The sequence below is a fragment of the Collinsella ureilytica genome (assembly GCF_019795105.1).
Lineage (GTDB): Bacteria > Actinomycetota > Coriobacteriia > Coriobacteriales > Coriobacteriaceae > Collinsella > Collinsella ureilytica.
The window spans coordinates 1-115,343 of record NZ_JAIMFO010000005.1; the positions used below are offsets into that span (position 1 = coordinate 1).

A 115,343-nucleotide genomic window follows, 5' to 3' on the forward strand; every position below is an offset into this window, starting at 1 on the left:
GCGCGTAGCAGAAGCTCTATCAACTTTGTAAAACTAAGGTACCTAAAGGGATATTTAGGGATATTTATAAATGTTTCCGCAGGTAGAATGGGTATTTAACGAAAATACGGCTTTGCCATACATGCCCTCGGGCACCACGTAGGTGGTTTTTGACAAGCAGAAGGGTCTTCTTCGGGAGACCCTTTTTCTTCTCCAAATTACTATAGGCGTTTGGCGGGACATTTTGGTTTCTATCAAGCCTTAAATCGGCGAACAGCAGCGATTGAACGATATGCGCTGCTCTTCCACCTTATGCTTCCTTATACTTCTAGGACAGACCATATACATGCCCCCGTACCTACATGCCTCTTATCCCTTTTGAACTGCTTGCAAGACATGCATAGCTCGCGTTGCCTTTTTCGACGTAAGGTGCCAGCCACCGCAATACGGGCAGCGATACCAATCGAGCGGCTTCTTAAATTGCTTCATGTAGATGAAGCACATGCTTGCCGCAAATTGCTCATTGCGATAACGATGCTTATTAAGACAGGTACGACATCTCACCCAATCTTCGTAGCACTGAGATTCGGACAGCTCTTCTCTCAAGCGCGCCCGCTCTTCTTCAATGAGACGAGCTCGGCGTACCCGCTCGTTTTTAATCCATTTTTTCGTCCGGTTGAACGCCGCAGAGTTTCTCATCGTCTGCACTCCTTCCGCAAGCACGGGAATCAACGTATGCCAAGCCTATCTCCCCGCGCGGACATAGCCATAAAGCCAGCACGTATGACTCACACGAAGTGCGTTCTCCTATTACAATGGGAATGAAATAACGATGTTTGCAGTCGCATGCAAAGAAAATGATCGTGCGCAACGAAGCTCGCGGCACATAACGAACCCCGTGCCGCATACGCCTTCCAGCATCCGTAACTGTCCGTACCCGCTCGTAACCGTCCACGTTCACCCGTACTAGCCCATGTAAACCCACGCCACCCACACAGAGGAGCCCCATGGCAGGACAGATTAACTACCAGCTCGCACGCTTTGTTGCAAGCTATGGAGACGCAAGCAAGATCCCTGCTTCCACCTGCCCGGAAGTCAGCTTTGTCGGCCGCTCAAACGTGGGCAAGTCAAGCATTATGAATAAGCTTTTTAACCGTAAAAACCTCGTGAAGGTATCAAGTACGCCAGGCAAAACAGCCAATGTCAATTTCTTTGAGGCTGATGGAATTCACTTTGTGGATCTTCCAGGTTATGGCTATGCGCAGCGCTCAAAGGCGGAGCGGGATCGCTGGAAAGACCTCATCGGTGAGTTTTTTGAGCTTGATCGAAGCTTTAATCTCGTCGTTTCACTCATCGATATTCGCCATGAACCATCTGCTCTCGATCACCAGATGATCGACTATCTGAATGCGTCGGGCCTCCCGTTTGTAATTGCCCTCACCAAGGCAGACAAGCTCTCTCGGGGTCGAGCCGACCAACAGCGATCCGCTATTGCTCGCATCCTTGGGATGCGCCCGGCCGATCTCCTCATTACCTCATCTGACAATGGTCAAGGCATTGATGAGCTGAAAGAAATCATTGAGCTGCACTGCCTTGGCCAAGAGTAAACAGGCCTCTGCATCGCAGAATGCCCCCGACGCACCGACTAATCGAGCTCCTTGAGACCACGGCAAAGCGCCCAATACTCTCCGTGCAACGCTAACAGCTCCTCGTGCGTTCCACGCTCTACGATTCTTCCCTGGTCAAGCACCATGATCGCATCGGCGTCGCGAACTGTAGACAGCCGGTGTGCAATGATGAAGGTTGTCCTGCCCCGCATGATCCTATCCATACCGCGCTCAATGAGCTTTTCGGTACGGGTATCAATACTCGAAGTAGCCTCATCCAAAATGAGCACGGGTGGATCAGCAACCGCAACCCGTGCAATCGCGATGAGCTGGCGCTGACCTTGAGACAGATTAGCTCCGTCTCCGGTTACCGGCGTATCGTATCCTTGCGGGAGGCGGCGAATAAACGAGTCCGCGCAGGCATCGCGAGCAGCCGCGCGCACCTCCTCATCAGTCGCATCGAGCTTTCCAAAGCGAATATTATCTGCAATCGTGCCGCTGAACAGATGAGTATCCTGCAACACCATCCCAAGCGCCCAGCGCAGGTCAGCCTTCGCAATTTCGCGCACGTCAATTCCGTCAAAGGTAATCTCGCCTGAATCAACATCGTAAAACCTGCTTATGAGGTTTGTGATTGTTGTTTTTCCTGCTCCGGTAGAACCTACAAAGGCAATCTTTTGACCAGGATGAGCAACCAAATCCAAACCTTTTAGAACCGGACGATTCGCCACATAGCCAAAATCGACCGCGTGCAGTCGTACATCACCAGAAAGTGGAATCGTTTTACACGCCAGTTCGGTTCCATCAGCTGCCTGACAACCTGATACGACCGGCAAGACCTTGCCCCAAGCGCCTACCCCATAGCCATCAGGTATTCGCCAAGCCCACAATCCCTTTCCTACCTGTTCAATCCTGACCTTACCCGCATCTATCTCAGGTTCAAGATCCATCGCAGCAAAGAGTCGCTCGGCTCCCGCCAAGGCATTCAAAAGGAAATTTCCTAACTGAGTAAACTGATTAATTGGCTGAGCGGCTTGACGCACAAAAACCAAATAGCTCGCAATTGCACCCACATCGGCCATGCCGCGCACCGCCAAAATGCCGCCAACCACAGCCACCAAGGCGTAGTTTACATAGCCAATGCAAACCGTAACCGGCACCATCGACGCAGCAAACGCGATAGCGCTCGCGCCTGATGCCTCCAGGGAAATGTTGTGCTTATCAAAACCCGCCAAGTTTGCTGCCTCGCGGTTATATACCTTGACCACCTTCTGGCCAGATGTCATCTCCTCAATATAGCCATCCAGCTCACCAAGCATAGCCTGCTGGCTGCCAAACGCCTGCTTGCTTTTCTTACTTGCAAAGCGGGCATACCAAACAATGATGGCATCGCAAACAAGGGTAATGAGGGTGATCCGCCAATCCAAAACCACGAGCAGCACCGTAAGCCCGACCATCTGGATTGCTGCTTGAACCATGTTGGCAAAGCTGTTATTGAGCGCTTCGGATACCGTATCCACATCGTTAGTGAAATAACTCATGATGTCGCCCGTGCGAGTTTGATCAAAAAACGAGAGCGGCAAACGTTGGATATGCGCAAACAGGTCACGCCGGATATCAAAAACAACCTTTTGAGCTGCTCGTACCATGATCTGAGAATAACCAAGAGCAGAAAGTGCTCCGGCAGCATAAATAAGAGCAGTCAGACCAACTTGAGCAACGAGCAGCTCGTGGCTGCCCGTGGCAAGCCCGTTCACAATTGGCCTGATCATATAGGTGCCGGCAAGATTTGCCACAGCAGAAATAATAACGAGTACTGCCACGACCATCAGGGAGTGGCGGGCGTGACCCATATAGGTGAGTAAGCGCGAAATGGTAGATCCAAGATTTGCTGGTCGTAAGCGAGCTGACATACTAGCCACGGCACTCACCTCCCGTCTTGCTGGTCACATGCAAGGCTTCGGCATGTGCACCCTCTGCGCTCTCTTTCGTATTCAGCCCCGCGTCTTGTGCACCCAGTACTTCATCATGCAGACCCAGAGCTTCGCTGCTCGCACCCGTGGCGATGCCTTGTGCGGCCAGCTCCGCGTCATGCGTGCCCTCCGCACCACGCTTCGCGCCCACTGCGCCGTCTTTCACATCCGCCAGACTGGCCTCTGAGTCTGAACCATCATCGGAGACACAAAACTCCATCTGAGAGGCGTGGATCTCTCTAAAGATAGGATCGCTCTCCAACAGGCGAGCAGGCGTATCGAGGGCGTGCAGATGACCATCATCGAGCACCGCCACATGATCTGCATCCATAATCGAGGTAATACGCTGAGCAATAACGATCAGGGTCACGCCTTCAATAGAAGCAAGGTTGGTTCGAACCTGTGCATCGGTTGCCATATCAAGCGCGCTCATTGCATCATCAAAGATGAGAATCTTAGGTCGCTTCACCAAGGTTCGAGCAATGCACAAACGCTGACGCTGACCTCCGGAGACACCAGCACCACCCTGCCCCAGGTCTCCATCCAAGCCACCAATCCGATCCAAAAACTCATCGGCACAGGCCAGCTTACAAGCATGCAAGAGCTCCTCATCGGTTGCCTCAGGGTTTCCCCACAGCAAGTTCTCTCGAACCGTCCCGGTAAAGAGCACATTGTTCTGCAAAACGATGCCCACCGCATCGCGCAAGCAAGCAATATCGTAGTCCCGCACATCGTGGCCACCCACAAGCACACGGCCAGATGCTGCATCATAAAGCCTGGGAATCAGCTGAACGAGCGAGGTCTTTCCCGAGCCCGTGCCGCCTAAGATACCCAGCCACGATCCTGCAGGAATATCTAAGCTCACCTGCTCAAGCACATCCTCTTCAGCAGTTGCCTGATAACGAAACGAAACATTCTCAAAGCGCACCGAACCGGAGGCAACCTCAGTAATGGGATGAGCAGGGCATGCAAGGATTGGACGCTCAGCGAGTACATCTCCCACTCGATGCACGCTCGTAAGAGCACGCATGAGCAGTAAAAACACGTTTGAGATCATCACGAGCGAAGTCATAATCAGCAATACGTAGCTCATAAAGCCCGTGAGCTGTCCCACGCCGAGCCTACCCTCGAGCACCATCGAGCCGCCAAAAAGCAGAACCAAAATTGCTGTTACATACATTGATGCCTGAAAGAGCGGAAGATTAAGCACGGCAGTACCAAAGGTTTGAGTAGAGACTCGTGCTAAGCCCTCATTTGCCTGACCAAAAATTCCACGCTGATGCTCTTCTCGAACATAGGCTTTAACAGCGCGCACCGCTGTTAGATCCTCACGGAGCACACCGTTGAGACTATCAACCGCCTCTTGGAGCTGCCGATACAGTGGTGCTACCCGACGCGCAATCAAGGCAAGTGCTATGGCTAAGACGGGCAACACAATTGCAAACACAACGGCGAGCTCAGTATTGATGAGCATGGCATATACCAGACCCATGACCAAAAGAACCGGCCCTCGCACGCAGGGGCGAAAGCCAGTAGAAAATGCATTTTGAATAACCGTAATATCGGTCGTCATCCTCGTTACCAAAGAAGCCGTGCGATACCGGTCAAGATTCTCAAAATCAAACTGCTGGATTGCGGCATAGACCGAACGACGCAGTGAGGTAGCCAAGCCCATGGCTGCACGAGAGGCAAATCGTGCATACAAAAGTCCAAGACCTAAGGCAAGCAAAGAAAGGGCAATCATGATGAGGCCTTGTTGAATGATAAAAGCCTCATTTCGAGCAGCAACACCGTGGTCAATAATGCCGGCCATGAGCACAGGAATAAACAGCTCGAGGGACGTCTCGATAGCCACCACGATCACACCCGCGATTGCCTGAAAGCGATGACACCCTCTCATATGCTCTAAGAGCAATTTGAACCCACTACCCATAACCGACTCCTCAGCCTCATCTAACTGCTTGCTTATCATCCTCCCATACCCGCTTCGCACGCCGATCAGCGCTCGATCATACCAAACGACACGCGACCCTCAAGTTAGCGGCTTTTGATTCGCTTCAATCCGGCAGCGGCCACAAAAGGCTGTTACTATTCACCCTCAGCAGGCAGCGTGCCACGTGCAAGTACGGCCTCAAGCGCATCTTCGTCCAAAACAGGAATTCCCAAAGACTCTGCCTTTGCAAGCTTTGATCCCGCTCCAGGCCCTGCCACCACATAGCTTGTCTTTTTAGAAACTGAACCGGTAACCTTTGCACCAAGAGCTCGCAAGGCATCCCCCGCTTCATCGCGAGTGCGCCGCTCAAGGCTTCCGGTTAACACAAAGGTGAGGCCTGCCAAAGGCTGCGCCTCAATGAGATCTGCATCAACGCCTGCCATAGCAGCGGTTTTTGAAGCGCGTATATCCTCAGCGAGTGCAAAGCCTGCCAGTTTGAGACGCTCCAACACTTTCAGATTCTCTGGTACCGAGAAAAACATGCGTACGCTCTGGGCAATTTTGGGGCCGATGCCATCAATCTGAGCAATCTCATCTTCACTTGCTGCAGCTAAGGCTTCCATATGTAAGAACCGAGCTGCAATGAGCTCGCCCACGCGCTTGCCCACATGCCGAATACCAAGTGCAAACAGCACCCGGCTGAGCGGCTGCGCCTTTGATTTCTCAAGCTCAGACACGATCTTTTCTGCAATGGTCGTGCCCACCGGGATGGGATCTCCCGCCAAAACTCCGCGCCTCTTATCATCTTTTTGATAGACACGCCCCGTATCGAGCTCGGCAATATCTTGAACGCTAAGCCGGTAAAAATCTGCCACGTCATGCACTAAATCGGCACCAATGAGACGATCTACCAGCTCAACTCCCAAACCATCGATATCCATGCAGCCACGACTTGCCCAATGAATTAAACGCTCTTTGAGCTGTGCTGGACAATCGAGCGCAATGCAGCGATACGCCACCTCATCGTCTTCGCGTACCACGGGGTTATTGCAAGCTGGGCAAGTCTCAGGCATCTTCCACGGCAACGCATCTTGAGGGCGCAGATCTCGAAGGACCTCTACCACCTCGGGAATCACGTCGCCCGCTTTATGAACCACAATCGTGTCGCCCACTCGAACGTCTTTGCGATGCACCTCATCCTCGTTGTGCAAGGTCGCACGAGCAATGGTAGAGCCTGCTACGGTTACCGGATCAAACTCAGCTACGGGAGTGAGCACGCCTGTTCGCCCAACCTGGATGCGGATCTGTCGTAGGATCGTTTTTTTCTGCTCAGGCGGAAACTTAAAAGCGATTGCCCAGCGAGGAGCGCGCGCTGTAAAACCTAGGCGTTCTTGCTGCTCAAAACTGTCAACCTTAACTACCACGCCATCAATATCATAGGGAAGGTCTGCCCTGTGCTCTTGGGCGTGAGCACAAAACTCATGAACCTCGGCTGGCGATGAGCACGTTGCCACCTGTGGATTCACACTAAAGCCAGCGTCTTTTAACCAAGCGAGGAAGGCATGCTGTGAGCGAACATGCACGGGAGCTGTATCTGCCGCCGCATAAATAAAGCTCGCGAGATCGCGCTGAGCAGTAATGGCCGGATCTTTTTGGCGAAGGCTCCCGGCAGCAGCATTGCGTGGGTTGGCAAACGGCGGGGCTCCCTCAGCATCAGCCATTTCATTCAGGCGCAAAAAGCTCGCCTTGGGCATATAGATCTCACCGCGCACCTCAATCGTTCCCGCGCGATCTTCGCCCATCTGTGCAAGGGCTGGCTCATGCAAAAGACCAGGCACATCCGTGATCGTACGAACGTTCAGACTTACATCTTCGCCCGTGGTTCCATCACCTCGCGTGGCAGCACGTACGAACGAACCATTTTGATAGGTAAGCGCCACACCAAGACCATCGATCTTGAGCTCGCAGGTATAGGTAACCGCCCCCGCACCTAAGGCTTCCTCAGTACGGGCAAGCCACGCATCAAGCTCAGCAAGATCCATAGCATCATCCATGGAATACATCCGCGCCATATGCGTAACGGGACTAAACTGAGCAGCAACATAGCCCCCCACACGCTGGGTATAGCTCTCAGGCACCACTAGATCGGGATAGGTCACTTCTAAATTGAGGAGCTCAGCGAGCAGCGCATCAAAAGCGGCATCAGTAATCTCAGGAGCATCAAGAGCGTAATAGCGATAGGCATGATAGTCCAGCTGACGGCGAAGATCTGCCGCGCGCACCTGAGCGGCTGCATACTTGGCATCAGCCTCAGAGTCACCTGCAGGACTTGCCGGAGCTGGGGCATCAAACAGGCTTTCCTGAACGTTTCGCTGCGCTTGCGCCGACGCAGTACCTGAGTCTAACTTGTGCTGGGCTTGAGCCTTGGCCAAGGGATGCTTCTCAAACGCAGCAGGCATACCTGAGCCTGTCTCACCCTGGGACTTGACTGACGCATCCGACTCAAGCTTGGCACGAATGCCTGAGTCTACCTCGCGCTCATCTTCAAACATTATCCCCTGCTGCTCGCCCATGTGTCCTCCTGAAAAGCCCAGCCTGGCTGATTGCAACTCCTGCCTGTGAGGCAACGCACTCCCACGTTCACTCAAGGCACCGCGTGCAATCGCTCATGGCGCATCGTATCCCAGTTAGCATACCAGCCTCATGCACGCTCTTCTTCTATTAGGACGAGCACCGCGCATACGCACACTCACTGAGCAGATGCGGCCGTTACTTTTCAAGATTGCAAGCACGAGATACCCGAGCAGTTAAGGCACGTATCGCGGCGCGTAGCGCAGCAGGAATCTCAGCAGGTATCGCAACAGGGATAACCGCTGGCATGAGGACGCCTGCAAAAGAAGGAATCGTTTGAACAAACGGATCTATCGATCCTCCTTACGAAAGCATGCCGGATGCAATACCGATCACACCAGAAAACGCAAGTGCCAAAAAAGAGGCCGTAACCAGTGCCAAGGGCAAGCCCCGCATAGCCTTGGGCACCAAGGCAGCGTCGACACGATTCATGATCGATTCAAATAAGACAACGGCTAAGAAGACACCTAAGCCTGCACCCAACGAGGCTCCTATGAGCGACTCAGGTGTGGCCACGCCAGCATCACAGCTTGCAGCATTCATGAGCGGAGCAGCAAGAAGCGCTGCATTTACTGCAATGAACGCCGCCTCACGGCGCACCTGCTCAGGCTCTTTTGTTTTACCTCGAAGCTCCACGACGAACGCTCCAGCAATGGCAAGAACAGCATTTATGAGTACGAGCACTACGGGAGCAAAAAAGCCCATTTCCTGCGGTACCAAAATTCCCACATACAAAGCTGAGCCAACAAGGCCTGTTACTACAGTTGCAAGGCCCAAAAGGACACCAAAACGCAGGGTATCTTGCGGGCACATCGATATGATATAGACACTCACCATGGCGACGACCTGGGCAAAGACGAGATTGTTATCGAGCGCTTGAGAGATCATAGATGTCACCACGCTCATGCGCGATCCCCTCCTTGGACGTGAGTCTTGCCTGGGCACACTGCCTGTATAAGTGCAGCTATTGCCGCGAGTATCAAATATGATCCCGCAGGCTTCGCAAAAATCGAAAGCGGTGCTGCCATAAGGAATGGCACCTCAATGCCTGCCACCACACCCGTTGCGAGCAATCCTGAAAGCGCGCCAGCAAGTGCAAGAGAAACGAGGGATCCAAGAGCAGCGATGCACGCATCCGCAAAGCTAAGCCGGTTGAGAGAGGTGGTATCCGGATCATGCTCGATCTGCCCAGGCACAAACTCACGCTGCGCTAAAAACACCGATGCCATGCCACTTGCCGCACAAAGAGGCAGATAAAAGCCCAGATCACGGTAGATTGCTGGCACCATAATGCGCACAGCAAATCCAACGAGCACCATAAGAGCCGCATTGATCATCAGCCCGATCGCGAGACGAGCAGTGCGCCCGGCAATGCGATCGGCACACGGGGCGATAAGGGCTGCAGACACAATAGCGATCGCCGACACCGCGCCAATCGCAAGACCGGTCTCCAGTGAGCGAGCAACAGCAACACCTGGCAAGGCTCCAGCAACAATCAGAAAAGCGCGAGAGTATACAAGCTCAGCAATACGTCGGTCTTGTTGTGCCACCAAATCGGGATGCAAAGCCATCTCACTCACCTCCCAGCTGGGCAAAGGCCTCAAACGCAATATTGATATCATCCACTACCGCAGATGATGTAAAGGTTGCACCAGACACGCCATCCACCTGAATCTCTGATCCAGAAGGCTTTTTGATCGTGAGTACGCCTTTGGCTTCCATGCCGGTAAAGCTGTCAAAAAACTCTTCGGTCAGCGCTTCGGTGCCAATGCCTTCCGTTTCATCTTCTGCAACAATTTGAATGCCAGCCACCTTACCCTCAGCAGAAATGCCTATCAACAGCTCAACGTCACCATCGTAGCCCTCTGCTTTTACATCAAAAACAAAGTCTCCCGCATCCGTGCGCCATGCTGACTCCAAGCCTTCAATCTCGGGGATATCTACCTGAGTAAAGGTTGCCTGAGGAAAGATCAGATCACGCGCTGACCCGCCTTGAGTGTCCTCAAGCGTCGCATCTGATGCTTGCAAAGCAGACTTGAGCCCCGTATGAACAGCCGTTGTAATGCCAGCCAGCGCAAAGACGACGATGAGCATAAGTGCCACGTTATAGACAGGATTGTTCTTGTGACGGTCAATCCAGCAGGTAACTGGCGCTCCCTTACACGAGGACATGCTGAGCACCTCCTGACAAGGCAGGCCGCGTATAGCGATCAATGAGCGGCACAAAGAGATTCATGAACAGAATTGAGAAGGCAACACCTTCTGGCGCAGAAGTAAACAGACGCACCAGCGCGGTAATAATGCCGCAGCCCAAGCCAAAGATAATCTTGCCCCGAGGCGTCATAGGCGTTGTGCTGTAATCGGTTGCCATATAAAAAGCTCCCAGCGCAAGACCTCCCGAGAGCAAATGAAAGACCACATCCTGACCTGCAAGAGCCATAATTGCTCCAACAGCTGCAATAAAGGGAACCGTCGCCCAAGCGTCTACAATACGAAGTGCGAGTAAAAAGAGGTAGCCCACGAACAGGGTGAGCACACAGGTCTCACCAAGCGATCCTGCATGAACTCCGAGCAAAAGATCCATCACGCTATACGAGGCAGAACCCGAAGCAGCGGCGGCAAGCGGAGTAGCTCCCGTTAAGGCATCGGTCGTACTAAACACAACCTGGGGATAAAAAGCGAGAGCGCTCGGCAGCGCCACCATGATAAAGATGCGGCCAGCAACAGCAGGGTTTGCAAAATTATTGCCAATGCCACCAAAAAGCATCTTGGCACACACGATAGCAAAAACCGTGCCGAGGGCTCCCACCCAAAGCGGGCAGGTAGCAGGCAGGCTGAAGGCTAAAAGCACTGCGGTTACCACACAGGATAAATCTCCTGCGGTGGAGGGACGCTTCATGAGCTTGCAACAAAGATGCTCAGCGGCAATGGCTACCAAAGCATAGGTGAGCACCAGCAAGGGAACATTCAAGCCAAAGAGAACGGTTGCAGCTATGAGGGTGGGCAGCAACGACACGAGCACACAGCCCATAATTTTGCTCGTAGTAGCGCGGCCGTGAATATGCGGCGACGCCTCGGTAATGAGATTCATACGCTTTACGCCTCCTTTGGCTTGGTCAGGCGGGCAGTTTCTGAGCGAAGCCAGTCCTTACCCTCACGGATGCTTGCCACAATCCGGCGATGTGCCGGGCAAGAAAAGACGCATGATCCGCATTCCATACAGTTCATGACTGCAAACTCATCTAGGGCAGCGGTATCTGAGCGACGAGCCGCCCCATCAAGCGCGAAAGGCATGAGCCCCAAAGGGCAGGCTAAAACGCAGCGACCACAGCGGATGCAAGGCGTTTCATCTGGCAGGATAGCCTGATCATGGAAGAACAAAATGGCATTGTTTGCCTTAATGACTGGGCACTCAATATCATCAATCGTGCGGCCCATCATCGGGCCGCCCATGATGATTTTTCTTGGCTCGCGGTCAAAACCACCAACGCCGTCAATAATCTCATGCACACTCATACCAAGCGGCACAAGATAGTTACCCGGGTTCTTAACGCAGTCTCCCGCGATCGTCATCACCTTGTACACAAGCGGGCGACCGGTTTGGAAGAAGTACTCCACGCGAGCAACGGTGGTCACATTCATAACCAAGCAGCCCACATCCACCGGGAGACCTCCGGCAGGAACATCTCTTCCCGTTGTGGCATGGATGAGTACCTTTTCTCCGCCAGCGGGGTATTTGGTGGGAATCGAGAGTACCTCAATGAGCTCACTCAAGCCCTGCTCTACCACGATCTTCTGCAAATGCTGGATGGCTTCAGGCTTATTATCCTCAATACCAATGGCCACCTCAGGAATAGAAAGCGCACGAGCAATACGCGCAGCACCTGCAATGACTAAGTCTCCGTGCTCCATCATCTGGCGGAAATCACTCGTAATATAAGGCTCGCACTCCATACCGTTAATAACTACAGCCTCAAAACGCTTGCCCTTGGGAGCTTGCATCTTAAACCAGGTAGGAAAGGCAGCGCCACCAAGACCTACAATGCCCGAAGCGCGCACACAGTCAATAAACTCATCCTGAGTTGTATACGTAGGAATCTCTAGATGAGGATCTGCCTCGTGTTTGCCATCAGATGCAATCTCGACCACATATGAGGAAACTCCCGTTGGCAAGACCTCTTCTACCACGGCCTCTACCGTGCCAGAAACGCTTGCGTGAACAGGAGCATATAACCCCTCACCATCGCCAATAAGCGTGCCTACGTATACGTGATCTTGAGGCGCAACAACTGGCTTACACGGAGCACCAATATGCATGTTCATAGGAATGCGCACACGCTTTGGTTGCTCAATGAACCTACACGCATGATCGCGCATGTCTTTATATTGAGGCGGATGCACACCACCTCTCGTTGTATGAAGCGTGAACATATCTCCCCTTCCACCACGCTTGGTGCAGCTGAGCTGGCGACGGCGATCGTCGTGCCCATATGCGCTTTCTGTTTATCTTAGCGTGTTTTGAGGGGTATGGGGTGTTTGAAAACGCAACAAGCCCGGCGGCGTACTGCCTACCGGGCTTGTTGTATCTGTCCCTATGAGAGGTGCTTATCAGGAACAGCACACATCTCGAAGCTGCAGATCACGAAGTGCGTATGCAGCGCGCAGACCTGTGCTGAACCTGGTCAAGCTTGCTGTACCGGGCACGATGCATGGCGAATTGCTGGCTTAGCGACCGAGCAATCGCTCCAGATAGCGCAAGAATTCCTGCTCCTGCATGCCATTGCCAGCATCACCTTGCTCGGGCGCATCCTGGTCTTGCTCGCGATTCCTCAAGGCCTCATCAGATCCGAGAGTAACCTCAAGATCCTCAATTTTGCCCTGTCTGAAAACTGTGAGCTTCACCTTATCCCCAACCGCACGCTCCCGCAGCGCAATGATCAAGCCGTCGGCAGAGTTCACACTGGCATCGTCTACAGCAGTAATCACATCGCCGCGTTTAAGACCAGCTGCAGCAGCAGGACCGTCCGGCTCAACAGACATCACTTGAGCACCAATGGCCTCAGAGCTGGTACCAGTTAGGGCGTTCACCGTAGAAAGCTTGACTCCTAAATAGGGATGCACCGGAACCTTGCCCTCGATAATCTGGCTTGCAATATTTTTTGCATAGTTGATAGGAATGGCAAAGCCCACGCCTGCGCTCGATCCAGAAGGACTCTCAATTACTGAGTTAATTCCAATCAGATCGCCCTTTGCGTTTACCAGAGCGCCACCAGAATTGCCCGGATTAATTGCCGCATCAGTCTGAATCAGATTTGCGTAAATGCTCGTACCCGATGCATTCGGCAAGGCTGTAGAGCGATACAGAGCACTTACGATACCGGTAGACACCGACTGCTCGTTACCAAAGGGGTTACCAATTGCCATCACCCACTGGCCAACCTTCAAGCCATCCGAATCACCTAAATTAATAGGAACCAGATCCAGATTTTGAGCGTCTTTCACCCGAACCACTGCCAAGTCACTTGAGGGGTCAGAGCCTACAATCTCTGCCTCGCGGGTCTCCCCATTATTAAAGGTCACCGTAAAGCTCGTAACGCCCTCAATAACGTGGTAGTTGGTAAGAATATTGCCCTGAGCGTCAATCACCACACCCGAACCCACACTTGCCTTGATGCCGCCACGCTCACCCTTGGTGGGATCTGGCTCAGTAACTGAGCTAATGGAGACCACCGAAGGCAAGGCCTTAGTAGCCACAGCCTCTGCCAAGCTCGTATCCTCAGGCTTGATCTCAATTTGTTGCGGGGAGCCTAAAGACGGAACCGTACCGGTTGACTTCAAGTCGCCCCCTGCAAGCCGAAAGGCACCCGACATGAGCAGGGCAATAACCAAGACCGCACCGACCAACAGACCAGAAAGTGCCGCGATAAAGACTGGAAGTTTTTTCGCTCGAGTTTTTACCACCGTATGGTGCACCGTCTCTGAGCCTGCTACCTGCTCAGGCTGGGCATCATCAGAAACAAAGACTGCAGGCTTTGATGCACTGCTCGAGCCCGCAGCAGCAGGACTAACCGGAGGTGGTGCGGGAGCACCAGAGTCCGCCCTATACTCAGATCCCCGAGCGACTTCAGGAGCTTGAGGAGTTTGAGGTGTTGTTTCAACCTCAACGTGCGGCGTAACAGATCCCGTTACGCTCGGACGCTGAGAGGTGTTTTCCTCGTTCATGTCGATCCCTTCTCACAAGCAATGATCGATAATTGCATGCAACCTGTTGTACCCCGATGCCGGATACGAAGCATCTACAATGCCCTAACTACTGAGGGACTCCACAGCAGATACTCAATACATACGCACAAAAGAGCTCAACCTATAGCTGCAGCCAGGTAGCACCCGAGGCAGACCTCAGAACGCTTTTGCAGGGCGCTTGGGTGTGCACCCTGTTAGAAGCCTGGTCTTCACAGCGGATCTTAAAATGCAGCTGCATCGTGTCCCGAGCATACGCTCCGACACAGACACCGCAACAGCAACGCGTATATTGCTCATAAACGAGTAGCTATTGAAGTTGCTCACACGTTCAAGGGTCACGCCAAATAGTAAGCAAGGCGCCGCACGCAGACAATCTCGAGTCAACGGCTCACGCGCTGCTCAAAGCCCCTGCTCAAAGCCCCTGTTCAAAGACACGCTACTCCTTAAAGAGGTAGCCAACTCCGCGCACCGTCGTAATATGAGCCGCGATCGTAGGCCCCACCTTTGAACGAATACGCCGAATATGCACGTCAACCGTACGCGTTCCGCCGCAATACTCAAAACCCCACACGCGGTGAAGCAAAACTTCTCGGCTAAAAGTTCGATTGGGGTGTGTAACCAAAAATGAAAGGAGCGAGTACTCCATCAGCGTCAAATCAACAGGCTCACCATCAAGATAGACCTGATAGGTAGCAAGGTTGATGGTCATCGAATCAACCGTTACCACATCTTTTGCCATGAATGGGTCGCTCTCGCCAAGCAAGCGCCTTACTCTCAGCTCAAGCTCTGACGTACTCGATTCCGCACAAATAAAATCAAGGCGAGCATGAGCGGGAAGTCGCAAATCCGCCAAGGCCTCCGTTGCTACGATGAGCAACATAGGGATATTACCCCGGCCATCAAGCCATGTAGAAATCTGCTCAAGGCGATCGTTGCGAACGCCATCTGCATCCAACACGAGGAGATCAAACTCACTCGACGCCCCCGGCGAATCAGGCGTGGCGGCAGAAACCTCCAAGCCAACGCTTTGAGTAAGCGATAAAACAAACTCATGGAGCCTGGTGGTCCGCGCCATAAATAGCACGCGCTTCACTGACATCGCCGCCTCCCTCATCGGTTCAGGATGATAGCAAGAATCGAGGCTGCATGTGCAGCACAACTGATCCCTTGGCTACTGAAAGACACGTTTGCAAGCAAAAAACCGTCTCAGCCACGCTTAAGAATTAGCAAGGTAGTGCCTGATTTCCCAATCAGAAACCGTTGACGCATACCGCCGCCACTCTTCCCGCTTTTTCTTCAAGAAATAACTGTGGATGTGCTCGCCTAAGGCATCGCGCATAAACGCTGAGCTCTCAAAAATATCCAGCGCCGCCTCAAGGCTCGTTGGCAAGCGACGAATGCCCTTCTCAGCAAGTTCTTGCGGAGAAAGACGCAGTAACTCACTCGTGCACTCAGCGGGCAGGGTCAGTCTACGCTCAATGCCATCAAGACCAGCCGCTAGGGTAACGGCATTGACCAGATAGGGATTAGCCATAGGATCGGGCGTGCGTAGCTCAATGCGGGAGGCCAGGTGCTTGCCAGGCTTATAGATAGGCACACGAATCATAGCCGAGCGATTCCTCAGACCCCACGTAGCATAGGCGGGCACATTGTCTTTACCAGTCAACAGGCGCTTATAGGAATTGACCGTTGGATTGGTAATGGCAGAAATCTCAGGAGCGTGCTCCAAAATACCCGCCATATAGCTTTTCGCCAGATCAGAGAGGTGATAGCGCTCGTCGTTTGCGCCCCAAAAAACATTCTCGCCATCACGATTAAAGAGTGACTGCTGAAGCAACAGCCCGCTTGAAGGAGAATCGGTGATGGGCTTGGGCATAAATGAGGCATGGATACCGTTCTCGTTTGCCTCCATGCGGATCACATGCTTCGCTGTAAGAATGGCGTCAGACATAGTTGAGGCTTCGGCATGGCGAAGGCTAATGCCATGCTGAGAAGGACCTGAGCTGTGATAGGTGTACTCAACAGGTACACTCATCTTCTCAAGCATCAAAATCATCGTGCGGCGAAGATCTTGAGCAGTATCTCGCGGAGACAGATCGAAATAGCCCATGTCGTCCATCGGCTCAGGCGTGCGCTCGTCAGGGAAGTAATAAAATTCCATGTCAGCGCCTACATTTAAGATATAGCCAAGCTTTTCTGCTCGAACAAACATCCTGCGCAAGCACTCACGCGGGTCTCCAGGAAACGGCGTGCGATCAGGCGTGCAAATGGTGCAAAAGACCCGTGCCACTCCGTCGCTTGAGGTGCGCCATGGCAGTACCTGGAAGGTAGAAGGATCTGGAAAGGCCAACATATCCGCCTCGTCGGGAGAACGGAAGCCCTCGATGCTTGATCCATCAAAGCCAATGCCTTCATCAAAGGCAATCTCAAGATCTTCAGGGCTGATGGCGAGGCTTTTAAGCCTGCCTAAGACGTCCACAAACCACAGGCGCACAAAGCGGATACCCCGCTCTTCTACGGTGCGCAGGACGAAGTCGATGTTCTGCTGCTGATCCATGGCGGACCTTTCCGTGTCGACAGTATGCCGGGCACACTTTCCCACAGAAGTGTTACAGACAAGTTACCGCACTGCCCGGCTTGGTCAAACGGCGCAAAGCCCCCGGCTGCTGGCTCTGTTCGCGAGCGCCCTCGAAGCGCCCTTCGCTACCACTCTGCTCACGGACACACTCGAAATGGCCTCGGCTATAAGCTCTACTCGCAAGCGCCTTCGAAACACCTTCAGCTACCAGCTCTGCTCGCGGACACGCTCGGAATGGCCTCGACTATGAGCTCGCTTAGTGAACACCCTTAGAAAGCTCGCGCTCAATCTCGTCAACACCTTTCATAGCAGGGCAACCACCCTTGTGCTTTGACGAGCGGCACGAACCACCCTGAGCGCAGTCGCCACATGAGCCCTTCTTAAGCACACGGATTATTACGGCAACAAAGGCCACGGCCACGAGGCTCAAGATGATGATATCGGTCAGATTCATGCGCGATCCTCCCATACAATTCTCGGAAGGCCGCCCACATGGGACGGCCTTCCGATTTCATGCGTCCCTGCAATCCCTCAGCGATGCTGGGCGCTTACGCGCTCACACGCCTGAGGCAGCTCGCTTGCACCTCATCGCGATGCCCGAGCTTCTCACAAATACACCTGTGAGCACACTACGCAGCGGACTTTCCTACCGAGAGGTGACTGTGCTCCTCTTCATCCTCTCCCCAAGCGCCCTTGGGCATCGGCCGGAAGAGCTGGAAGAGAATAAGAGCTGCAAAGATAACGGCAACAACCGTCCAGAAGCTAAAGACGCCGTTCGCCGCCAGGTAGAACTGGTTGATCATAAGACCAATGACCCACGCAAAGGCGCACTCATAACCCAGGGCAATGGCCGTCCACTTGGCAGAGTTCATCTGAGCGCGAATCGTACCCATAGCTGCAAAGCAAGGAGCGCACAGCAGGTTAAAGGCACCAAAGGCAGCAACTGCACCTACGCTGGGGAACATCTGACCAAAAGCCGTCCAAAGCGACGCATCATGCTCAGTTGCTCCCGAGATATGCAAGATAGAAGCAGCAGTTGCAATGACGTTCTCTTTTGCCACAAGACCCGTGATCGACATAGCAGTTGCCTGCCACGACTCAAAGCCTAGCGGCGCAAAGATCCAGCCCAAAGCTCCTGAGAGCATGGCCAAAATCGAGAAGTCGGTGAACTCGTCTACACCCTCTGCCAGATCGGGCAAGAAGCCGAAGGCACCCTCATACACACCAAAGTTGGAGAGGAACCACACCACGATGGTAGAGGCAAAAATGATCGTGAAGGCCTTCTTAATATAGGCGCTCACACGCTCCCACACATGCAAGACCCAAGAACGAGGCGAGGGCATGTGGTAGGAAGGAAGCTCCATAACAAAAGGCGTTGGGCGGCCAGCAAAGATCTTGGTCTTTTTGAGCATGATGCCCGAACCAATAACAGCAATGACACCCAAGAAATAGAACAGCGGAGCAATCCAGTTTGCCTTATTGTCTCCCACCAAAGCACCCATGAGCAAAGCAATAATTGGCAGCTTCGCTCCACAAGGAATAAAGGTGGTAGTCATAACCGTCATGCGGCGGTCGCGCTCGTTTTCAATGGTCTTGGTAGAGAGAACACCCGGTACACCGCAGCCCGTGGAGACCAACATAGGAATGAAGGACTTACCAGAAAGGCCAAAGCGGCGGAATACGCGGTCCATAACAAAGGCAACACGAGCCATATAACCGCAGTCCTCAAGGAAGGTGAGGAGGACAAAGAGAACAAACATCTGCGGGATGAAGCCCAGCACAGCTCCCACACCAGCAACTGCACCATCGTTTACCAGGCCAATGACCAAATCACTTGCACCGGCAGACTTCAGCCAGCCCTCAACAATGCTAGGAATACCCGGTACGAAAGGACCAAAATCGCTCGGATCAGGCTCTTCTACCGCAGCGGCGCCAACAGCTGCCTTCGCACTAACTGCAAGCTCAACTGGCTCTGCATCCTCATCCTCTGGCTGATACTCAGTCGTTGTATTGATGGAGGCAGCTTGCGGATCAGCAGCGATGGTTTTTACCGCCGCAGCGGCAGCATCGGCATCCTCAGCATCTTTTGCCTCAGTAAAGGCAGCGGTATCTACCCCGCGCTCATCGGCAGCCTCAATAAAGGCATCAATTTGCGCTTGTGCCTCGCCGTAGTTTTCAGCTGCCTCATCGTAGGCCTCACGGCCTTGACCAAGCACAAACCAGCCTGCATCAAAAATCTGATCGTTCGTAAAGTCTGTAGCCGAGGTACCAAAGGTAGAAATAGCCAAGAAGTACACAGCAAACATAATGGCCGCAAAGATAGGAAGACCCAAAATACGGTTCGTCACCACGCGGTCAATCTTTTCTGAGGTGCTCATCTGAGAAGGGGCACGGCGCAGGCACTCATCAATAATATGAGCAATGACTGCATAGCGCTCGCCCGTGATAATGGACTCAGCGTCGTCCTCGCAATCCCGCTCGCAAGCAGCAACAATCTCTTCGATATTCTCAATCGTCTTGCTATCAAGCTGCAGCAGGCGCTGTGCCTGCTCATCGCGCTCAAAGAGCTTTACCGCATAGTAGCGGCGCTTCTCCACCGGCACTGAGGAGGGCAAAAGCGCCTCAAGCTGATCGAGCACATCTTCAATAGCCGAGTCAAAATGGTGTGCAGGCTTTTTTGCTTGAGCAGATACCACAGAGCGTACCTGAGAAAACAGCTCGTCAATTCCTGTATTTTTGAGGGCCGAAATCATGACGACCGGGCATCCCAAAGAACGGGAAAGCGCTGCCGTATCAATCTTATCTCCTGAGCGCTCAACCAAATCTGCCATGTTGAGTGCTACTACAACCGGAAGACCCGTCTCAATAACCTGGAGCGCCAAATAGAGATTCCGCTCAAGGTTGGTGGCATCCAAAAGCTGAATCACCGCATCAGGCTCACCACTCATCAGGTAATCGCGAGATACGCGCTCCTCGGGGCTGTACGGGGACAGGGAATAAATTCCGGGCAGGTCGGTGATGGTCACGTTTTTGTCGGAGCTGAGCTTAGCTTCCTTCTTTTCGACCGTAACACCAGGCCAGTTACCCACGTAGCCATTCTGGCCAGTAATCAAATTGAACAATGTTGTTTTACCGCAATTGGGGTTTCCCGCAAGCGCGATATGGAGCTGAGTAGCTGCCATGCAATCCTTCTTCCATGAGGCTTTGAAACCGGGCATAGTTGCCGAGATGCGCTTGGTACGAAAACCAGCACGGATACAAACGCTCCTAAGCGCAGTACGTGCTCATACGTATGGCAAGTGCAGCTCTGCCTAGGCTGTCTTAATCGGCTTATCCGACCTCGACGATAGCTGCCTCCTCCTTGCGGATGGAGAGCTGATAGCCGCGCACCGTGATCTCGATCGGATCGCCCAACGGCGCTACCTTCACGACCTTGAACGGCGTTCCTTTGATGAGCCCGAGATCCATAAGATGGCGACGGAGCGGACCTGTTCCGTGCAGCTTGACGATGGTAGAAGAATCTCCCACGGCGACATCGCTCATTGTCAACATTGCTTCCCCCTTTCCCCTCACACTCAGTGACAATGTGGCCAATCGAGCCTTCGAATTGAGGAGCAGATACGCCTGAGTACGTAGCTGACTACGTAGCACTCACAAGCTGGCGCGCCTACATAAGGCGGTCGCTCTGCTCCCTTATTCACACATGACATACTGGGCAACCTTGACATCGAGTCCAAACCGAGCGCCCTTCACCATAACGATGATATTGCTTCCGCTCGACGTCACTACATGTACCTCAGAGCCCTCTACAAAGCCGAGCTCCTGCAGGTGCCGCCGCAAATCTGTATTGCCGCGAACCTTTGAAACGGTCACTGTATCGCCTGCTCGAACAAGCGACAGCGGCATTGCCGGCATACCTGAGGTCATGATCGCCACCCATCGTCATACCCGATCAACCGAAACATAAAAGAACCTCCCATTCGATCTCAGTTGCTTTTGCTTTACTGAGGAAGAGTTAGCCTCTTCTATGTTCGAAATTGTAAACTAACACGTTCTGAGGTTCCTGTGAAGGGTGTGCTTATCATTATTTTCAAAAACCTCGCAGGGCATGCGCCTTATGAGCGTATTGAAGTATCCAAATGGTAACAATTGTGTAGCAAGGCGTAGCTGCTGCCGCATGCCATCTAATTGGTGCACGAGCGGTCGCGCTGATTGCAGAAGCGCCTAAGAGCATTCTTCTCAGCGCGCATCACAACGCGGGCGGTTCGCCGTAATCACGCAAGCGCCCACGAGTGTTCTTCTCAGCGCGCATCATCTTGGTCTGCCCGCAAGAGCTCCATAACAGAACGCTTAGCAAGTATGAAATCTTCGCTCAATCCAAAATCTTTGCGATCGCTTCGCGGATGAGCAATCTCAACCTCACCGGCAATGCACGTTGGGATGCCGCGCTGCGGTGCTCCTCTCATCACATACATACGATCAGACAGCAACACCGCTTCATCAATATCGTGAGTAACTACCAGTGCGGTGGTTCCAAGCTCTTCTGCAACCTGTAAAAACCAGCGGTGCATATCGGCTTTCGTAAAGGCATCCAAGGCGGAAAAAGGCTCATCTAGCAGCATAAAATCATTATTAAACAGATAGCTCCTGAGCAGTGCTACACGCTGGCGCATGCCTCCCGATAACTCCGATGGCCAGCGTTGATCTGTTCCTTCAAGCCCAAAGACACCAAAGAGACTCCTGGCATGCTCATATGCCTCGCACTTGGGTACCCCGCGCAAAAGCAGGGGCAAAGCCACATTTGCAAGAATGGTTTTATGGGCTAACAGCAGATCCTTTTGAAGCATATAGGCAAGTTTACCGGGCGTGCCCGTAATCTCTTTGCCATCAAGGACGATGGTGCCCTGATAGGGCGTGGCAAGCCCGGCAATAATATGAAACAAGGTCGTTTTTCCGCAGCCTGAAGGTCCTAACAAGCAAGCGATACTGCCTGCTTGAACGGTAATGCAGATATCCTCGATGATATTCACACCACCAAGGGTCTGACTCACGTGCTGAACCTCAAGCTGCGACATAGCTCTCCTTATGCCGTAATAAATGCGTCGGTCATGCCAGCGCCCGCAGCGATGGTTGGAGCAAACCCTTGCTCAGACACCCAGGCATAGAAGGCATCCCAGCGCTTCTGATCCAAAAGCCCCCATACCGGAGCATCGGCGCGATATTGCTCGGCAAGATAGTGCTGAGAAGCAACTACCAGCTCCCGCTCAAGCTCAGGAGCTGCCTTAAGCAGGATCTCTGCAGCAGCATCGGGATCTTGAATACAATCCTCATAGCCCCGACGTGTTGCATCCATAAAAGCTTGCACGGTCTTTGGATCATCTTTGATGAGCATATTGTTCGCAATAATAACTGGCGTGTAATAGTCAAAGACCTTGTCCACACTCTCAAATGAGAAATACGAGGTATCAAGGCCAGCAAGCTTGCACTTCTCACCCGCCCAGCCCCAGAAGATCCAAATGCTATCAACCTCACCAGAACTCAGGGCAGAAACCTCATCCGTAACCGTTGAAGGAATGAGCTTGACCCGATCATACACTCCGCCATCGGCCTCAACGCAGCGCTTAATAATGCCCTGCTCGATTAGCATCTCCCAAGTTGCATAGGTGTGATCCATCATCTTGGCGGGGCTGGTGATACCGCGATCTGCCAGACTAATAATGCCTGAGGTATTGTGCTGAATAATAGCTGCTACTGCGCTCACTGGCAGTTGAGCATCACCTGACACATAGCCAGCCATACTGTCCTGAAAACTCACGCCAAACTGCGCGTCTCCCGATGCCACAAGCGCATCTGCACCATTCTCGGGAGCCTGAACAATCTCAACATCAAGGCCAGCCTCGCGGTAATAACCACGCTCTCGCGCTACATACAAACCCGTGTGATTCGTGTTTGGAGTCCAATCAAGAGCAAAGGTAATCATTTTAAGCTCAGGATCTGCATTCCCAGAGGCTGAATTTGAACCAACACCCTTTTGTGGCTTAAAACCACAGCCCGCAAGACCTGATGAGGCTACCATTCCAGTAGCAGCAAGCCCCGCTACCAGAAAGCCCCGGCGACTCATCATACGTACCCGTTTCATACATACCTCCTCGTTGCCGGTTCAACCGGCACTTTTTTCTTATCGCTCACACCTGCGCACACGCTCCCACGGAATCGCAAGCCGGCGTAGTATTTCAACGCCACGCATCAAAACAAGGCTTAAGGCAGAAATTAAAATGATGACTGCAAACATGCGATCAAAGGCATAGGCCTTGCGCACGCGTGTCATATATACACCAAGCCCCGAAAAGCCACCCAACCACTCAGCAATAACTGCTCCAACCAGTGCATAGGCAGCAGAGATCTTGAGACCAGAGAAGAACTGGGGTAAAGCCGCAGGCAGCTTCACATGGCGCAAAATCTCGAACTCACTTGCCCCCATAGATCTCATGAGATCAATCTCATCGGAATCAACCGAGCGCATACCGCCAAGCAATCCCACCGTAATGGGAAAGAAGGTAGAAATTACAATCAGCACGATTTTTGGCAGCATGCCATAGCCAAACCAGAGCACTAAAAGTGGGGCAATTGCCACCGTTGGCACGGTTTGTGTGAGCACAATTAAGGGGTTCAGCGCTCGGTAGAGCACCTCAAAGTGATCCATAGCAATGGCAGCAACAAAGCCAAGAGAAACGCCAGCGCAAAGACCAATTCCTGCCTCTACAAGCGTCGTCATAGCATGATGGAGCAAAAGCTCATAGTCTCCCACCAAGGCGCCTACCACAGAAATGGGGCTTGGCAGCATAAAGGGTGGCACCAAACCAAGCGAACATGCTGCTTGCCAGATGCCGATGAGCGCGATAATGGCAATGGGAGCTGCTAGAACATAGGGATCCTGCCGGCGCGCGGACAGGGCGGATATGCGTGCTAATGGTGGATGCGCAGCCTTCGCAGCTATCGCTTTCGGGGACGCGCTCTCAACTTGAGCAGCTGCGCGTATGGCTTGAGTACCTGTACCCGTAGGTTGCCCGTCTGGTGCCTGCGCAGCCTTCACGGCTGTTGCTTGCGCGGTGTGAGTATGCACCCGCCCTGTTTCAGCTGCTGCATTCTGCTGTTTCGGCAAAGCACTCGCAAGCTTAGGCGCGTCGTTATTGAGCGTCGTTTTCATGGTACTTTCCGATCTTCTGCTCAACCGTAAGCACGCCTTTGCTGGGCGAAAAGAAGATCTTGACGTACGTTGCCACGCCGTTTGCCCCGGCATCAACAGCAATATGATTCGCTTGAGCCACTACACGCATGCAGTGGTCATAGTCGCCTTCAATCACCGTTTCAAACGGGCTCACGTAGGCATCGGGAAACTCAGACATGATATACGCAATAACCGCGTCTACGACACGAATTACCTCGTCTGTTCCCTCCACCCCCTGTGGCAGTACCTGAATTGCAACACTTGCTTGCATCTCTCTCCTCCCCGGGCATTTGCGCCATAAACGCAAAAGAGCCCCTCGTCTCGTAGGGGCTCTCAGATGGCAGAGGATCCACTGTCCCTACGCCGGCATTATCCGGATCAGGTTCTAGGGTCGAGAGCTTGAGCTCTCCTCTCAGCCAGGTCACACCCAGCTCCCCGTATAGGCACAGTATAGCGCGCCGGGGTGGGCGTGCAACGAGCACACAAGTGAGACATGCGGCACAAGAACATGCTCGGGCACAAGGACACGGTGAAGGCACACGTAAGCATGTTGAACAAGAGTATGGCAGGCTGCATATACAGTTAGACGCTGTCGAGTAAAACGGTTTTATCACGCTCGTAAGCCCTTAAAAACCCTGAGCGAAAAAAAATAAAACTCCAGTGTCTTCTTCTGCCCCCATGTAACAAATGTGTTCTGTCATAGAAAAAAGGTCTTTTATGCTGCATTGATTTTGGCAACGAAAGAGACAGTAAAAAACCCATGTCCGCGCGAGGGCTTACCTTAATTATGCCGGCATTATATCTTCAAGGAAAGGATCGCTATGAAGGCCAGAAAACTTTGGGGTGCCGTTGTATCAATCATGCTCTCCCTATGCGTACTACTCACTGGATGTGCAAAAGCTCCGTCAGCGGGATCTTCTACCGCTGCCGAGGGTAACGGGGCGAAAACAAAGGTCGTCACGTTTGAAAAGGATGAAGCAAAAACCACCCTCACGGTTCCAAGTACCTGGAGGGTGGAAAAATCAGATTCAGGAAATATCACTATCACACCTGATACCTTTGATGGCCTGATTCAACTGGGCCTTATGGTCAGTCCTATGACAGCATTTTCAAGCGACGAAGAGGTAATCGAGTTTTGGAACAGCTCAGACTCCACACTGGACACCAACTGGGAGACTATTAGCAAAACAAAGGCTCATATCTTCCAAACCACGATGAGTCTCCCTGAAGAAAAAAGGCCAAGGGGTTTGCTCGCCTAGCTATCTCAGGCAACTACTCTGTAGGCACATACGCACTCGCAGCGGGGTCTGACTACAAACGAGCTGAGAGTGATCTGAAAAAGGTTGTCGAATCCTTTACCATCAAGAACGCCCAGGAGCCTGTCTATATCTCAGGCCAAGAAGGCTCTGCCAATGAGGGTCAGCAAAAAGCTCAAAAAACAGAGACTAAGCCAAATGTAAAAACATATAAATCCGGCTCGTATCGCGTTGGGCAAGATATCGGTGCTGGCGAATATAAGCTAACGTCTACGGGCAGCCATGCTTACTTCTGCGTTTATCCTGATACTACTAAGACGAATATCCTTACAAATGGCAATTTCACTACATGCTCCTATGTAGCCGTATCTGAAGGACAACTGCTCGAGGTACGCGGATCGACCTTTGTTGCCATTGCTGATGCCACACCTACAAAGAAATTGAGCGGCGAGGGCATATATAAGGTTGGTCTGGATATTCCTGCTGGGGAGTACAACATCACGTCATCAGGTGACTTAGGCTATTACGCTGTTTTAGGTACAGTCGATGCAAACGAGACTTACGGCAACATCATTAATAATGATAATTTTGAAGGAAATAGCTTTGTATCCGTTGCTGATGGGCAATACCTCGAAATTGCGCGCGCCTCAATTGGTTCTTAATCCCTTCCAGTGCTCACCCATCTTGTCCGCACCTTGAATACCATGCCCTCAGAGCAAGGCTTTGAGGGCATGTGCTTAAAATGATTGGCTAGCTGAAAGATATTTAAGCCCATCCACCCCTTATCGTGCGTCAGCAGAAAACCAGATCCCTGCCTGGCGGCGAGCCTTCGTCATAACCCGTGACACCGCAAGGGTTTGTTCGAGCAGACTCCGATAGCTCTCCTGATCATCCTCTGCAATCATAGTAGCGATCGCGCGAAACGCACCCTCCCAAGGAAGCGTAGGGTTTATGTCAAAGCGCTCTTCCGTCCCATCATTGAGGTGTAAAACCACCGCATCGCAATGGCTCGTTGGCGACTCATGGGCAAGGTAGCCCTCCGTGCCTTGGATTACGCTATATGCAGGTGCGTTAGAGTCTTTGCCCGCTATACTCACCGCTCTAAAGCCATCGTAGCTCAACTCCATAACACCCGAAGTATCAATCCCTCGCTCCATATTTGGGCGATACACTGCCTCAGCTGGCACTCCAAAAAGCCCGATCAGGTAGTGCATATTGTAGAGACCCAAATCCATGAGAGCACCGCCAGACTTTGCTGGATCAAAAGCCGGTAAGATCTCTCCCGAACGAAACGCGTCGTAGCGGCTACTGTATTTGCTAAAGTTGCACGTCGCTATTTTAATGGTGCCAATGCGCGGCAACAGCTCGCGAAGCTTCGCAAAACCAGGCCGATACAAAGTAGAAACCGTCTCAAATAACAACTTGTTCCGCTCGCGCGCAAAACGAGCGAGGTCTTCAGCCTCCTCAACCGTGCTGGTAAAGGGCTTTTCTACCAGCGTGTGTTTTCCGGCTGCGAGCGCACGCATCGCCATATCATGATGTAGATGATTGGGAACCGCCAGGTAAACGGCATCAATCTCAGCGTGCGTGAGCATGTCATCCAAATCGGTGAAGACAGCCACATCAGCAGAGGTACCTGCAAGCTCTTGAGCTGCCTCGATGCTTTTTGGAGTAGAGCAGATAGCTCTCACGCACCAGCCCCAGTCCGCAAGATGAGGAACGATCAGCCGCGCGATCATCCCGGTGCCCACAACGCCCAGTCTCATTGCTGTGCTCCTCCCTACTGCTCCCGCGCTCTTTGCTGCTACTGTACTCCTCATTGTTGCGATACTGCACGTCAGTGCAAAGCCTCACGCCAGCAAGATGCTCTGAGCCAACTCTCTGCCCTGCGTCAGTTCCAGCGCTAAACGCAATACCTCGCGTCAGCAGGATGCATGCCCGCGCTCTGGCCCACCCCTGCGATATGCCCACCAGCGCCATGCCTTCTACTGCACCAGATCCCAAGCTGCTACCGAACTTTTTACTGTAAGCGTAGGCCAACGGCGCTGTATGCGCACTCCATGAGCGCGCCATGAAACCCAATAAGTGCCCGTACCTGCTTCTTACAGTGTGCGAAGCGAGACTTCTTTGAGCTGGCGTAAGGATACCTCGCTGGGTGCATCACTCATCAAATCAGAACCTGAACTGGTCTTGGGGAAGGCCATAACTTCCCTGATTGAGTCCTCACCAGCAAGCAGCATGCACACACGATCCAAGCCAAGCGCAAAGCCACCCATGGGAGGCGCGCCGTACTCAAGCGCATCGAGCAAGAAGCCAAACTGAGCTCGAGCAGACTCAGGTGTAAAGCCCAGGTTCTCTAAAACACGAGCCTGTAGGTCGGCATCGTGAATACGCATGCCACCGCCGCCCGCTTCATAACCATCCATTACAAAGTCGTAGGTGCATGAGCCAACCGACAGCGGATCGCTCTCAAGACGCTCAATATCAGTCTCACGCGGCTGCGTAAAGGGCTGGTGCTCAGCAGCACAGGCTCCTCGATCCTCATCCCAATGGAACAGCGGGAAATCCACCACCCATAAGAAATCATGACCCTCACGCGGCACCTCAAGAGCCTCTGCCATATGAGTTCTCATACCACCTAAAATCTGACAGCTCTCAATGCGCGGGCCTGCGGCAAACATGACCAAGTCGCCAGGCTCCACACCCGCACGCTCACGCAAAGCGGCCATCTCCTCATCTGAGAAGAATTTAACGATGGGGCTATTCACACTTCCATCTTCGCGGAAGGCAATCCATGCCAAACCCTTAGCACCAAGCTCACGGGCAACCGGCTCAAGCTTATCAATTCGAGCGCGAGCCCACGTACCCGCACCCTTTGCATTTAAGCACGTAACAACTGATCCTTCAGCATTTGCGGCACTTGCAAAGACCTTAAAAGCAGAGTCTTTGAAAATGTCCGAAACATCAATGAGATGCATACCAAAACGCGTATCAGGCTTATCCGAACCATAGGTTTCCATGGCGTCTTTATAGCTCAAGCGCCGCAGAGGCGTGGGCATATCCACGCCCATGGCAGCAAAGGCCTCAGAGAGCACGTCTTCTAACTCACTCATCACATCGTCTTGATCAACAAAACTCATTTCAATATCAACCTGCGTGAATTCAGGCTGGCGATCAGCTCGGAGGTCTTCATCTCGGAAGCACTTGGCAATCTGATAGTAACGCTCTACACCACCAACCATGAGCAGCTGTTTTAACAGCTGAGGACTTTGTGGCAAGGCATAAAAATGGCCAGGCTGAATACGGCTTGGCACCAAAAAATCTCGGGCACCTTCAGGCGTAGATTTAAAAAGCGTCGGAGTCTCAACTTCCATGAAGGCGCGACGATGTAATGCCGAGCGAATAGCAAAGGTAAAATCTGAGCGGAGTTTGAGATTTGCCATCATACCCGGACGACGAATATCGAGGTAACGATAGCGTAAGCGCACATCTTCGCCCGCTTCAATTGCATCATCGATTTGGAATGGCGGAGTCTTAGAGCGGTTTAAAACCTCAATCTGAGAAATCAGAACCTCAATCTCTCCGGTCTCCATCTTGTCATTTGCCATACCTTGAGGGCGCTCGCGCACCACGCCGGTCACCCGAATAGGCCACTCAGAACGAATATGCTCGGCGGCGCTAAAGGCACTTCCACCAGAATGCTCAGGGTCAAAGGCGATCTGAGTTGCGCCCTCACGATCGCGCAGATCAACAAAAATCAGGCCACCATGATCGCGACGACGCCACACCCATCCAGTTAATACTACTTCTTGGCCAATATGCTCATGGCGCAGCTCGCCGCAGGTGTGCGTGTGCATAGAATGGGTCTTGTTCATACTTCTCCTTGAGTCCGCGATGCCCCGTGTCGGTGCGGGCATGCTCTTACCAGACCGCGCAACTGCGTAGACCGCACAGATGCGCAAGGCTCAATAATAGCGTGCTTTTCCATTGCTGCAGCCGTTATCTTATTCAGAACGTATTGTTAACATCACCGTATTCTTACAAGGTGAGCTTCTTAGAGCTCTGGCTTTTTACAGTGCGAACTACCTACAGCGCGAGCTTTTTCCACTTTCTGATTTTTGTTCTAAAGGTTCCAAAGGGCGCAACTGTATTCACATGTATGAACTTATAGACTTCCCATACGGCTTTCTTTGTTGCCTCATCAGCCCAGCGTCGCATATGCGGTTGAAACAGTTCCTCCTCGCTTAAGGAATCAATCATCTCTAGAAGCGCGGTGACGTTTTTACGCAATGCGGTAATGAGTTCATGCAACGAGAGATGAGCATAGATATCCGTAAACCACTGATACATCTCACCGAGCTGGTTCCACGCAAACTGATCTGATGGCGTTTGTACGACACACCCCGCACGCTCATCTGCTTCCCAAGACAGAACAAGCGTTGTCCAGCCCACCTGATATGCAAGATTTTCAGCCGGTGTTCGATCAACTGCATCCACGCGCTCATCTTTGAGGTGCTCCGGAATATCGTCGAACTCTGAAATATACTTCTCGAACGTTTTGCGTATTTCATTTTTCAGTTCGTCTTTATCTGCATACGCTCTCAAAAAGTCACCCCATACGCTGGCGATTCACCCTGCTGTACGCTGATCCAATGCAGACGAGCACCCACTAACGCGGGCGCACACGAATGAGATCATCAAGCTCATTTACGATTTCATTTACCACAGGTTTTACGGACGAAAATTCAAGGGCATTGCGCAAGAGCACCGGAACGATCGTATCAAAGCCAGCGCTGGCAATCGCTCGACGATCAAACTCAATAAGAACCTGACCACGTCGCACCGTATCCCCAGGCTGCGCATGTACAACAAAATGCTCACCGTTGAGATTCACCGTGTTGAGACCTAAATGAATGAGGATGTCGAGGCCATCATCAGTGCGCAAGGCAACGGCATGGCCAGTTGGAAAGATAACTTCTACTTTGGCATCTGCGGGAGCAACCACTCGATTTGAAAGCGGCTGAATCGCAACTCCTTCACCCAACATACCCGACGCAAAGACTTCGTCGTTCACCTCGCCCAGCGAAACAACTCGCCCAGCAAGCGGAGAGGCCAAGATCAAAGGCCGCCTCCTGCTACGAAATGGGGTTAGAAGTCGATCGAACATCTATGTCCTCTCACGCTACAAACACCTGCGCAAAACGCGATCGCCTGTGCCAGCCGCTCCGAACCCTAGACGAGTTCGCGTTCGATCACAGCCACAATGGCATCAACCGCAGCTTGAGCCGTCTCATGGGTCTCAGCCTCTGCCATCACTCGAATCAGCGGCTCGGTTCCCGAAGTGCGCACGAGAATACGCCCTCGGTCTCCCAGCATACGCTCAGTTCTTTGCACAACCTCCCACACAGGCTTACATTCATCGAGCTCGCTTTTACGCTCCGAGCGCACATTCACCAGAACCTGCGGGAATCTCACCATAATGCTCGCAAGATCTTTCAGACTACGCCCCGTGCGCTTCATAACAGCAAGGAGCTGGCAGGCAGTAACCAGACCATCACCAGTTGTATTATGCTCCAAAAAGATGACATGGCCAGACTGCTCACCACCCAATACCGCTCCATCTTCAATCATGCGCTCAAGCACATAGCGATCGCCCACGGAGGTTTGCACAACCGAAAATCCAGCTTCGCGCATTGCAGTCGTAAAGCCTAGGTTGCACATAACGGTGGAGACAATCTCAGAGTTTGCGAGCTTGCCCTGAGCAGCTAGATCAGCGCCACAGATTGCCAGAATGAAGTCTCCATCAATTTCTGTGCCATCGGCTGCTACAAACAAGACGCGATCCGCATCTCCGTCATGAGCTAAACCTACATCGGCACCTGTCTGGCGTACGAGCTCTTGTAGAGGCTCCAAATGAGTGGAGCCGCAGTTCACATTAATGTCCATGCCGGTGTGATCGGTATTAATAGCGTGTACCGTAGCACCTAGGCGCTGAAGAGCTACCGGTGTAGTCATGCATGCAGCACCATGCCCACAATCAACCGCTACAACAAGACCGCTTAAGTCTCCACCCTCTACGGTAGAAACCGCATGGTCAATATAGCGATCGCGAGCATCGCGCATCTTAACAATATGGCCCACGCCCTCACCAGTGGGCAAGCCCTCTGTTGCATGAGCTGCCTCAGATTGAACCCAGGCAGATATCTCTTCTTCTAAAGCATCCGGGAGCTTCATACCTGAGGATCCAAAGAATTTGATCCCGTTAAACTCTGGAGGGTTATGCGAGGCCGAGATCACAATGCCGCCGTCTAGGCCTGCCTCAACCGTAAGCAGTGCAATGGCTGGTGTTGGGATAATGCCACAACAATGAGGATAGCCACCCTCTGCCATGATGCCTGCGGTAAGTGCAGACTCAAGCATGGTTCCCGACAGGCGCGTATCTCTACCAACACAGATATTCTTTCCTAAAAAGCGAGCAGCCGCACGACCCAAACGAAAGGCCAAATCATAGGAGAGATCCGCATTTGCAACACCTCTCACGCCATCAGTTCCAAACAAATTGGTGGACATGGAGGCCCCCTCTCAGACGGCGAGCGAGCTTATGCTCGATCGACAATGGAAAACGGAGCCCACCGCAAGGACGGCAGACTCCGTTTGAAGAGCATGGTTCCGAGCGGCAGATTAGCGCTTGGAGAACTGCGGAGCGCGGCGAGCCTTCTTGAGGCCGTACTTCTTGCGCTCGACCACACGGGCATCGCGGGTGAGGAAACCAGCGCGCTTGAGGTCTGCACGATAATCGCCAGCCTGCAGCAGAGCGCGGGCAATGCCCAGACGTAGAGCACCGGACTGGCCGGTGATGCCACCGCCATCGCAGAGTGCGATGACGTCAAAAGAACCAGCAGTATCGGTAACCTTAAACGGTGCGATTGCATCCTCAACGAGCTGCTGGCGACCGAAGTACTCGGCAGCATCGCGCTTGTTGACGGTTACCTTGCCGGTACCAGGAACAATACGAACACGGGCAACGGCGTTCTTACGACGGCCGGTGCCGTAGTAGACGACAGTATTCTCAGCCATCTCTTATGCCTCCAGCTCGATCTTGACGGGGTTTTGCGCCGCGTGCGGGTGTTCAGCTCCGGCGTACACCTTAAGCTTTTTGAGCTGGGCGCGACCGAGGGTGGTCTTAGGAAGCATGCCGCGAACAGCACACTCGATGACCTGCTCGGGATGCTTCTCCATGGCAGCGCGGAAGGTCTCAGTCTTGAGGCCTCCGTTATAGCCACTGTGACGGTAATAAACCTTCGTGTCTGCCTTATTGCCGGTCAGCTGGACCTTCTCAGCATTAATGACAACAACGAAGTCACCGCAGTCAGAATTGGGCGTGTACTGAGGCTTGGTCTTACCACGCAGGATCGCAGCGATCTGCGCAGCAAGGCGACCTAAAACAGCGCCCTCAGCATCCACGAGAACCCAGTTGCGGTGAGCCTCGGACTGCTTGGTGTAGTGAGTCGACTTAGTGATCAACTTGACTCCTCCATGAACAGATACATGTTGTTACAGAGTTTCACGGGGCTCTGCAAGTAACCTCGCAAGGATACCACGGAAGCGGAGGTCGTCAACTCAGACCCCCGCTTCGGTCAGACTTTCTGCACAGGTGTGAAAGAAATTGAGGCACAAACCTTACAGACGCCTCGTGAGCTACGCCGTGCGCTCAGCCTGAGATACCGGCTCGCGCTCAGCCTGAGGTGCAGCCTGAGATGCACGTCCTCGAATTGCGCGCAGAATCCAAGCAATCAGAATGCCAAGCACCGCTGCCATCACAATGCTGCCACCGGGGCGCACATCAAGATGGTACGAGAAGGTAAGACCTGCCATGGTGTAGATAAGACCGAGTACCGGAGCCGCAATGCAACAAGCCTTGTAGCTCCTACAAAAAACAAGTGCGCAGGCAACCGGCAACACAATGAGGGAAACTACCAGAAGCGCTCCTACGACCTTACATGCCAGGCCAACGACCAAAGCCGTAAGCACGGTAAAGACCGCATTTACCGCCCGAATACGCACGCCAGCAATCCGTGCCAAAGCAGTGTCAACCGCAATATTCATGAGCGAGCCATAGCAAATCGCGCTCACGATAATCACCAAAGCAGATGCTGATACCGATGCAAGTAAATCCGCCGTGGTTACCGCAGAGATACTACCAAAGAGGTATGACTCGAAGGAATTTCCACCGGGAGCTAAATCTGCCAGAATGACCGCGAGACCTAAGCCTGCGCTCATGGTGACGGCCACCGCCATATCTCCGAGCTGGGGCATTTTCGCGCGTACTTCCTCAATCAAAAGGGCAGCTACCACGCACGAAACCACCGCACCAATAATTGGGTCAATGCCCACAATGAGGCCTGCCGCAACACCGGCAAGCGAAACATGCGAGAGCGCGTCGCCTACCATCGAGGTTCGACGATTCACCATCACAATGCCAATTAAGGGCAGCGCAATTGCTAAGGCCGCACCCGCCAATAAGGTTCGGCGCATAAATTCAAACTCAAGCATCAAGCAGGCTCCCCTCAACCATACGCAGTTCTCGATCAAAACTCACATGTGAAACGACAAGCTCCGTCTCATGAGTTACCAAAATCAAAGCAATTTCTCCTGAGCTCGAAACCTCTTCGAGCGTTTTCAAAAAGCTCACCTTGCTCTCGTGATCCACCCCGGCCGTTGGCTCGTCGAGTACAAGCAAGCGCGGGGTATTTGCCAGAGCACGAGCAATCATGACACGCTGCTGCAAACCGCCGGAGAGCTCGTTAAAAGGTGTTGCTGCATACGCGGCAAGTCCCATGCGCTCAAGTGCTGCGGTAGCACGATCCAAATGCGCCTTGCGCGGAATCTTTACAAAGCCAAACTCGCCCGCAAGACCCATGGCAACCATCTCTTGGCAGGTCACCGGAAACGCCACACGACTCAAAACATTAGCCTGAGGAACATAGCCAACCTCGCTAAAAGAGCCCGTATGAGAAATTGCCTGACCAAACAAATTGATCGTTCCGGTGTAGCCAGAAAGCTCACCTAGCAGCAGGCGTAACAAGGTGGACTTGCCACTTCCATTTTCGCCCGAAATGCAGCAGGACTCACCTTCGGCGAGCGTAAAGTCAACATGGCGCAAAACCGGTGTTGACGTATAACCAAACGATAGGTCTCGAACCTCTACGATATCCATCGTCACTTCATTGCCTCCAAGAGTGCGCTCAAATTAGAACGCATTATTTCGACATAACCATTCAGCTCGCGACCCTGCTCCTCGGTGACAAACTCCATTGAGGCAAGCGGAGCCACGGTGCCACCGATCTCGTCGGCAATCGTTTTTGCACCCTTATCTGAGGCTCCAAGCTCATAAAAGATCGTATTGATCGAGCGTGTTATGCAGTAATCAATTGCCTTACGCATGGTTTTGAGACTCGGCGCGTCCATAGACGTCAGACCCTGGAGGGGATACTGAATGAGTCCAAAATCGCGGCAGAGATATGCCCATGCATAGTGTGTGACCACAAACTCTTTTCGAGCAGCAGCTGCAAAAGCATCTACATATTCATATTCAAGCTCGGTTAGACGCGTTACAACATCGAGCTTGCGAGATCTGAGCAGCCGTGCCTGGTTGGGCATAAGCTCCAAGAGGCAGTCGTGAATAGAGTTGCAATATCGCTTGGCATTTACCAAGGAAAGCCAAGAATGCGGATCATAGGTAATCTTATCGATGCTCGTAGATGAGCCTTCCATGACGGGCACGACCTGCGTCTCATCCAATACCGTACCTGAGCGATCAACAATCTGATACGGCAAGAGATCCTCAGATGCGCGATCGGAAATGAATACCCAGTTTCCGCCCTTTGGCAGCACAAAGTCGATATGTCCCGACTCGTGCCCCATCTCGAGGGCATATACCTGAGCATCTTCCACTTGGATCTTGCTGCGCTGCGGAACTGCGCGACCCCCATCTGCCATGATGTCGCGACAGCGCTTCACTAAATCTGCCTGAGCCATATCGGCAGGCGCATCGAAGAAGGCGACACGCATGAGGCTCTCGTGCGTATGCCCAAACTCAAAGCCATAGGTTCCAGCAGGCACCTCCATACGTGCGAGGAACTGAAACTCACCTAAGGCAGCAGCACCCTTGTACGTAATGAGCTCAATATCATCTGAGAGTCGAAGGATGGGAAGATCGGGCAAAGCGTCTTGAACCTGTGGGAGCCAGTGCTCCATATTGGCTCCGTTTACCACCAACAGATCAGCCCCAGAAAGCTCGCTTAAGACCTTAGGCGTAGGCTCCCAGGCATGAGGATCTTTATTGGCAGGCATAAAGGCTCTGAGCTCAACCGAGTCTCCAGCAACCTCGTGCACCAGATCGAGAATTGGATAAAACGACGCATAGACCAGCGGGGTTCCATCTCCCGCCGAACGGCGGCCGCCGCAGCCCGAAAGCATTGTGCTTCCGAGCGCGGCGGCGCACCACGTGCCGCATGCGAGCAATTGTCTTCTGGTCAACATAGTGTATGCCCCCTGCGGCGCAAGCTCAATGAGCTTACTCAGTGATCTCGCCCTTGATCTGCTCAATGGTGGAGTTCGGCTTCACAAACGTGGGATACCAACCATCCTTGGCCATGAGCTCGTCAACGTCATTGCCGTAGCGCATATGGAAGTGCACCAGCTCCTCCTCGCCGTGAACCGGCATGAGCAGCAGTACCGGATAGGGCGCATCCGCGTCATCGGAAGTGAAGACGTCCCACTCAAGGGTATAGCCGGCATGCTCAACCGTGCGGGACTCCTTGAAGGTATAAGTAGCCTTTCCCGTGGGCTTGCCGCCCTCGGACTCAAAGCCATCGAGCAGCTCAATGGTATCGCCCTTGAACACAATGCCCTTGAAGTCACACATGACCTTGGCAGAGAAGTCCTTCTTTACTTCCTCGGCAGACTTGCCATCACGCTTGGCAACCTCATCAAAGGCAGGCGCAACCTCGGGGTTGTCCAGATAGCCGTTAAAGCCATTCCAGGCACCCTCCCAATCGGCAAGTGATACCTCGTGCTTAGCAGGAGTTGTCTGAGTTGTCGCAGAACCTGCTGGCTCAGAGCCCACCGCAGGCTTTGGTGCGCTATTGCAGCCCGCAAGCAGCGGAGCCATTGCGAGCGCTAAGGCTCCAGTTGTAAGAAGCGTTGCCGTCTTTTTCATGTTCGTCTCCTTTTCGAGGCGGCTGATGCTGACAGCTATTACTTCTACTACATGATCTTTATATTTATTAACCTTGGTTAACTTTTACACGGTGTCTTCACAGACTGTGGCAGTGGCAACATCGGCACAAAATGCCACAAAGCAACTGCGTACCTAGCTTAGCTGTATGGAGGTGTATGAATGGAAGTGCGCCTGAACGAGATGTTGACTTTCGCGAAGAGACTCGTGTGTTACCAGCGCTAGCTCGCACACGTACGAGCACTTCTTCCTCTTATACTTCAAGAATCATGCTCCGAGAAAGGTGCGTATCTCTTCCAGATAGCGCTCACCAGCTTGGCGACCCTTGATGTAGAGCTCGAGCAATTTAACTGGATCATGCTCCATATGCCCAATATCCACTGGCTCCTCAGGTGCAATCACAAAGGCCTTACCTGCCCGCTCATAGTCACAAATATGCTCACGCTGCTCGTTATAGCGCTCATGGCGTGTCAGCAAAGCCTCAATGAGGTAAGGATAGGCGGTGTACCGGGCGCGCGCCGCCCCGGGCAGCTCATAGGGCTCTTTTACAAAGGATCGGTGCTGGGTCAAAATCACTAGCGTCCGGTCATAGCCAGCCTCTTCTAACACATGCTCAACCGGCACCGAATCTGCAATCCCGCCATCCAAGTAGCTGCTTGCTCCAATCTGTACTGGCGGCGTCACAATGGGCAGCGAGGTTGATGCACGAACGATATTCAAATCGCTCACCGGGTCGTTAATAGGGAGATACTCAGCAGAGCCAAAAAGGATGTTAGTTACGGTACCAAATAGCTGCATGGGGTTGGCGCAAAATGCCTCAGCATCAAAGGGGTCAATATGATCCTGAACCTCTGTGAACATAAAGTCATAACCCACGATGCTCCCGCTCGTTAACAGCGAGCGCGCCCCAATGTAGCGAGGATCATTGCAAAACGCGATGCTAATACGATTTGATCGACCAATCTGGCGAGATTTTAGACTCATGCCAGCAAGCGTGCCAGCGCTCACGCCGTAGCAGGCATCAAACGCAAGGCCGTGCTCCATCAGCACATCAAGAACGCCTGAGCTGAACTGGATGCGATAGCTTCCGCCCTCAAGTACCAGGGCAATGCCGCCTGATCGGCGGGGCTCTGGGCTCTCTGTTTGCTGCTTGGGCTCGTTCATGCGCTTCCCTTTCGCAATGTATGCCAGCTCGTTTGAACTATCTGACTATACGCTCCCCATAATTCCTGCGCTTTTATGCTCACTCGCTGAGCGTTTCATGTCATGAGAAGCCGTATGTTCACACGTACGTGACGTATACCCCTTACTCACTCTTAGCTGAATCAGTTGCTCTCAATGCGTCATTTTCACATGTGCGTGCTGCGCATCCACAAAATATCTCCACATCAAACATGCTATAGTGAAATGTCCGTTCGGCCACGGGCTCGAGCATGTACCTTGACAGGTCGAGGTGGCATATGTGCCACACCGTCCAACCCTTACACAAGGGGGCGACTGGTTTCGACGCGATAGCTCTGAGAGAGGAAGCAGGCCGTGGTCTCCTCGCCACGTTAAACAGGGGTACCGTCAAATTGAATTGACAAGAATTCTTCTTTTGAGCCCCAGTTGGCTCTCGCTGCTTAATTTATAGCGGCGCGTCAAATCGGAGTTTTCCCCGGCTCCGTGGAGACGTCATTTCAGGGGAATGCTCTTGCGCACGTAATCGGTATGGTGCAGGCTAAGAACGAACCGGTTAGATCGTAGTGAGCGTGTCGTTGCGCGCGCGACGATCGAGATGAATACAACGACTGAGCCTGGAGATGCCAATCAGGGGGCTTTCGCGGACCGGAGTTCGATTCTCCGCGCCTCCACCACTCATTTCAGCAGGTCAGATGGGTTATCGCAGCTCAAATGACCTGTTTCTTTTCCTCTAGAAGAAATCGCATATACGTCGACGCCTCTATCGAGGCACCCTCGTTTCTCAGCTGGATTGAGGCTAAAAGCTCCCTCACTCTTTAGCCCTCTTATTATGCTAGACAAACAGGCGTCGAGAAATAAAAAAGCCGCTCGAAAGCGGCTTAAATCAGGGAGAAAATGGATAAGTGTTAACTAGGCAAGCCTAGGCTTTTTTAAAAAAGTTAATTGCAGCTTGTCTCGTCTCAAGTGGGTATATATGGCTAAAATCACGAGGCAATGAATAATTCTCCTGCTTTGCTTTATATTTCTCGTACTCACCTGGCTCAGCTTTCCGCAGGATGTCGTCATCGGTGTAGATCATAAACAAACCGCTCACATCCGGATAAAAGAAGCCCATTATATACTCACCAGGAGTGCATGCATCCTCGATTGTGGCGTAACGCCCATCCCTCATTATGACGTCATCGTATTCGCTATAGCGACCCATACTTGCACCTCAATCCTGCTGAAAAGCACCTAATCACCATCATGCCATAGCAGTCTTAAGGAGATCTGCACCAGATCTGTAACTTTCACCGGTGTCCTTGGCTATCATTTCTTCGGTTTCTCGAATTGCTTCTAGGCTTTCTACGCTAGGACGACGATAGTCAAGCGAAAGCGGAATAGCATTGGTGCTCACAATCTCAACAAAGAAAGCGCGCACGACTGATGACAGGTCTAGTCCGTAATCTTCCACCACTTTTGCAGCCTCACCCTTGAGCTCACTATCAATCCGTATCGTCAGACTACTGTTTGCCACGATACCTCCTTTGTCAACAATTGCACAGACAGTTTAGCACAGATGCACTAACAATGCCGGACATGTCAATTCCTATCCGTATCGCAATATGTTGCGCTCACTCTGAAACTATAAGAGCTAAACGGCAGGAATAGACTTGTCTTTTATGCCTCACCTGATGTGTACTATAGCGAGCAAAGCGTACATACAGATAACGGATATGTATCACTACGTGCGAAAACTAAAATCTTGCTCATGTATTACATTAAGAACGAAATCCAACCGCCTGTTTTCGTTGGCGGCATAAAGCTGATCCAAGGCTCATCGTCGACTAGCTCATGGTCAAACTTCAGCAAGCACGGGCACACCACCTCGATCGTCCGCACCCGTTATACCTATGTCTCGCAATCCATACCGGCACTGCTGCTTGGCGAGAACGCCGGCGCTATGCCTCCTTGCACGGCCGACGTTCTCACAAAAATGCTGCAGCGACTAGATTCCCTGCTGAGACACTCCATACTCAGCCTGCTCGGGAGTATAGCCCTCGAAGACCAGCTGATCGACAAGGGAGTCGTGAGAGAAGGACATCATATCGAGGTATTGAGCCGCCTGCTTCGATGCCTGCTCGTTCCAGTCTGCACCACAGTTCTCGGCGGCGTAATCGGAATCTTCTACGCTAAACTTCTCATGCTGCAACTGCTTGGACAGACCCGTCTGGGAGAACGGCTGCGTACTGAGATACTGTTTGGCCAGCTTGCACGCCTGCTCTCGCCAATCCGCACCGCAGTTGTCGGCAGCGAACACTGCGTCCTCCGTGCTGAACTTCTCGAACTCAAGCTGGGCAACCAGAGAGTCATGGGAGAAGGGTTGCACCGACAAGTACCGCATCGCCGTCTTATACGCCTGCTCCTGCAAGGCGGTCATAGCCGGGAGGTTTGCATCCTTACCACTCTTTCCACCCTGATCCGTTTGCTGCTTGACCGTCGGCGTAACGTCTGTTGAGCCCGTGGTCGCGGGCTCACCGTGCGAACATCAGGCAACGGCGATGGCTATGCTCACGGCAGCGAGACCCATAAAGATCTTCTTGCCCATTCCATCCCTTTTGACGCCATCCTTCTTAACGGTCTTTTCCATGTCCCAACTCCAATTCTCTCGGGGACTGATACCAAACAACTTTCCCTATGGCGCATACGGACTCGACTGGCAGTGCATCGGCCTTGCTGCGAAAACGATCAAAAACGACCGAACCTACACGGCAGGCGACCGCAGATCTCGCGCGGTCGAGCTCGACGTCACCCTATAGCAGCGCCTCACGTAACAGCTCATTGAAGCGCTTGGGATTACCTGTTCCTTTACTTGCCTTCATGCACTGACCAACCAAAAAGCCAATCACTTTCCCGTTGCCCTCACGCACTTGTTGCACCTGATCCGGAAATGCCGCAATTACGTCATCGACAAAACCCTGGAGTGCTCCGGCGTCACTCACCTGCCGCATGCCACGCTCATCTACAATCGCCTCAGGATCACGACCTTCTTTCGCCATCAGCTCAAAAACCTCGTGCGCCTGATTCGAGCTAATCGCATCCGTTGCAAGCAAATGTGCCAACGAAGCAACCTGGCTCGGCTTGATCCCCGATGCAGCAAGACTCGTCCCTGCTGCCTTTAGATAACCAGCAAGCTCATTGACTACGAGGTTTGCAACCGTCTGCGCCTCAGTGCTTCCCGCCTCTGCCGCCGCTTCAAAAAATGCCGAAACCTCAGGGTCGCCAGCAATCTGCTCCGCATCGGCGCGCTTGATTCCAAAACGTGCAATGAAACGATCCCGCTTTGCATCGGGCAGCTCAGGAATCTCTGCTGCACACGCGTCTACAAAGGCCTCATCTAAGACGAATGGTGCAAGATCTGGATCGGGGAACAAACGGTAATCGTCAGCAGTTTCTTTGGCTCGCATAGCCACCGTGCGTTTGCGCCCGGGCTCCCAGTGACGAGTTTCTTGACGAATGGTTCCTCCCGATTCCAACACCTCGGCCTGACGGCGAATCTCATATGCCAAACCATCGTGCAGCGACTTAAAGGAATTCAGATTCTTAAGCTCGGTCTTGGTACCAAGGGCGGTATCTCCCCGGCGGCGAAGCGATACATTCCCATCGCAGCGCATTGAGCCATGTTCCATCGAGCAGTCAGAAATCCCCAGGGTTAAAAAGATTCGCCGAAGTTTTTCCATAAAGAGACGAGCCTCTTCAGGAGTGCGCAGGTCGGGCTCGGTCACCAACTCAATCAGAGGTGTGCCGCAGCGGTTGTAATCAATCAGACTTTCCTGCGCCTCGGTGATCCGACCCTCTGCTCCTCCAACGTGGGTCATCTTTGCAGCATCTTCTTCCATATGGATGCGCAAAATTCTAATGGGAACCTGATAGCCCCCCGCATCCAATCGAGTGGGAACGCCTGCCGATGAAGCGTCAAATGGAGTGGCACCTACGATAGCTCCGGCATCCTCGCCTTCTGGAAGACCGGCTGCCATTTGCATAGAAAGGCCTTGGGCTCCTGCTTGCGCTGATGCGGCGCTTGCGGCTTGAGAATCTCCAAACGCAGATTCTGGGCGCTCAGCAGCACCAGGTCCTGTAACCTCGATCGTCAAACCTCCGTGCATGCAAAAAGCAACTGGCCCTTGCGTGGTTTGGAAGTTCTTAGCCATATCGGGATAAAAATAATGCTTGCGATAAAACATCGAACGGCGCTGGATTCTGCAACCACAGGCAAGACCAGCTTTTACGATACCCTGAATCGCACGCCGATTAGGAACCGGCAAAGCACCAGGTAGGCCAAGGCATACCGGACATACGTGCTCATTGGGTTCATCTTCATGCGAGAGCTTGCAGCCACAAAACATCTTTGTCTCAAGCGCGGTGAGCTCCGTGTGAATCTCAAGGCCAATCACGGCCTCCCAGTCTTGCAAAACTTCAGCAAGCTCTCTCATGAGAGCTCACCTCCCTTCTGGACCACAGTGGGAGCGGCGGACACGTCCGACGCAATCGGCGCGACGGGCACATCCGTCGTGGTGCACGTATCCGTCGTGGTGCATGCATCAGGCACAGAGCACGCGCCCGATGGAGAGCACGTGCCCGACGCAATCGGCGCGACGGGCAGCACCGAGTCAGATCCATCACGAACAAAGGCCTGCTCAACCACACGAGCAAAACGCAATAACTTAGCATCGGTAAACGCCGCTCCCTGCAGCTGAACTGCAACCGGCAGCTTCGTATCTTTTCCCAAGCCAACGGGGACACTCATGCCCGCATTGCCCGCAATATTGAGCGAGATCGTAAAAAGATCCGACAGATACATCTGAGTTGGATCTGAAAGCTCACCGAACCGAAAAGCTGTACGAGGAGCAGCAGGCATTAAAATGGCATCGACCTGGGCAAATGCAGCAGCATAGTCCTCAGTAATCAATGTCCGTGCTTTTTGAGCAGCAAAATAGTAACGATCATAAACACCGCTTGAGAGCAGATACGCTCCCAAAAGCTGGCGGCGTTTGACCTCCTCGCCAAAACCGTGCGCTCGCGAACGCGCACTTTGCTCGCCCAAGCTTGAACAACCCGGCTCCTGATAGCCATAGCGGATGCCATCAAAGCGAGCGAGATTAGAAAAGGCCTCTGCAGGACCGATAACATAATATGCAGCAATAGCCGCATCGAGATGTGGAAGCTCAATCTCAACCAGCTCAGCACCTGCATCCCTGAGTGCCCCTGCTGCTGCCTGCACCGCCTCACGCACCTCATCTGCCAGGCCTTGCGCCTCCATGAGCGCGGGAACAATGCCCACGCGCTTACCTGCTACACCTTCATTGAGACCAGCCGTAAAGCTCGCCTCAAAGGCGCGGCTCGTTCCATCCAAAGGATCTGCGCCGCCTGCCATTAAGGCATCCATAGCCAAAGCAACATCGAGCACCGTGCGACCAAAAGGCCCTACCTGGTCAAGCGAGCTACCAAAGGCCGTAACCCCATAGCGGCTCACCGCGCCATACGACGGCTTCATGCCAATAACGCCGCAAAGCGCTGCTGGCTGGCGAATCGATCCACCCGTGTCTGACCCAAGAGCCAGCGGGGTCTCCCCTGCCGCAACTGCTGCAGCTGAGCCACCAGAAGATCCGCCGGGCACGCGATCAGTATCCCAGGGATTTTTTGTGGGATGAAAGGCTGAACTTTCGGTAGATGAGCCAAAGGCAAACTCATCCATATTCGTTTTACCTACCGGAATACATCCTGCGGCAAGCATGCGATCTACGCAGGTAGCGGTATACGGACTCACATACGACTCGAGCATTTTTGAGGCGCAGGTGGTATGCGTACCCACCAGATTCATATTGTCCTTAATTGCCAAGGGCACACCCGCCAAAGGCGGCAAGGACTCACCTGCAGCACGGCGAGCATCAAGACGCTCAGCAGCAGCATAGGCAAGCTCAGGCGTTACTTCCAAAAAGGCACCAATGGCTGGCTCGCGAGCTTCAATGGCAGCCAAGGCAGCGCGGGTAACTTCTGTAGCGCTCAAGGCTCCAGTCTGCACACCTTCTGCAATCTGGGCGGCTGTAAGCTGATCTAATGTGGATGCAGAGCTCATCAGCCCTCCCCTCCCTCAGCCAAAATTGCCGGTACACGAAACATCCGGTCGCGAACTGAAGCGGCACCCGCCGTAGCTGTTTTAATATCTAAAGCGCGCTCGGCATCGAGCACATCCTCGCGCATAACATTTGCCAGCTCACCAATGGGATGGAAGGTAGGATCTACATCTTCTTGCGCATAAGCAAGCACAGGTTCAAGCATCTGCACTGCCTCGTTTAGATAGGCTGTCATCTGCTTAAGTTCATCGCCTTCCAAGGCAATGCGCGCATAGTCTGCAATGCCTACTACCTCTCGCTCTGTGAGTGCCATAGCGCTCCCTTCCGCCCTGCGGGCGTATTATTTGTCAATCAGAAGTATAGGTGGCAGCGCGGACATCGTCTTGCGCGGCATGCTTGGATACGCCGAATTAACGGGATACGACAAGCGTGTACGGAAAGCGTATACAAAAGCGTGCTAGCAGCCATCTGCCTCATAGTGCAACCGGCTCTGATCCCCCGCTTCAGCTGGGGCAATATCACGCGTAAGATAGCGTTTAGCCAGCCAACGCGCCATAGGCAGGTTTTGATCCAGATAGTTGCCGCATTCTTTTGCCGTAGCTCCAGGGATCTCGCCTTCAAAACTCGCTACAAACTCGAAAAGCTCGCGCACGAGCGGCAAGATTTCCGCACTGTGCACCTCGCCAAATACCGTAAGGTAAAAGCCCGTTCTACAACCCATGGGGCCAAAATACACAACCCGGCTCGCCCAAATGGGGTGATTTCGCAAAAACGTAGCACCCAAATGTTCGATCGTGTGAGCCTCGGCGGTGTTCATAACCGGCTCGCGATTCGGTGCAGTCAGGCGCAGATCAAAGGTGGTAACTACGGCCTTGCTCGCGGGATCAACATCGCGGCGCGATACATACACGCCAGGCATTAAGGCCAGATGATCAACGGTAAAGCTTGCGATTGTATCCATGGTAGGTATCAGCTACTCCTTCTTAATGAGACTTGGGATGATGTGAGCCTGCCTTGCTACGCGATTCTTTCATGCCGCGCAAAACCGCCTGACGAAGCTCTGGCATGCGCTCTTTATCCATGGGCGGCACGCCTGCAAGCGGATACTCAAGACCCATCTGCTTGTACTTTGGAATTCCCATCGTATGGTAGGGCAGCATTTCCAAACCAACGACATTCAGCCAAGGACCAATAAGCCTACCGAGTGCCTCGCATTCTTCAACCGAATCGGTAATTCCCGGAACCACCACATGGCGAATAACCGTTTTAATGCCGCGCGCAGCCAGATGAGCTCCAAAAGCGAGAATACGCTCGTTTGACTGGCCGGTCAGCTTGCGATGCCCCTCGGGATTGCTATGTTTGATATCCAGCAAGACCAGATCGGTCTCGGCAAGCACCGCGTCAAAGCGCTCGGGATGTGCGGGATCAAAGGCATAACCACAGCTATCGAGACAAGTGTGCACGCGGCCGCGCGGACGAGCGTGCATCGCGCGAAAGAGATCGGCAAGAAAAGCTGGCTGCAGCAAAGGTTCGCCGCCCGAAACCGTAATGCCTCCGGTTTTGTAAAATGCGCGGTTACTCTCGTAGAGGTCAATAAGATGCTCAACGCTTACCTGAGCACCAGCACGGACATCCCATGTATCGGGATTGTGGCAGTAGGCACAGCGCATGGGGCATCCTTGTGTGAACACCACAAAGCGGATGCCCGGACCATCGACGGTTCCCATTGTCTCAATGGAATGAATCCGCCCGAGGGTATACGCACTCTCACGCGCCCTCGGATCCTCTGTGAACACTACCTGAGCCATGCCATCTCCCAGCGACACGTGTGCTTCTGCTCTTAGAATCTCAGCTACCGCGCATGTACCTGTGAGTCTACCCTGTGATCTCGTGCTTTTTCTTAGCATACTCCATGGCGAGAGCATATGCGGCGATCGAGCATCTCACGGCATAGAACAAACCGCGTGTTTTGCAAGCACCGTGAATACTTGCTATTGAACTGTAAAAAATCAAAGCAAGAAAGGGATACCGAGGTACACACCCCGATATCCCTTTCAGCATAAGCAGGCTTAGAGCTACTGCACGGCACAGCCGCGCTTACCCGCACACGACATTATCATGTTTCCTACTCATGCCTCCGCTTCCGAACAACCGCCAACACACAGGCACTCACGCCAGCAAGACCACTTGTGCCCACAACAAGAAGCGCCATATCACCCGTTCGAGGAAGTGCTCGCGAGCGGGAGTGTCCACTGCCCTGCTTGTTACCTGAGCCGTTGCCTGAACCGTTGTCCGAGCCGTTTCCCGAGCCCTCGTCCGTGTTCTTGTCCGGCTTCTTGTTTGGGTCGTTACTCGGGTCGCTTCCTGGCTTCTTGTTTGGGTCGTTACTCGGGTCGCTTCCTGGCTTTTTGTCTGGGTCGTTACTCGTGCCGTCATCCGGCTTCTTGTTCGGGTCGCCGCTCGGATCATCATCCGTCGTATTGTCAGATGTAGCCTCAGGCTTCCAAGATGCCGTCAATTTCAAATCTTGAGTTACTGCCACACTGAAATCATAAGCAGTACCTGCGTCTGTCATCCAACCCTCAAAGGTATAGCTTTTGCGCACTGGCTTCTCAGGCTCTGTAAGCGTACTGCCCGAAGCCACCGAAACGGTCTGAACCATATCGTCATGGCCATAATCAAAGGTCACCTGCACGAGCTCTGATGGCTGCTTGGGCTTAAGTCCCGCTAAAGCTTGTGCCAGCGCTGCACTCACATCGTCAAACTCGCCACGCGTTGTCGTATACGCTCCGGCATCATGCTGTTTTGCCAAAGTATCAACCATCTGCTCTGCCGCTTTAAGCGCAGACTCAAGCGCAGCTACCGTATCTTCGGTATAGGTATCACGATTTTTGAGCGCTTCTTTTGCAGCAGCAATCTGAGCCTTAAGGGCTTCTACGCCATATACATCGCCCAGCTCAATCTTGCGTTTCCCAAGAATCTGGAGCTCAACCACGTGATTCTCTTTGCCAATACCGCCCTCATAGCCATTCATATACAGGCGCACATACCGAGCCTCAACCGGCGCAGACTCACCTGCAGCAAGAGAGCGACGCTGGCGAGATGCAGCGGTAATCGCCTGCGGCTGAGGTTGCGCTTGAGCCTGTGATCCAGCCTGCGCCTGTGGCTCGACTCCAAAGATTACCTTCCCATCAGGTGACTCATGATACAGAGTTGCTGTTGGTTGCTCGCCAAGCTTGAACACATCGGTCGCGCCTGAGTAATACAGCACCTGCTTATCTGCAAAGTCCGGCGTAGAGGACACCACCAAGGCCGTGGCATCATACATACGCGATCCGCCCCAATAACGCCAAAGCTTCACGGCATCAATGGTGCACGCATGTCCAAGGTCAATCTGAAGATACGCGGGCTGGCGATGAGCATCGTTGCCAAAAATGCCAAACCTACTCTCGCTTGAAGTATCCCCATCGCAGACCTTTGAAAGCGGAGAACCTGCGTTGTAGATGAGTGAAGGATCAGTCGTGCTTCCAGGCAACCACGCAGCTGTTGGCTCAAGGGCTGCAGCAAGATTTTTCGTTTCAACATTATCGGTTCCAGGAACCAGACCACGAAGCACTGCAAGGAGCTTTTGATACGCAGCTTGCTGATCCTCAGTATTTTTTGCAAGTGCAAAAGACGCCTCAGCCAACACCGCGTCAGCGCTGGTAGCCGTCCAGGAAGCCTTGGATGAATGATCGCGCATTCCTTCTACCTGCTTGATCAGATCTGCCAACGGCGAGGTGGGAACCTCGTCATATCCAAGTGCGCGATCAAACACCCGCGCTGAGGCTACCGAAGGAGAGCCTGCACATGAAATGGTAGCAGCGGCTAAGCTGTGATCACGAACCTTGTCCGCACGATAGGCTGAGCCGGCAATCTCTCCTCCCACATAGATCTTCAGCATGCCATTGTTTTCACGCACACCAGCTATGGTTGTGAGTCCTCCCACTGCCTGTTCAGAGACAGCCGAAACGCCATTGACGGTAAAGACCGCTCGTCCATCCCCATCGAGCGCGAGCGACCACTCCTCACCTTGGTGCATGAACACGGTATTCGGAACAACCTCATCAACCGAGGCGGTAGCAGTAAAGCCAACAGCTCCCTCAAGCCCTGCTACCTCGCCTGCTCCAGCGGCGGAAGCAGCATCAAAGGCGTACACCACACCACCCGTGTGGAAGCGCCGCTCGAACGATCCGGCCAAACGGTTGCCAGCGCTGTCAGATCCGGCAGTAGCACTGACCGAGATACGTTCCCCATGGGCAGGTGCACTCGCCAGCTCAAGATCAAAGGTCTTGAGATCTGCATAGGCGTGCGCGGACTTCAGCTCAGCCGATGTACCATCAACGGTAACCTCAAAGGTCGCACCGCTCACGTGCTCAGACGTCTGTACGCGCAGCACAGTATCGGAAAGTTGCTCTTGAGAAACAAGCGTCGGGGCATTCGTATCGCCCTTGCGGCTCAGGTGCCAAATCTGAGTCTCACCAGGCTGCAAGGTCATCTGTACCTCGTGACCTTGAGCGATCGTAGCAGGCGCAGCTGTGAGCCGAGCTCCCGCCTCCGCATAGCCGTGGTCGAGCACCACATGATAGGTTCCAGCTGTTGTACAGCCTACGCCAGCATCAAGACGGAAGCTGATGGTCTTTTCTGCATGAGCGGGATTGCGCATAGAAATAATGCCTTCATCGCCTGCATCATTAAAGCAAGCAAATCCATAGGCATGCTGCTCGCCTGTTCTAGCGCTTCGAGCACCCCCCAAACCATTGCTACCTGCGAGCGTGGCGGTTTTGGCAGGAGTGCCTCCAATAACCTTTGCATTGCGCAGCATAGAGAAGTTCTCTTCTTCCCACTTCAGGAAGTCTGCATTAACAAGATACTTTTCCGTATCAAAAATGGATGCTGAATAATACAGCTCCCAGAAGGCAGTTCCGCGCGTACCCTGCATAAAGAGGTAGTTGCGGAATTGTTCACCGGTCATTGAACTCGCAGAGATACCCGTATCCTCTTTGCCATAAATTGGATCGTGGTTGTAGATATTTGCGAGCGGGAACTGAAACTCGTGGTTCTTAATAAAGTCGTAGTACACACCATCACGATAGGTAAGCATGGAATTCATCTTGTCGGTAAACTCACCGGTGTTATAGCGCTCACCACGATCTGCATTGCACTGCATCCAAATGGAATTTGAGAATTGCAAATACCACGGGCTCGGATTGACATAGCAGGTTAGAGAAATCCAGAAAGCAGGGAGGTGCAACTCATCGGCACGATGCTGCACGTTTGAGAGCAAACGGCACCACTTTTCCCAAAGGTCAGTTACGTGGAAATATCCATGCGGTCCACCATACATGTGCTGATGCGCCTCATCATATCCAGCAACGCCCTCACCTACGCGGAACGCACCAAACTGAGCTTGATCGGCAAAACCGTCCCACTTCCAATAGCTCACGCCATATTTTTCCATCATATCGATGGCGAAGTGTTCAAAGTTCTTTACATAGCGCGTGTCTGCAACATCGATGGAGTTACCAGCCTTTGAGCCCTTATTGGCACGCGCAATAATGTCTGCGAGCGTGCTGTAATAGTTGTAACCGCCACGCGGGCCAATCCACACGCCAAAGCTCGAGCCAAGCTTTTTTACCAGTTTGGCAGAGTCATCAAGCGTGTAACCAAACTTACTATTGATCTCCCAAAATCCGGACTTATTCGATTCTTCCACCGGGCCGTTGCGTTCAATGTCAATACCCGAAGACATCGCGCCGGCGCTCGACCGATACTGATTCCACCCATCATCGACGACATAGTTGTCGAGCGGACGCACTCCTGTTGCGGAGAAATGCTTATCGATCTCGTGGAACGATTCGAGGATATTTTCATTGTTGATACGCATCATATTGTCGAACCAGGAGTTGTACTGAATACGGAACTCACTCGGCTCAGAAATGCTTTTGATATAGGAGAAGAAGTCGATCTGGATCACGTTCATATCAAGCGACGATGCATGCGTTGCTCCGCACACGGTCTGCCAGGACACATAGGCACCCTGATCGTTAAGTCCCGTGTACGTTGCTTCATGATCTCGCCGGAAATCTTTGAAGTTTTTACCGCACCAATAGCGCGCTCGGCCAAGCGTGTCCTCAATTTGCGTATCGGCTGCGGGGAACTCAGATCCTAAAAACATGCCATTCGCATAGATGGGCTGACCCAAAATGGACTTTTCCATGTCCATCTGAACTACGCCACCAGCATTGGTAGGAATCGTCCACCGATGAGCAGCATCTACGCCTGACAGATCAAGGTGCTCTCCATCGATATAGTTGAAGCGAATATCTTCATCTTCAGACTTGACTTCAATCCACTTCCGCATGAAGTGGTCACCGTCATACATCACAACTTTTTCGGTAACCGTTGCCTGTCCACTGCCGAATTGCACCGGCTCAAAGGTGAACGATACAAGCTTGCCGGTTTTGTTCACGCCTTTGATCGTGGCAGACGTCTCTTCTGTCTTAGGTGCGCCAGCAAGCGTGAGTTCAGAGGTTTTAATCTGCGGCTGATTTGTGGTTGGAACCGAAGTAAATGCCTCACGGAACAGGTCAATCCCCGCTCCAGCTGCAAAAGGACCGCCCTGCCCCTTTGTGACCACCGCTGCAATATAGCGTTTGGTACAAGGCTTGCTGAGAGCAAAATAGCACCATTTAGATCCTGCTGCCTCGCCTGTCCCATACATGCCAACATAGCTCACCCGAAACGTAGTAGATCCATCAGGTGCTGTAAGGCGGCTCGACTCACGTTCGAGCTGATCAGGATCATCTGCCGCGCGCAGCTCAAACTCAAGCCAATTGCCATTATTGGGATTTGGACGAGGGAGATAGCCGAACGTCTGGAAGGAATCAGTTGCCGACTTGCGGTCAATCATAGCAATGACCGGCAGTTGATTGGCCGGTCCGTCTCCTTGGCCATAGTTTGAGTGCCAGAAGGTATTGGGGTCACCATCAAGCAAGGCAGGAGCGCCACCAGCATCTCCACCCTGAGTTGAGCTTGAAGAAACCTGTGCTGTCCACATACCAGACGTGTCTGCACGCTCAATGACCGACCGGCCTTCTGCATCACGAATATCAAGCTCGGCAATATTTGCAAAGCGACCCTTCTTTGCTGCCTCCCAAAAATGCGAGTCAGTAACAAGTAGGCGAATCTTTGCAGCAGAAAGATCTGACGTGAGCGTAAGGGTTTGCGCTCCAGCCTGGACACCTCCTGGCAATGTAAACGCTTGGACATCTTCCCATGCAGAGCCAGTCCAACGCTGGAGCGTAAGCGCGAGGATCTGGCCGGTGCACTCATACGATCCGTTGTACACACGAGGCGTTATTGCGAGTGTTTTGATTTGCTTCTCTGTATGAAAATCAATGTCAAAGTATGGATGACCGTCTGCTACCTCAGCAGAAGACCAGTAAGTTGTAGGATCGCCATCAATCGCATTGATTGCTGCCGCTGGCTCGTTGGGCATTACGCTCACAGCGCTTACCTCTGTAGCCGTGCCAGGACGGGGCTTGACGCTTGTGAGGGGCGTCTGAGGCTCGAGCCGCTTTGCCTCAAGCATGCCATCGATAACAAACTCTTCGGAGTCGGCACCTGGAATAATTTCAGTAGCACCCAGCCCATTTACGAGCTTAGTTGTTTTGAGCTTTCCTCCCGTGAGTCTAAAGGTTCGGCTTAAAGCACGATTTCCAATGGTAAGCGACTCTGCCGTAGAGGAAACGGACACGCTCCCGTATCCCTCTCCGTTCTCAGCCCATGCCGCCGGCGGCACCATCAGCGCGATGCTCGCCATCATAACTGAAAGCGCTATCGAAAACGCCGCAACTACTGAGCCCTTTCTCATACACTCCTCCTTCTGCCTGAACGTACTGCGAAAGCCAAGCCTCTTCTCATGTGCACTTCCTTCTTCCGTGCTGCGGGATCAACTGGTATCACGTGATGCACCACTCACTGCATACCTGGATGGAGGAAGCATAGGGATGGTCGTTTTCTGCGAAAAGGACGAGTGCGCCCAACGGTGTGCCTGGAGCCGTAGGCGGTATCAAGTGGTATCAACCACGATACTTCTTTACCGCCTGGTACCTGTATAAATAACCAATTGGTATGAGTCAAACTTGATAGTACGTGCTGAGCTGTGAGGGCACCTGAAACCTTACCCTGGGAGAAAACTCTCGGGTGGGATTTTCATGAGTGACCTGCTCCCCAAGTGTTACGTTAATTAAATCCGTATCACCTGTGTTACGATGCTCGTCATCCTGAATGCGTGGCATCACAAACGAGGAGGCTTCATGCGTAAAACAACGCTTCCAATCGAGCGGGGTTTTACATATACGCCTAGCAATGTAGCTATGAGCTGCGGAATAGTTCCACGTATCATTGCCGCCAAAAAGACACGGTTATATTGGTGCGACCTACGCAATCAAGGTAGGCAACTTGCTCGCTTGCAAAGCGCGATTCAAAGAAACCAGCGTTCGATATGTCTGTAAAAACGACTGACTTCATCAAAGGCGATATGACAACAAGCGTCATTCGCTTTGCCTTTCCCCTCCTCTGCGCCAACTTGGTGCAGCTTTTATACTCTGCAGCTGATGCGCTATTTGCCGGAAACATGGTCGGCACCGCAGGTATTGCCGCTATTGGTGCATCATCTCTTGTGGTTACGTGCGTAATTAGCTTTTTGGCGGGTTTTTCAGTCGGGGTTAATGTCCTTGTTGCTTCAAAATTTGGGGCTCAAGATACCGAAGCGCTTAACAGGGCATTTTCCATTTCTATGCTGCTTGCTCTCTTGCTGGGTGTACTCTTTTGCATAGCAGGAATCGCCTGGTCAGATGAGCTGATAAACCTCATGGCGGTTCCCGCCTCTGTTCGAGCCGATGCCCTCTCCTACGTTCGCATTTATTTCTGCTCACTTCCCTTTATTGCTCTTTACGACAATGTTGCATCTTGTTTGCGTGGTGTCGGGGATTCTAAAACACCTTTGTACGCTCAGATTGTAGGCGGAATCGTAAATGTTGCCCTCGATGCCTATGCGCTTGGGGTTTTAGATCTTGGTATTGATGGTGTAGCTTGGGCATCATGCTTCTCACAAGGAGTCGCGTTTCTTATTGCTCATTTCCGTGCTCGGAAGTTACTCGAATGGCATTTTTCTGGCTCGTCGCCTCGGTCGATATTCAAAATCGTACGAAGTATTTTTGCTGTTGGTTTCCCTGTTGCCATCCAAGCCTTATGCGTCACGCTTTCCAATACTTTGATCCAAATGGCAATTAATGCAACAGGTGAAACAAACGTTGCGGCATTTACTGCCTATTTCAAAATTGAAATGCTTATCTATGCACCGCTCGTAGCCTTAGGGCAAACAACTACCGTGCTAGCTGCACAAAACATAGGAGCTCAACATCACTGGCGTGTGCACCTTGGTGTTCGCCGCTGTATTTTGTTTGGCACGATCTTTGCCGCCATCGCAGCTGCCTTGCTGCTTGTTTTTAGATTTCCGGTCGTGGCGCTGTTCGATCAGAATGCCGAGGTTGTTGCAGCTGGTGGACTGGTTATGATGACCACCTTCCCGTTTTACTGGATTTACACCTTTATCGAAGTGTATGCGGGAGTGTGCCGAGGAATTGGCAAGGCAAAGGAAGCAACCATGATCTCTTTGTTATGCTTCGTTGCTATGCGCTTGGCACTTTTAACGCTCGCCCAGCACCTTGGGTTTGGACTCAGAGGTATTGCTGCCATCTACCCCATGACCTGGGTAAGCACGGCGCTCTTGCTCGGAATCTACTACTATAAATTTGCACACAAGAAACTGCATCCTGCCCCTCATAAGCAGCGAGTAGTGAGTAGTGAGTAGTGAGTAAAGGATAAAGGGTGTTGGCTTGCGTGGCCCTCGATTGTCGAGCATGGGAGGGGCGAACCCGTCCTCTCTCCAAGGGCGCAAGGGTGCCTCTAGCTCTTGATCTTAAACTTTTCTACACTCATCTTTTACAGTACAAAAACAGTAAATGAACCTATCTAGCTGGTAAAAGACGGCTCAATTCTCTGACATTCTTTGTATGAGAATCTGCTAGCTTTTGGCTTTCTCACTTGCCCCATGTTCTCACCTGTCCCATGATCTATCTGATCTGAGCCTTAGTAGGTGCCTGTTTGGCGAGGTCAACGCCCACTACATATCCTAGCTGATCGGTAAGCTCGGTTCGGTAGCCAGGTTTAGCTCTTATAGTTTCAGAGTTAGCGCAACATGTTGCGCTAAGGTTGGGAATTAACGCCGATCTGAAAGATTTACCGTTCCATCATCGAAGCGTGGAATCTCAAAGCTCTTAGCACTTAGGTGATCTAAACTGTCCATAGGCGATCTTTTCCTTTCTTTGGATCTTGTGCTGTTAACTAAAGATTCTAGGCGAAGGTCGCTTCCTTCTTATCAGTCCGAAGTGGCTTTTGCATCGACTTTTGAGACGTGATCTGAAGATAACTGTCGTGCGTGTAGGCGTATATGGAAGACGTTACAAGCACATCGACAAGACAAAAGTACAAGGTAGGCAGTGACTATAATGACCAGCACACAATTCACTTGGATTGGCTTTTATGAAGAGTTGGCAGACAAACTGTTAACCTATCGAAGCAGGCGCAATGTCCTGATAAACAAACTAACATCCGTCTATGAATCGATTGGAATGCAGCTGCCCAAGCTCGAGGCGGATGAGCTGCGCGATATTGATCCGTTCACCGTCTTCGGCCTCTTTAACAAGGGCATCAAGGACGCAAGCCGGCAGAAGATCATTGCAGGCATCGCCGAGGCATTCGACGTCGAGGCAGAGCAGCCCAAAGACTTCGAGGGCATCCCCGTGCTCAACAACCTCAACGCGACCTTCTATGCCTTCGCCGATGACGACCGGCGCGGCGAGCACGACATCGACAATCTCTGGCGCGTGCTCGAGGCCGAGATTGTACTTGCTGGCGAGGACAGCAAAGAGAACCGGAAAAGCTTCGTCGAGGCCTTCGATGATACTGTCACCCAATTCGGACTTGGCTGGAAGCTCACTATGGGTCTCTTCTGGACGAGGCCATGCAGTTTCATCAGCTTGGACTCGCGCAACCGCTGGTTCATGGCTGACGTGGCAAAAACTGGTGCCACTATCGCCAGTGCAGTACCGAAGGAGAAGGACTCGCCGATTCACGACGGAGAACGCTATCTCGCCATTTGCGACACTATCAAGTCGAAGCTCGCAAGCGTTGAATGCCCGTATACAGACCTCCCCTCACTGACGGCTGCCGCCTTCGTAGAGTCTGAGCGCGTCAATCAGGAGAGAAAGGCCGCCGAGAAGTTAGCGGCCGAAAAGGCTGAGGAAAACGCCCTCGGAGACGAGGGGGGTCAGAACCACGCGCTACTGGACCTACTCCCCGGGAGACGGTGCCGCGAGATGGGACGACTTCTACGCACGCGGCGTGATGGGCATTGGCTGGAGCAAGCTCGGCAACGTCGAGCAATACGCCAGCAAGGAAGACATCCGCAAGAGCCTGCGCACCCTGTACAGGAGCAAATATTCACAGAAGAACTGTGCGCTTGCGCTCTGGCAATTCCTGCACGAGCTGAAGCCGGGCGACGTCATCTTTGCGAAGCGAGGGCTGAACGAGATTCTTGGACGAGGCGTTGTAGAGGGAAGCTACGAGTTCGACAAGAACGACGACTCCTACCCAAACATCCGCAGAGTTCGCTGGACGCACAATGGTGAGTGGTACAGCGAGTGCCTCCTCGCCACGAAGCCTCTGACGGACATTACAGCTTATCCCGATCTCGTCGCACATCTCAACTCGTTCTTCGAGGACGAGGGCAGCGATCTCGAGGAGGATGCGGGACAAATCGAATATCCCGCGTACACGCCCGAGGACTTCCTCTCGGAAGTCTATATGGATGCCGAGCGCTACAGAACCCTCGTCAATGTCCTGCGCGCGAAGAAAAACATCATCTTGCAGGGTGCTCCAGGCGTGGGCAAGACCTTCGCCGCCAAGCGCCTCGCCTACTCCATGATGGGCGCGAAGGATGCCGAACGCGTAATGATGGTGCAGTTCCACCAGAGCTACAGCTACGAGGACTTCATAGAGGGGTTCCGCCCGAACGCACAGGGCTTCGACCTCGAGAAAGGCGCATTCTATAGCTTCTGCAAGAAGGCGCAGGACGATTCGGACAACGACTACTTCTTCATCATAGACGAGATTAATCGCGGAAACCTCTCGAAGATCTTCGGGGAGCTGTTCATGCTCATCGAGAACGACAAGCGCGGATCCAGAAACACACTGCAGCTGCTCTATTCGCATGAACTGTTCTACGTTCCGAGCAACGTCTACCTCATAGGCATGATGAACACGGCGGATCGCTCGCTCGCAATGCTCGACTACGCTCTGCGCCGCCGCTTCGCGTTCTTCAACCTTCTCCCAGCTTTCGACACGGAGAGCTTCGCCGCGTACCAAAAGGGGCTTGCCAGCAAAAAGTTCGACCGGCTCGTCGCCTGCATCGTGAAACTGAATGAGGCGATCGCGTCCGACGAGTCGCTCGGTAACGGCTTTTGCATCGGACACAGCTACTTCTGCCGCATATCCTCGGACGACGTAATAGACGGGAAACTCTCGGAAATTATCGACTACGAGCTCGTGCCGATGCTGTGCGAGTACTGGTTCGATGAGCCTTCAAAGGTCGACGAGTGGGCCGATAAACTGCGCAGGTCTATCCAGTGATTCGGATTCAGAACCTCTACCACATGCTCGCCTACGCGTTCCAGACGCTGCAAGGGCAAAGCTACCGCGACATTGCTGTCGAGGAGTTCGATAACACCGCCGACCTCCTCGCAGAGATACTGACGCGTGGCGTAAGCCTGCAGGTCAAGCGCGGCCTTGGCCGGGAGTACGTCCACCTCGAGGAGGCGCTCTCCTCTCCGAGAGGGAAGATAGAACTATCCGAGTCATTGAAGACGCGCTCGATTCTGCGCAGGCAGCTGGTCTGCAGCTACGACGAATTCAGTACGAACACGCGCATGAACGGCATCCTCAAGGCGACAATCGCGCTCCTGGTTCGCTCGGACATTAGCAAGACGCGCAAGAAGGCACTTAGCCGGCTACTTCCGTACTTCGCGGACGTGGATGGCGTGGATCTCTCGTGCGAGGACTGGAACATACGCTTCGACCGGAACAACCAGACCTACCGCATGCTCATGAACGTATGCTGGCTTGTCGTGAAGGGTCTTCTCCAAACGCGGGCGAACGGGAGCCTCCACATGATGGACTTCCTCGATGATCAGCGCATGAGCCGCCTGTACGAGAAATTTGTCCTCGAGTACTACAGGTGCGAACATCCAGAGCTTTCCGTAGGGGCACCGTACATCAGCTGGGCTCTCGACGACGGCTTCGACGACATGCTCCCCGCCATGCACACCGACATAACGCTCGCGCGAGGAAGCACCGTTCTCATCATCGACACTAAGTACTACAACAATACGACGCAACAGCAGTTCGACAAGCGCAGCGTCCACTCGGACAATCTGTACCAGATCTTCACTTACGTGAAGAACAAGGAGGCGGAGTTCGCTAACACTCCCAAGTCGCACAGCGTGTCGGGCATGCTGCTCTATGCTAAGACGGACGAGGAGATTCAGCCTGACGGCGTGTATCAGATGAGCGGCAACCAGATCAGCGTGAGGACGCTGGATCTCAACCGGAAATTCTCAGAAATCGCCGCTCAGCTTGATGAGATTGCAAACGCGCATTTCTCGAAAGAAGTGGCTGGCATTTAAGAGCCTGACGAAACACCTACCTGCAATTGAGAAAGCCGAGGAATACGGCGACTGAGTCGTCGACCAAGTGAGTAAGGGAGCCATGGACGATCCGATCCAGATGCCATACGCGGACTACGGAATGACGGTCGCTGACGTCGGACAGACAATCCGCTCCTTAGCCTACAAGCACCCGGAATACGAACTCACGCATTACGGCGACATACTCGAACGCAAAGGGCTCAACTGGGATGATCAGGTAATGTCCGAGGCTGGTACGTCGGAACTCGACGGCAAGGCAGCGATGGAACTTCTGCTGAGAGTTGTAAGGGTATAGCGATTTTGAGACGGGATCTTACTTGAATCCTTCGAGGATGGGAGCATGAGAAAGTCTCTTTTGAGATTGAGCGAGATTGACAAGCAGGATAGGAGTGAAGGGCGACATGGACAAAGATGATGCCATTGCAAAGCTTGAATCATTAATCAAGGAGGGCGAGAGTGTTCTTGCAACTTCACACCATATCGAAGGTGTGCTCGGAGCTCCTTATGTTAATTCGGAGTTATATAGTCCCTGGAGAGCAAAGGCGTCCATTGCTCTCCATGAGTTACTCCCTGAGTCTCAGCAGGATGCAATGAAGGATCTCGAAAAGAAGGCGAACGACCACACCGGGATTGCACGGCAATGGCAAGGACTTCTCCAGGGGACTTTGAAGGGAATACAGCAAGGCTTTATCGTCCTCGAAAGGTCGGACGATGACGCTGCCGACAACGTCATCGAGCAGATATTGAACAGATTCCCCGACGTGGTCAATTCCATCAACAGGAGGCATGCAAACAGGGACGGCTATGAAATCACTGATGAATACGACGTACAGGATTTGCTCAGATCCATCTGCTTAGCCTACTTCGACGATATACGCGATGAAGAAGCTGTGCCTAGTTTCGCCGGAAAGAACTCGCGCATCGACCTCTTCCTCAAAGAGGAGGCACGCTTCATTGAAGTGAAAATGACTCGTGATGGCCTACGTGACAAGAGGCTTGGCGAGGAATTGAGCATCGACATCCCCCGGTACAAAGAACATCCGGGATGCGAGCGGCTGTTCTGCTTCATCTACGACCCAGGCAGACTTGTCCGCAACCCAACCGGTCTCAAGCGCGACCTGGAGAAGATAATCCCTGGGTTCGTTACCGTCATCATCGCGCGCTAGACAGAGCAAGTAACCTTGAAAGCCAAAGCCCCCGGGAGCAAAGCCCCGAGGGCATTCTGCACTTAGAGTGCGCCAAGCGCGTTGAGGTGGTACCGGAGAAGTACCTCGCCCTCACCGACGATGAATATGCTCACGACGTCGAACCTGATCAGGATGTCCTCGGAGTCCAGGTGCTCGGCGAGGTAGGCCGCCGCCAACCGTTCGAGTGCCGCGCAATCCGCGTCCTCCTCGGGGAACCCCTCGCCGCCGTTCTGCGTGGTCTGGCAATGGACGAAGACTAGGTCGCCCTCGTCACGGGCAATGAAGTCAGCGACGGTGCCGCGTGCACTCAACCCCCCCCCTCCAGAATCTCGAAGCGTCTGCGCTCGAGATAGACCCTGATGCCCTTCTTGATCCTGGTGCCGGTGACCTCCATGATGGCCTCCTTAGCTCCCAGCCCGCCCCGATGGCGCGCCTTGTGGCTCGTATGGATCACGTCCCAAACGTTGGTGTAATAACCACTTTAGGTTGAAAAGAAGGAAGCGACCTTCGCCTAGAATCTTTAGCTAACAGCACAAGATTCGAAAGAAAGGAAAAGGTCGCCTATGGACAGTTTAGATCACCTGAGCGCTCAGAGCTTCGAGATTCCACGCTTCGATGATGGAATGGTCAATCTTTCAGAGCTCATACGCACCATGGCAGAGTCACTCGTGAACGAGATTATGGATGCTCAAGCGGAGGATGCTTGCGCTGAGGGCAATCAGCGCACCGCACTCTGCGAGCTCTAGAGGCTTCAGAGCCAGAAACTTCGGCGTCTCTCGGCTCCGCCGGGCGGGCTTATCTGCCGATGCAAAATTCCGTTCGATTCCAGATTGATGTCGAGTCTGAGATGCAAGATAGGGTTTTCCGAAGAGACCGAAGACGCTCTTGCCTCGCTTTTTTCTTCTTGGCCGCCTCTTCTCGAGATTGCCCTTGACGCTCATCGTGCTCGGAGGCAGATCTGTGCCGAACGCCCTCTTCGTGTTTGTCCTGCTCCAAAACAAGCCTCGTTTTGCCGTCGGGTAGTTTAACTGCTGATAGTATTTTAGCAGCAGCTATTTTATTCATTTCTATCATGTTCGGCAGGAGACATAAATGAAGCCGTTTCACGTAGTTTTGGCAGCCGTTATAGCGTTGATATCCCTTGTTCTAGTCGCGAGCAGTATCGGCATCATCCATATCAGGCTTTAGTCCGTCATCGAATCCAACACGCCTATTGCCATTCTTGCCTTCGGGTAGCCGAGCGCGCGGAGCGTGCGCGCGAGGCGTCGAGGGCCCACAGCCAGAGCCTCGGCCAGGACCGCGGGTCGCGCCAGATCGAGGGGCCCGAGAGATGAGGTGGCAGGCGGCGGCCGCGCTGGCCGCAGCGGCGTTCGGCGCGGGAGACTTCGCGGCCGCAGCCCTCGCGGCGTCGGGCGCGAACCCGATCATCGACCCGGAGGCCGCCATGTCGGCGATCCCGGCGGCGCTTCGCGCGGGACGCGTATTCTCAACGGAGGCGCTGCCCCTGTGCGAGGGAACCGTCTGCGCATGCGCTGCTCTTGTCGCCTGGGCGCGTTCTTTGGGACCCAAGGGCGCCCGTCGCGACGGCGAGGAGCACGGGAGCTCCAGGTGGGCCACGCGTAAGGACATCGCGCCCTTCGGCGACGCCAAGGACCCCGACAACAACAACATCCTCACCGACAACGCGCGCATCCGCCTCGTAAGCCACAGATTCAGCCTCTTCCACCGACACCAACGACAACGTACTCGTGGCGGGTGACCCGGGCACCGACAAGACGCGCTACTACGTCAAACCGAACCTCCTGCAGGCCAACACTAGCTTCTTCGTGACCGACCCGAATGGCACGCTCATCCGCGAGATAGGCGGCGCGGTCGCGCGGCTCAGCTACGAGATCCGCGCGTTCGACACCATCGACTTCTCGCGCTCCATGCGCTTCAACCCCATAGCCTACATACGCGACGAGGCGGGGCCATCTGCTTCGCCCGCAGCATCGTCGCCAACACCGAGGACGAGGCCGACCACCAGGGCGACCCCTACTGGGAAAAGGTCGAGCGGCTGGTCTACACCGCGCTCACGGCGCGAGCTTCTCCATCGTTAACGAGACCGGCCGGTACGTGCTGGTCGGCGGCGAGGTGGTTCTCCATGCGAAACGGCTACGGTGCTGCGCGACACGTCCGTCGAAAGAAGGAGGACAGCTGATGATGGACATCAACGAGAAGGACGAGCGTCGTGAGCCGATCGATGCGGTGGCAGATGCAGGAAGGCTGGCGAGGGGGCTGGACCAGCTGCTTGAGTCGCTGGCGCACGCCAACCAGCTGGACCCGCTCGACGTCGAGGGGATCCTGGCTCTGAGGTCGATAAGCCATAGGTGTGCCGAGCGCATCGGCGACGCCGCGCACATCCTGGAAGCGCAGAACGAGATCCTCTACGCCGAGGAGCGAGCGGCGAACCAAAACCGTCGCGAGGGCTAAGCGGCCGAACCCTCCGTTCGCGCCGCCGTCACTGCCCGCATAGAGACTACGCGAACCGAACATCTAACTGATTAGGGGCTACCCGACCAAAGAATCGGCGCGCTTCAAACCGAAAGACGTCACGGGCAACATCGTAACCTCACTGGTTCCGATGGGCTGCCCTATGAGAAACGAGCAGACGGCAAGGGCGAGGCGAAGTGCATCGCCGGTGAGGTGCCGTTTGAGTTGCCCAAGGGATGGGCCTGGGCCCGCGTATGCTCTCTCGTCTCCAAGCTTGGATCAGGAAGTACTCCTCGCGGCGGTCAGCGAGTTTACGTTGCATCTGGCATCCCCTTTATTAGGTCTCAAAACGTCTATAACGATGGGCTTCGGCTGGAAGATGTTGCCTACATTGACGAAGCTACGAATAAGTCAAAATCAGGAAGTATTGTTTGCGGCATGGATCTGTTGCTTAATATCACAGGTGGATCAATCGGCCGTTGCGCAATGGTTCCGAGCGACTTTCCAGGAGCTAACGTAAATCAGCATGTAATGATTATTAGACTGATCGAGCCGAGTCTATGCCGCTTCGTCCATGCTTTTGTCACATCGTCTTTCACGCAGGCGCTGATACTCGGAAAACAGCTTGGTTCAGGGCGCGGTGGTTTAAGTGCTGAAACTTTCTCGACTTTCCTTATTCCCGTCCCGCCCCTCGCCGAGCAGCGCCGCATCGTCGACGCCCTCGGCAAATACCTGGCGCTCGTCGACGGGATCGAGCGAGACCGGGCGGAACTCGACGTCCTGCTCGCGCAACTCAAGTCGAAGGTGCTCGACCTCGCCGTCCGCAGCGAGCTCACTGAGCGCGATCAGAAAGACGAGCCCGCAAGCGAGCTTCTCGCACGCATCCGCGAGGAGAAGCTCGCCATGGTGGGGCGCGGCGAGCTCAAGTCTAAGGACGTCAAAAACGACACCGTTATCTTCACCGGTTCCGATGGCCTGCGCTATGAGAAGCCCGCCGACGGCAAGGGCGGGGCGAAGTGCATCGAGGGCGAGATCCCATTCGAGATTCCCGAGGGGTGGAGCTGGTGCCGCCTACTTACCCCTGTCGCGCTTGACCCGAAGAATGATGCTGATGACGAAACACCGGCCAGCTTTCTGCCGATGGCAGCGATCGAAGAAGGCTTTCGCAATCAATATCATCCTGAGGTGCGGCGATGGAAAGAAATCAAGAAAGGCTTTACTCAGTTCGCCGACGGTGATGTCGTATTCGCTAAGATCTCGCCGTGCTTTGAGAACGGCAAATACTTCATTGCTTCCTGTCTTGAGAATGGTGTTGGAGCTGGAACAACAGAACTGTATGTCCTACGCTCGCCATCAAAAGGCCTATACAGTAAGTATCTTTTCTATTTCCTTGCCTCGAACTATTTCACTGGAGACGCCAAGAAGACCTTTATGGGCTCGGTTGGTCAGCAGCGCATCAAAAAAGACTATCTTGAAAGGATGCTGCTTCCTGTCCCACCCCTTGGCGAGCAGCGCCGTATCGTCGAAAGAATCGAAGAGGTATTCAATCTACTCGATTAGCTGCTTTCATTGCATAGTCGAAAGGAGACATGCAATGAAAGACTTTGAAGAGTACTTGCAAGCGCAGGAGTATGCGGCGAACACAATCACTTCGTACCTGTTTGCCGCAAAGCAGCTCGAGCAGAATGCGTTGCCCATCACAAACCAGTCGCTGCTTGAACACAAGGAGTGGCTGGTTTCGTCGTTTGCGCCCAAGACTGCGAATAACCGAATTGGCGCCATTAACGTCTACTTGGACTTTCTCGAATACAACGGGATACGTCTGAAGGGCGTTAAAGTCCAGCAAAAACCTTTCTTGAATAATGTGATTTCAAACGATGAATACTACCGTCTTCGCGACGGGCTCACACGAGACGAGGACTGGTTCTGGTACTTTGTTGTACGCTTTCTCGCCTGCACGGGTGCCAGAGTAAGCGAACTGCGCAAGTTCGAGCATGTGCATCTTATAGCAGGTCATATGGATGTCATTTCAAAAGGACAGAAGCTGCGTCGCGTCTATATTCCTGCGGGCCTTCAAGCGGAGGCGCTCAATTGGTGCGCTCGCGAAGGTAAGGCGGAAGGCGTGCTATTTGGCAACCGCTCGGCGATAACTAGCCGTGGTATAGCGCTCGGCCTAAAGCGTGCAGCCGAGCGCTATGGCGTAAACCCCGACGTTGTATACCCGCATTCATTCCGGCATCTATTTGCCAAGAACTTTATAGTCAAGAACCCCGATATCGCCTTTCTTGCCGATTTGATGGGCCATGAGAGCATCGAGACGACGCGAATATACCTGCGGCGCACTGCCACCGAGCAGCGCGCCGCAGTTGATGAGGCTATAGACTGGTAGCAGAGGTTACTGCTTCTATGGCTCTAACAATGCGCCGCTGCTCGGCTAGAGGCGGGACCGGAACGAGGGCCTTAAGTAAAACTCCTCGCTCAATGCCGGGGATAAAACCCTTGGCTTTTCTTCTAATTGTTTCAACATGCCAGGCAAGCACCTGCTGGAGATAGAGTTTGTCAACTCCGCGATAAGGGTTGATGGCCATGACCTGACGCGCAATGTGCGCGGAGGCAAACTTATTGATTGCCATCTTTCCAACAGTTCCCTTGCAGGTAAATAGTAGATCGCCGCGATGGGAGATGCGTTTCGGCTTATCGGTCCAGCGGTTCTCAATTAAAGAACCGTTTTCAAAATTTGATGCTCCTGTGATGTAGGGAATACCGTTGTGCTCCGAGTTGTAGTCGGCTTTTGCCAAATCGATTCCGGATGTGAGCTGAATCAGACGTTCCATGCGGCTCCAGCTCCACCCCTCGGGCACCTCGAACGGGATTTCCTTCTCGATGCACTTCGCCCCGCCCTTGCCGTCGGCGGGCTTCTCATAGCGCAGGCCATCGGAACCGGTGAAGATAACGGTGTCGTTTTTGACGTCCTTAGACTTGAGCTCGCCGCGCCCCACCATGGCGAGCTTCTCCTCGCGGATGCGTGCGAGAAGCTCGCTTGCGGGCTCGTCTTTCTGATCGCGCTCAGTGAGCTCGCTGCGGACGGCGAGGTCGAGCACCTTCGACTTGAGTTGCGCGAGCAGGACGTCGAGTTCCGCCCGGTCTCGCTCGATCCCGTCGACGAGCGCCAGGTATTTGCCGAGGGCGTCGACGATGCGGCGCTGCTCGGCGAGGGGCGGGACGGGAATCAGGAGGTTGGAAACAACGCTCTGGTTTAGATTGGGCTGATTACCTCCCTGAGCTTTTTCACGGAGCGCATCATAGCTGTTCTCGTAGCAAATTTTGATATAGCTCTGGAGACAGCCTTTTTCGATCTTTCTTAAAACAGCACACGCCTGATTTGTTGCGGCGTCAATACGCAATGTAGCAACAGACCCCCGCGTTTTTCCCTCGCCATACATTGCAACAACAAGAGATTCGACAGGATAAACAACACAATTTGTTTCGCGAAGTGCAAGTTCGGTTATATAACCATCCGGTTCAATAATGACCCCTTTTGTAGCCGAGCCACTCGTTATCCACGGAATCGTGCCATTTTCGTAATAGGCTTTGTTTGCCTTAAGGGGCGTTGCTCCTGTTCCTACTGGACAAACAGCGTTTACCCTTGTCCAGCTCCATCCCTCGGGGAGATCGAAAAGAATCTCCTTGTCGATGCACTTCGCTTCACCCTTGCCGTCTGCTCGCTTCTCATAGGGCAGCCCATCGGAACCGAAATAGATCACGGTATCGTTTTTAACATCCTTAGGCTTGAGCTCGCCGCGCTCGACCATGGTGAGCTTCTCCTCGTGGATGCGCGACAGCAACTCGCTTGCGGGCTCGTCGTTCGGATCTTGCGGAACAAGCTTGCCGCGGATAGCAAGGTCCAACAGTTTTTGACGCAGTTTCTTGGTGTCCATTAGTCCTCGATATCCCCCAGAAGCGCCTCGAGCTGCTCCACGGCGTCGGCAATCGCATCGCTCTTCTCGTGAATGCTTGAGAGCAAATCAGAAAGCGAGATCTCCGAGATGTCCTCACCGGTTTTGATCCAGGTGATATCGAGACTCACCTTGTCGCGACTCATAATCTCGTCGATAGTGAATCGGCGCCAACGTCCATCGGGATTGTTGTCCTCGCTGTAGGTCTCATCGCGCTCATCGATATGGCCGGGCCTGTAGCATTCAAGGAAGTCGGCAAGGTCGGTCTCGGTCATAGGGTGTTGCTTCAGCGTGTGGTGAACGTTCGTGCGATAGTCGTAAATCCACACCTCGCGGGTCTGTACACGCTCGCTGCCGGGACGGTTCTCGAAGAATATAACGTTAGCCTTCACACCCGGCTTGTAGAAGATGCCGGTTGGCAGGCGCAGGATAGTGTGCAGATTCGTAGTCTCCAGCAACTTTCGACGCACCGTCTCGCCGGCACCGCCTTCGAACAGCACGTTATCGGGCACGACAACGGCAGCGGTGCCGCCAGTCTTCAAGATAGTATGAATGTGCTGAACAAAGTTCAGCTGCTTGTTCGAGCTCGTTGCCCAGAAGTCCTGGCGAGAGTACGAGAGCTCTTCGTCGACAAGCTCACCATCCTCGCCGGCAGCAGCCTTAAGCGTCGCCTTTTTGCCAAAAGGCGGATTGGTAAGCACGTAGTCGAAGCGCATACCAGGGTCGGAAAGAAGCGCATCATTTCTTGTGATGGGCGGAACGTCGTTGAAGTCGCCAATGTTGTGCAAGAAAAGATTCATGAGGCAAAGCCGGCGCGTGGCGGGAACGATCTCCCAACCGTGGAATGCCTCGTTCTTCAAGAACTTCTTTTGGTCGGCGTCGAGCTGGCAGGTGCCCTCTATGTAGCTCTTCGCAGCCAGCAGGAAACCGCCCGAGCCGCAGCACGGGTCTATTCCGACACTGTATTTGATACAATTTAACGCTGGTGCGTAAGTCATGTGTTTATCCTCGAAATCCCTTGATTTACAGGGATTTTCTCCTTTCTGCAAACTTCCTCTGCTGCTTTTCGTGGCAGTTTTTGTATGATTTTAGAGTTTTTCTGTGCCTCATGTTGGTGTGCCTGTTTCCGATTTTCGTACCCCTGAGCGAGTAATCGTTAAAAGGTTTAGGGAATCGTTAAATTGTTTGAGGAATCGTTAAAAGGTTCAGATTGCTCATCGTTTCAGTGCATTCAAAATCTGCAAAGCCTCCTGTGCCCGCATATAATCTGACATAAATTGCCAGTCTGGATCACCGTCCAAGGAAACCGGGAGAAGTATTTGCTCTCTACGAATTCGTTCGTCATTAATTTCCCGATTAAAGCTGTATTTTTCTTGCAAACGAGAAACTAATGTTGCTAAAAATTGATAGCTATATTCATTCAATTTGCTATTTCCTAATGCTGTCACGTGATCACTTGCTACAAATTCAAATGGCTGATAAAAAGCTGTTCCTACAGATCCACTATTTGCTACTGTTAAGCAGTTCTGATACACACGCACTTTTTCATCGTTGCCGACGAAACCATCAACACCGTTGTTCTGAGCAGTAGAGGAAACGTAAGGCATCTTTCCTATTATATGATCGTCTTTCTTTAATCGCTTTCCGCGACCTATGTTTTTGAATATCTCTTCGTACCCGAAAGCCTTCCAATCTCTATCGGTCAGTACCCCCCCCCTGAATGTTTATGCACGATACCAGTTTTTCATACCGATTTTGCATAATTTCTGTAACATATGACAAGGAATCTGATTCAAGTTTTGCGATGGTCTGCTCCATGTAAGCATGGTTCAGCGCTCCGCTGTCCGTAAGAGGAAGCATGATGCGCTGTTCGGCAAGACGCGTGGAGTTTGCCGTATAGGAGTAGGAATACCTCTCGCGATTCGATTCAAAGCAGCGGGCAATAAATTTTAAAGCTCCGGCGGAAAGTGCTCGCTTCGGCGACAAGATGTTGACCTTTGTTCCCGTATAAAATGGTGTGGTCTGCACAAAGGGTTTTGCCGTCTCATTGCCGATGGTAATGACAGGTACTTTATCCCAAAGATAAGCCTCATCATGTCCTTCGGTAAATCCGTCAACACCGTTGTTCGTCTCTTTGCGCGTGACATAAGGAATGCGACCATTCTCTTTGTCAATTTTGTTGCCGTCCAGCGTCTTCCCAATAGTGATGTTAAAAAGATCGCCCAGTCTAACGCCTCCCCATGTGGTGTCAGGCATGGCGCCTAAAGCAAGCAAGTCATCCAGTAGTCGATCCTTGAAGTAGGGCAGGACTTTCTCCAGCATGCGTTTTTCCTGCTCCTTCATGTAGTCAGACATGAATTGCCAATCGGGTACACCATCGAGAGTGATGGGGAGAAGGATTTTTTGTCTTTTCATTCGTTCAGCATTGAATTTGTATCCGTATGCATATTTTGATTTTTGTTGCAAAATGCACTGCTTAAGAAAAAGAAGTGTATATTTGTCGTTCGAATCAGTTTTTTTGATACCAATACGCTTCACGTCATCAGAAAAAGTGGCTTTATAAGGATGATAAAAAGTTTCTACAACACTGCCGTTATAATTAACGCCAAGGATGTTCTGATCAGTGCTCTCGTTTTCATTAGATACAAACGCCGTAATTCCATTATTGGAATCAGACGCGCCAACAAACGGTATCTTGCCTGGTTTCATATCAGCTTTTGTGAGTCGCTTCCCAGACTTAATTGTAAGCTCATCTTCGATAAAAAAGTTCTTCCATTCTCTATCCTGCAAGCTCAGCATGTGCTCACCTCCTCGAAGAGGTAGCCTCTTCCGTGAGTGATCATGTCGAACTCGAAGGTCAGGTAATCTGCGATGGTTTTCTGAAAATCTTTCTCCGTCGGGATCTCGTCATTAAAGTAGTAGAAAGAGTGCAGCCATTCATCATCCGCTTCAATAGTGGTTTCCACCATGAACTTGGTCGGAGCTTCCCGTTTTCCCCGGAAGCAATCCAGCAGGCGCTGTTTTTTATCCTTGGCGGTCTCTGTCTCCACCAGTCCGACGTGTTTTCGTACCACGAAACCGTCATCTTCAAAATTAAAAAACTTCACCAACCGATCTTTGGGCTGTGGTTTATGAGCCGTAAAGACAGCAATACTGGGATTTACACCGACGCGGTAAAAGGTGTTTTTATTCAAGGTAATCACGGCTTCCAGCGTGTGATTTTTTAAGATGCGCCGCTTCGTCTTTTTATCTTCACCGTTTTTGCCAATCATGGTGGATTGCGGAACGATGACCGCCACCCGTCCGCCTTCGGCCATGCAATCTAAAAGGTGTTCCACAAAGGAGATCTCTCGCAACTTGGATGTGGCATCATTTTTCCCTTGCGAGTACGGCGGATTCATCATGCCGACGCTGGGCGCAATGGTTCGCTGGATTTCTTCTGAGGAGCGATTAAAGAAGTCGTCGCATTCCAAGTTTGATCTGCCGTCTCCACGTAAAATCATGTTAGTTGTAGCGATGGTGAACATGTCTTCACGCAACTCGATGCCGTGGATTTGCTTTTCCTTGATTTCGCTTCGCTGGTGTTCGTCCTTCGCGTTTTTGAGCATCCTGTGCATTCCAGCGATGAGGAAGCTGGACGTTCCCGTACAGGGATCGAATAGAGTGTCGGTCGGTTTCACATCCAGCAAGTCACAAAAGAGTTCGCAAATATGGCTCGGTGTGAGTACAACGCCGAGAGACTGCCCGTCACCGCCGGAGTAACTCATAAACTCAGAATAGAAGCGTCCGAGGATATCTTCTTTTACATTCGCACGCAGCGCTTGCAGGATATTTTTCTGTAGGTAAATGCCAAAGTACTTAAGCGGTGTCATACCCAAGTCATCGCGCTTTTTATTGAGTGACTGTCTGTTCTTGATAATGGTGAATTGATCCAGAATCATCTCACGTTTTACATCGGGTTTTACCCGGATACGTTTTAAGTGGTTTGAGAGAGCTTCCCAGACAATATCTCCATCCGTTTTGACCTCATCGCCGATCAGATCATCCAATTTGAAGCTGGGATCTTGCAATGCCAAAAGAAGCGCCGAGACTACCAGGGGCTTTTCGGTTTCGCCAAGCTGTGCATAGTCGCGCAGATATTCATGCAGCTCGGCAGCGAGTTTGACGATCTCTTCCAGTTCCAGTTCCTCATCGGCACGAATACCTTTCACCTGCTCGTTATAATAAGCGTCGATGTTTTGCTCATTGAAATTGATGAAAGTTTCAACTGGATCGAGAATCGAGATGGTTTTTCCATCACAAAAAACCGGCTGGATCAGGTGGTGAACCTCATCACCGGAAACCCCGACGGCAAAAATCTTCTTAAAAGGTGTATGTTTGGCAACGTGTTCGCCATAGTGAACTGCCCCATTGACAGCGTAATTTACCGTCGCATCCACCGAGCGATCCAAAGTACTCTGATCCTCATTCCATTTGATATGAAAATTGGTATCTCGTTTATCTTCGATAATCAGCACAAAGTCTTTCACTTGCGCAATAAACTCCGGGCTACCGAGTTTTCCCGTGCCACGTTTGGACGCTGTTTTTAACGCTTCATCAATATCTTTAATGCCGCTGATTTCTGCAGTCGCTTTGATCTCTGCTTCACGCAGAAGTTCAGCCACATAAATATCTGTGTTCTTTTCTCTTGGCATGGACTTTTATTTCCTCCTCTCGGGCACTTAGATGGATCTGTTTTCAGACTTTGCAAACAGTAATCCGTTAGCTGTTGTTGCATATCTCTGTTTGCTGCTGGTCGGCTTATCCGGAATGGTCAAGCGCAATAACCCGATATCTACCAGCGGTCGAATGATGTTTTTTCTAAAGTACTCTGCTGTTTTAATACCGCAGAATGTCTGCATTTCTTGCCGGCTGCGTGGCTCTTTGCAATAGTCCAGTAGTTTTTGGATTTCTTCTGTTGATAGTTTCACCTGAGAATAGACTTCCGTACTGACTTGCGTACCAACTTCCGTACTGACTTGCGTAGTTGATTTGTTGGAAGTCGGTCCCACACTTGCCGTCGCTGCCTCAGAAAGCGGAATGGTGATGGTAAAGACATCGCTTTCCGTGAAGGTAGGCTGCCCGCCGGAATAGAGCTTAGTGTATTTATAAGTATTGCGCATACCACTGCCCAATTCGTCGGCAAGCCCGATCTCGCGGAAGACTTTCGCAATCGGCGGGTTTTTAGCAAAAGGCTTAAACGTCTTCAGGTTGAGGTTGCCGTGGCCATGTGCCAGATTGGCGTTTTCCGTCGTGATCTTATCTGCCTCAATCACGAGCTTCGCCACATAGCCGCTGGAAAAATCTCGATGCATGAGGAGGTTGGAGACAATCTCACGTAAAATCTTATCTCTGGCGCTGATACGCTGAATTCCTTCCATGACAAAGAGATCGTTTAAGTGTTTCTGTCCAAAAGCAATGAGCCGGTCATAGCTTTCAATGAGGTTTGTAATCACGACATCGCGGTCATCGTAGCGATCGACATTAAAGACGCGAAAGATAGCGTCGGTCTTGTGCTGGGGGAGCACCGACATAATGCGGTTATCGCTGCCAAAGAGCAAAATTGCAGCAAGCGTCAGACCTTCTTGATTGGTATCCGGATCTTTCAAGATGAGTCCGCAGCTTCGAAGCATCTCTTCATCACTCATATCCAGCCATGCGTGATGCTCAGTATTAACACGAGTCATTCGTCTTGCTCGCTCCAAAAGATCCTTGCGCAAAGCAGTAATAGGAATCGCCGGATACACCTTGTTCACGAAATAAGTGTTTTGCTTTCTCGCATAAAGCTTAAAAACCAAATCAGCGTTGTCGGTGATATCGATATCGGAGTCGTTATTGCGGTCGTAAATACGCCCGGCACTGCGATAAACCGTCTTTCCAGAAGGAACGTAAATATAAAGGATCGTTTTGCCATCCTCTTCATACTCTTCCGGCGTGAGATAAAGCGGCGGAAACATTTTCGACTCATTGTTAATCGTCGTCACAAAATCTTTTTTGATTTGCATAATACAATCCGGCTCAACACCTGCGACTGTTCCATCGTCTTTTACTCCGAGAAAAATATGTCCGCCATCACGGTTGGAAAAAGCGCAGACGGTTTCGTAAACATCTTTTGTAATATCCGTTCTTGAGCGTTTAAACTCAACGCTGATGTTTTCTCCTGCGCGAATGAGTTTTTGTAATGTTTCAGGCAGTCTCACCGTTCATCCTCCTCTCGTATGGTCTCAAACAGGTCTTCCACCTTGCAGTCCAGTGCCTCAGCGATTTTCAGCAGCACATCCATGCGTACATGCTCGTTTTTCCCGAGTTTGGCTACCGAATTACTACTGATATCTGCGGCATCTCTTAACTGGACTTTGTTCATGTTCTTATCGATTAAAAGTTTCCACAGCTTGTTGTATATGATTTTCATCGATTTGCCTTTCTGCTCCATTTGTCTCCGAAGAGAGCCTGCTCATTGTTCTCAAGTTTGATGACCGTCTGTTTTGCAATGATGCTTTGTGCTTCTTCGGAGCAGTTCAACGTCTTATCGATAGCTATAAAGATTTGTTTCTCTTTTTCTTTGTTATAGATTTCAATCATCCGGCTCATGTCAGGACGTGGCATAGGATCAAAGAGGATGGAGTCATGCGCAATCGCCGGCAGCACTGTCGTATCTAAAACGGCGAGGTCATAGATCATCATCCCGCGATAATTTGTACTTGTGCCACTGTCCTTTGGCGTCTCAAAGTCATAGCTGTCAAACTTTGAGATTGTCAGATGTGGAGCATTGTACTGATCATCTGTTATGTAGTCATTGATTTCTTCCATCTTCCGGTTAATTGTGGCTTCAATTTCTTTAAGGACGAATTTCATTTGTTCTTGGTAGCGGTTATTTGCCTGTTTCTTCTCTTCTTGGAGTTTGTTCCGCTGATCAAAGGCATTATTTTCGTCCTGCAGTTTATTGATTCTTTGTTCCAATACACTGTAGGCTGTCAGGAATTCCTGAGTAAAAGTCATGGATGGCCGAATTTCAGACATTGCATTTCGAATGCTTTCTTCCTGTTCCTGCAAAGAGGCAAGTTCGACCGTAATCTTTTGTTTTGCACTTTCCAATTCCTCTTGAAGAATGCCTTGGATCTTGCTATGGAAAGACTCGATATCCATGAGCTTATTAAAATTTGCTTCCGGGAAGAACTCGGCAAGACTTTTCAGATCCGCTTCTGTCGGATAAATACCGCGCTGTAGATTTAGTTCAAGCAAATGCAGATCGTCTTGTTTGCCTTTGACGACGCGCCGGATATCGGTATATGCACGTTCTATTTCGTTGGCACGATTTGCTTCTTCCACTTCCGCCTCGTTGATGGGACGACTCCCTGAATTACAAAGCTCATCTCTTTTTTCTTCCAGTTCACGAATGGCTACGATGTTTTCTTGATACTTTCCCATTCCGTCTACGGCAGAGGGTATGAACTCATATTTTCTGGCTGCTTTGAATGCATCAATCTTATCTTCCACCAGATGAAGCTGTTCTTCAAAAGCCAGAATGGAAGAATACATGTTGTAGAGTGCCACCAAAACATGGATGGCATCTTTTTGTGATTCATTTCCACCGCGCATTTGAAGCGGTCTGAACTCATTGAGGTTGTTCTTGCCATAGATCCTAAAAAAGCGACTTACCGTATTTCTGAAGGAAAGACCGGGTAAATCCATGTCATATTTTTTCGCAAGCCAGTCCGTGAATTCTTTGATTTCCATCGAATCAATGGGGTCGTTATTCTCATCTACCTTGAAAACTCGCTTTGCGTCTGCTGTATTTCTGGCAAAGCGATAATCTTTACCGGCAAATGAAAAGACAAAGTAAATCGTGTGGTTGCCCAGCTCTCTCACCGGCTCGCTTTTAAGATAGGTATTCCCGCCAAAAACAAAGTCAATAATAAGGAGCATGGTGGATTTGCCGATGGATGCGGCTTTTCCGGGAATGCTTCCAAGCACCACGTTCAGTCCTTTATGAAAGATAACAGGTGGTCTTTGTCTTTTATTTTCTTTGAACAGTTCGCAGCTTATTTCTCGGAGCACAGAAAGATCCTCCCTTCGTCATCAAGCTCTACCTTTTGCATGGCATAAAGGCAGTCGAGAGCTTCGATGAGACGCACAGTGTCCTGATGCTTATGCGAAAGCTTTTGATAGATTTCGCGAGGAGATTTCGGATGATCCAGCATCCTCAAAATCTCAGGCATGAGTGGCAATGCACTCTCTTCGTATGAAAATAATTTATTTGGTAAGAGCATCGAATACCTCACAAGACTGTATAAAATACGAAATCACGATGTAGCAATAGCGAACATCCTGTTTCGTAATGCTTTGCAGGCGTTCTGCCAACAACTGATAAATCAGCTCCGCCGGCAGATTCTTTTTCGCGAGCTTTTGGTAGGACACTTTGATTTGTGCCCTAAGTAGCTCGTCGCTGAAGACTTCCTGCTTGACCAGTTGTTTCATGTTCTTTTCTATGAAAAGGTAGTAACGCGTGACATTTCGCATTACCTCATCTAAAAGAAAATAATCCGCATCCTGATCTATCTTTTTTGTCACCGTAATGGCGTTATAGTTTAAATCCGCAAAATCGGAGACTTTGGCTCGACTAAGGTTTTCCAATACACGCCTGATGCCTTTTTCTATGTCCGTTCCGCGAAGCGTGGTGCGGGCATTATTTGTCTGGACCTGCAGCTGTTTTATCTTTTGCAGCTCTTTTTCGTCGGCTTGAGTATGTTTTAGACTGTAAGACTGAAAGCAGTCATGGCAAAGCGGAATCAGGTTTTCATAGCAGTTTTTATTGCCGGAAATATGAGCAACGCAGTAGTCATCTTTGCTTTGATGATCATCCGCCACTGTTTGAAGATGTTTGGAACAACCAGGCTTTGAGCAAGTGTGCTTGCAGTCTTCCAAGAGCGTGGCACCGTATTTTTTCTTTGCCCGCTCGGATGTCATATTAGCCTTTGCCATCTTGCGGTCATTTTCAAGCTCAGGATTAACGATAAATTCCAAAGACTCCTTGATGAGGTCAAAGATCACCTCTGCCACGTTAGCCCTTGTGACTTTTTTGTCAGTGAATGGCTGGACGTCCTCGGCTAAAGCATTGAGTAAGGACTCGTCCTCATCATATTCGTTGATATACGCCAAAGAGTTTACAAAATTATCTTTTGTCATCCTACCGAGCATGGCTTTGGCAAGTTTCTTTGAAATACCACGCTTATAAAACTTATATAGGGATGCATCTTTATACCGTGAGTCTGAAGATGGATCCTTTTTTGTGCTCCATTCTTCCTCTGGTATATCGCAAAACCTTTGAATTAAATCTCTCATAAAGTCCGGAACCTCAGCATCTTTCATGAGGTGCGGATGAATGGCATGCAAAAGTTCTGTGAACAGCATCTTCATCACCCCTCTTTCCGATTTTGTCCAAACTGTCCAACGTTGTCCAAGAGTGTCCAAATACGAGATGAACCATTTCGTATATTGAGTATGACCACTGAGAGACAAGCAAATTATACCAAAAATCTTCATATTAAACAACAGAATATTGGCATTTGCAAATCTCAATTTGGCAAATCTTGGATGCTTCCTTCTTGGAACATCCGAGTCCTGATGGGTGGCTGCATCGTCTGATCAACGGTGGCGCACGGTTCTCATCCGGCAAGTAAATATTTCTGACTTCGTTATGCGCAAGCGCAGTCACAACCCCGAGCGGAGATTTCCGCGGGGCTTGTGGTCTGTTTACTGCGCCCATTTTGCCTTGCCCTTCTCCGTCTCGGATTCGAGATGAAGGAGGTCTGTAAATGGCAGCTCAAAATGTATCAAAGATTTATATTCGCGGTCTCGGTCTGGTCGAGACAAGCCCTGAACACAAGAAAGACTACGAGAACGAATGCGCCCGTATCCGCATGAAGATGCAGTATCACGGCGAATGCCACGTCACCAAGGCAAACATCAACCGCTGCGATGGCATATGCGTCGGCTGTCCATTTCGTTCTGCCGGGAAGTTTGTCTCCATCCATGACACCGTACAAACAGACAGCGCGCTTACCTACGCCGATGTGCTTCCCGCATCGGAAGCTTATTCACCGGAAGGCGTCCTTGCGCGTAAAACATTGCGCGAAGAACTCAGCCGTATTTTCGCAGGTCTCACGGACGAGGAGCGCCAAATCATCCGTCTTGTTGTCGCCGGTCAATCCGAGCGCGACATGGCAGAAATCCTCGGCATCAAACGCACCACACTGAACTACCGAAAACGTCAGCTTTTTGCTCGGCTGAAAAGCCGGCATCCGGAGCTTCGTGACCTTCTTTTGGATCTCATCTCTTATTCCTAAACCTTAAACCTTCGTCCAACGTCCCTCCCTTTCTTCAGGGAGGGATAGAGGGGCAAAACGGCAGGCCCCGAAGGAAAGGAGGTAGCCATGAGACCACAAAGCAATGTGCCGGGTGTGACAAGAGAAGAACTCATCGAAGTGCTCTCTGCCATATCAATTATCACCAAAGACCTGACAAGAAAACTGATTCAGACAAAGAAAGGAGGCAATCCCTATGGGACAGATGAAAAAGATGAAAGCTGTTATAGACGACCTACATTCCTGTAGCGAACAACTAAGCGATATCGCTGCCGAGCTGGAAGCGATGTTCAGCACGGCACCGGAAGAAGTGGCGGTTCCTGCAGCAACGCCAAAGCCGGAGCTGAAGCTTGAAGACGTGCGGGCCGTCTTAGCGGACATCTCCCGTGCGGGTCACACCGCAGAAGTGCGCGCCCTGATCGAAAAGTACGGCGCGGACAGGCTCTCTAAAGTTGATCCGAAAAATTACGAAGCTCTGCTTCATGACGCGGAGGTGCTCCATGCCAAATAAACATGCGCTGCTTTCCGCATCGAGTGCCTATCGCTGGCTTGCCTGCCCGCCATCAGCTCTGCTTTCGGCAAAGTATGAGGACACGTCAAGCTCTTATGCACAAGAAGGCACCGCGGCGCACGCTCTTGCCGAGTACAAGGTGCTGAAAGCGTTAGGCAGGAAAGCCGATGATCCGACGGAGAATCTTGATTATTTTAACGAGGAAATGGATGAAGCGACCGATGCCTATGCTGGCTACGTGCTGGAGCAAGTCGCCGAAGCTAAAAAGGCAACGACTGATCCAATCGTTCTGGTGGAACAGCGTGTGGACTTTTCCACCTATGTACCGGATGGTTTTGGTACTGCCGATGCCCTCATCATCGCCGACGGCAAGCTTTCCATCACAGATCTCAAATATGGACAGGGCGTGCTCGTTGAAGCCGATCATAATCCGCAGCTCATGTGCTATGCCCTCGGGGCCTATGAGATGTTTTCTGCGCTCTATGACATTGAGACCGTATCGATGACTATCTTTCAGCCACGGCGTGACAACGTATCCGTCTTTGAGATGAAAGCATCGGATCTGCTGGAATGGGCAGAGAACACACTCAAACCAAAGGCGGAACTTGCCGCCGAAGGTAAAGGCGACTTTACAGCCGGCGAACATTGCCGCTTCTGCAAGGCAAAGGCCGACTGCCGAGCCAGAGCGGAAGCCAATCTCGCGCTGGCAAGATATGACTTTGCCCTTCCGCCTACCTTAACCGATGCGGACATCGAAGCGATTTTGCCTCTTCTTGATGAACTTACCAGCTGGGCGGAAGACATCAAGGCCTATGCCCTGACACGTGCAGTGGCAGGAAAAGAGTGGCACGGATATAAGCTCGTCGCAGGAAGAAGCAACCGTAAATACGTAAACGAAGATGCCGTCGCAAAGAAGGTATCCGATGCAGGCTTTAATCCTTATGAGGAAAAGCTCCTCGGCATCACCGCTATGACCAAGCTCTTAGGCAAAAACCGCTTTGAAGAGCTGCTCTCATCTCTTATTGAAAAGCCGCAAGGAAAACCAACCCTCGTGCCGGAGTCCGATAAACGTCCGGCCATGAATTCAGCAAAAGAAGATTTTAAGGAGGAAAATTAAATGTCAAAATTTACAAACCCGATGAAGGTTATCACAGGAAAAGACACTCGTTGGAGCTATGCCAACGTGTGGCAGCCAAAATCAATTAATGGAGGTACACCGAAGTACAGCGTTTCGCTCATTATCTCCAAGTCCGATACCGTCACTTTAGGGAAAATCAAAGCTGCCATCGAAGCCGCCTACAAGGAAGGTGAAGCCAAACTCAAAGGAAACGGCCGCTCGGTACCCGCACTTGCGGCAATCAAAACGCCGCTTCGTGATGGAGATGCTGAACGTCCGGACGATGAGGCGTATGCAAACAGTTATTTTGTAAACGCCAACTCCACCACCAAGCCGGGCATCGTCGATGCCGACCGAAATGAAATCATCGACAGCTCCGAAGTTTACTCAGGCGTTTACGGCCGCGCGTCCATCAATTTTTATGCGTTCAACTCCAATGGAAACCGCGGCATCGCCTGTGGTCTCAACAACCTGCAGAAAATCCGTGACGGCGAGCCGCTCGGCGGTCATGCTTCTGCCGCAGAAGACTTTGCAACCGATGATGACGATGACTTCTTGAGCTAAGAGGTGTGCCATGACAAATCTACTTGATTTCATGTGTCAGCTCATCTTATCGATGGCTGTCGGATTTACCTTCGGTGCCGCCTTTGCCAACGTTCTCATTGCAAGACTGGAAAAGCGCGAAAAGAAAAACAACACCACAACCCGTTAAAAGCAAATGATGCGGAGAGGCAGACTGGAGATGCAGTCTGCCTTTCTGCCTATTTAGGAGGTGAAATTTTGAAAACACTTAGCATTGATATAGAGTCATTTTCGTCCGTTGAACTGGCCAAAGCAGGCGTATATAAGTACGCCGAAGCGCCTGCTTTTAACATTCTGCTCTTCGGCTGCTCGATCGATGGCGGTGAAGTTCAGGTCATCGACCTTGCACAAGGCGAACAAATCCCCAACGTCATTCTGGATGCATTGACAGACGACACCGTTATTAAATGGGCATATAACGCGAATTTTGAGAGAGTTTGTTTATCTCGCTATCTATCGGATATCGGCATAAGCCTTGATCCCTTTCATGACCATCATCCGCTTTCAACAGAGATGGCAAGATTTCTTAATCCCGCCTCTTGGCGCTGTTCGATGGTCTGGGCAGCAACTTTGGGTCTTCCACTGTCACTGGAAGGTGTCGGTACAGTACTCGGCCTTCAAAATCAAAAGATGAAAGAAGGTAAAGACCTCATCCGCTATTTCTGCATGCCGGACAGGCAAACCGGAAAACGACATCTTCCCTCTGATGCACCGGACAAGTGGAAAACCTTCAAGGCCTACAACAAGCGCGATGTCGAGGTGGAACTTTCCATCAAAGAGAGGCTCAAAAATTACCCTGTGCCGGATGTTCTCTGGGACGAATACGCCATTGACCAGGAGATTAACGACCGCGGCGTGAAAGTCGACCTTGCTTTGGCCAGCGCAGCCGTTGAGATGGACAGGCGCTCCAAGGATGAGCTCATCACCAAAATGAAGAACATCACGAATCTGGAAAACCCTAATTCGGTCGTTCAGATGAAAGACTGGCTTGCCCAAAACGGTATGCCCACGGAGTCGCTCGGCAAAAAGCAAGTCGCAGAACTGATTCAAACCGCACCGCCTAAGCTGCGGGATGCTCTTGTGCTTCGCAGTCAGCTCGCCAAATCCTCGGTTAAGAAATATCAGACGATGCAAAATGCCGCCTGTAAAGATGGCAGAGTTCGTGGCATGTTTCAGTTTTACGGGGCTAACCGCACAGGGCGCTGGGCAGGAAGACTCGTGCAAATGCAAAATCTCCCCAGAAACCACCTGCCCGACTTGGATGCGGCGCGTACTTTGGTAAAGTCCGGCGACTTTGAAGCCGTGAAACTCCTCTATGACGATGTGCCGGATACCTTATCCCAGCTGGTGCGCACCGCCTTTATCCCAAGGACAAATCATAAGTTCATCGTTTCTGACTATTCCGCCATTGAAGCGAGAGTCATCGCATGGTATGCCGGGCAAACCGACACGCTTGATGCTTTCCGCGAAGGCAAAGACCTCTACTGTGAGACGGCATCCCGCATGTTCGGAGTACCCGTCGTTAAACACGGTATCAATGGAGAACTCCGCCAAAAAGGGAAAATAGCAACACTGGCCTGTGGCTATGGCGGCTCGGTCGGAGCCTTAAAAGCGATGGGCGCGCTTGAGATGGGACTTTCCGAAGAAGAATTAAAACCCATCGTTGATGCGTGGAGATCTGCCAATCCGAACATCGTCAAATTCTGGTGGGACATGGATCGTGCCGTCCTTGAAGCTGTCCGCCATAAGAAAGTCACCAAGACACACGGTCTTACCTTTCGCTGCCGTTCCGGCATGCTCTTCATCATGCTGCCCTCCGGAAGAGCCTTAGCTTACGTAAAACCAAAGCTCGGTGAGAACCGCTTCGGATCTCCCTGCGTCACCTATGAGGGTGTCATCACCGGAAAGAAATGGGATCGCATTGACTCCTACGGTCCAAAGTTCGTGGAAAACATCGTGCAGGCAACTGCTCGTGACATCTTGGCCTATGCCATGCGGACACTCAGGCACTGCTCCATTGTCATGCACATCCACGACGAAGTGGTGATCGAAGCTGACAGGCGCATGTCGCTTGAGGCAGTCTGTGAACAGATGAGCCGCACGCCGCCGTGGGCTGAAGGCTTGCCGCTCAAAGCCGACGGCTACGAGTGCAAGTTTTACAAGAAAGACTGAGCCGAAGGCTTCGTTTCGGACTGCTCAAAATCGGACAGTCCTGATTTCTCTAAAATTTTTTCAAAGATCTCCGGCTGTTTTGCTTTCTCACGTCCAGAGAGAAGTAGAAGGAGCGGAGAAAAACTTTTCTAAAAGTTCGTCCAAATCGTCTCCGTTTCTTCAGGCAGTAATGAGGGCGGCAATGGTGCTCCCTCAACGAATGAAACGGAGGTTTTTATATGAACGAGTTACAGGTATTTCAAAACAACGAGTTCGGTGAAATCCGAACAACCAACATTGATGGTGTGCCCTATTTTGTCGGCAAAGATGTCGCTGAGATCTTAGGTTACAGCAATCCGCAAAAGGCACTGCGTGACCATGTCGATGATGAGGACGCAAGGACTGAACGAATCGTTCACCCCTTAGGCGGGGAGCAAAACACAAAACTCATCAACGAGTCCGGTCTTTACTCTCTTATTCTTTCAAGCCACATGCCCAAGGCAAAAAAGTTCAAACGCTGGGTAACCGCCGAGGTTCTTCCCGCTATCAGAAAGCATGGTGTTTATGCCACCAAGGAACTGCTCAAAGATCCAGACATGCTCATCTCGGCTTTGCTTGAGCTTAAAGCAGAGCGTGAAAAGTCCAAAACACTGGAAGTAACCACAGCGATTCAGAAGCAGCAGATCGCAGAACTTCAGCCAAAGGCAAGCTACTGTGACATCGTCCTTCGGTGCAAGGATGCGGTCAACATATCGGTCATTGCCAAAGACTACGGCATGAGCGCCAAACGGATGAACAAGCTTCTCCACGAGCTGGGCGTGCAGTTTAAGCAGGGAAACATCTGGCTTCTTTACCAAGACTATGCGGACTGTGGTTACACGAAAACACAGACCTATCCCTACCTGGATTCAAAAAATGAGGAGCATACCTCGGTTCATACCAAGTGGACACAAAAAGGTCGTCTGTTCCTCTACGAACTTTTGAAAGATAACGGCATTTATCCGCAGATTGAACAGGAGGTGCGCTGATGGAAAACCTATATCAAAACGCAGAAGGCTACGCGGATCCTACCGCCTATGAAGCAATCTTTAAGACGCATCGCTATCCCTATATGCCCCTTGTCTATATCGCCTCTCCTTATGCTGGAGATGTTGAGAAAAACACCGAAGCCGCCAAGCGCTATGCCCGCTTTGCCGTTGATCAGGGCTTTATCCCGATCGTGCCTCATCTCATGTATCCGCAGTTTATGGATGAGAAAAGCGAACGTGAGCTGGCTCTTTTCTTCGGACAAATCCTGATCGACAAATGCACCGAGCTTTGGGCATTTGGAAAACCCTCTCTCGGCATGACCAAAGAGATCGGATATGCCAAATACCACAGGCGAAACGTTCGCTATTTCACCGAGGACTTGAAGGAGGTTGAAGAATGAGAATCAGCTATTCGAATGTTCGCGGCAAGAAAACAAATACAAGCTATCCCTTTATTGCAGAGATCAAAACGGCAGACGACCTGAAAAAGGTCGCTGCCTTTGATCACGTCTGTGCGATTTACAAGGATGGCTATAACCAGCGCAAGAAGCTCATCAAAGGCTACAGAAGCAATAAAACCTTTCAGGAATCCGACTGTCTGCCGCTGGACTGTGACAACGTATCTTCCGATCCATTAGCTTCAGATATTCCACCTGCTGAGTGGAAAACCCCGAAAGACGTTCAAACAGCATATCCTGACGTGCGCTTTTTTGTGGTTTATTCCCGAAATAACATGAAGGAAAAGGACGGAAAAGCCGCGCGTCCCAAGTTTCACATCTACTTTCCTCTGAAAACTTCCATAAGCGATGCGAAGCTATATAACCGCCTTAAGAAAAAAGTGCGGGCAAGGTTTCCCGCCTTCGATGATGGTGCTCTCGATGCAGCACGTTTCTTCTTCGGTGTTGAGTATCCACAGGTTGAATATTTCGATGGTGCTTTTGACATTGATGAATTTATGAGCCGTGCCAATGCCAAGATCACAGAAGGCGCGCGAAACACTACCATGTCCCATTTTGCCGGGCTGGTGCTCAAGAAATATGGCAACGATGACAATAAAGCGCATGAAGCCTATCTTGAGGAAGCAAAAAAATGCACACCGCCCCTTTCCGAAGAAGAGCTCGCCAGCATCTGGAACAGCGCAGTCGGTTTTTACAACAGCACCATCAAAGCGGATAAAAACTATATCTCGCCTGCCGAATACAACAGCATGGAATTCGAAGAAAGTCTCATCCCGTCTGACTTTACTGATGTCGGACAGGCAAAAGCCTTTCTCGAAGCGGCTACTGACAAGGTCATCTATGTCAAAGGTCTCGGTCTCTATTATTTCACGGGAAAGGTCTGGAAAGACGATGACCTCTTAGTGCAGAAAGCGCTGCAGGGATTTACCCATAAGCAGCTCTGCCTTGCGTGGAAAATGGTGAACGAAGCGGAAAGCGAAGAGGCACAGGAAAAAGCGGAAGCCTTCTACAAGTTTGTCTTAAGCCGCAGGAAATCCTCCAACATCAAGGCAACCATCACCGAACTGAAACCGATGGTGCAAGTCGATGTGAAAAGGCTTGATCAAGACGGTTTTCTCTTAAATACACCAGACGGGACAGTGGATCTTCGCACAGGAAAACTGCGGACGCATGATCCGAAGGACTACTGCACCAAAATTTGTGCTGTATCACCAAATGACAAAGGTATGGACGAATGGCTCCGGTTCCTTCGTGGCTTCACCTGCAAAGACAAGGCTCTCGAAGATTACCTGCAGCTGGAATCCGGTGTAGAGTGCATCGGAGAAGTCTTAAATGAGAATCTTGTGATCCAGTACGGTGAGGGCGGAAACGGTAAATCCACCTTCAATAACGCCAAGTTCTATGTTTTAGGAGACTACGCCGGTACCATCTCCGCCGAGCTGTTAACCGTAAAGCCGACCAAGAACAAAGGTGCGGAGCTTGCCGAGACACACAACAAGAGGCTTATTCTCGCAGCCGAGCTACCCGAAGGGAAAAGGCTCGACTCAGGCTCTTTGAAAAATCTCTCCAGCACAGATCCCATCCATGCTGAGAAAAAATTTGAAGCACCTTTTAACTTTATCCCGACGCATACGACGGTGCTTTATACCAACCATCTGCCCAAAGTCGGGACCATCGACAAAGGCACCTGGGACCGCCTGATCGTTATTCCTCTAAAGGCAAATTTCAGGGGTGCCAAGGGAGAAATTAAGAACTATGCCAAGGTGCTGTCCGAGCGATGCGGCGGGGCAATCCTCTCGTGGATGATTGCGGGAGCAAAGAAATACATTGATGCCGACTACAAACTTGTCCCACCAAAATGCGTCAAAGATGCCATGAATGCTTACCGTGAAGAAAACGACTGGATCAGCCATTTCTTAAGTGATTGCTGTGAGGAAGAAAAAACAGCTACCCAAAAAGCGGGTGAGCTTTATGAGAAGTACCGTGAGCACTGTGATGAGATCGGTGAATACAAAAGAAGCTCTGCTGATTTTAAGCGAGTTCTGATAGCACAAGGTTTTACTTGGCAAAAAACCGCTGAAGGCAACATATGGATAGGGCTTCATCTGAAACAAAACGGTGTTCTTAATGGAGGACGATTCTAAATTCAAAAACACGAGAAAACCCAGTTATATCAATAAGTTTCGTGGTTTTATGGAAGGCAATGGAAGCCATTTATATCTATCGCACAAATAAAAATCAACTCATCTATATGTAGTGATGATTTTGAAAAATATAGATATGTTACGTGGCCTCCATCGCCCTCCATACCCATCCCTGATGAAGCAGCAGGAAAAATCGCTCCTTGCCTTGAAATATCAGATTTATCGCCTGACGGCTTACGTGTTTAACGAAACGGAGAAAGTGATGGATGAAAAATCAATCGAACAAAAACTTGTCAAAGCCGCTAAATCCAAAGGTGGATTGTGTTTAAAACTTGTTTGTCCCGGCTTTGACGGCATGCCGGATCGGCTCGTGCTTCTACCTAACGGCCATATCGGTTTTGTCGAGGTAAAAGCTCCCGGCAAAAAGCCAAGACCGCTCCAGCTGATACGGCACAGACAACTAAGGGATTTAGGCTTTCTGGTTTTCGTCTTGGGCGACCAAGAGCTGATCGAAGAAATACTCACAAAGATTGGAGGTGATGCCACATGAAGTTCATAGCCCACGACTACCAGAAATACGCCACCCGCTATATCGAAGAGCACGATGTTTCTGCCATCCTTTTGGATATGGGCTTAGGCAAGACGGTCATCAGCCTTAGTGCCATTCTTGACCTTCTCTTTGACCGCTTTGAGGCTCACCGCATTTTAATCGTAGCCCCACTTCGAGTCGCAAGAGAAACGTGGCCATCCGAGATCAAGAAATGGGATCACCTCTCCATGCTGACTTATGCCGTCGCCGTCGGAACGCCAACAGAGAGAAAAGCCGCGCTTCTTCAGGGCGCAGACATCACCATCATCAACCGGGAGAACCTCTCCTGGCTCATTGAAGAATCCGGACTTCCTTTTTCCTTTGACACGGTTGTGGTCGATGAACTCTCTTCTTTCAAGAATCATAAGGCCAAACGCTTCAAGGCTCTCATGAAAGTTCGTCCCAAGATAAAACGCATCGTGGGACTTACAGGTACGCCTGCGGCAAACGGGCTCATGGATCTTTGGGCGGAGTTCAAGCTCCTCGATATGGGAAAACGGCTCGGACGCTTCATCTCTCACTACCGGGAGCGTTACTTTGTCCCGGACGCTCGAAACGGGCAGGTCATCTTTTCCTACAAGCCAAAGCCGGAAGCAGAGGCGGCCATCTATCGAGCAATATCAGATATCACCATTTCCATGAAGGCAAAAGACTTCCTGAAGATGCCCGAGCTTATCAGCGTCACGCACGAAGTCGAAATGACCGACTGTGAATACGCTGACTATGAGAAGCTGAAAAAGGAACTGGTGCTGTCAGTCAAAGAAGATGAAATCACGGCCGCCAATGCCGCCGTTCTCACCGGAAAGCTCACTCAGATGGCAAACGGTGCGATCTATGCCGATGATGGGAAAGTCGTTCATCTCCATGATCATAAGCTCGACGCTTTGGAAGACATGGTTGAAGCGGCAAACGGCAAGCCACTTCTTGTCGCCTATAACTTCAAGCACGACCTAACGCGTATCGAAGATAGGCTCAAGAAGCTCAAGGTGAACTACCGAAAGCTCGATAAGGCAGACTCCATCCAAGCATGGAATGAAGGCAAGGTCGCTGTCGGGCTGATTCACCCCGCATCAGCAGGACACGGGCTTAACCTTCAAGCCGGCGGCTCAACGCTTGTATGGTTTTCGCTTCCTTGGAGCTTGGAACAATACAGTCAAACCAACGCAAGGCTCTGGCGGCAAGGGCAAACATCTGCCACCGTAGTGGTTTCTCATATCGTATGTAAGAACACCATTGATGAACATATCCTCACGGTACTGAAAAACAAAGACAAAACGCAGGCAGCCTTAATTGATGCGGTCAAGGCAACCTTAGGACAACCCAAGTAAATCTAAGACAATCAGAGTCAACCTCCGTCAATCCGAGGGAAACCATCACTTGTTTTCACGGAGGAATAAAAATGCTGACACCAAAAGAATATCTGCGCCAAGCCTACCGCCTTGACCAGAGAATTAATGCAAACATTGAGGAAGTCAAAAATCTGCGGGAGATGTCCGAAAGCGTCTCAGGACTTCGCTACCGGGAGGATCCCATTCAAACCACTCGTTCGATCGAAGCGCCATTTATCCGCGTGCTGGAAAAAGCGTGGGAGATCGAAGAACGCATTGCTGATGAGCTGTCGATACTTTATGACCTTAAAGAACAGATCAAAGATGCGATTGCAACGGTGAAAAATATCGACGAGAGACTCGTGCTTCAGTACCGCTACATGGACGGTATGACATGGGAAGCAATCGGCGAAACACTGCATGCTGACCGCACAACAGTCTGGAGATGGCATGGACGTGCCCTGCAGCACTTTAAGATGCCAAAATGTCCGATTGAGCTGGAATAATGCACGTTTTACAACACTTTGCAACAACATGCCACGTGCCCTGACGTGGTAATATATAGTCAGGAAAAATATAAGACGAAAGCTCCAAAGGGAGAAATCCCCGAGGAGCTTTTTTCATGCCAAAAAGGAGGTGCGGATTGCCAAGAAAACCAAAAAAGCCGTGTTCTTATCCCGGCTGTCCGAATCTCACGGACGGCCGGTTCTGCGAAGAACACGAAAAGAAATATAACCGTGACTACGAAAAATATAACCGCGACAAAAACACCAAGAGAAAATACGGTCATGCTTGGAAAAGAATCCGGGACCGCTACATTGCGGCGCATCCTTTATGTGAGGAATGCCTGAAAGAAGGACGTTACACCAAAGCAACAGAGGTGCATCACCGCACTCCACTCTCTTGGGGCGGAACGCACAAGGAAGACAACCTTGAAGCGCTTTGTCATGAGTGCCATTCGAGAATCACGGCACTTATGGGAGATCGCTGGCATAACAAAAAGCCGACGAAATACAAATAAAAAATTCTGTGACCCGGGGGCGGGTCGAATCTCTACAGGGCTTCCGGTCGGGAACGGTGCGGCAGGGTCGTGTAAAGAACTTTTAATTCAAACGCCCTATTAAACCCAAAGATGATTTTTACGAACCGAAAGGAGGAATACCTCGTGGCAAAAGATGGAACCAACCGAGGCGGAAGACGCATCAAAGCGGGTCATAAGCCGGATGCACTTGCCGACAAAATCAGCAAAGGACAAAAAGCGACACACATTGAGTTCCCGCGTGCGGAATATCCGATCGCAGAACTCTACGGCGAAGACATGACAGACGGTGTGGAACTTGAAGGAGCGGATATGCCTGAGCCATCTTCCTACCTTTCTGCTCAACAAAGGGACGGGGAGCCTTTAGGCGCTGACCTAATCTATAAAGAGACGTGGGAGTGGCTTCAGGCACGCGGCTGCGAAAAGCTCATTAACCGCCGTCTTCTTGAAAGTTACTCGACAGCCTTTGCCCGCTTTATCCAGTGCGAGCTTGCTATCAGCAAATATGGGCTCTTAGGCAAACATCCAACGACCGGTGCTGCCATTGCCAGTCCGTTCGTGCAGCTCTCGCTCAACTTTCAGAAGCAGGCAAACCTTCTCTGGTATGAAATCTACGACATCATCAAGCAAAACTGCACGGAAGCCTTCGACGGCGATCCTCAGGATGACCTGATGGAGCGTCTGCTCCGAGAAAAGAAATGAGGTGAAGAAATGTTTGAAAAAGTAAATCCTGCACATCCCGATAAAGTTGCAGACCGCATCGCGGGAGCCATTGTTGACCTTGCTTATGCAAGCGAGACAAACCCCAAGATTGCCGTCGAAGTCCTGATCGGTCACGGCATCTGCCATATCATTGCGGAAACAAGCACGCTGATCTCAAAGGCAGACCTTGAAAAAACTGTGCGTCGTCTTGCCGGAAATGTAGCTGTAGATATTAAGCTCGTCCCACAAGACATACATTTGGTCAAAAACCAATGCTGGAAGCTGCGCTGCGGAGATAACGGCATCTTCTTAGGACTTCCCATCACAGAAGAAGAAAATAAACTCTCAGAAATTGCCAAAAGTATCTATGCCGCATATCCGACAGACGGCAAATACATCTTAGACGGAGAAAAACTTGTCATCTGCCAGTCTCATGTTGAAACGAAAAAGCTCCAAGCGGCCTATCCAAACGCCATCGTCAATCCTTTAGGCGACTGGACGGGCGGCACGGACGTGGATACCGGAGCGACCAACCGAAAACTCGGATCCGATATGGGATCTTCCGTCACCGGCGGTGGTCTTCACGGAAAAGATCTCTCCAAAGCCGATGTGACGCTTAATATTTACGCCCATCTTCTGGCACAGAAAAGCGGAAAACCGATTCATCTTTCCTGCGCCATCGGAGACGCGTTTGTTGACGGCAAGCCGTATGCCGAGCTGGTAGAAATTGCCCGAGACTACATTCGCGCAGTCGGAGGCTTTGAGAAATTTGCGGAATGGGGGCTGATTTAGATGGATACGACAAAATTTGCTCAAGTTCCAATCGATAAGCTCATTCCCTATGCGAGAAATGCCAGAACACACTCACCGGAGCAGATCGCACAGCTTCGCGCCTCGCTTCGAGAGTTCGGATTTATCTCACCGGCTGTGATTGACAACAAGTTCAACATCTTAGTCGGACACGGACGTATCGCGGCAGCCCGTGAGGAAGGCTACAAAACCGTCCCGTGTGTCTTTGCCGAAAACTTAACCGATGCGCAAAAGCGTGCCTACATCTTGGCAGACAACCGCTTAGCCTTAAATGCCGGCTGGGATGAGGAAATGCTCTCGGTAGAATTATCTGACCTATCCGGTGAAGCCTTTAACCTCTCCCTTTTAGGTTTTGATGACGAGGAACTCTCCGCTTTGATGGATATTTCCGAAGATGAAATCACCGAAGATGACTTTGATGTAGACGCAGAGCTTCAAAAGCCCGCCATCACCAAACACGGCGACATCTGGACGATCGGGAGGCACACCGTCATCTGCGGAGACTCAACCGATCCCAAGACATACAAGGCACTGCTCGGCGATACCAAGGTGAATCTCGTCTGCACGGACGCACCGTATTTTGTGAACCTCGAATCCGCGTCCGGAAAGATCAAAAACGATGATCTCACCGATAAAGAAGCTTACGACTTCCTCATGAAGGCTTTTACCTGTTTCAAAGAAGCAATGGCAAAAGACGCCTCGATCTATGAGTTTTATGCCACATCTAAATCTCGTATTTTTTACGATGCTTTTGATGATGCGGGCTTTAAGCTCGGAGCCGGCCTTATCTGGCGAAAAGAGCGGGCCCCTCTCATGCGTACCGATTGGAAGTTTAATTTTGAGCCGATCCTGTACGGCTGGCGAAAAGACGGAAAACACAAATGGTACGGTGACCAGAAGCAGAAAGCCTGCTTTGATTTTGACTCGGTGAAAAACTCCAAAACCGAAGGATTCGGGCATCCCTCTTCCAAGCCGGTGCCGCTGATCGCGCACCTCATCAAGCAGTCCACACAAACCAACGCTCTTGTTTTGGACGGCTTTTTAGGCAGCGCATCGACGCTCATCGCCTGCGAGGAGCTTGGCCGCATCTGCTATGGGATTGAGCTGGAACCGAAATACGTCGATGTGGCCTGTGCTCGTTATGCCGAGCTGAAAGGAACAACGGACGGCATCATCTGTCACAGAGACGGCAAAGACACCCCTTATGCCGACCTTCTGAAAGAACGGGAGGCAACTGATGAGTAACGTCTTAACGCTCGGCTCCCTCTTTTCCGGATCGGGAGGTTTTGAACTTGCCGGACTTACCGTCGGGATGAAACCGCTCTGGGCATCGGAAGTCGAGCCTTTTGCCATACGGGTGACATCCAAACGACTGCCTTTCGTGGCTCACATGGGAGATGTGCGAAACCTTGACGGAGCAAATTTGCCGCCTGTTGACATCATCACCTTCGGCAGTCCCTGTCAGGACTTATCCATCGCCGGAAAACGAAGCGGGATTGAAGGTTCCCGTTCGTCGCTTTTCTATGAGGCGATACGAATCATCAAAGAAATGAGGTGGAAAACCAATGGGAACTACCCAAAATACGCGCTCTGGGAAAATGTCCCGGGCGCTTTCTCCTCCCACAAAGGAGCGGACTTCGAAAAAGTCCTTGAAGCCTTCCTCTCCGTCAAAGGATATACGCTTGATGCGCCTCGACCTCAAAAGTGGCATGCCGCCGGAGAGATCGTGGCAGATCATTTTTCTCTCAGCTGGCGGGTACTTGATGCTCAGCACTTCGGAGTCCCCCAAAGACGCAAGAGAATCTTTCTTGTCGCAGATTTTGGAGACACAAGTGCCGGAAAAATATTATTTGAGTCCGAGAGCGTGCTTGGGGATCTTGAGGCGTGCCAAGACGAAAGGAAAAGACCTGCCGGAAATCCTAAGAGAGGCGCTTATGAAACAGGCAAGCTTGTTCTAAACGATCAGGGAGGATCGCGCATGGACATCTCAGAAGATGTCACGGGAACCCTGCGTGCACAGTCAAACCATCCTCCGCTGATCTTTGAAAACCACGGACAGGACGCAAGATACACAGGCCCCAATGATACGGCGCAGACCATCGTCTCCCGTTTCGGCACGGGCGGAAACAATCAGCCACTTGTGGTTGATCTGCCGTGCGCCTATTCGCTTTGCTCCAAGAAGAACAAGGCGATGTTTTCGGACATCAAAGACAACAGCCAGATAACCGAGACCTCCCGCACACTGGATACGAGAGGCTCCGATCCCGTCTGCAATCAAGGCGGCATGGCGGTTCTTTCCTATGGGCTTGACCGGGCTTCCTTTAATCAGGGGCAAAACGCCGCCTACGACTTTGCCGTGGAAAAAGAATGCCAGCCGACAATGGTTGCCAAAGGTCCGGGTGCCGTTGCCACCGAAAACGAGAGCGGCTATATCGTAAGGAGGCTCACTCCGACCGAGTGTGCCCGGCTTCAGGGCTTTCCGGACGGCTGGTGCGATGGTCTTGCAGAAGAAAATCCGAGCAAGGCTCAGTTTACCTTCTGGCGTGAGATTTTTGACCGCTACACCGATATAATGTCCATCCAGAGAAAAAGCGACAAGCAGATCAAAAAGTGGCTTAAAAATCCCTACTCGGACAGTGCCGCCTACAAGCTCTGGGGAAATGGCATCGCGCTTCCGTGCGCCATCTTCGTACTTGCCGCAATCAAAAAGAATAGTGGTATTTACCTGCAAAAATAACTTGCTATTCCTCCCGGTAAGAGTGATGTATAGACATACCAAGAAAACACCTGCAAAGGAGGATAAAGACATGGATTACCACTTCAATTTAACAGGCTCGGCAAGGCGGCCGCTGGTGAAAGCCTTGGAAGACTTCACAAAAGAGAAAGCCACCTGCACCAAAGCGCCGACCTTCTGCTACCACATTGGCGAGCACATCACACTGGACAATCATGGCGTGCTCAGCGTCAAAGACGCAGAGCAGGAAAACAGCATCCTGCTGACTTTATCGGAACACGGCTTTGTGCCGGAGGAACAGGAAAACATGGCGGTGACGATCTCGCTTCCAAGAAACAAATTCACCGATGAGAACCTCGAAAGGCTCTCCGAGATTCTTACGTCAAAAGAAAGCATCATCAAGCATGCACTTGGTACAGAAAGCGTCGCCTTTGAGGTGGACGAGGAAAAGATCAGCTTCCCGTGGTTTTCCGAGATGCCAAGTTCTGCAGAGCTTTCCGCCTATACCGCCTTCATCTCCCTTTTGGGCAAGGCGGCAAAGGAATCCAAGCGCATCACTGGCAAAGACCACGCAGTCGAAAACGAAAAATACTACTTTCGCTGTTTTCTTCTGCGCCTTGGGATGATCGGTGATTCCTACAAGGAAGCAAGGAAAATCCTGCTCAGCCATCTTCAAGGCTCCTCCGCTTTCAAGTACCAGAAGGAGGCAGAAAAATGAAAATGCCAACGAAAGAAACGCTGGAACTGCTGCGGATTACTTTTCCTAAAGGCTGCCGTGTGGAGCTTCTTCACATGGACGACGTACAGGCACCGCCTGCAGGAACACGCGGCACCGTCACAGGAGTCGATGATACCGGCTCCATCCTCGTGGATTGGGATAACGGCTCCGGTCTAAACGTCATCTTCGGGATTGATAAAATCAGGAGAATTCAGAAATGGACGAAAAAGTAAAAGAACAGATCCTTGCCATAAGGGACAGCGGTCTTACGAACATGTTTGATGTCAATACTGTGCAGCGGCTTGCCTTTGAGCGGGACTTCTACGAGCTGGTTTTATACCTTGAGGATCACCGGTCAGAATACGCGAAATTCATCCTGACCGGCGAGGCGTAAAGTACACAATTTAGGCCTCAAAACTTCCCGCAGGATTGTCACATATATTTCGAGAAATAACTTGCTATTACAGGCGCTTAGAGTGATATATGTACATACCAAAAGGAAAAACAACCACAAGGAGGAACCACCATGAAGTACACAATCGAAGCCATAGAAAACGCAAAGCCCGGAATGCGCTGGGAAGAGATCGGATGCCAGTGGACGCTGGGGCAGGCCTACCTTTACAGCAAGGAAGCCGGAAACGACCTGCCGAACTTCGCCGAGGTCATTTGGGACGACGACATCGAGACAATCCTCGCAGACTGCAGGAAGCTGGGAGTGAAGGAATTTACGATAAGCTCCACCTTCTCAAGCCTGATCCTCACCATCGCCAAGTTCAAGGAGCTCGGCTGCACGCTGGACGGGATCGTAAAGATCAAGGAACGCTACACCCACTTCGGCAGCGACGAGCACACGCTCATCCCGGCCTTCAAGATGACGGTAAAGGAGGCGTAAAGAGAATGACAATCAATGAAGCAATGAGAACCTTAAGACTTCCGAACCCGACCACACCGGAGGATCTGGAATGCCGTTGGAGCAAGACGCTGCGGTTCGGAGACAAAATCCTGATGGCAGGCTACTACTACAACGGAGTGAATAAGCCCTGCTACTTCGGAGCAACCTACGAGTTCCTGACAGACGACACCAGCTGCGAAGGAACCATCGGACTTCACTCGGTAAGCGAGGTCGAGTTCGAAGATGATGGCCACGCCATAGCATGGGCGATGAGCCACGCAGAATAAGAAAACCCTGAGAATGAATATTCCGGGAGACTGAGCCGAATGGCTCTTTCTCTCGTACTGATACCGGATCGCATGCCGAACACGTCGGCTGGCGGTCCTTTATTTTGCCCTGAAAGGAGGCGGCGCCCGTGCCAATGCGAAAACTGAAAAACTATAAGCCGACCAAGTTCATGGCAGAGACTTCTCACTATGACAGGAGAAAAGCCGACTATGCCGTCTCCTTTATCGAGTGCCTCTCGCACACCAAAGGGACCTGGGCGGGAAAGCCATTTGAGCTAATCGACTGGCAGGAACGCATCATAAGGGATCTCTTCGGCATCGTGAAGGAAAACGGCTACCGCCAGTTCAACACCGCTTACATCGAAATCCCCAAAAAGATGGGAAAATCCGAGCTTGCTGCAGCTGTAGCACTTCTTTTATGCTGCGGGGACGGTGAACAGCGAGCCGAAGTCTACGGATGCGCCTCCGACCGTCAGCAGGCATCGATTGTTTTTAACGTGGCAGAAGACATGGTGAAGATGTCGCCGGCTCTTGCCAAGCGCGTGAAGATTTTAGCCTCACAAAAGCGGCTCATCTATAAGCCGACCAACAGCTTCTATCAGGTACTCTCCTCTGAGGCCTATACCAAGCACGGCTTAAACATTCACGGCGTGGTCTACGACGAGCTTCACGCCGCTCCGGACAGAAGGCTTTTTGATGTCATGACCAAAGGCTCGGGCGATGCCCGCATGCAGCCGCTCTACTTTCTGATTACTACCGCAGGAACCGATACCCATTCCATCTGCTATGAGCAGCATCAAAAAGCACTGGATATCCTGCGCGGCAAAAAGCATGACCCAACCTTTTATCCCGTAATCTACGGTGCTAAAGAAAGCGATGACTGGTCAGATATTGAGGTTTGGAAGAAAGCCAATCCCTCCCTTGGCATCACGGTGGGACTGGATAAGGTGAAAGCCGCCTTCCTGCAGGCTAAAGAAAACCCTGCCGAGGAGAACCTGTTTCGTCAGCTTCGCCTGAACCAGTGGGTAAAGCAATCAATCCGCTGGATGCCGATGGACAAATGGGACGCCTGTGCCTTTGATGTGGATGAAAAGGCACTCGAAGGCAGAATCTGCTACGGAGGCCTTGACCTCTCATCCACCACCGACATCACCGCCTTTGTGCTGGTCTTTCCGCCTCGTGATGAAGACGAGAAATACACTATCCTTCCGTACTTTTGGATTCCCGAAGAAAATGCGGAATTAAGAGTGCGCCGTGACCATGTGCCCTATGACATCTGGATCAAAGAAGGTGCGATGCAGACTACGGAAGGAAATGTCATCCACTACGGATTTATCGAAAAATTCATCGAGCATTTAGGCGAGCGCTTCAACATTCGAGAGATTGCCTTTGACCGCTGGGGAGCCGTTCAGATGGTGCAGAACTTAGAGAACATCGGCTTCACGGTCGTCCCTTTCGGTCAGGGCTTTGCTTCGATGTCGCCTCCCACCAAGGAACTGATGAACCTCGTGCTTTCCAAGCGCCTCGCACACGGCGGACAACCCGTCCTTCGCTGGATGATGGATAACATCTTCATCCGAACCGATCCTGCTGGAAATATCAAAATCGACAAAGCCAAATCCACCGAGAAAGTCGACGGTGCCGTTGCACTTGTAATGGCACTTGACCGAGCGATCCGCATGGGATGCGACACGAGCGAGTCAGTCTATGACAGCCGCGGCATTTTATTTTTGTAAAGGAGATTTTGCCTATGGGATTTTTACAGTCACTTTTTCATTCAAGAGATAAGCCGAAAGATCAAACCGCCGGCTCTGCCTTTCGCTTTTACTTCGGGCACACTACATCGGGAAAAGCGGTGACGGAGCGCTCTGCCATGCAGATTACTGCCGTCTATGCCTGTGTAAGAGTTTTAGCTGAGGCGGTCGCCGGTCTTCCGCTTCATCTCTTTCGCCTCAAAGGAAATGCCGGCAAAGAGAAAGCGACGGACAGCTCCCTTTACTTTTTGCTGCACGATGAACCGAATCCGGAGATGACCTCATTTATCTTCCGAGAAACCCTCATGTGCCATCTGCTCTTGTGGGGCAACGCCTACGCACAGATTATCCGAAACGGCAAAGGTGAAGTTGTCGCCCTATACCCGCTCATGGCCAACAAAATGACGGTTGACCGGGATGAAAATGGCACTCTTTACTATGAATATCAGGTCAGTAAAAGCGATGCTCCAACGCTTAAAAACGGAAGGGTAAGGCTTTCTCCTTCTGAGGTACTCCATATTCCGGGCCTCGGCTTTGACGGTCTTGTCGGATACAGCCCGATTGCGATGGCGAAAAACGCTCTCGGCGTGGCAATGGCCACCGAAGAATACGGTGCGGCATTCTTTAAAAATGGCGCAAACCCATCTGGCATCTTATCCATGCCCGGCGTGGTGAAAGACCCGGAAAAGATCCGCCAGTCTTGGGAGCAGGGCTTTGGCGGATCGCAGAACTCCAACAAGGTCGCCATTTTGGAAGAAGGCATGACCTATACGCCGATTTCCATCTCACCGGAAGCCGCGCAGTTTCTTGAGACGCGGAAGTTTCAAATCGATGAGATTGCCCGCATCTTCCGCGTGCCGCCCCATATGATCGGAGATCTCGAACATGCGACCTTTTCCAATATCGAGCACCAGTCGCTGGAGTTTGTGACCTACACCCTGCGTCCGTGGCTCGTGCGCTTTGAGGAGTCCATGCAGCGTTCGCTTCTTTTGCCCGAACAAAAGAAAGACTATCTCATTCGCTTTAACGTGGACGGGATTTTGCGAGGCGATTATGAGAGCCGCATGCGAGGTTATGCCACCGGCATACAAAACGGCATCTTCTCGGTCAACGATGTGAGGCGCTTAGAAGATATGGATCTGCTCTCAAAAGAAGATGGCGGCGATTTGCATGTCTTAAACGGCAATGTCGTGAAGCTTGCCGATGCGGGATCGGCTTATACGAAAAACAAGGAGGATACCGATGAACCGACAGAAGAAATTTTGGAGATGGACGAAAAACAAAAGTCCCGATCCAAGCGAAAATGAAACACGAACTTTATACCTGGACGGCGTGATTGCCGAGGAGAGCTGGTTTGACGATGAAGTCACACCGGCTTTTTTTAAATCCGAACTTGATGACGGCACAGGCAGCATCACCGTCTGGATCAACTCACCGGGAGGCGACTGCTTTGCGGCCGCTCAGATCTATAACCTGCTTTTGAACTATCAAGGCAAGGTGACGGTCAAAATTGACGGTCTTGCGGCATCCGCCGCCTCGGTGATCGCGATGGCGGGAGATGAGATTCTCATGAGTCCTGTTTCCATGCTCATGATCCATAACCCATCCACCGTGGCCATCGGAGATACACAGGACATGCAGCGTGCCATCGGGATGTTATCCGAGGTCAAAGAATCCATCATCGGTGCCTACAAGCAAAAAAGCGGTCTTTCTCATGCAAAGCTCGCTTCACTCATGGATGAAGAGACCTGGATGAACGCAGAAAAGGCAGTAGAGCTGCACTTTGCCGACCGCATCACATCAAGGCAGGATCTCTATCCGCAAGGCGAGAACGAAGATCCTACAAATGGTGAGAGTGCCGTGCTAAACGGAAAAGAATCTAAAAGCCTCACGGAGACACCGATGCTCTTTTCACGCCGCAAGGTCGCAGCCGCCATCAACAAAAAGCTCTGTGACTATGCGGCGGCCTGTGAGGCAAAAACACCTGCCCAAACGGCAGAACCGATTACCCACCGCTACAAAGTCAAGGACTTGGAAACACGCCTTGATCTTATCAAACACTTTATTTAAGGAGGACACCTACCATGACGATTACTGAACTTTTGAACAAACGTGCCAAGACCTGGGAGGCCGCAAAGGCTTTTCTGGAATCCCATCGAGACAAAGACGGACTGCTTAGCGCCGAAGACGGTGCGGCTTACGACAAGATGGAAGCCGAGATCGCAGCCTACAGCACAGAAATTGAGCGCATGTGCCGTCAAAAGGACATCGAAGACAAGATGAGCAAGCCGCTCGGTACGCCGCTTACGGCAAAACCGGCCGTGCTTTCCACAGAGACGGAAGAAAAGCACGGACGTGCCTCCTCTTCCTATGCCAAGGATATGCTCGTTGCCCTGCGAAGCGGCTTTAAGCGCATCTCGAACATCTTGGAAGAAGGCAAAGACGAAAACGGCGGCTATCTGGTACCTGAAGAATGGGACAGCCGCCTCATTGACAAGCTGACCGAAGAAAATATCTTCCGAAGCCTCGCCACGACCATCACCACGTCCGGCGAACACAAGATCAATATCGCGGCTACCAAGCCTGCCGCGGCATGGATCGAGGAAGGTCAGGCCTTAAGTTTCGGTGAGGCGACCTTTGATCAGGTGGTGCTCGATGCCCATAAGCTTCATGTAGCGATCAAGGTTACCGAAGAACTGCTCTACGACAATGCTTTCAATTTGGAAAGCTACATCATCGACCAGTTCGGCAAAGCACTCGGTAACGCGGAAGAAGATGCCTTCTTAAACGGCGACGGCAAAAACAAGCCGCTTGGCATCTTTGCCGCAACCGGCGGAGGAGAGGTTTCCGTCACACTCACGGGTACCGCGCTTAAAACTGACGATATCCTGACGCTCATCTACTCTTTGAAGCGCCCATACCGCAAAAACGCCGCGTTTATCTTAAATGACGCAACGCTTGCCGCCCTTCGAAAGCTCAAGGATAACAATCAGGCCTACATCTGGCAGCCGAGCTATCAGGCAGGAGAACCGGACCGTCTTTGCGGCTATCCGGTTAAGACCTCTGCCTTCTGCCCTGTTTTGGAGACAGGAAAAGCCGGCGTGGCTTTCGGGGATTTCTCCTATTACAACATCGGAGACCGCGGAACCAGAAGCTTTCAGGAACTTCGTGAGCTTTTTGCCGGAAACGGCATGGTGGGCTACGTTGCCAAAGAACGTGTGGACGGAAAACTGATCTTGCCCGAGGCCGTGCAGATTCTCAAAGCCGGTGCGTAAAAATAAACGTCTTAGCCATAAGGCGGCTCTCTTTATACGAGGGAGTCGCCTTTTCCTTGCAGGAAAGGAGGAAGCATGCTGAGCCTTGAAGACGTGAAAAACTATCTCCGCGTGGATTTTGACGACGATGACGCACTCATCGAGTCGCTCATACCCTCTGCCACCGAGTTGGTCAAAAACGTGGCACGCACCGAAGACCTCTCTTCTTTTGAAAACGGGCGCATTGCCGTGCTTTTTACGGTGGCCTATCTCTACGAACACCGAGAAGAAGCCGATCACCATGCGCTCACCTTGACGCTTCGCGCTCTTCTTTTCGGAGAAAGGCAGGTGAGCTTCTGATATGGATATCGCTCTTCTCAATGTCACCGTCACCTTCCAAAAAAGAACCGTGGAAAGTGATGCCATCGGAAACCAAATCGAAACGTGGAAAGACGACTACACCTGTGCCGCCACCATCTCAGGAGAAGGCGGGCGCGAAGTCTTTATCGCAGCCTCTGAAGTGGAGAAGGCGGACATGGCGGTGACGGTCAGGTGGTGTAAGAAAACGGCAGCGATGAGCACGACAGACTTTCGCATCGTCTTTCAGGGCTGCGCCTACGACATCGAAAAAATTGACCACCTGTCTTTCAGGAAGCGAGCGATCAAGTTTTTCTGCGTAAAGGAGAGAACCTGATGAGCCGAAAAGTCAAAATCTCCGGCCTTGTCGATGCCGTGATGGAAGAACTCAACGCCTATGCCAAAACGACAACGGAAGGCATGAAGCAAGCCGTCACCAAAGCGGCAACGACCACCAAAAAAGAAATCAAGGCGCATGCGCCAAAAAAGCACGGCGACTATCAAAAAAGCTGGACGCAAAAGAAAACTTCCGAGTCCTCCCATGCCTTGCAGGTGACGGTCTACTCTCGTAACCGCTACCAGCTGGCACACCTCTTGGAACACGGCCACGCCAAACGGAACGGCGGCAGGACGAGGGCAATTCCTCATATCGCTCCCGCCGAGACAATCGGTGAGGAGCAGCTTATGAAAGAGATCGAAAGGATGATCAAAGATGGATGAAATCATAGAAATGTTGACAGAGGTCGGACTTCCCTTTGCCTACGACCACTTCGAAGAAGGTCAGGCACCTGCTCCGCCCTTTATCTGCTATGTAACGCCGGAGTCGCATAACTTTGCGGCAGACGGTCAGGTGTATTTTCCCGTGAACCGCTTTTATCTGGAGCTTTACACCGACAAAAAAGACCGTGCGCTCGAAAAAAGAATCGAAGACCTTCTTATCCGCCACGATCAGTTTTTCGACAAGGCCGAAGTCTATATCAACGCAGAAGACCTCTACGAAGTTTCCTATTCATTTGAGCTGAAAGGATGATGAAACATGGCAAATAAAAACAACAAAGTCAAATACAACATTAAAAACGTCTATGCCGCCAAGATGGCAGAAACCGTCTCGAACGGCGTATCCACCTTTACGTACGAAACACCAAAACCCATCCCTGGCGCGGTTTCGCTGTCGCTTGACGCGGAAGGCGAATCTTCTCCCTTTTATGCCGACGGCGTTGTCTACTTTAGAACCGTCACCAACAACGGCTACTCCGGAGATTTGGAAATTGCCTTAATCCCTGAGTGGTTTCGCACCGAGATTTTGCAGGAGACCCTCGATTCCAAAGGCGTGCTGGTCGAAAACTCCAATACCGCAGAGTCAGTAAAGTTCGCTTTGCTTTTTGAGTTTGACGGCGACATCAAAGCGATCCGCCATGCCTTATATAACTGCACGGCCTCTCGTCCTTCCATCGAGTCGGAAACCAAAGAAGATACCATTGAGCCGGGAACGGAAACCCTGTCTCTTACCGCAGATCCAAGATCGGACGGCCTTGTCAAAGCCAAGACCGGAGATTCCACCGATGCCGCAACCTATGCGAACTGGTATAAGGCGGTCTACGTGCCGCAGGCAGGCACACCGGCAGGAGGAAAATAACCATGATTGAAAAGACCATTGACGTTTCGGGTGTACCCGTAAAGTTTCGCTCGTCTGCTGCTATCCCGCGCCTTTACCGAGCCAAGTTCGGACGGGATATTTTTAAAGACTTAGCCAAGCTCGAAAAAAGCTATCAGGGCAAGAAAGATAAGGACGGCGGCTTTCCCGTTGAAGACTTAGAGATTTTTGAAAACGTCGCCTACATCATGGCGCTGCACGCAGACAAAAGCGTGCCCGCTTCCATTGAAGAGTGGCTGGACGGCTTTGAGATGTTTTCCATCTATCAGGTACTTCCTGAAATCCTCTCCCTTTGGGGTGAGAACTTAAAGACGGAGGTCTCACCAAAAAAAGGCAGATAAGAAGCGAGCGGCCCATGACAACGCCACTTCTTATGCTTCGTGCCTGTCAGATCGGCATTCCCATTGTGGACATGGATCTCATCTCCATCGGGCTGCTTCTCGATATGTGGACGGAAAAAGCAAACGACAGTGCAAGTTACAGGCGGCTTGCCACACAAGAAGATTTTGACCGCTTTTAGCACCCGATGAGGTGTTTTTTTATTGTTCAAGAAAGGAGGACGCATGGCCTCACGCATCAAAGGCATCACCGTGGAAATCGACGGAGATACCACGGGACTGGATAAAGCCTTAAAACAAGTGAACTCCACCATCCGCACAACGCAGTCCTCCTTAAGAGATGTCAACCGCCTCTTAAAACTCGATCCGAAAAACACGGAGCTTTTGGCGCAAAAGCAAAAAATGCTGAAAAACGCCATCACAGCAACCAAAGAAAAGCTTGATACCTTAAAGACAACCCAGGAACAAGCCAAGGCACAGCTGGAGTCGGGAGACCTCGGCCAGGACAAATACGACGCACTGCAGCGTGAGATTGTCGAAACCGAACAAAAGCTTAAAGGCCTGCAGCAGGAAGCAATCAACACCAACGCAGTCTTTTCCAAGATGGATGCGGCAGGAGCCGCTTTCACTAAAGCGGGTGACGCTATCACGGGCGCGGGGCAAAAGATCATGCCGGTTTCTCTTGCCGTGGGAGGACTTGGCGTACTGGCGGTCAAGACCGCGGGTGACTTCGATGAAGCGATGTCGAAGGTCTCTGCAATATCCGGAGCTACCGGAGAGGACTTTCAGGCCCTGCGCGATAAAGCACGTGAGATGGGCGAAAAGACGAAGTTCTCCGCCACCGACGCGGCTAACGCCATGAACTACATGGCGATGGCCGGCTGGAAATCGAAAGACATGATCTCCGGTATTGACGGCATCATGAACCTTGCCGCCGCATCCGGAGAAGATTTAGCCCTCACTTCCGATATCGTGACCGATGCCTTAACCGCCTTTGGGCCTTCCGCGAAAGACTCCGGACACTTTGCCGATATCCTCGCCGCGGCGTCGTCCAATGCGAACACCAACGTCTCCATGATGGGCGAGACCTTTAGATACTGCGCCCCGATTGCAGGCGCCTTGGGCTTTAGCGCTGAAGATACCGCAGAGGCCATCGGCCTTATGGCAAACTCCGGGATCAAATCCACACAGGCGGGCACCGCCCTTCGTACCGTCATGACCAACCTCAGCAAGGACTTCACCATTTCAGGAAAATCCATCGGTGAGGTCACAGTGGCCACGACCAATGCGGACGGTTCCATGCGCTCTCTTTCCGGCATCTTGGGCGACTGCCGGGAGGCCTTCTCGGGACTTTCCGAGTCCGAAAAGGCACAGGCGGCAGAATCATTAGTCGGAAAGCACGCCATGAGCGGCTTTCTGGCCCTCATGAACGCTGCCCCTGCCGACATCGAAAAGCTGTCTTCCGCCATCGACAACTGTGACGGCTCGGCAGAAAAGATGGCAGAAACCATGCAGGACAACCTTCCCGGACAGCTCACCATCTTAAAAAGTCAGCTGCAGGAACTTGCCATATCCATCGGTGATGCCTTAATGCCTACGATCCGAAAACTCGTCACCTGGCTTCAAAACTTCGTTGACAAGTTAAACGGCATGGACGAAGGAACGCGTAACACCATCATCAAAATCGGACTTTTTATCGCCGCCTTGGGGCCTGCACTGATTGTGATCGGTAAGCTGACCTCATCGATCGGATCGCTTATCACGACCTTTTCAAGCGTAGGAAAAGCGGTCACCGGCTTCATGGTCAAGATGGGCGGCATGTCCGGTCTCATGAGCAAAATAGGAGCTGCCATCGGCGGCATCTCCGCTCCCGTGGTGGGAGTCGTTGCCATCATCGGCACACTGGTTGCCGCTTTTGTGCATCTGTGGAACACCTCAGAAGGTTTCAGGGATTCCATTATCGGCACGTGGAACAGCATCAAGGAGGCTTTTTCAAACTTCGCATCCGGCATCACCGAACGCATCAACGCCTTAGGTTTTGACTTTCAGTCCTTCGGCGAGCTGGTATCTGCCATTTGGAACGGTTTCACCGAGCTTTTGGCGCCGGTGTTTGAGAACGCCTTTTCAGCAATTGCCGCGATTTTACAAGGCGCACTGGATATCCTGACGGGCATCTTTGACATCTTCGCAGGGCTTTTCACAGGCAACTGGAGTCAGCTGTGGAACGGCATCAAGGAAGTCTTCTCCGGTATCTGGACAGCAATTTCGGGCATCTTTACGGCCGCGTGGGAGACGCTGGTCGGTGTCACCAACACCGTTTTAGGCTGGTTTGGCACGAACTGGAGCGAGGTTTGGACGGCGATCAAGACCTTCTTTGAGAACACCTGGAACGGGATCGTCTCCTTTTTCACCGGCATCTGGGAAGGAATCAAGTCTGTTGTCACGGGAGCCGTAAGTGCTGTGTCCAACACGGTCTCCTCGGTTTTCACGGCCATCAGCACCACGGCATCCAGTATCTGGAACGGCATCAAAAACATGATTTCCGGTGTGGTAGGTGGGATTAAGTCAACCGTCTTAAATGTGTTTAACGGCGTGAAGTCTACCGTGACAAACATCTTTAACGGAATCAAGAGCACGGCCACCTCCGTATGGAACGGCATCAAGTCCGCTATCACCGCACCGATCGAAGCGGCTAAAAACACCATCAAAGGCATTATCGATAAGATCAAAGGCTTCTTCTCCGGCCTTCACATCGAGCTTCCGCATATCAAGCTGCCGCATTTTTCGATCTCCGGCGGCTTTTCCATCGTGCCGCCCAGAGTGCCGCACCTTTCCATTGACTGGTACAAGGAAGGCGGCATCATGACGAGACCGACGCTTTTCGGCATGAACGGAAGTGCCCTTATGGCGGGAGGCGAAGCGGGATCGGAGGCGATTTTGCCGCTCAAGTCTTTCTACGACAAGCTCGAAGGCATGCTTGCCGCCCGGGACACAACACTCATGGAAAAGTACCTCGCCATCATTGCCGGAAATTCGGAAAAAGACATCGTACTGGACTCCGGTACGCTGGTCGGAGCACTCACACCAAAACTGGATGGAGCCTTGGGAAGACGCGCCGCTTACGTAGGAAGGAGGATGAAATGAACCAAAACATAAGCTTTGGAGCCACTCTAAACGGCAAACACACATGGAAGAATTACGGGCTTGTCGTATCCAACACCGACGTGGTCGGTATGCCAAAGCCTAAAACACTCATCGTTGAGATTCCCGGATCATCCAAGCACCTCGATCTCACAGAGGCTCTGACGGGACGATGCGAATACGAAGGACGCACGCTCTCCTTTACGCTTGGCGGCATCGGAAAGATCGAAAGCTGGGCAGGAAGGCTCCGATCCTTCCTCAACGAAATACATGGAAAGCATGTCAAGGTCATCTTGGACTCCGAGCCGGAATACTATTTTGAAGGCCGAGCCGAAGTAAAAAACTTTGAGCGCACCCGCGCTTTGGGACAAATTGAACTGGAGATCGAATGCGATCCGTATAAATGGGATCTTGCCGCAAGCGATGAGGATTGGCTTTGGGATACGTTCAATTTTGAAAGCGGCATCATCCGGGACTATCGGGATGTGAGCGTAAGCTCTTATATCGACCTTCTTGTTCCCGGATCGCACGTTCCGATGGTGCCGACGTTTCATGTCAGAAACTACCAAGAAACCGAAGGCAGGAAAAACTACGTCTACTCCATCAAGCTGAGAAAGTCATGGACGCTTCATGCCGGCACAAATCGTTTCGCCGACCTTGTCATTCCTGAATCCGGCGACACGCTGCGCTTTTTTGGAACCTACACCGTCACCGTATCTGTGAGAGGAGGAAACCTTTAATGTACCAAGTGTTTTTAGATGAGCACGTGCTCTATATACCGGGCGATGATGAGGCTGTTCTTATTGATCCGGTGCTGGAGCTGGCGCTTGGAAAATCCGGCACATTTTCTGCCCGCGTACCGAAGATCAATCCGCTCTACGAAAAGCTCAAAGCGCTGGATTCCACCGTCCGTGTGGAGCGTGACGGTGTGGCACTCTTTTACGGCCGCATTTTATCGGTTGAGCGGGACTTTTACGGCACCAAGAGCATCACCTGCGAAGGAGAACTGGCCTATCTTTTGGACTCCGTGCAGGAGCCTTCTGAGTTTCATGACATCTCGCTCCGCGCTTTTCTTGAGACGCTTATTGCCAAGCACAACAATCAGATGGCAAAAGACGGCGCGCACAATAAGCGCTTCACGGTCGGACAGGTCACCGTTACCGACCCCAACGACTCGCTTTACCGCTACACCAACTGGGAGACTACCCTTGATGCCATCACCGACAAACTCGTCAAACGCTTGGGCGGCTTTCTTCGTGTGCGCCATGTGGGAGAGGTTCGCTATCTGGACTATCTTGCAGAATCCGATAACACCAACACACAGGTGATTGAGTTCGGAGAAAACCTCCTTGACTACACCGACACGCTTTTGGCAGAAGACATCGCTACCCGTGTGATTCCGCTTGGCAAAAGGCTTGAGACATCAAGCATTGCCGCGCTTGAGGAATATACCACCATTAAGAGCGTCAACGGTGGCAAGACTTATGTGGAGTCGGCTTCCGCCATTCAAAACTTCGGTATCGTCACCAAAACCGTGAGCTTCGAAAATATCTCTGTACCTGCCAACTTAAAGAAGAAGGCGGAAAAATATATTAAAGACAGCCAGTTTGCCGATGTCACCCTGACGCTCACCGCTGTCGATCTGCATCTTGTGCATGCCGATATGGAAGCGATGAAGATCGGAGATCGTATTCGTGTCATCTCGCCTCCTCATGGCATGGACAGGTTCTTTCCGCTGACGGAGCTTACGATCGCTTTGGATCACCCTGAATCCTCTACGGTGGTACTTGGAACCGAAGTGAAGGCAGGTCTTTCTGAGCGAAGCATCAGCGAGAAAAAAGAACTGGTCGAGCGCATCGAGCGGCTTCCCACGCAGTCCGACACGCTTCGCCTTGCCAAGGATAACGCCACCGCGCTTATCACAGCAGCTACGACCGGACACGTCGTGACCCGCAAAAACGAGATTCTCATCATGGACACGGCGGACAAGAATACAGCCAAAAAGGTGTGGCGCTGGAACGTGAACGGTCTGGGCTATTCCAAGACCGGCTACAACGGCTATTACGGCACCGCCATCACAATGAACGGTGCAATTGTGGCCGATTACATCACGACCGGCACGCTAAATGCCGATCTGATTCGTGCCGGAACCTTAAAGGACAGAGCCGGGAACATCAGCTGGAACATGAGCACAGGTGCTTTAAGTGCCAAAAGGCTCTCGGTGGATTCTCCGAACTTTAAGCTCACGACTTATGGGCACCTCACCGCCAAAGGAGCCGATATTGACGGCAGTATCGTTGCTTCTTCCGGGGATACCAAAGTCCGTTTGGGCTATGGCAAGCTCTCCATCTACTACCAGAACAAAGAACTCGGTCTTGTCGGCGGAAACGGCTTTGCCGGCTCCAACACCATTGCAGGCCTCAACTTTGACCTCGAGCGAACCGGAGATTATATGACATGGGCGGCGCAACCTACGGGTGGTGGCAGTTATGAGATGGTCTGGACCTATGCCAGATCATCTTTCGGAAACTTCTCCGGCGGGATGTTAAATGCCGGATGTGACATCGACATGCACTATAACCGACTGAGAAATGTCAGCTGGCCTGACGGAGCCATCAACGGAGCCTTTCATTTTGTAAAGATCAATGCCATGAGCAGCGACGGTACGGTCGCCAGCTGGTCAAACGGATGTCGCATGCGGTTTAAAAATGGAATTTTGATTGAAGCAACATTTTAAACATGGAGGATACAGCAATGGACGAACATGAACTGATCGAACAAAAGTCAAACGAAAAAGAAGCAACAAAGCCGGATGATACGGTCTTTCCAATCAAAGACGATGAGTGGCAAAAAGCCATCGAGATCATCTTAGGCACCGACAAGCACGAAGAAATCTCAGATAAGGATGCCTCTGAGCTCATTGCGGCTGCCCGCAATTTCAGAAAGATCATCGACTTCTTCGTGAAGCTCTTCGGAGGCGCGCTATGAAAGAAAACGAACTGCCCCTCATCCTGCGCCTTGAAAAAGCGAGAAACGAACTGAGATACGCACTCAACCAAACTGCCGGAAAGTATGAGCTTCCCGGCTTTTTACTTGACCTCCTCATAGAAGCCTTGCTCTCAGAAGAAAAAGGTCAGCGCATAGCCCTTATGAGCGAGCAGATCAGCGCAGCGGACGGGAAGGAGGAAAAAGAACATGGCCAACGTGAAGACCTATCTCAGTAAAATTTTATCGGCCGTCTACGGCAAAGACGTGCGCGGAGCCATCCACGACTCGATTGCCGCCATCAACACGCAGGTGGAAACCACCACGGCGGCGGAAAGCGCGCGGATAGCTGCAGAAAAGACGCGCATCTCACAGGAAAACGCAAGAAAATCTGCAGAAATAACAAGAGCCGCGCAGGAAGAAACCCGCAAGCATAACGAGACAACGCGCACCGCTCAGGAAAGCACCCGTCAGACGACGTTTACGAAACTCAGGACGGACATCGACACCAAGCTTAAACAGCTGGATCAGGCTATCGCCGGCGCCGGAGCGGTCTTGATTGACCCTACGCTTACCAAGCAAGGTCAGGCCGCCGATGCCAAAGCGGTCAGTGACCAATTATCCAAGGTGAACCATCGCTTAACATCTGTAATTCCGGAGTTTCAGGCCTTTACGCTTACTGCACCTTCCGACAAAGTTGTGGTAAGCGATATGAGCAAAATTAAAAAATATGGCAAAATCTGTGTCTTATCTTTCAGCGTCACCGTAAAGGAAAATACCTCAACGGACGGATTGCAGCCGCTTTGCGTTTCACCTATCGCAGAAGATGAGTCCTCCATCGGCTTTGCTACGGCAATAGCTTATGGAGATGGCGCAGCAAACTATCCGGCTTTTATAATCGATAGCGTGGTTGGTGCTCTTATACCGGGACCTGTGGCCTATCCGCTGAACTTGCTCGGATCGATAACCTTTATCTCCAAAGCATAGATTCTATTTTTCTATCTGTTTGTTAGCCGCTTTCCAAGCGGCATTTTTTATGCCTCATAAAGGCAAGAAAGGAAGTGTGAACTCATGAAAGAATTCTGGAACACCTTGCAGCTTATCTTTGCTGCCATCGGAGGCTGGCTCGGCTATTACTTAGGAGGCTTTGACGGACTTCTCTATGCGCTGATCGCCTTTGTCATCTGCGATTACGTGACAGGCATGATGTGCGCCGTCTCCGACAAAAAGCTCTCAAGCGAAGTCGGCTTTAAAGGCATCGCCAAAAAGGTCGTGATCTTCATTCTGGTCGCCGTTGCCAACATCATTGACACCAACGTCATCACACAGGGCGCGATTCTTCGCACGGCCGTCATCTTCTTCTATCTCTCAAACGAAGGACTCTCGCTTGTGGAAAACGCGACTCATCTGGGACTTCCTGTCCCGGACAAACTCAAGGCGGTCTTGGCACAGCTTCATGACCGCGCAGAAAAGGAGGATAAATAACTATGGCTATGAAAGGAATTGATGTATCAACCTGGCAGGGATCGATTGATTTTAACCGTGTAAAACAAAGCGGAATTAACTTCGTCATTATTCGTGCAGGCTACGGATCGGCACTATCTCAAAAGGACAAGTGGTTTGAGACGAACTACGCCCGCGCCAAAGCGGCAGGTCTTCATGTGGGAGCCTATTGGTACTCCTATGCGGGAAGCGCCGGAGAGGCACGCGAAGAAGCACGTATCTGCAAACAGGTGCTCTCCGGCAAGCAGTTTGACTATCCCATCTACTTTGATTTGGAAGAAAAGTCACAGCTTGCCCGCGGACGGGCTTTTTGCGACTCGCTCATTCGAGCCTTTTGCAATGAGATGGAAGCGGGCGGATACTTTGCGGGCTTCTATACCTCGCTCTCAGCAGCCCTAAACTACGTTTCCCCTGATGTGAGAAACCGCTACGCCTTCTGGGTAGCGCAGTGGAACAGTCGCTGCACCTATGGCGGCCAATACGGCCTTTGGCAGTATTCCTCGAGCGGCTCGGTGCCGGGCATCGCAGGCAGATGCGATATGGATCTTGCCTATGTGGACTATCCCTCCATCATCAGGAAAGGCGGCTTTAACGGCTATGGCAAAGGCACAAGCTCCGCTCCTGCAAGAAAGTCTGTCGATACGCTGGCCCATGAAGTCATCGCAGGTGCTTGGGGAAACGGTGAGGTCAGAGTAAACCGTCTTACCAAAGCAGGCTACGACTACGACGCAGTGCAGGCACGCGTAAATGAGCTTTTAGGCATAAAGCCGAAAAAGTCCATCGACACGCTTGCCCGAGAGGTCATCCGCGGCGACTGGGGAAACGGTAAGGACCGTGTAAACCGCCTGACGAAAGCAGGCTACGATTACGAAGCTGTACAAAAACGAGTAAACGAACTTCTCTAAGCTGAATGCATTGATATGCCCGCAAGGCGTGAGGAGAAATCTTCACTCCCTTGCGGGCTTTTTTATTTTGTCCGCTCAACTTCTTCAAAAACCTCCAGTGGAACAGTAGAAGGCAGAAAAAGATTCGTCCATAACGCCTTCGTCTCTTCAGGGAGTGTTAGAGGGACAACAAGACCTGCCCTCTGTCTGGAGGGATGATATGACAAATGATGAAAAACAAAGCATTTACAACATGAGACGAAACGGTGCAAGTTATGCCGTAATTGCTGCCATCTTAAATCTATCGAAAAGCACCGTGGCTTCCTTTTGCCAAAAAGAAGGCCTGAGAACAGGTTCCTCAAAAGCTTTAACAGCACTACGCTACTGCAAGTATTGCGGAAAGCCACTGCCCGTCAAGGAAAAAGGGAAAGAGCAAAAATTCTGCTCAGAGCACTGCCGGATGAGCTGGTGGAAAGAGCATCCGGAAGAGCTGAATAAAAAGGCAATCTATATATTCACCTGCCCATGCTGCGGAAAAACTTTCACTTCCTATGGCAATGCGCACAGAAAGTATTGCAGTCATGCTTGCTATATCCAAGACCGATTCGGAGGCTCTCATGAAGACTGAAGCCTTCGCATCCGAGCTTGCCTATGAAGTATCCCGCTCCATCCTCTTTTCTTGGCTCAAGCAAAACATCATCGATAAAGAGGAATTCATTCGTCTCGACCACGCACTCCTAAAGCGATACCACCCCGGCTTAGGTGCCTTATTTACTTGCTATTTCAGCTCTTTAGAGTGATGTATAGACACGGAAAGGAGACGATTCTATGGCTGAAATCATAAAAATCGAAACAAAGAAATCACCGCTGCCAAACCGCAAGAAAGTCGCCGCCTATGCCCGTGTCTCTATGGAAACGCAAAGGCTGCACCACTCACTGGCGGCACAGATCAGTTTTTATTCTGATTTGATACAAAAGAACCCCGAGTGGGACTATGCCGGAGTCTATGCCGATGAAGGCATCAGCGGCACATCAGTGGAAAAACGTCCCGAGTTTATGCGCCTGATGAAAGACTGCAAGGCCGGGAAAATAGACCTCATCTTAACGAAATCCATCTCCCGATTCGCGCGTAACACGGTCGACCTCCTAAAAGTCGTAAGACAGTTAAAAGACCTCAACATCGAGGTCCGATTTGAAAAGGAAAAAATCAACTCACTTTCGGATGACGGTGAGCTGATGCTCACGCTCCTTGCCTCTTTCGCACAGGAAGAGACCATCAGCATCTCCAACAACGTTAAATGGACCATCCGAAAACGTATGTCCGAAGGAAACCCGAACACGCGAAATAGCGTCTATGGCTACCGCTGGAAGGATGACACCCTGATTGTTGTTCCCGAAGAAGCAAAGATCGTGCGGCGCATCTTTCAAAACTTCCTTGATGGAAAATCCCGCCTTGAAACTGAGCGTGAATTTGCAGAGGAAGGCATTACAACCAGAAAGGGCAACCGCTGGACGGACTCCAATATTAAGGTTGTTCTGACCAATGTCACTTATACGGGAAATTTGCTCTGTCAAAAAGAGTTTGTCGAAGATCCCATTACCAAGAAGCGCAAGAAAAACCGCGGTGAGCTTCCTCAGTATTTCATCGCAAACACCCATGAAGCGATTATCGACAAGGAAACTTTCGACTATGTGCAAGAAGAGATGGCAAGAAGACGTGCTCTGGGACCTCGGGCAAACAAGAGCCTGAACATCTACTGCTTTACCGGAAAAATCAAATGTGAGCTGTGCGGGAAAAGCTATATGCGAAACGTCCGAAACAACCGTGCCAAGCACTCCAATCTTGGGGATAAAGTCATCAGCTGGATATGCGGCTCCAGCAAGAAAAAGTACAGTACATGCTCGGCAAAAGCCATCCCGGATCGAATCCTTAAAACTTGCTGTGCCAAAGTGCTCGGTCTTGAGGATTTTGATGATGCTGTTTTTAACGAGCAAATCGATAAAATCACGGTACCCAAACAAGGGGTTCTCATTTTCCATTTCAAAGACGGACACAGCGTCACCGAAACTTGGGAAAATAACGCTAAAAAAGAATCGTGGGATGATGCGGCGCGCAAACGCGCCTCAGAATATAGGCGCACTCATGCCATGAAACGCTCGGACGTCACCTGCTTTTCAACGAAAATCCGATGCGAACATTGCGGATGCAATTTTCGCGCACAAACACAAAACTGTTCAACATCTCCCAGCGGAAAACGCAGATACTGGCGATGTGCCGAACATAACGGCTGTGACACCAGAGGATTCAGAGACGACCTTTTGCGCTCACTTACCGCAGAGGTCTTAGGTCTTGATGCATTCGATGACGCTATTTTTCTTTCGAAGATCGACCATATCAGCGTCCTTAGCCGAGAAAACCTTATCTTTCATTTTTATGACGGAAAGGAAATTGCTCGCAAGCTGATCCAACCTACGCACGAAGGACACAAGTGGACAGAGGAACAGCATGCGAAATTTAAAGCATCCATCAAAGAATGCTACGCATCAGATTGGCACAAACCGATACGAAAGGAGAAGGTATGGCCAAACAAGTAACCACGATACCCGCCAGCATTAAACCCTTCTCCAAAACACCGCTCACCACTTCGCGCAAACGCCGCGTAGCAGCCTATGCCCGCGTCTCAACGGACTCCGATGAGCAGTTTACCAGCTACGAGGCACAGGTAGACTACTACACAAATTACATTAAAGCCAGAAACGACTGGCAATTTGCGGGTGTCTACACCGACGAGGGGATCACCGGTACCAATACCAAAAAGCGAGAAGGCTTCAAACGCATGGTCAAAGACGCCCTTGACGGAAAAATAGACCTTATCGTCACCAAATCGGTCTCGCGTTTTGCCAGAAATACCGTGGACAGCTTAACCACCATCCGAAAGCTTAAAGAGCACGGCACCGAGTGCTTCTTTGAAAAAGAGAATATATGGACCTTTGACTCCAAAGGCGAGCTTTTGATTACCATCATGAGCAGCCTTGCTCAGGAAGAATCTCGCTCAATATCCGAAAACTGCACCTGGGGACAAAGAAAGCGCTTTGCTGACGGCAAAGTGACCGTGCCCTTCAAACGTTTCTTAGGCTATGACCGCGGAAAAGACGGAAACCTCGTCGTCAATCCCAAACAGGCAAAAATCGTCAAACGCATCTATGCGATGTACCTGCAGGGAAAAACCTACCACCTCATTGCAAAGGCTCTGAGTGAAGATGGCATCCCATCTCCCGCGGGAAAACCTCGCTGGAACCCAAGCAACATCAAATCCATCCTTACCAACGAAAAATACAAAGGCGATGCGCTCCTGCAAAAGTCCTTTACCACGAACTTTCTTACCAAAGAGCACAAGATAAACGAAGGCGAAATTCCGCAGTACTACGTGTCCGGAAACCACGAAGCCATCATTGAACCGGAGGTGTGGGAACTCGTACAACGCGAGATGGAACGGCGCAAAAACGAAAAAGGAAGACACAGTGCCGTGAGACTTTTCTCCGGCAAGGTCTACTGTGGTGAATGCGGAACAAGGCTCGGTTCAAAAGTCTGGCATTCCAACGACAAATACAAGCAGGTTATCTGGCAATGCAACAGGCACTGCAAGAAAAACTCCCCCTGCAAAAACGGCGTGCATCTTACCGATGAGGAGCTAAAAGCCGCCGTCCTTTCTGCGACCAACAAGCTCATAGAGAATAAAGATGAGATTCTTAATAGCTTTCAAGAGATTGTCGGAGGCGTTTATGATACTCATACCTTGGAAGGCGAAAAAGCAAAGCTGGAAAGTGAGATGGATGTCTGTGCCAAGATGATCGAAGACCTTATCCGCCAAAATGCTGCCATCCCGCAAGACCAGAGCGAGTACCAAGCAAAGTACGAAGATCTGGAACGCTTCTACAATGAAAAAAAGGCGGCCTTAGCGAAGGTCGAAGGAAAGCTCAAAAAGATGCAGGCGACCAAAGCCGATATCAAGTTCTGCCTGAAGCAGCTACAAAAACAAGACAGGCTTCTGCAAACATTCGACGAACAGAGCTTCTGTGCTCTTGTAGATCACATCACGGTATTCAGCAAAGAAGATATCCGCATAACCTTCAGAAACGGCAGCGAGATTTGCTCTTAGCCGCCGTTATTTCATCATCTGATCAAAATAAGAAATGAGCTTATGATATTCTGCCGTCTGTAAATCAAGTTTCTCATATCCATCTTGTTTGATCAGAAGGACCGTCCGGCAGACTTTCAGTAATAGTTCAATGTCATGCGTAATAATAAGTGTCGGGCGACCTTTGGCAAGTTCAAAGATAAGCTCGGCGATTTTATCCATGTGCATGTAATCCAAACCGCTGGTCGGCTCATCCAAAATAAGAATTTGCTTTTCACTCAAAAAAGCATTGGCGAGAGCCAGCCTTTGCTTTTGCCCGCCGGATAAGTTTTGCGGATGCTCGCTGCGTTTATTCCAAAGATCAATATGCTTAATGATCCAAGAGACCTCTGCCAAATAAGCATCGCTTATTTTTTTGCCGTTCGCGAGCGCCTCGTTTTCTACGGTATCAAAAAACAGCTGGTAGTCTACATCCTGCATCATGTAGTAGGCATTTTTCAGTCGTTCTCGCTGAGTTTTTCCCCATGAAATATCTTGCTTCTTGCCGGCAAGTCCGCAGAGAACACGACCTAAACTGCTTTTTCCGATACCATTTGTGCCGACAATCCCCATGATTTCATCGGAATGTAAGTCAAAGGATAAATTCGAGATGAGTTCTTTTTTGCCTACAGAGACATGAACATCCTTCGCAGAAAAAACACGCTCACCTGTCTTTGTCGTGTTGTGCGGAACAAGTGCGGAAAAATCTATCGCTCGAAGTCCCAAGTCTTTACAATCGGATGATTTCAGTTCGCCCGCATCAAATTCTTTGATAAAAGTTCCGTCTTTCATGACATAGAGCTTATCGTAGAGATCCTCCAAAAAATATAGTCGGTGTTCGGCGATGATGATGGTTCTACCCGACGCTTTGAGCAATTTCAGGATGCCTTGCAAATCTCGGATACCTTCTTGATCAAGGGAAGCTGAAGGCTCATCAAAGAAAATAATCTTTGTGTCATAAACTAAGGTAGAGGCAATAGCTACCCGCTGTTTTTCTCCACCGGAAAGTTCATTCAAATTTTTATCCATTAAGTGAGCAATGCTCATGTACTCAAAAGCTTTCTTCACCCGTTTTCTCAGTTCCGCCTGCGGCATGCCGAGGTTCTCTCCGACAAGGGCGACCTCATCTTCTGCCTTGCGGGTAAAGAATTGATCGGATGGATTTTGAAATACGTTGCCGATGACCTTAGCCAAGGTACCCGTCTTAAAATCATGCAGATTTTGATCCAATAATGTGACTTTGCCATCCAGTGTGCCTTCATACTGATCCGGTATGAGTCCGTTCATCACTCTGGTAAGCGTTGTTTTTCCGCAGCCGGAATTACCGGTGAGTACGACCAGTTTTCCCGGTGCAATCGCAAAATGAATAGCATGCAAAGATGACTTTTCTTCTCCTTGATAGGTAAAGCGCTCAATATTGACTTTCATGATGTCCATAGTGCAACTCCCAAAAGCGCCACACCGGCAAACAGGCTGATGCCATCTGCGAATTTAAAGCGCATATCATAATAACTGGTTTTTTCTCCTTCATACTCGATACCTTTGGCAATAATTGAAGAGACAAGCGTTTCGCTGACATGCAGACACTTATATACCAAAGGAACAAAGTACAGCTCAAAAGTGCGGACGGGATGCAAAAGGGAAGCATGAAAGCCGCGGATTTTCATACCGTTTCGAATCTCATGCAAGCGCAGGCCAATTTCATCCATAAAACGCAAAGCTGCAATCATGGCTACACTAACGGTGTTGGGCATATGAAGCTTGCGAAAACAGGCTAAGATTTTTGATGGGCTGGTAAGAATCAACACAATGCCAATATTAAAGATCGGTATGAAGCGGGCAATGAGTGCAAAAAGTCCTATAAAAATGCCTGTGACATATCCCAAATCAGCGAAGGCCAAAAGATACATCATGCCATAGGAAACAGAAAAGACAATAATCTGTCTAAGGAAGAGACCTGTCGAGGCATTTAAAGCAATCAACAACGTCAGAATAAGCACTGCCCAATAGACCGTTTGATTGCCAAAAAAGACCTGGAAGGACACCAGAATCGTAAGCGCGAAGAGCGTAAACGGATGCAGCTGTCCTTCCTTCTTTTTCTTTAGAGCTGATTCCTTTATCATCAGCTAAGCCTGCTTTGTTTACTATTCTTTTCAAAAAACTTGTTATTGATGAAAAGCCCGAAACGGCCGGCGATAAGCTCCAAAACAATGTTTACCAAAACGCAAATCACTATTACATTTCCGGTATAGCTGGCCACCATCATTTGCGCTTGCTCTAAACTCATGCTGCTGACAAAGCGTGCAATGTTTTCGGCACCCAACAACACAACAAATAGAATCGGATGCATGGCG

Annotated in this window: 114 protein-coding genes, 1 other RNA gene, 1 pseudogene and 1 riboswitch (1 of these 117 running past the window's edge); of the genes and pseudogenes, 61 read left to right on the plus strand and 55 right to left on the minus strand. The window is 51.4% G+C overall.

Annotated features, from left to right (window positions below; translation table 11 throughout):
* Positions 1-348: 348 nt before the first annotated feature.
* On the minus strand, positions 349-678 hold the full coding sequence (locus tag K6V98_RS02630; RefSeq protein ID WP_222199035.1) for a hypothetical protein: 330 nt from the start codon (positions 676-678) through the stop codon (positions 349-351).
* A gap of 308 nt (positions 679-986) precedes the next feature.
* Between K6V98_RS02630 and yihA the strand changes: the two genes are divergently transcribed.
* On the plus strand, positions 987-1,586 hold the full coding sequence (yihA, locus tag K6V98_RS02635) for a ribosome biogenesis GTP-binding protein YihA/YsxC (RefSeq protein ID WP_222199036.1): 600 nt from the start codon (positions 987-989) through the stop codon (positions 1,584-1,586).
* Positions 1,587-1,624: 38 nt separating this feature from the next.
* Here yihA and K6V98_RS02640 read toward each other — a convergent pair whose 3' ends face one another.
* From K6V98_RS02640 to K6V98_RS02730, 19 genes are all read right to left on the minus strand, one after another.
* A complete protein-coding gene (locus K6V98_RS02640) occupies positions 1,625-3,499 on the minus strand; it encodes an ABC transporter ATP-binding protein (protein WP_306792744.1) in 1,875 nt (624 codons plus the stop codon).
* Between the two features lies 1 nt (position 3,500).
* The gene (locus K6V98_RS02645; protein WP_306792716.1) at positions 3,501-5,531 is read right to left on the minus strand and encodes an ABC transporter ATP-binding protein; all 2,031 of its coding nucleotides are present in this window, start codon (positions 5,529-5,531) and stop codon (positions 3,501-3,503) included.
* A 116-nt stretch (positions 5,532-5,647) separates the two neighbouring features.
* The gene (gene ligA / locus K6V98_RS02650) at positions 5,648-8,065 is read right to left on the minus strand and encodes an NAD-dependent DNA ligase LigA (RefSeq protein WP_306792717.1); all 2,418 of its coding nucleotides are present in this window, start codon (positions 8,063-8,065) and stop codon (positions 5,648-5,650) included.
* A 361-nt stretch (positions 8,066-8,426) separates the two neighbouring features.
* Positions 8,427-9,029: an Rnf-Nqr domain containing protein gene (locus tag K6V98_RS02655; RefSeq protein WP_222199038.1), complete on the minus strand. Its 603-nt coding sequence runs from the start codon at positions 9,027-9,029 to the stop codon at positions 8,427-8,429.
* The gene (locus K6V98_RS02660) at positions 9,026-9,694 is read right to left on the minus strand and encodes an Rnf-Nqr domain containing protein (protein ID WP_222199039.1); all 669 of its coding nucleotides are present in this window, start codon (positions 9,692-9,694) and stop codon (positions 9,026-9,028) included. Before K6V98_RS02660 ends, K6V98_RS02655 begins: the two co-directional genes overlap by 4 nt.
* A 1-nt stretch (position 9,695) precedes the next feature.
* On the minus strand, positions 9,696-10,295 hold the full coding sequence (locus K6V98_RS02665; RefSeq protein ID WP_306792718.1) for an RnfABCDGE type electron transport complex subunit G: 600 nt from the start codon (positions 10,293-10,295) through the stop codon (positions 9,696-9,698).
* Complete coding sequence (locus tag K6V98_RS02670) at positions 10,282-11,214, minus strand: RnfABCDGE type electron transport complex subunit D (protein WP_222199040.1); 933 nt, start codon at positions 11,212-11,214, stop codon at positions 10,282-10,284. The genes K6V98_RS02665 and K6V98_RS02670 overlap by 14 nt, the downstream gene beginning before the upstream one ends.
* Before the next feature lie 5 nt (positions 11,215-11,219).
* Positions 11,220-12,554, minus strand: coding sequence for an electron transport complex subunit RsxC (gene rsxC / locus K6V98_RS02675; protein ID WP_222199041.1), 1,335 nt, complete (start codon positions 12,552-12,554; stop codon positions 11,220-11,222).
* A 294-nt stretch (positions 12,555-12,848) separates the two neighbouring features.
* Complete coding sequence (locus K6V98_RS02680) at positions 12,849-14,345, minus strand: S1C family serine protease (protein ID WP_222199042.1); 1,497 nt, start codon at positions 14,343-14,345, stop codon at positions 12,849-12,851.
* A gap of 457 nt (positions 14,346-14,802) precedes the next feature.
* Positions 14,803-15,465 (minus strand): winged helix-turn-helix transcriptional regulator, encoded by a 663-nt coding sequence (locus K6V98_RS02685; RefSeq protein ID WP_222199043.1) that lies wholly within the window; start codon positions 15,463-15,465, stop codon positions 14,803-14,805.
* A gap of 117 nt (positions 15,466-15,582) precedes the next feature.
* Positions 15,583-16,923, minus strand: a complete 1,341-nt coding sequence (locus K6V98_RS02690) for a glutamine synthetase family protein (RefSeq protein ID WP_222199044.1) — start codon at positions 16,921-16,923, stop codon at positions 15,583-15,585.
* Positions 16,924-17,200: 277 nt separating this feature from the next.
* On the minus strand, positions 17,201-17,398 hold the full coding sequence (locus tag K6V98_RS02695; protein ID WP_222199045.1) for a hypothetical protein: 198 nt from the start codon (positions 17,396-17,398) through the stop codon (positions 17,201-17,203).
* A 175-nt stretch (positions 17,399-17,573) separates the two neighbouring features.
* Positions 17,574-20,126 (minus strand): ferrous iron transporter B, encoded by a 2,553-nt coding sequence (feoB, locus tag K6V98_RS02700; RefSeq protein WP_222199046.1) that lies wholly within the window; start codon positions 20,124-20,126, stop codon positions 17,574-17,576.
* Between the two features lie 148 nt (positions 20,127-20,274).
* The gene (locus K6V98_RS02705; protein ID WP_222199047.1) at positions 20,275-20,496 is read right to left on the minus strand and encodes a FeoA family protein; all 222 of its coding nucleotides are present in this window, start codon (positions 20,494-20,496) and stop codon (positions 20,275-20,277) included.
* Positions 20,497-20,637: 141 nt separating this feature from the next.
* A complete protein-coding gene (locus K6V98_RS02710) occupies positions 20,638-20,871 on the minus strand; it encodes a FeoA family protein (RefSeq protein WP_306792719.1) in 234 nt (77 codons plus the stop codon).
* A 374-nt stretch (positions 20,872-21,245) separates the two neighbouring features.
* Positions 21,246-22,019 carry an ABC transporter ATP-binding protein gene (locus K6V98_RS02715; protein ID WP_222199048.1) on the minus strand — a complete coding sequence of 258 codons (774 nt, stop codon included), beginning with the start codon at positions 22,017-22,019 and terminating at the stop codon, positions 21,246-21,248.
* 8 nt (positions 22,020-22,027) lie between these two features.
* Positions 22,028-23,083 carry an ABC transporter substrate-binding protein gene (locus K6V98_RS02720; RefSeq protein WP_222199049.1) on the minus strand — a complete coding sequence of 352 codons (1,056 nt, stop codon included), beginning with the start codon at positions 23,081-23,083 and terminating at the stop codon, positions 22,028-22,030.
* A 39-nt stretch (positions 23,084-23,122) separates the two neighbouring features.
* On the minus strand, positions 23,123-24,151 hold the full coding sequence (locus K6V98_RS08670) for an ABC transporter permease (RefSeq protein ID WP_306792720.1): 1,029 nt from the start codon (positions 24,149-24,151) through the stop codon (positions 23,123-23,125).
* Positions 24,132-24,443, minus strand: coding sequence for a thiamine-binding protein (locus tag K6V98_RS02730; protein WP_222199050.1), 312 nt, complete (start codon positions 24,441-24,443; stop codon positions 24,132-24,134). Before K6V98_RS02730 ends, K6V98_RS08670 begins: the two co-directional genes overlap by 20 nt.
* Before the next feature lie 66 nt (positions 24,444-24,509).
* Positions 24,510-24,620, minus strand: a riboswitch (TPP riboswitch).
* A gap of 373 nt (positions 24,621-24,993) precedes the next feature.
* On the opposite strand from K6V98_RS02730, the gene K6V98_RS02735 reads away from it, so the two are divergent.
* Together K6V98_RS02735 and K6V98_RS08840 are read left to right on the plus strand one after the other, a co-directional pair.
* A complete protein-coding gene (locus K6V98_RS02735; RefSeq protein ID WP_222199051.1) occupies positions 24,994-25,431 on the plus strand; it encodes a hypothetical protein in 438 nt (145 codons plus the stop codon).
* Positions 25,432-25,559: 128 nt separating this feature from the next.
* Positions 25,560-26,090, plus strand: coding sequence for an Rv1352/Rv1906c domain-containing protein (locus K6V98_RS08840; RefSeq protein WP_503466214.1), 531 nt, complete (start codon positions 25,560-25,562; stop codon positions 26,088-26,090).
* 120 nt (positions 26,091-26,210) lie between these two features.
* On the opposite strand, the gene K6V98_RS02745 is transcribed toward K6V98_RS08840, so the two are convergent.
* From K6V98_RS02745 to K6V98_RS02800, 12 genes are all read right to left on the minus strand, one after another.
* On the minus strand, positions 26,211-27,194 hold the full coding sequence (locus K6V98_RS02745) for a Gfo/Idh/MocA family protein (RefSeq protein WP_222199053.1): 984 nt from the start codon (positions 27,192-27,194) through the stop codon (positions 26,211-26,213).
* 336 nt (positions 27,195-27,530) lie between these two features.
* Entirely contained in the window at positions 27,531-29,303 is a 1,773-nt protein-coding gene (gene aspS, locus K6V98_RS02750; RefSeq protein ID WP_222199054.1) for an aspartate--tRNA ligase, read from the minus strand.
* 211 nt (positions 29,304-29,514) lie between these two features.
* Positions 29,515-30,033 (minus strand): ClbS/DfsB family four-helix bundle protein, encoded by a 519-nt coding sequence (locus K6V98_RS02755; protein WP_222199055.1) that lies wholly within the window; start codon positions 30,031-30,033, stop codon positions 29,515-29,517.
* A gap of 64 nt (positions 30,034-30,097) precedes the next feature.
* Positions 30,098-30,595, minus strand: a complete 498-nt coding sequence (locus tag K6V98_RS02760) for a PTS sugar transporter subunit IIA (protein ID WP_222199056.1) — start codon at positions 30,593-30,595, stop codon at positions 30,098-30,100.
* Positions 30,596-30,660: 65 nt separating this feature from the next.
* The gene (gene glmM / locus K6V98_RS02765) at positions 30,661-31,998 is read right to left on the minus strand and encodes a phosphoglucosamine mutase (RefSeq protein ID WP_222199057.1); all 1,338 of its coding nucleotides are present in this window, start codon (positions 31,996-31,998) and stop codon (positions 30,661-30,663) included.
* Between the two features lie 111 nt (positions 31,999-32,109).
* Positions 32,110-32,505, minus strand: a complete 396-nt coding sequence (gene rpsI, locus K6V98_RS02770; RefSeq protein WP_222199058.1) for a 30S ribosomal protein S9 — start codon at positions 32,503-32,505, stop codon at positions 32,110-32,112.
* A gap of 3 nt (positions 32,506-32,508) precedes the next feature.
* Positions 32,509-32,952: a 50S ribosomal protein L13 gene (rplM, locus tag K6V98_RS02775; protein ID WP_222199059.1), complete on the minus strand. Its 444-nt coding sequence runs from the start codon at positions 32,950-32,952 to the stop codon at positions 32,509-32,511.
* A gap of 174 nt (positions 32,953-33,126) precedes the next feature.
* Entirely contained in the window at positions 33,127-33,981 is an 855-nt protein-coding gene (locus K6V98_RS02780; RefSeq protein ID WP_222199060.1) for a metal ABC transporter permease, read from the minus strand.
* On the minus strand, positions 33,974-34,645 hold the full coding sequence (locus K6V98_RS02785) for a metal ABC transporter ATP-binding protein (protein ID WP_222199061.1): 672 nt from the start codon (positions 34,643-34,645) through the stop codon (positions 33,974-33,976). Before K6V98_RS02785 ends, K6V98_RS02780 begins: the two co-directional genes overlap by 8 nt.
* A gap of 2 nt (positions 34,646-34,647) precedes the next feature.
* On the minus strand, positions 34,648-35,970 hold the full coding sequence (locus tag K6V98_RS02790; RefSeq protein WP_222199062.1) for a metal ABC transporter solute-binding protein, Zn/Mn family: 1,323 nt from the start codon (positions 35,968-35,970) through the stop codon (positions 34,648-34,650).
* Between the two features lie 34 nt (positions 35,971-36,004).
* Positions 36,005-36,649 carry a ZinT/AdcA family metal-binding protein gene (locus K6V98_RS02795; protein WP_222199063.1) on the minus strand — a complete coding sequence of 215 codons (645 nt, stop codon included), beginning with the start codon at positions 36,647-36,649 and terminating at the stop codon, positions 36,005-36,007.
* 285 nt (positions 36,650-36,934) lie between these two features.
* On the minus strand, positions 36,935-37,831 hold the full coding sequence (locus tag K6V98_RS02800) for a patatin-like phospholipase family protein (RefSeq protein WP_222199064.1): 897 nt from the start codon (positions 37,829-37,831) through the stop codon (positions 36,935-36,937).
* A gap of 325 nt (positions 37,832-38,156) precedes the next feature.
* Between K6V98_RS02800 and ssrA the strand changes: the two genes are divergently transcribed.
* Positions 38,157-38,523, plus strand: a transfer-messenger RNA (tmRNA) gene (gene ssrA / locus K6V98_RS02805).
* A gap of 245 nt (positions 38,524-38,768) precedes the next feature.
* On the opposite strand, the gene K6V98_RS02810 is transcribed toward ssrA, so the two are convergent.
* From K6V98_RS02810 to K6V98_RS02850, 9 genes are all read right to left on the minus strand, one after another.
* Positions 38,769-39,053, minus strand: coding sequence for a hypothetical protein (locus K6V98_RS02810; RefSeq protein WP_222199065.1), 285 nt, complete (start codon positions 39,051-39,053; stop codon positions 38,769-38,771).
* A 39-nt stretch (positions 39,054-39,092) separates the two neighbouring features.
* A complete protein-coding gene (locus tag K6V98_RS02815; RefSeq protein ID WP_222199066.1) occupies positions 39,093-39,365 on the minus strand; it encodes a type II toxin-antitoxin system RelB/DinJ family antitoxin in 273 nt (90 codons plus the stop codon).
* Between the two features lie 471 nt (positions 39,366-39,836).
* Positions 39,837-40,268, minus strand: coding sequence for an Ltp family lipoprotein (locus tag K6V98_RS02820; RefSeq protein ID WP_222199067.1), 432 nt, complete (start codon positions 40,266-40,268; stop codon positions 39,837-39,839).
* A 373-nt stretch (positions 40,269-40,641) separates the two neighbouring features.
* Positions 40,642-42,321: an Asp-tRNA(Asn)/Glu-tRNA(Gln) amidotransferase subunit GatB gene (gene gatB, locus K6V98_RS02825; protein ID WP_222199068.1), complete on the minus strand. Its 1,680-nt coding sequence runs from the start codon at positions 42,319-42,321 to the stop codon at positions 40,642-40,644.
* Positions 42,318-43,964, minus strand: a complete 1,647-nt coding sequence (gatA, locus tag K6V98_RS02830) for an Asp-tRNA(Asn)/Glu-tRNA(Gln) amidotransferase subunit GatA (RefSeq protein WP_222199069.1) — start codon at positions 43,962-43,964, stop codon at positions 42,318-42,320. The genes gatB and gatA overlap by 4 nt, the downstream gene beginning before the upstream one ends.
* On the minus strand, positions 43,964-44,275 hold the full coding sequence (locus K6V98_RS02835; protein WP_222199070.1) for an Asp-tRNA(Asn)/Glu-tRNA(Gln) amidotransferase subunit GatC: 312 nt from the start codon (positions 44,273-44,275) through the stop codon (positions 43,964-43,966). The genes gatA and K6V98_RS02835 overlap by 1 nt, the downstream gene beginning before the upstream one ends.
* A gap of 144 nt (positions 44,276-44,419) precedes the next feature.
* Positions 44,420-44,923 (minus strand): S-ribosylhomocysteine lyase, encoded by a 504-nt coding sequence (locus K6V98_RS02840; RefSeq protein ID WP_222199071.1) that lies wholly within the window; start codon positions 44,921-44,923, stop codon positions 44,420-44,422.
* A 22-nt stretch (positions 44,924-44,945) separates the two neighbouring features.
* Complete coding sequence (gene pflA / locus K6V98_RS02845) at positions 44,946-45,770, minus strand: pyruvate formate-lyase-activating protein (RefSeq protein WP_222199072.1); 825 nt, start codon at positions 45,768-45,770, stop codon at positions 44,946-44,948.
* Between the two features lie 317 nt (positions 45,771-46,087).
* Positions 46,088-51,877, minus strand: coding sequence for a discoidin domain-containing protein (locus K6V98_RS02850; RefSeq protein ID WP_222199073.1), 5,790 nt, complete (start codon positions 51,875-51,877; stop codon positions 46,088-46,090).
* A gap of 633 nt (positions 51,878-52,510) precedes the next feature.
* Here K6V98_RS02850 and K6V98_RS02855 point away from each other — a divergent pair.
* From K6V98_RS02855 to K6V98_RS02880, 6 genes and pseudogenes are all read left to right on the plus strand, one after another.
* Positions 52,511-53,881, plus strand: coding sequence for an MATE family efflux transporter (locus K6V98_RS02855; RefSeq protein ID WP_222199074.1), 1,371 nt, complete (start codon positions 52,511-52,513; stop codon positions 53,879-53,881).
* 697 nt (positions 53,882-54,578) lie between these two features.
* Positions 54,579-55,229: pseudogene (locus tag K6V98_RS08845) on the plus strand (hypothetical protein); the annotation flags it as partial.
* Between the two features lie 139 nt (positions 55,230-55,368).
* Positions 55,369-56,760, plus strand: a complete 1,392-nt coding sequence (locus K6V98_RS02865) for an AAA family ATPase (protein ID WP_503466215.1) — start codon at positions 55,369-55,371, stop codon at positions 56,758-56,760.
* Positions 56,757-57,812: a 5-methylcytosine-specific restriction endonuclease system specificity protein McrC gene (mcrC, locus tag K6V98_RS02870; protein ID WP_222199077.1), complete on the plus strand. Its 1,056-nt coding sequence runs from the start codon at positions 56,757-56,759 to the stop codon at positions 57,810-57,812. Before K6V98_RS02865 ends, mcrC begins: the two co-directional genes overlap by 4 nt.
* Before the next feature lie 82 nt (positions 57,813-57,894).
* Entirely contained in the window at positions 57,895-58,128 is a 234-nt protein-coding gene (locus K6V98_RS02875) for a hypothetical protein (RefSeq protein WP_222199078.1), read from the plus strand.
* 106 nt (positions 58,129-58,234) lie between these two features.
* Positions 58,235-58,999 (plus strand): PD-(D/E)XK nuclease domain-containing protein, encoded by a 765-nt coding sequence (locus K6V98_RS02880; RefSeq protein WP_222199079.1) that lies wholly within the window; start codon positions 58,235-58,237, stop codon positions 58,997-58,999.
* 62 nt (positions 59,000-59,061) lie between these two features.
* Here K6V98_RS02880 and K6V98_RS02885 read toward each other — a convergent pair whose 3' ends face one another.
* Complete coding sequence (locus K6V98_RS02885; RefSeq protein ID WP_222199080.1) at positions 59,062-59,331, minus strand: YraN family protein; 270 nt, start codon at positions 59,329-59,331, stop codon at positions 59,062-59,064.
* A gap of 252 nt (positions 59,332-59,583) precedes the next feature.
* On the opposite strand from K6V98_RS02885, the gene K6V98_RS02890 reads away from it, so the two are divergent.
* From K6V98_RS02890 to K6V98_RS02915, 6 genes are all read left to right on the plus strand, one after another.
* On the plus strand, positions 59,584-59,766 hold the full coding sequence (locus K6V98_RS02890; RefSeq protein ID WP_222199081.1) for a hypothetical protein: 183 nt from the start codon (positions 59,584-59,586) through the stop codon (positions 59,764-59,766).
* 584 nt (positions 59,767-60,350) lie between these two features.
* A complete protein-coding gene (locus tag K6V98_RS02895; RefSeq protein WP_222199082.1) occupies positions 60,351-60,779 on the plus strand; it encodes a hypothetical protein in 429 nt (142 codons plus the stop codon).
* Positions 60,769-61,119, plus strand: coding sequence for a type IV secretory system conjugative DNA transfer family protein (locus K6V98_RS02900; RefSeq protein WP_222199083.1), 351 nt, complete (start codon positions 60,769-60,771; stop codon positions 61,117-61,119). The genes K6V98_RS02895 and K6V98_RS02900 overlap by 11 nt, the downstream gene beginning before the upstream one ends.
* A gap of 100 nt (positions 61,120-61,219) precedes the next feature.
* A complete protein-coding gene (locus K6V98_RS02905; RefSeq protein ID WP_222199084.1) occupies positions 61,220-61,492 on the plus strand; it encodes a hypothetical protein in 273 nt (90 codons plus the stop codon).
* 213 nt (positions 61,493-61,705) lie between these two features.
* Positions 61,706-63,052, plus strand: a complete 1,347-nt coding sequence (locus K6V98_RS02910; protein ID WP_371734515.1) for a restriction endonuclease subunit S — start codon at positions 61,706-61,708, stop codon at positions 63,050-63,052.
* Positions 63,053-63,086: 34 nt separating this feature from the next.
* Positions 63,087-63,881, plus strand: a complete 795-nt coding sequence (locus K6V98_RS02915) for a tyrosine-type recombinase/integrase (RefSeq protein ID WP_222199086.1) — start codon at positions 63,087-63,089, stop codon at positions 63,879-63,881.
* Here the strand turns inward: K6V98_RS02915 and K6V98_RS02920 are convergent.
* The 10 genes from K6V98_RS02920 to K6V98_RS02960 all read right to left on the minus strand — a co-directional run bounded on the left by K6V98_RS02920 (position 63,868) and on the right by K6V98_RS02960 (position 74,904).
* A complete protein-coding gene (locus K6V98_RS02920) occupies positions 63,868-65,430 on the minus strand; it encodes a restriction endonuclease subunit S (RefSeq protein WP_222199087.1) in 1,563 nt (520 codons plus the stop codon). The genes K6V98_RS02915 and K6V98_RS02920 overlap by 14 nt on opposite strands.
* Complete coding sequence (locus K6V98_RS02925; RefSeq protein WP_222199088.1) at positions 65,430-66,446, minus strand: HsdM family class I SAM-dependent methyltransferase; 1,017 nt, start codon at positions 66,444-66,446, stop codon at positions 65,430-65,432. Before K6V98_RS02925 ends, K6V98_RS02920 begins: the two co-directional genes overlap by 1 nt.
* Before the next feature lie 216 nt (positions 66,447-66,662).
* Positions 66,663-67,154: a restriction endonuclease subunit S gene (locus K6V98_RS02930; protein WP_083377411.1), complete on the minus strand. Its 492-nt coding sequence runs from the start codon at positions 67,152-67,154 to the stop codon at positions 66,663-66,665.
* Positions 67,144-68,247 carry a restriction endonuclease subunit S gene (locus K6V98_RS02935; RefSeq protein WP_074017955.1) on the minus strand — a complete coding sequence of 368 codons (1,104 nt, stop codon included), beginning with the start codon at positions 68,245-68,247 and terminating at the stop codon, positions 67,144-67,146. The genes K6V98_RS02930 and K6V98_RS02935 overlap by 11 nt, the downstream gene beginning before the upstream one ends.
* Positions 68,241-70,142: an HsdM family class I SAM-dependent methyltransferase gene (locus K6V98_RS02940; protein ID WP_222199089.1), complete on the minus strand. Its 1,902-nt coding sequence runs from the start codon at positions 70,140-70,142 to the stop codon at positions 68,241-68,243. The genes K6V98_RS02935 and K6V98_RS02940 overlap by 7 nt, the downstream gene beginning before the upstream one ends.
* Positions 70,143-70,169: 27 nt before the next feature.
* A complete protein-coding gene (locus K6V98_RS02945) occupies positions 70,170-71,687 on the minus strand; it encodes an RNA/DNA-binding domain-containing protein (protein WP_222199090.1) in 1,518 nt (505 codons plus the stop codon).
* Positions 71,684-71,899: a helix-turn-helix domain-containing protein gene (locus tag K6V98_RS02950; RefSeq protein ID WP_019133501.1), complete on the minus strand. Its 216-nt coding sequence runs from the start codon at positions 71,897-71,899 to the stop codon at positions 71,684-71,686. Before K6V98_RS02950 ends, K6V98_RS02945 begins: the two co-directional genes overlap by 4 nt.
* Positions 71,896-73,545, minus strand: a complete 1,650-nt coding sequence (locus K6V98_RS02955) for a DUF2326 domain-containing protein (RefSeq protein ID WP_019133502.1) — start codon at positions 73,543-73,545, stop codon at positions 71,896-71,898. Before K6V98_RS02955 ends, K6V98_RS02950 begins: the two co-directional genes overlap by 4 nt.
* Positions 73,530-73,757, minus strand: coding sequence for an ABC-three component system middle component 7 (locus K6V98_RS08770; protein ID WP_022866311.1), 228 nt, complete (start codon positions 73,755-73,757; stop codon positions 73,530-73,532). The genes K6V98_RS02955 and K6V98_RS08770 overlap by 16 nt, the downstream gene beginning before the upstream one ends.
* Entirely contained in the window at positions 73,741-74,904 is a 1,164-nt protein-coding gene (locus tag K6V98_RS02960) for an ABC-three component system protein (RefSeq protein WP_040430573.1), read from the minus strand. Before K6V98_RS02960 ends, K6V98_RS08770 begins: the two co-directional genes overlap by 17 nt.
* A 398-nt stretch (positions 74,905-75,302) precedes the next feature.
* Between K6V98_RS02960 and K6V98_RS02965 the strand changes: the two genes are divergently transcribed.
* From K6V98_RS02965 to K6V98_RS03180, 45 genes are all read left to right on the plus strand, one after another.
* The gene (locus tag K6V98_RS02965; protein ID WP_019133505.1) at positions 75,303-75,833 is read left to right on the plus strand and encodes an RNA polymerase sigma factor; all 531 of its coding nucleotides are present in this window, start codon (positions 75,303-75,305) and stop codon (positions 75,831-75,833) included.
* A 214-nt stretch (positions 75,834-76,047) separates the two neighbouring features.
* A complete protein-coding gene (locus K6V98_RS02970; RefSeq protein WP_019133506.1) occupies positions 76,048-76,362 on the plus strand; it encodes a hypothetical protein in 315 nt (104 codons plus the stop codon).
* Positions 76,352-77,479, plus strand: a complete 1,128-nt coding sequence (locus tag K6V98_RS02975; protein ID WP_022866309.1) for a DUF2800 domain-containing protein — start codon at positions 76,352-76,354, stop codon at positions 77,477-77,479. Before K6V98_RS02970 ends, K6V98_RS02975 begins: the two co-directional genes overlap by 11 nt.
* Complete coding sequence (locus K6V98_RS02980) at positions 77,480-78,043, plus strand: DUF2815 family protein (protein ID WP_222199091.1); 564 nt, start codon at positions 77,480-77,482, stop codon at positions 78,041-78,043. It begins immediately after the preceding gene.
* Positions 78,044-78,053: 10 nt separating this feature from the next.
* The gene (locus K6V98_RS02985) at positions 78,054-78,191 is read left to right on the plus strand and encodes a hypothetical protein (RefSeq protein WP_222199092.1); all 138 of its coding nucleotides are present in this window, start codon (positions 78,054-78,056) and stop codon (positions 78,189-78,191) included.
* Positions 78,192-78,259: 68 nt separating this feature from the next.
* Positions 78,260-80,233, plus strand: a complete 1,974-nt coding sequence (locus K6V98_RS02990) for a DNA polymerase (protein ID WP_222199093.1) — start codon at positions 78,260-78,262, stop codon at positions 80,231-80,233.
* Between the two features lie 218 nt (positions 80,234-80,451).
* On the plus strand, positions 80,452-81,240 hold the full coding sequence (locus tag K6V98_RS02995; protein WP_019133511.1) for a phage antirepressor: 789 nt from the start codon (positions 80,452-80,454) through the stop codon (positions 81,238-81,240).
* The gene (locus K6V98_RS03000) at positions 81,240-81,641 is read left to right on the plus strand and encodes a DUF7768 domain-containing protein (protein ID WP_022866305.1); all 402 of its coding nucleotides are present in this window, start codon (positions 81,240-81,242) and stop codon (positions 81,639-81,641) included. The genes K6V98_RS02995 and K6V98_RS03000 overlap by 1 nt, the downstream gene beginning before the upstream one ends.
* Positions 81,638-83,842 carry a phage/plasmid primase, P4 family gene (locus K6V98_RS03005; protein WP_222199094.1) on the plus strand — a complete coding sequence of 735 codons (2,205 nt, stop codon included), beginning with the start codon at positions 81,638-81,640 and terminating at the stop codon, positions 83,840-83,842. The genes K6V98_RS03000 and K6V98_RS03005 overlap by 4 nt, the downstream gene beginning before the upstream one ends.
* A gap of 121 nt (positions 83,843-83,963) precedes the next feature.
* Positions 83,964-84,392, plus strand: coding sequence for a VRR-NUC domain-containing protein (locus K6V98_RS03010; protein WP_306792721.1), 429 nt, complete (start codon positions 83,964-83,966; stop codon positions 84,390-84,392).
* Positions 84,389-85,759, plus strand: coding sequence for a DEAD/DEAH box helicase (locus K6V98_RS03015; RefSeq protein WP_053942789.1), 1,371 nt, complete (start codon positions 84,389-84,391; stop codon positions 85,757-85,759). The genes K6V98_RS03010 and K6V98_RS03015 overlap by 4 nt, the downstream gene beginning before the upstream one ends.
* A 71-nt stretch (positions 85,760-85,830) precedes the next feature.
* Complete coding sequence (locus tag K6V98_RS03020) at positions 85,831-86,265, plus strand: helix-turn-helix domain-containing protein (protein ID WP_019133516.1); 435 nt, start codon at positions 85,831-85,833, stop codon at positions 86,263-86,265.
* Positions 86,266-86,402: 137 nt separating this feature from the next.
* A complete protein-coding gene (locus K6V98_RS03025) occupies positions 86,403-86,780 on the plus strand; it encodes an HNH endonuclease (RefSeq protein WP_019133517.1) in 378 nt (125 codons plus the stop codon).
* A gap of 144 nt (positions 86,781-86,924) precedes the next feature.
* Positions 86,925-87,500 (plus strand): hypothetical protein, encoded by a 576-nt coding sequence (locus K6V98_RS03030; protein WP_019190608.1) that lies wholly within the window; start codon positions 86,925-86,927, stop codon positions 87,498-87,500.
* 9 nt (positions 87,501-87,509) lie between these two features.
* Complete coding sequence (locus K6V98_RS03035) at positions 87,510-88,292, plus strand: S-adenosylmethionine synthetase N-terminal domain-containing protein (RefSeq protein WP_040942765.1); 783 nt, start codon at positions 87,510-87,512, stop codon at positions 88,290-88,292.
* Positions 88,293-89,555, plus strand: coding sequence for a site-specific DNA-methyltransferase (locus K6V98_RS03040; protein WP_019190611.1), 1,263 nt, complete (start codon positions 88,293-88,295; stop codon positions 89,553-89,555). It abuts the gene before it with no gap.
* On the plus strand, positions 89,548-91,047 hold the full coding sequence (locus tag K6V98_RS03045; RefSeq protein ID WP_019190612.1) for a DNA cytosine methyltransferase: 1,500 nt from the start codon (positions 89,548-89,550) through the stop codon (positions 91,045-91,047). Before K6V98_RS03040 ends, K6V98_RS03045 begins: the two co-directional genes overlap by 8 nt.
* 70 nt (positions 91,048-91,117) lie before the next feature.
* Positions 91,118-91,762, plus strand: coding sequence for a hypothetical protein (locus K6V98_RS03050; protein ID WP_019190613.1), 645 nt, complete (start codon positions 91,118-91,120; stop codon positions 91,760-91,762).
* The gene (locus tag K6V98_RS03055; RefSeq protein WP_019190614.1) at positions 91,759-91,995 is read left to right on the plus strand and encodes a DUF4314 domain-containing protein; all 237 of its coding nucleotides are present in this window, start codon (positions 91,759-91,761) and stop codon (positions 91,993-91,995) included. The genes K6V98_RS03050 and K6V98_RS03055 overlap by 4 nt, the downstream gene beginning before the upstream one ends.
* A complete protein-coding gene (locus K6V98_RS03060; RefSeq protein WP_019190615.1) occupies positions 91,980-92,156 on the plus strand; it encodes a DUF5049 domain-containing protein in 177 nt (58 codons plus the stop codon). The genes K6V98_RS03055 and K6V98_RS03060 overlap by 16 nt, the downstream gene beginning before the upstream one ends.
* A gap of 132 nt (positions 92,157-92,288) precedes the next feature.
* Positions 92,289-92,654 (plus strand): DUF7698 family protein, encoded by a 366-nt coding sequence (locus K6V98_RS03065; RefSeq protein WP_019190616.1) that lies wholly within the window; start codon positions 92,289-92,291, stop codon positions 92,652-92,654.
* A gap of 5 nt (positions 92,655-92,659) precedes the next feature.
* Positions 92,660-92,941, plus strand: a complete 282-nt coding sequence (locus K6V98_RS03070; protein ID WP_019190617.1) for an Nmad4 family putative nucleotide modification protein — start codon at positions 92,660-92,662, stop codon at positions 92,939-92,941.
* Between the two features lie 134 nt (positions 92,942-93,075).
* Complete coding sequence (locus K6V98_RS03075) at positions 93,076-94,677, plus strand: terminase large subunit (RefSeq protein WP_019190618.1); 1,602 nt, start codon at positions 93,076-93,078, stop codon at positions 94,675-94,677.
* A 14-nt stretch (positions 94,678-94,691) separates the two neighbouring features.
* Positions 94,692-96,002 (plus strand): phage portal protein, encoded by a 1,311-nt coding sequence (locus tag K6V98_RS03080; RefSeq protein ID WP_222199292.1) that lies wholly within the window; start codon positions 94,692-94,694, stop codon positions 96,000-96,002.
* A complete protein-coding gene (locus tag K6V98_RS03085) occupies positions 95,938-96,765 on the plus strand; it encodes a head maturation protease, ClpP-related (RefSeq protein ID WP_306792723.1) in 828 nt (275 codons plus the stop codon). The genes K6V98_RS03080 and K6V98_RS03085 overlap by 65 nt, the downstream gene beginning before the upstream one ends.
* 14 nt (positions 96,766-96,779) lie before the next feature.
* Positions 96,780-97,970, plus strand: coding sequence for a phage major capsid protein (locus tag K6V98_RS03090; RefSeq protein WP_222199095.1), 1,191 nt, complete (start codon positions 96,780-96,782; stop codon positions 97,968-97,970).
* Between the two features lie 75 nt (positions 97,971-98,045).
* Positions 98,046-98,309: a head-tail connector protein gene (locus tag K6V98_RS03095; RefSeq protein WP_002563688.1), complete on the plus strand. Its 264-nt coding sequence runs from the start codon at positions 98,046-98,048 to the stop codon at positions 98,307-98,309.
* 1 nt (position 98,310) lies between these two features.
* Positions 98,311-98,643 carry a phage head closure protein gene (locus K6V98_RS03100; RefSeq protein WP_057002173.1) on the plus strand — a complete coding sequence of 111 codons (333 nt, stop codon included), beginning with the start codon at positions 98,311-98,313 and terminating at the stop codon, positions 98,641-98,643.
* Positions 98,643-99,026 (plus strand): HK97 gp10 family phage protein, encoded by a 384-nt coding sequence (locus K6V98_RS03105; RefSeq protein WP_057002172.1) that lies wholly within the window; start codon positions 98,643-98,645, stop codon positions 99,024-99,026. Before K6V98_RS03100 ends, K6V98_RS03105 begins: the two co-directional genes overlap by 1 nt.
* Positions 99,019-99,336, plus strand: coding sequence for a hypothetical protein (locus K6V98_RS03110; protein ID WP_057002171.1), 318 nt, complete (start codon positions 99,019-99,021; stop codon positions 99,334-99,336). Before K6V98_RS03105 ends, K6V98_RS03110 begins: the two co-directional genes overlap by 8 nt.
* Positions 99,337-99,342: 6 nt before the next feature.
* On the plus strand, positions 99,343-99,942 hold the full coding sequence (locus K6V98_RS03115; protein ID WP_057002170.1) for a major tail protein: 600 nt from the start codon (positions 99,343-99,345) through the stop codon (positions 99,940-99,942).
* 2 nt (positions 99,943-99,944) lie between these two features.
* Entirely contained in the window at positions 99,945-100,301 is a 357-nt protein-coding gene (locus K6V98_RS03120) for a hypothetical protein (protein ID WP_022866287.1), read from the plus strand.
* A 14-nt stretch (positions 100,302-100,315) separates the two neighbouring features.
* A complete protein-coding gene (locus K6V98_RS03125; protein ID WP_019190627.1) occupies positions 100,316-100,480 on the plus strand; it encodes a hypothetical protein in 165 nt (54 codons plus the stop codon).
* A gap of 43 nt (positions 100,481-100,523) precedes the next feature.
* Positions 100,524-103,442: a phage tail tape measure protein gene (locus K6V98_RS03130; protein WP_222199096.1), complete on the plus strand. Its 2,919-nt coding sequence runs from the start codon at positions 100,524-100,526 to the stop codon at positions 103,440-103,442.
* Positions 103,439-104,179 (plus strand): hypothetical protein, encoded by a 741-nt coding sequence (locus K6V98_RS03135; RefSeq protein ID WP_053942768.1) that lies wholly within the window; start codon positions 103,439-103,441, stop codon positions 104,177-104,179. The genes K6V98_RS03130 and K6V98_RS03135 overlap by 4 nt, the downstream gene beginning before the upstream one ends.
* Positions 104,179-106,176, plus strand: coding sequence for a phage tail spike protein (locus tag K6V98_RS03140; RefSeq protein WP_222199097.1), 1,998 nt, complete (start codon positions 104,179-104,181; stop codon positions 106,174-106,176). Before K6V98_RS03135 ends, K6V98_RS03140 begins: the two co-directional genes overlap by 1 nt.
* Before the next feature lie 17 nt (positions 106,177-106,193).
* Positions 106,194-106,427, plus strand: a complete 234-nt coding sequence (locus tag K6V98_RS03145) for a hypothetical protein (protein ID WP_053942766.1) — start codon at positions 106,194-106,196, stop codon at positions 106,425-106,427.
* Entirely contained in the window at positions 106,424-106,663 is a 240-nt protein-coding gene (locus tag K6V98_RS03150; RefSeq protein WP_053942765.1) for a hypothetical protein, read from the plus strand. Before K6V98_RS03145 ends, K6V98_RS03150 begins: the two co-directional genes overlap by 4 nt.
* Positions 106,635-107,411: a hypothetical protein gene (locus K6V98_RS03155; RefSeq protein WP_057002167.1), complete on the plus strand. Its 777-nt coding sequence runs from the start codon at positions 106,635-106,637 to the stop codon at positions 107,409-107,411. Before K6V98_RS03150 ends, K6V98_RS03155 begins: the two co-directional genes overlap by 29 nt.
* A gap of 84 nt (positions 107,412-107,495) precedes the next feature.
* Positions 107,496-107,909 (plus strand): phage holin family protein, encoded by a 414-nt coding sequence (locus K6V98_RS03160; protein ID WP_057002166.1) that lies wholly within the window; start codon positions 107,496-107,498, stop codon positions 107,907-107,909.
* Between the two features lie 2 nt (positions 107,910-107,911).
* Positions 107,912-108,832 (plus strand): GH25 family lysozyme, encoded by a 921-nt coding sequence (locus K6V98_RS03165; RefSeq protein WP_222199098.1) that lies wholly within the window; start codon positions 107,912-107,914, stop codon positions 108,830-108,832.
* A gap of 199 nt (positions 108,833-109,031) precedes the next feature.
* Positions 109,032-109,439 carry a helix-turn-helix domain-containing protein gene (locus K6V98_RS03170; protein WP_019190635.1) on the plus strand — a complete coding sequence of 136 codons (408 nt, stop codon included), beginning with the start codon at positions 109,032-109,034 and terminating at the stop codon, positions 109,437-109,439.
* On the plus strand, positions 109,429-109,611 hold the full coding sequence (locus K6V98_RS08775; protein ID WP_019190636.1) for an SHOCT domain-containing protein: 183 nt from the start codon (positions 109,429-109,431) through the stop codon (positions 109,609-109,611). The genes K6V98_RS03170 and K6V98_RS08775 overlap by 11 nt, the downstream gene beginning before the upstream one ends.
* Positions 109,612-109,639: 28 nt before the next feature.
* Entirely contained in the window at positions 109,640-111,406 is a 1,767-nt protein-coding gene (locus tag K6V98_RS03175; RefSeq protein WP_074667892.1) for a recombinase family protein, read from the plus strand.
* A complete protein-coding gene (locus tag K6V98_RS03180) occupies positions 111,391-112,971 on the plus strand; it encodes a recombinase family protein (RefSeq protein WP_222199099.1) in 1,581 nt (526 codons plus the stop codon). Before K6V98_RS03175 ends, K6V98_RS03180 begins: the two co-directional genes overlap by 16 nt.
* A 6-nt stretch (positions 112,972-112,977) precedes the next feature.
* Here the strand turns inward: K6V98_RS03180 and K6V98_RS03185 are convergent, their stop codons facing one another.
* The 3 genes in view from K6V98_RS03185 to K6V98_RS03195 are tightly spaced (each overlapping or abutting the next) and all read right to left on the minus strand, a layout consistent with a single transcriptional unit that may run on beyond the window.
* Positions 112,978-114,426 carry an ABC transporter ATP-binding protein gene (locus K6V98_RS03185; RefSeq protein ID WP_040942768.1) on the minus strand — a complete coding sequence of 483 codons (1,449 nt, stop codon included), beginning with the start codon at positions 114,424-114,426 and terminating at the stop codon, positions 112,978-112,980.
* Positions 114,414-115,112, minus strand: coding sequence for an energy-coupling factor transporter transmembrane component T family protein (locus K6V98_RS03190; RefSeq protein ID WP_019190639.1), 699 nt, complete (start codon positions 115,110-115,112; stop codon positions 114,414-114,416). The genes K6V98_RS03185 and K6V98_RS03190 overlap by 13 nt, the downstream gene beginning before the upstream one ends.
* On the minus strand, positions 115,112-115,343 hold the end of the coding sequence (locus K6V98_RS03195) for an MptD family putative ECF transporter S component (protein WP_019134606.1). Its footprint extends 350 nt past the window's final position; the window shows 232 of its 582 coding nt (coding positions 351-582); the start codon falls outside the window, past its right edge; its stop codon occupies positions 115,112-115,114. Before K6V98_RS03195 ends, K6V98_RS03190 begins: the two co-directional genes overlap by 1 nt.

Coding starts and splice junctions, on each gene's coding strand:
- K6V98_RS02630 (WP_222199035.1), bottom strand. CDS start 678: ATGAGAAACTCTGCGGCGTTCAACCGGACGAAAAAATGGATTAAAAAC.
- yihA (WP_222199036.1), top strand. CDS start 987: ATGGCAGGACAGATTAACTACCAGCTCGCACGCTTTGTTGCAAGCTAT.
- K6V98_RS02640 (WP_306792744.1), bottom strand. CDS start 3,499: ATGTCAGCTCGCTTACGACCAGCAAATCTTGGATCTACCATTTCGCGC.
- K6V98_RS02645 (WP_306792716.1), bottom strand. CDS start 5,531: ATGATAAGCAAGCAGTTAGATGAGGCTGAGGAGTCGGTTATGGGTAGT.
- ligA (WP_306792717.1), bottom strand. CDS start 8,065: ATGGGCGAGCAGCAGGGGATAATGTTTGAAGATGAGCGCGAGGTAGAC.
- K6V98_RS02655 (WP_222199038.1), bottom strand. CDS start 9,029: ATGAGCGTGGTGACATCTATGATCTCTCAAGCGCTCGATAACAATCTC.
- K6V98_RS02660 (WP_222199039.1), bottom strand. CDS start 9,694: ATGGCTTTGCATCCCGATTTGGTGGCACAACAAGACCGACGTATTGCT.
- K6V98_RS02665 (WP_306792718.1), bottom strand. CDS start 10,295: ATGTCCTCGTGTAAGGGAGCGCCAGTTACCTGCTGGATTGACCGTCAC.
- K6V98_RS02670 (WP_222199040.1), bottom strand. CDS start 11,214: ATGAATCTCATTACCGAGGCGTCGCCGCATATTCACGGCCGCGCTACT.
- rsxC (WP_222199041.1), bottom strand. CDS start 12,554: ATGTTCACGCTTCATACAACGAGAGGTGGTGTGCATCCGCCTCAATAT.
- K6V98_RS02680 (WP_222199042.1), bottom strand. CDS start 14,345: ATGAACGAGGAAAACACCTCTCAGCGTCCGAGCGTAACGGGATCTGTT.
- K6V98_RS02685 (WP_222199043.1), bottom strand. CDS start 15,465: ATGTCAGTGAAGCGCGTGCTATTTATGGCGCGGACCACCAGGCTCCAT.
- K6V98_RS02690 (WP_222199044.1), bottom strand. CDS start 16,923: ATGGATCAGCAGCAGAACATCGACTTCGTCCTGCGCACCGTAGAAGAG.
- K6V98_RS02695 (WP_222199045.1), bottom strand. CDS start 17,398: ATGAATCTGACCGATATCATCATCTTGAGCCTCGTGGCCGTGGCCTTT.
- feoB (WP_222199046.1), bottom strand. CDS start 20,126: ATGGCAGCTACTCAGCTCCATATCGCGCTTGCGGGAAACCCCAATTGC.
- K6V98_RS02705 (WP_222199047.1), bottom strand. CDS start 20,496: ATGTTGACAATGAGCGATGTCGCCGTGGGAGATTCTTCTACCATCGTC.
- K6V98_RS02710 (WP_306792719.1), bottom strand. CDS start 20,871: ATGACCTCAGGTATGCCGGCAATGCCGCTGTCGCTTGTTCGAGCAGGC.
- K6V98_RS02715 (WP_222199048.1), bottom strand. CDS start 22,019: ATGTCGCAGCTTGAGGTTCAGCACGTGAGTCAGACCCTTGGTGGTGTG.
- K6V98_RS02720 (WP_222199049.1), bottom strand. CDS start 23,083: ATGAAACGGGTACGTATGATGAGTCGCCGGGGCTTTCTGGTAGCGGGG.
- K6V98_RS08670 (WP_306792720.1), bottom strand. CDS start 24,151: ATGAAAACGACGCTCAATAACGACGCGCCTAAGCTTGCGAGTGCTTTG.
- K6V98_RS02730 (WP_222199050.1), bottom strand. CDS start 24,443: ATGCAAGCAAGTGTTGCAATTCAGGTACTGCCACAGGGGGTGGAGGGA.
- K6V98_RS02735 (WP_222199051.1), top strand. CDS start 24,994: ATGAAGGCCAGAAAACTTTGGGGTGCCGTTGTATCAATCATGCTCTCC.
- K6V98_RS02745 (WP_222199053.1), bottom strand. CDS start 27,194: ATGAGACTGGGCGTTGTGGGCACCGGGATGATCGCGCGGCTGATCGTT.
- aspS (WP_222199054.1), bottom strand. CDS start 29,303: ATGAACAAGACCCATTCTATGCACACGCACACCTGCGGCGAGCTGCGC.
- K6V98_RS02760 (WP_222199056.1), bottom strand. CDS start 30,595: ATGTTCGATCGACTTCTAACCCCATTTCGTAGCAGGAGGCGGCCTTTG.
- glmM (WP_222199057.1), bottom strand. CDS start 31,998: ATGTCCACCAATTTGTTTGGAACTGATGGCGTGAGAGGTGTTGCAAAT.
- rpsI (WP_222199058.1), bottom strand. CDS start 32,505: ATGGCTGAGAATACTGTCGTCTACTACGGCACCGGCCGTCGTAAGAAC.
- K6V98_RS02780 (WP_222199060.1), bottom strand. CDS start 33,981: ATGCTTGAGTTTGAATTTATGCGCCGAACCTTATTGGCGGGTGCGGCC.
- K6V98_RS02785 (WP_222199061.1), bottom strand. CDS start 34,645: ATGGATATCGTAGAGGTTCGAGACCTATCGTTTGGTTATACGTCAACA.
- K6V98_RS02790 (WP_222199062.1), bottom strand. CDS start 35,970: ATGTTGACCAGAAGACAATTGCTCGCATGCGGCACGTGGTGCGCCGCC.
- K6V98_RS02795 (WP_222199063.1), bottom strand. CDS start 36,649: ATGAAAAAGACGGCAACGCTTCTTACAACTGGAGCCTTAGCGCTCGCA.
- K6V98_RS02800 (WP_222199064.1), bottom strand. CDS start 37,831: ATGAACGAGCCCAAGCAGCAAACAGAGAGCCCAGAGCCCCGCCGATCA.
- K6V98_RS02810 (WP_222199065.1), bottom strand. CDS start 39,053: ATGGGTCGCTATAGCGAATACGATGACGTCATAATGAGGGATGGGCGT.
- K6V98_RS02820 (WP_222199067.1), bottom strand. CDS start 40,268: ATGACCGCCTTGCAGGAGCAGGCGTATAAGACGGCGATGCGGTACTTG.
- gatB (WP_222199068.1), bottom strand. CDS start 42,321: ATGAGAGAGCTTGCTGAAGTTTTGCAAGACTGGGAGGCCGTGATTGGC.
- gatA (WP_222199069.1), bottom strand. CDS start 43,964: ATGAGCTCTGCATCCACATTAGATCAGCTTACAGCCGCCCAGATTGCA.
- K6V98_RS02835 (WP_222199070.1), bottom strand. CDS start 44,275: ATGGCACTCACAGAGCGAGAGGTAGTAGGCATTGCAGACTATGCGCGC.
- K6V98_RS02840 (WP_222199071.1), bottom strand. CDS start 44,923: ATGGATACAATCGCAAGCTTTACCGTTGATCATCTGGCCTTAATGCCT.
- pflA (WP_222199072.1), bottom strand. CDS start 45,770: ATGGCTCAGGTAGTGTTCACAGAGGATCCGAGGGCGCGTGAGAGTGCG.
- K6V98_RS02850 (WP_222199073.1), bottom strand. CDS start 51,877: ATGAGAAAGGGCTCAGTAGTTGCGGCGTTTTCGATAGCGCTTTCAGTT.
- K6V98_RS02855 (WP_222199074.1), top strand. CDS start 52,511: ATGTCTGTAAAAACGACTGACTTCATCAAAGGCGATATGACAACAAGC.
- K6V98_RS02875 (WP_222199078.1), top strand. CDS start 57,895: ATGGACGATCCGATCCAGATGCCATACGCGGACTACGGAATGACGGTC.
- K6V98_RS02880 (WP_222199079.1), top strand. CDS start 58,235: ATGGACAAAGATGATGCCATTGCAAAGCTTGAATCATTAATCAAGGAG.
- K6V98_RS02890 (WP_222199081.1), top strand. CDS start 59,584: ATGGACAGTTTAGATCACCTGAGCGCTCAGAGCTTCGAGATTCCACGC.
- K6V98_RS02895 (WP_222199082.1), top strand. CDS start 60,351: ATGAGGTGGCAGGCGGCGGCCGCGCTGGCCGCAGCGGCGTTCGGCGCG.
- K6V98_RS02905 (WP_222199084.1), top strand. CDS start 61,220: ATGATGGACATCAACGAGAAGGACGAGCGTCGTGAGCCGATCGATGCG.
- K6V98_RS02915 (WP_222199086.1), top strand. CDS start 63,087: ATGAAAGACTTTGAAGAGTACTTGCAAGCGCAGGAGTATGCGGCGAAC.
- K6V98_RS02920 (WP_222199087.1), bottom strand. CDS start 65,430: ATGGACACCAAGAAACTGCGTCAAAAACTGTTGGACCTTGCTATCCGC.
- K6V98_RS02925 (WP_222199088.1), bottom strand. CDS start 66,446: ATGACTTACGCACCAGCGTTAAATTGTATCAAATACAGTGTCGGAATA.
- K6V98_RS02935 (WP_074017955.1), bottom strand. CDS start 68,247: ATGCTGAGCTTGCAGGATAGAGAATGGAAGAACTTTTTTATCGAAGAT.
- K6V98_RS02940 (WP_222199089.1), bottom strand. CDS start 70,142: ATGCCAAGAGAAAAGAACACAGATATTTATGTGGCTGAACTTCTGCGT.
- K6V98_RS02950 (WP_019133501.1), bottom strand. CDS start 71,899: ATGAAAATCATATACAACAAGCTGTGGAAACTTTTAATCGATAAGAAC.
- K6V98_RS08770 (WP_022866311.1), bottom strand. CDS start 73,757: ATGCTCTTACCAAATAAATTATTTTCATACGAAGAGAGTGCATTGCCA.
- K6V98_RS02960 (WP_040430573.1), bottom strand. CDS start 74,904: ATGAAGATGCTGTTCACAGAACTTTTGCATGCCATTCATCCGCACCTC.
- K6V98_RS02965 (WP_019133505.1), top strand. CDS start 75,303: ATGGCAGCTCAAAATGTATCAAAGATTTATATTCGCGGTCTCGGTCTG.
- K6V98_RS02970 (WP_019133506.1), top strand. CDS start 76,048: ATGGGACAGATGAAAAAGATGAAAGCTGTTATAGACGACCTACATTCC.
- K6V98_RS02975 (WP_022866309.1), top strand. CDS start 76,352: ATGCCAAATAAACATGCGCTGCTTTCCGCATCGAGTGCCTATCGCTGG.
- K6V98_RS02980 (WP_222199091.1), top strand. CDS start 77,480: ATGTCAAAATTTACAAACCCGATGAAGGTTATCACAGGAAAAGACACT.
- K6V98_RS02985 (WP_222199092.1), top strand. CDS start 78,054: ATGACAAATCTACTTGATTTCATGTGTCAGCTCATCTTATCGATGGCT.
- K6V98_RS02995 (WP_019133511.1), top strand. CDS start 80,452: ATGAACGAGTTACAGGTATTTCAAAACAACGAGTTCGGTGAAATCCGA.
- K6V98_RS03000 (WP_022866305.1), top strand. CDS start 81,240: ATGGAAAACCTATATCAAAACGCAGAAGGCTACGCGGATCCTACCGCC.
- K6V98_RS03005 (WP_222199094.1), top strand. CDS start 81,638: ATGAGAATCAGCTATTCGAATGTTCGCGGCAAGAAAACAAATACAAGC.
- K6V98_RS03015 (WP_053942789.1), top strand. CDS start 84,389: ATGAAGTTCATAGCCCACGACTACCAGAAATACGCCACCCGCTATATC.
- K6V98_RS03020 (WP_019133516.1), top strand. CDS start 85,831: ATGCTGACACCAAAAGAATATCTGCGCCAAGCCTACCGCCTTGACCAG.
- K6V98_RS03035 (WP_040942765.1), top strand. CDS start 87,510: ATGTTTGAAAAAGTAAATCCTGCACATCCCGATAAAGTTGCAGACCGC.
- K6V98_RS03040 (WP_019190611.1), top strand. CDS start 88,293: ATGGATACGACAAAATTTGCTCAAGTTCCAATCGATAAGCTCATTCCC.
- K6V98_RS03045 (WP_019190612.1), top strand. CDS start 89,548: ATGAGTAACGTCTTAACGCTCGGCTCCCTCTTTTCCGGATCGGGAGGT.
- K6V98_RS03050 (WP_019190613.1), top strand. CDS start 91,118: ATGGATTACCACTTCAATTTAACAGGCTCGGCAAGGCGGCCGCTGGTG.
- K6V98_RS03055 (WP_019190614.1), top strand. CDS start 91,759: ATGAAAATGCCAACGAAAGAAACGCTGGAACTGCTGCGGATTACTTTT.
- K6V98_RS03060 (WP_019190615.1), top strand. CDS start 91,980: ATGGACGAAAAAGTAAAAGAACAGATCCTTGCCATAAGGGACAGCGGT.
- K6V98_RS03065 (WP_019190616.1), top strand. CDS start 92,289: ATGAAGTACACAATCGAAGCCATAGAAAACGCAAAGCCCGGAATGCGC.
- K6V98_RS03070 (WP_019190617.1), top strand. CDS start 92,660: ATGACAATCAATGAAGCAATGAGAACCTTAAGACTTCCGAACCCGACC.
- K6V98_RS03075 (WP_019190618.1), top strand. CDS start 93,076: ATGCGAAAACTGAAAAACTATAAGCCGACCAAGTTCATGGCAGAGACT.
- K6V98_RS03080 (WP_222199292.1), top strand. CDS start 94,692: ATGGGATTTTTACAGTCACTTTTTCATTCAAGAGATAAGCCGAAAGAT.
- K6V98_RS03085 (WP_306792723.1), top strand. CDS start 95,938: ATGAACCGACAGAAGAAATTTTGGAGATGGACGAAAAACAAAAGTCCC.
- K6V98_RS03090 (WP_222199095.1), top strand. CDS start 96,780: ATGACGATTACTGAACTTTTGAACAAACGTGCCAAGACCTGGGAGGCC.
- K6V98_RS03095 (WP_002563688.1), top strand. CDS start 98,046: ATGCTGAGCCTTGAAGACGTGAAAAACTATCTCCGCGTGGATTTTGAC.
- K6V98_RS03100 (WP_057002173.1), top strand. CDS start 98,311: ATGGATATCGCTCTTCTCAATGTCACCGTCACCTTCCAAAAAAGAACC.
- K6V98_RS03105 (WP_057002172.1), top strand. CDS start 98,643: ATGAGCCGAAAAGTCAAAATCTCCGGCCTTGTCGATGCCGTGATGGAA.
- K6V98_RS03110 (WP_057002171.1), top strand. CDS start 99,019: ATGGATGAAATCATAGAAATGTTGACAGAGGTCGGACTTCCCTTTGCC.
- K6V98_RS03115 (WP_057002170.1), top strand. CDS start 99,343: ATGGCAAATAAAAACAACAAAGTCAAATACAACATTAAAAACGTCTAT.
- K6V98_RS03120 (WP_022866287.1), top strand. CDS start 99,945: ATGATTGAAAAGACCATTGACGTTTCGGGTGTACCCGTAAAGTTTCGC.
- K6V98_RS03125 (WP_019190627.1), top strand. CDS start 100,316: ATGACAACGCCACTTCTTATGCTTCGTGCCTGTCAGATCGGCATTCCC.
- K6V98_RS03130 (WP_222199096.1), top strand. CDS start 100,524: ATGGCCTCACGCATCAAAGGCATCACCGTGGAAATCGACGGAGATACC.
- K6V98_RS03135 (WP_053942768.1), top strand. CDS start 103,439: ATGAACCAAAACATAAGCTTTGGAGCCACTCTAAACGGCAAACACACA.
- K6V98_RS03140 (WP_222199097.1), top strand. CDS start 104,179: ATGTACCAAGTGTTTTTAGATGAGCACGTGCTCTATATACCGGGCGAT.
- K6V98_RS03145 (WP_053942766.1), top strand. CDS start 106,194: ATGGACGAACATGAACTGATCGAACAAAAGTCAAACGAAAAAGAAGCA.
- K6V98_RS03150 (WP_053942765.1), top strand. CDS start 106,424: ATGAAAGAAAACGAACTGCCCCTCATCCTGCGCCTTGAAAAAGCGAGA.
- K6V98_RS03155 (WP_057002167.1), top strand. CDS start 106,635: ATGGCCAACGTGAAGACCTATCTCAGTAAAATTTTATCGGCCGTCTAC.
- K6V98_RS03160 (WP_057002166.1), top strand. CDS start 107,496: ATGAAAGAATTCTGGAACACCTTGCAGCTTATCTTTGCTGCCATCGGA.
- K6V98_RS03165 (WP_222199098.1), top strand. CDS start 107,912: ATGGCTATGAAAGGAATTGATGTATCAACCTGGCAGGGATCGATTGAT.
- K6V98_RS03170 (WP_019190635.1), top strand. CDS start 109,032: ATGACAAATGATGAAAAACAAAGCATTTACAACATGAGACGAAACGGT.
- K6V98_RS08775 (WP_019190636.1), top strand. CDS start 109,429: ATGAAGACTGAAGCCTTCGCATCCGAGCTTGCCTATGAAGTATCCCGC.
- K6V98_RS03175 (WP_074667892.1), top strand. CDS start 109,640: ATGGCTGAAATCATAAAAATCGAAACAAAGAAATCACCGCTGCCAAAC.
- K6V98_RS03180 (WP_222199099.1), top strand. CDS start 111,391: ATGGCCAAACAAGTAACCACGATACCCGCCAGCATTAAACCCTTCTCC.
- K6V98_RS03185 (WP_040942768.1), bottom strand. CDS start 114,426: ATGGACATCATGAAAGTCAATATTGAGCGCTTTACCTATCAAGGAGAA.
- K6V98_RS03190 (WP_019190639.1), bottom strand. CDS start 115,112: ATGATAAAGGAATCAGCTCTAAAGAAAAAGAAGGAAGGACAGCTGCAT.